At 36.2% G+C, this 115343-nt stretch carries 105 protein-coding genes and 1 tRNA gene (2 of these 106 only partly in view); 58 read left to right on the top strand and 48 right to left on the bottom strand.

Going from position 1 to position 115343, the window contains the following annotated elements:
- Positions 1–93, top strand: the 3' end of a protein-coding gene (gene metE, locus AC0L6O_RS04605; protein WP_473306667.1) for a 5-methyltetrahydropteroyltriglutamate--homocysteine S-methyltransferase. 2181 nt of this gene lie to the left of the window's left edge; the window shows 93 of its 2274 coding nt (coding positions 2182–2274); the start codon falls outside the window, past its left edge; its stop codon occupies positions 91–93.
- 40 nt (positions 94–133) lie between these two features.
- On the opposite strand, the gene AC0L6O_RS04600 is transcribed toward metE, so the two are convergent.
- From AC0L6O_RS04600 to AC0L6O_RS04550, 11 genes are all read right to left on the bottom strand, one after another.
- Complete coding sequence (locus AC0L6O_RS04600) at positions 134–511, bottom strand: nuclear transport factor 2 family protein (protein ID WP_473306665.1); 378 nt, start codon at positions 509–511, stop codon at positions 134–136.
- Between the two features lie 28 nt (positions 512–539).
- Entirely contained in the window at positions 540–1103 is a 564-nt protein-coding gene (locus AC0L6O_RS04595; protein WP_473306664.1) for an HNH endonuclease, read from the bottom strand.
- 34 nt (positions 1104–1137) lie between these two features.
- A complete protein-coding gene (locus AC0L6O_RS04590) occupies positions 1138–1653 on the bottom strand; it encodes a dihydrofolate reductase (protein ID WP_473306662.1) in 516 nt (171 codons plus the stop codon).
- A 33-nt stretch (positions 1654–1686) separates the two neighbouring features.
- Positions 1687–2598, bottom strand: a complete 912-nt coding sequence (locus AC0L6O_RS04585) for a transporter family protein (RefSeq protein WP_473306661.1) — start codon at positions 2596–2598, stop codon at positions 1687–1689.
- Complete coding sequence (locus AC0L6O_RS04580; protein WP_473306660.1) at positions 2595–3644, bottom strand: cytochrome-c peroxidase; 1050 nt, start codon at positions 3642–3644, stop codon at positions 2595–2597. The genes AC0L6O_RS04585 and AC0L6O_RS04580 overlap by 4 nt, the downstream gene beginning before the upstream one ends.
- Positions 3645–3647: 3 nt before the next feature.
- A complete protein-coding gene (locus AC0L6O_RS04575; RefSeq protein ID WP_473306658.1) occupies positions 3648–4439 on the bottom strand; it encodes an MbnP family protein in 792 nt (263 codons plus the stop codon).
- 103 nt (positions 4440–4542) lie between these two features.
- Positions 4543–4938, bottom strand: a complete 396-nt coding sequence (locus AC0L6O_RS04570; RefSeq protein ID WP_473306657.1) for a hypothetical protein — start codon at positions 4936–4938, stop codon at positions 4543–4545.
- A gap of 62 nt (positions 4939–5000) precedes the next feature.
- Positions 5001–5510, bottom strand: a complete 510-nt coding sequence (locus AC0L6O_RS04565) for a DUF2480 family protein (RefSeq protein WP_111374080.1) — start codon at positions 5508–5510, stop codon at positions 5001–5003.
- 3 nt (positions 5511–5513) lie between these two features.
- A complete protein-coding gene (locus tag AC0L6O_RS04560) occupies positions 5514–6479 on the bottom strand; it encodes a hypothetical protein (RefSeq protein WP_473306655.1) in 966 nt (321 codons plus the stop codon).
- Positions 6476–6802, bottom strand: coding sequence for a nucleotide pyrophosphohydrolase (locus AC0L6O_RS04555; RefSeq protein WP_473306654.1), 327 nt, complete (start codon positions 6800–6802; stop codon positions 6476–6478). Before AC0L6O_RS04555 ends, AC0L6O_RS04560 begins: the two co-directional genes overlap by 4 nt.
- Before the next feature lie 172 nt (positions 6803–6974).
- A complete protein-coding gene (locus tag AC0L6O_RS04550; RefSeq protein WP_473306653.1) occupies positions 6975–8012 on the bottom strand; it encodes a VOC family protein in 1038 nt (345 codons plus the stop codon).
- A 112-nt stretch (positions 8013–8124) separates the two neighbouring features.
- Here AC0L6O_RS04550 and AC0L6O_RS04545 point away from each other — a divergent pair, with 112 nt between their 5' ends.
- Together AC0L6O_RS04545 and AC0L6O_RS04540 are read left to right on the top strand one after the other, a co-directional pair.
- Positions 8125–9231, top strand: a complete 1107-nt coding sequence (locus tag AC0L6O_RS04545) for a D-TA family PLP-dependent enzyme (RefSeq protein ID WP_473306651.1) — start codon at positions 8125–8127, stop codon at positions 9229–9231.
- Between the two features lie 2 nt (positions 9232–9233).
- Positions 9234–9608, top strand: coding sequence for a co-chaperone GroES (locus AC0L6O_RS04540; RefSeq protein ID WP_473306649.1), 375 nt, complete (start codon positions 9234–9236; stop codon positions 9606–9608).
- Here the strand turns inward: AC0L6O_RS04540 and AC0L6O_RS04535 are convergent.
- Together AC0L6O_RS04535 and AC0L6O_RS04530 are read right to left on the bottom strand one after the other, a co-directional pair.
- A complete protein-coding gene (locus tag AC0L6O_RS04535) occupies positions 9600–10034 on the bottom strand; it encodes a thioredoxin family protein (RefSeq protein WP_473306647.1) in 435 nt (144 codons plus the stop codon). The two genes, AC0L6O_RS04540 and AC0L6O_RS04535, sit on opposite strands and share 9 nt — an antisense overlap.
- Complete coding sequence (locus tag AC0L6O_RS04530; RefSeq protein ID WP_473306646.1) at positions 10031–11512, bottom strand: thioredoxin family protein; 1482 nt, start codon at positions 11510–11512, stop codon at positions 10031–10033. Before AC0L6O_RS04530 ends, AC0L6O_RS04535 begins: the two co-directional genes overlap by 4 nt.
- On the opposite strand from AC0L6O_RS04530, the gene ccsA reads away from it, so the two are divergent.
- Positions 11511–14030, top strand: a complete 2520-nt coding sequence (gene ccsA / locus AC0L6O_RS04525) for a cytochrome c biogenesis protein CcsA (protein WP_473306645.1) — start codon at positions 11511–11513, stop codon at positions 14028–14030. The genes AC0L6O_RS04530 and ccsA overlap by 2 nt on opposite strands.
- Here the strand turns inward: ccsA and AC0L6O_RS04520 are convergent, their stop codons facing one another.
- The 5 genes from AC0L6O_RS04520 to atpB all read right to left on the bottom strand — a co-directional run bounded on the left by AC0L6O_RS04520 (position 14031) and on the right by atpB (position 21530).
- Positions 14031–18752, bottom strand: a complete 4722-nt coding sequence (locus tag AC0L6O_RS04520; protein ID WP_473306644.1) for a T9SS type A sorting domain-containing protein — start codon at positions 18750–18752, stop codon at positions 14031–14033.
- Positions 18753–18962: 210 nt separating this feature from the next.
- Positions 18963–19496 carry an ATP synthase F1 subunit delta gene (atpH, locus tag AC0L6O_RS04515; RefSeq protein WP_473306642.1) on the bottom strand — a complete coding sequence of 178 codons (534 nt, stop codon included), beginning with the start codon at positions 19494–19496 and terminating at the stop codon, positions 18963–18965.
- Between the two features lie 113 nt (positions 19497–19609).
- Positions 19610–20104 (bottom strand): F0F1 ATP synthase subunit B, encoded by a 495-nt coding sequence (gene atpF, locus AC0L6O_RS04510; RefSeq protein WP_473306641.1) that lies wholly within the window; start codon positions 20102–20104, stop codon positions 19610–19612.
- An 84-nt stretch (positions 20105–20188) separates the two neighbouring features.
- Positions 20189–20452 (bottom strand): ATP synthase F0 subunit C, encoded by a 264-nt coding sequence (atpE, locus tag AC0L6O_RS04505; protein WP_341228380.1) that lies wholly within the window; start codon positions 20450–20452, stop codon positions 20189–20191.
- 40 nt (positions 20453–20492) lie between these two features.
- On the bottom strand, positions 20493–21530 hold the full coding sequence (atpB, locus tag AC0L6O_RS04500; protein WP_473306639.1) for a F0F1 ATP synthase subunit A: 1038 nt from the start codon (positions 21528–21530) through the stop codon (positions 20493–20495).
- A 715-nt stretch (positions 21531–22245) separates the two neighbouring features.
- Between atpB and dnaA the strand changes: the two genes are divergently transcribed.
- A complete protein-coding gene (gene dnaA, locus AC0L6O_RS04495) occupies positions 22246–23748 on the top strand; it encodes a chromosomal replication initiator protein DnaA (RefSeq protein ID WP_473306637.1) in 1503 nt (500 codons plus the stop codon).
- Here dnaA and coaE read toward each other — a convergent pair.
- From coaE to AC0L6O_RS04475, 4 genes are all read right to left on the bottom strand, one after another.
- Entirely contained in the window at positions 23738–24313 is a 576-nt protein-coding gene (gene coaE, locus AC0L6O_RS04490) for a dephospho-CoA kinase (RefSeq protein WP_473306635.1), read from the bottom strand. The two genes, dnaA and coaE, sit on opposite strands and share 11 nt — an antisense overlap.
- Entirely contained in the window at positions 24306–25307 is a 1002-nt protein-coding gene (locus AC0L6O_RS04485) for a glycosyltransferase family 2 protein (RefSeq protein WP_473306634.1), read from the bottom strand. Before AC0L6O_RS04485 ends, coaE begins: the two co-directional genes overlap by 8 nt.
- A gap of 5 nt (positions 25308–25312) precedes the next feature.
- Entirely contained in the window at positions 25313–25651 is a 339-nt protein-coding gene (locus AC0L6O_RS04480; protein ID WP_473308497.1) for a YbaB/EbfC family nucleoid-associated protein, read from the bottom strand.
- Positions 25652–25718: 67 nt separating this feature from the next.
- On the bottom strand, positions 25719–27842 hold the full coding sequence (locus AC0L6O_RS04475; protein ID WP_473306633.1) for a T9SS type B sorting domain-containing protein: 2124 nt from the start codon (positions 27840–27842) through the stop codon (positions 25719–25721).
- Between the two features lie 294 nt (positions 27843–28136).
- On the opposite strand from AC0L6O_RS04475, the gene AC0L6O_RS04470 reads away from it, so the two are divergent.
- The 3 genes from AC0L6O_RS04470 to AC0L6O_RS04460 are packed head-to-tail and all read left to right on the top strand — an operon-like array spanning position 28137 to position 31106.
- Complete coding sequence (locus tag AC0L6O_RS04470; RefSeq protein ID WP_473306632.1) at positions 28137–29351, top strand: bifunctional 3,4-dihydroxy-2-butanone-4-phosphate synthase/GTP cyclohydrolase II; 1215 nt, start codon at positions 28137–28139, stop codon at positions 29349–29351.
- Complete coding sequence (gene mtgA / locus AC0L6O_RS04465) at positions 29348–30046, top strand: monofunctional biosynthetic peptidoglycan transglycosylase (RefSeq protein ID WP_473306631.1); 699 nt, start codon at positions 29348–29350, stop codon at positions 30044–30046. The genes AC0L6O_RS04470 and mtgA overlap by 4 nt, the downstream gene beginning before the upstream one ends.
- A 1-nt stretch (position 30047) precedes the next feature.
- Positions 30048–31106, top strand: coding sequence for a dipeptidase (locus AC0L6O_RS04460; RefSeq protein ID WP_473306630.1), 1059 nt, complete (start codon positions 30048–30050; stop codon positions 31104–31106).
- 55 nt (positions 31107–31161) lie between these two features.
- Here AC0L6O_RS04460 and AC0L6O_RS04455 read toward each other — a convergent pair whose 3' ends face one another.
- The 3 genes from AC0L6O_RS04455 to AC0L6O_RS04445 form a co-directional block, all read right to left on the bottom strand.
- Entirely contained in the window at positions 31162–32361 is a 1200-nt protein-coding gene (locus AC0L6O_RS04455; RefSeq protein ID WP_473306629.1) for an argininosuccinate synthase, read from the bottom strand.
- An 89-nt stretch (positions 32362–32450) separates the two neighbouring features.
- A complete protein-coding gene (locus tag AC0L6O_RS04450; protein ID WP_473306627.1) occupies positions 32451–33530 on the bottom strand; it encodes an LptF/LptG family permease in 1080 nt (359 codons plus the stop codon).
- Between the two features lie 3 nt (positions 33531–33533).
- On the bottom strand, positions 33534–34196 hold the full coding sequence (locus AC0L6O_RS04445; RefSeq protein WP_473306626.1) for a metal-dependent transcriptional regulator: 663 nt from the start codon (positions 34194–34196) through the stop codon (positions 33534–33536).
- 123 nt (positions 34197–34319) lie between these two features.
- Between AC0L6O_RS04445 and AC0L6O_RS04440 the strand changes: the two genes are divergently transcribed.
- Together AC0L6O_RS04440 and AC0L6O_RS04435 are read left to right on the top strand one after the other, a co-directional pair.
- The gene (locus AC0L6O_RS04440) at positions 34320–34490 is read left to right on the top strand and encodes a hypothetical protein (RefSeq protein ID WP_473306625.1); all 171 of its coding nucleotides are present in this window, start codon (positions 34320–34322) and stop codon (positions 34488–34490) included.
- Between the two features lie 292 nt (positions 34491–34782).
- Entirely contained in the window at positions 34783–35490 is a 708-nt protein-coding gene (locus AC0L6O_RS04435) for an LOG family protein (protein WP_473306623.1), read from the top strand.
- 76 nt (positions 35491–35566) lie between these two features.
- On the opposite strand, the gene AC0L6O_RS04430 is transcribed toward AC0L6O_RS04435, so the two are convergent.
- Positions 35567–36430 carry a carbon-nitrogen hydrolase gene (locus AC0L6O_RS04430; protein ID WP_111369778.1) on the bottom strand — a complete coding sequence of 288 codons (864 nt, stop codon included), beginning with the start codon at positions 36428–36430 and terminating at the stop codon, positions 35567–35569.
- Between the two features lie 98 nt (positions 36431–36528).
- Here AC0L6O_RS04430 and AC0L6O_RS04425 point away from each other — a divergent pair, with 98 nt between their 5' ends.
- Both AC0L6O_RS04425 and AC0L6O_RS04420 read left to right on the top strand, forming a co-directional pair.
- Entirely contained in the window at positions 36529–36966 is a 438-nt protein-coding gene (locus AC0L6O_RS04425) for a GNAT family N-acetyltransferase (protein ID WP_473306621.1), read from the top strand.
- A 63-nt stretch (positions 36967–37029) separates the two neighbouring features.
- Positions 37030–37704, top strand: coding sequence for a carbohydrate-binding protein (locus AC0L6O_RS04420; protein ID WP_473306619.1), 675 nt, complete (start codon positions 37030–37032; stop codon positions 37702–37704).
- Here AC0L6O_RS04420 and AC0L6O_RS04415 read toward each other — a convergent pair.
- Positions 37701–38771, bottom strand: a complete 1071-nt coding sequence (locus AC0L6O_RS04415; protein WP_473308496.1) for an Ldh family oxidoreductase — start codon at positions 38769–38771, stop codon at positions 37701–37703. The genes AC0L6O_RS04420 and AC0L6O_RS04415 overlap by 4 nt on opposite strands.
- Before the next feature lie 149 nt (positions 38772–38920).
- On the opposite strand from AC0L6O_RS04415, the gene AC0L6O_RS04410 reads away from it, so the two are divergent.
- From AC0L6O_RS04410 to AC0L6O_RS04390, 5 genes are all read left to right on the top strand, one after another.
- Positions 38921–40483, top strand: a complete 1563-nt coding sequence (locus AC0L6O_RS04410) for a DUF4139 domain-containing protein (protein ID WP_473306618.1) — start codon at positions 38921–38923, stop codon at positions 40481–40483.
- A 3-nt stretch (positions 40484–40486) separates the two neighbouring features.
- The gene (locus tag AC0L6O_RS04405; RefSeq protein ID WP_473306617.1) at positions 40487–41083 is read left to right on the top strand and encodes a DUF502 domain-containing protein; all 597 of its coding nucleotides are present in this window, start codon (positions 40487–40489) and stop codon (positions 41081–41083) included.
- A 7-nt stretch (positions 41084–41090) separates the two neighbouring features.
- Entirely contained in the window at positions 41091–41672 is a 582-nt protein-coding gene (locus AC0L6O_RS04400; RefSeq protein ID WP_473306615.1) for a hypothetical protein, read from the top strand.
- 87 nt (positions 41673–41759) lie between these two features.
- Positions 41760–42998: a 3-phosphoshikimate 1-carboxyvinyltransferase gene (locus AC0L6O_RS04395; RefSeq protein WP_473306614.1), complete on the top strand. Its 1239-nt coding sequence runs from the start codon at positions 41760–41762 to the stop codon at positions 42996–42998.
- 92 nt (positions 42999–43090) lie between these two features.
- Positions 43091–44578, top strand: a complete 1488-nt coding sequence (locus tag AC0L6O_RS04390; protein WP_473306613.1) for an FMN-binding glutamate synthase family protein — start codon at positions 43091–43093, stop codon at positions 44576–44578.
- Here the strand turns inward: AC0L6O_RS04390 and AC0L6O_RS04385 are convergent.
- From AC0L6O_RS04385 to AC0L6O_RS04360, 6 genes are all read right to left on the bottom strand, one after another.
- Complete coding sequence (locus AC0L6O_RS04385; protein WP_473306612.1) at positions 44568–44984, bottom strand: type II toxin-antitoxin system VapC family toxin; 417 nt, start codon at positions 44982–44984, stop codon at positions 44568–44570. The two genes, AC0L6O_RS04390 and AC0L6O_RS04385, sit on opposite strands and share 11 nt — an antisense overlap.
- A 1-nt stretch (position 44985) precedes the next feature.
- Positions 44986–45240, bottom strand: coding sequence for a DUF6364 family protein (locus AC0L6O_RS04380; protein WP_473306610.1), 255 nt, complete (start codon positions 45238–45240; stop codon positions 44986–44988).
- A 106-nt stretch (positions 45241–45346) separates the two neighbouring features.
- Entirely contained in the window at positions 45347–45883 is a 537-nt protein-coding gene (locus AC0L6O_RS04375; protein ID WP_473306609.1) for a hypothetical protein, read from the bottom strand.
- Positions 45876–46757, bottom strand: a complete 882-nt coding sequence (locus AC0L6O_RS04370; protein ID WP_473306608.1) for a bifunctional 5,10-methylenetetrahydrofolate dehydrogenase/5,10-methenyltetrahydrofolate cyclohydrolase — start codon at positions 46755–46757, stop codon at positions 45876–45878. Before AC0L6O_RS04370 ends, AC0L6O_RS04375 begins: the two co-directional genes overlap by 8 nt.
- Before the next feature lie 83 nt (positions 46758–46840).
- Positions 46841–47344, bottom strand: coding sequence for a uridine kinase family protein (locus tag AC0L6O_RS04365; RefSeq protein ID WP_473306606.1), 504 nt, complete (start codon positions 47342–47344; stop codon positions 46841–46843).
- A 44-nt stretch (positions 47345–47388) separates the two neighbouring features.
- Positions 47389–48927, bottom strand: coding sequence for a helicase HerA-like domain-containing protein (locus AC0L6O_RS04360; protein WP_473306604.1), 1539 nt, complete (start codon positions 48925–48927; stop codon positions 47389–47391).
- Between the two features lie 86 nt (positions 48928–49013).
- Between AC0L6O_RS04360 and AC0L6O_RS04355 the strand changes: the two genes are divergently transcribed.
- From AC0L6O_RS04355 to AC0L6O_RS04340, 4 genes are all read left to right on the top strand, one after another.
- Positions 49014–49211 (top strand): hypothetical protein, encoded by a 198-nt coding sequence (locus AC0L6O_RS04355; RefSeq protein WP_473306603.1) that lies wholly within the window; start codon positions 49014–49016, stop codon positions 49209–49211.
- Between the two features lie 85 nt (positions 49212–49296).
- Positions 49297–49491: a 30S ribosomal protein S21 gene (gene rpsU, locus AC0L6O_RS04350; protein ID WP_341228352.1), complete on the top strand. Its 195-nt coding sequence runs from the start codon at positions 49297–49299 to the stop codon at positions 49489–49491.
- Between the two features lie 89 nt (positions 49492–49580).
- Complete coding sequence (locus AC0L6O_RS04345; RefSeq protein ID WP_473306601.1) at positions 49581–50462, top strand: tyrosine-type recombinase/integrase; 882 nt, start codon at positions 49581–49583, stop codon at positions 50460–50462.
- 77 nt (positions 50463–50539) lie between these two features.
- Positions 50540–52531, top strand: coding sequence for a M1 family metallopeptidase (locus AC0L6O_RS04340; protein ID WP_473306600.1), 1992 nt, complete (start codon positions 50540–50542; stop codon positions 52529–52531).
- Between the two features lie 74 nt (positions 52532–52605).
- On the opposite strand, the gene AC0L6O_RS04335 is transcribed toward AC0L6O_RS04340, so the two are convergent.
- From AC0L6O_RS04335 to AC0L6O_RS04315, 5 genes are all read right to left on the bottom strand, one after another.
- Positions 52606–53415 (bottom strand): TPM domain-containing protein, encoded by an 810-nt coding sequence (locus tag AC0L6O_RS04335; RefSeq protein WP_473306599.1) that lies wholly within the window; start codon positions 53413–53415, stop codon positions 52606–52608.
- Positions 53412–53849, bottom strand: coding sequence for a TPM domain-containing protein (locus AC0L6O_RS04330; RefSeq protein ID WP_473306597.1), 438 nt, complete (start codon positions 53847–53849; stop codon positions 53412–53414). The genes AC0L6O_RS04335 and AC0L6O_RS04330 overlap by 4 nt, the downstream gene beginning before the upstream one ends.
- Positions 53850–53854: 5 nt before the next feature.
- On the bottom strand, positions 53855–54448 hold the full coding sequence (locus tag AC0L6O_RS04325) for a LemA family protein (RefSeq protein ID WP_473306596.1): 594 nt from the start codon (positions 54446–54448) through the stop codon (positions 53855–53857).
- 118 nt (positions 54449–54566) lie between these two features.
- A complete protein-coding gene (locus AC0L6O_RS04320; protein ID WP_473306594.1) occupies positions 54567–55943 on the bottom strand; it encodes a DASH family cryptochrome in 1377 nt (458 codons plus the stop codon).
- 60 nt (positions 55944–56003) lie between these two features.
- Positions 56004–56777 (bottom strand): DUF547 domain-containing protein, encoded by a 774-nt coding sequence (locus AC0L6O_RS04315; protein ID WP_473306593.1) that lies wholly within the window; start codon positions 56775–56777, stop codon positions 56004–56006.
- Positions 56778–57178: 401 nt separating this feature from the next.
- Between AC0L6O_RS04315 and AC0L6O_RS04310 the strand changes: the two genes are divergently transcribed.
- The 4 genes from AC0L6O_RS04310 to AC0L6O_RS04295 all read left to right on the top strand — a co-directional run bounded on the left by AC0L6O_RS04310 (position 57179) and on the right by AC0L6O_RS04295 (position 62705).
- Positions 57179–59878 (top strand): TonB-dependent receptor, encoded by a 2700-nt coding sequence (locus AC0L6O_RS04310; protein WP_473306591.1) that lies wholly within the window; start codon positions 57179–57181, stop codon positions 59876–59878.
- Between the two features lie 111 nt (positions 59879–59989).
- Positions 59990–60874: a haloalkane dehalogenase gene (locus AC0L6O_RS04305; protein WP_473306589.1), complete on the top strand. Its 885-nt coding sequence runs from the start codon at positions 59990–59992 to the stop codon at positions 60872–60874.
- A 96-nt stretch (positions 60875–60970) separates the two neighbouring features.
- Positions 60971–62350 (top strand): sulfatase family protein, encoded by a 1380-nt coding sequence (locus tag AC0L6O_RS04300; protein ID WP_473306588.1) that lies wholly within the window; start codon positions 60971–60973, stop codon positions 62348–62350.
- 193 nt (positions 62351–62543) lie between these two features.
- On the top strand, positions 62544–62705 hold the full coding sequence (locus AC0L6O_RS04295; RefSeq protein WP_473306587.1) for a hypothetical protein: 162 nt from the start codon (positions 62544–62546) through the stop codon (positions 62703–62705).
- An 88-nt stretch (positions 62706–62793) separates the two neighbouring features.
- Here AC0L6O_RS04295 and AC0L6O_RS04290 read toward each other — a convergent pair whose 3' ends face one another.
- Entirely contained in the window at positions 62794–65250 is a 2457-nt protein-coding gene (locus tag AC0L6O_RS04290) for a TonB-dependent receptor (RefSeq protein WP_473306586.1), read from the bottom strand.
- Between the two features lie 344 nt (positions 65251–65594).
- Here AC0L6O_RS04290 and AC0L6O_RS04285 point away from each other — a divergent pair, with 344 nt between their 5' ends.
- Positions 65595–67184, top strand: a complete 1590-nt coding sequence (locus tag AC0L6O_RS04285; protein ID WP_473306585.1) for a peptide chain release factor 3 — start codon at positions 65595–65597, stop codon at positions 67182–67184.
- A 2-nt stretch (positions 67185–67186) separates the two neighbouring features.
- Here the strand turns inward: AC0L6O_RS04285 and AC0L6O_RS04280 are convergent, their stop codons facing one another.
- The 3 genes from AC0L6O_RS04280 to tsaE are packed head-to-tail and all read right to left on the bottom strand — an operon-like array spanning position 67187 to position 69231.
- Positions 67187–67591: a hypothetical protein gene (locus AC0L6O_RS04280; RefSeq protein WP_473306583.1), complete on the bottom strand. Its 405-nt coding sequence runs from the start codon at positions 67589–67591 to the stop codon at positions 67187–67189.
- Between the two features lie 12 nt (positions 67592–67603).
- Positions 67604–68803: an alanine dehydrogenase gene (locus tag AC0L6O_RS04275; RefSeq protein WP_473306582.1), complete on the bottom strand. Its 1200-nt coding sequence runs from the start codon at positions 68801–68803 to the stop codon at positions 67604–67606.
- Positions 68800–69231 carry a tRNA (adenosine(37)-N6)-threonylcarbamoyltransferase complex ATPase subunit type 1 TsaE gene (gene tsaE, locus AC0L6O_RS04270; protein ID WP_473306580.1) on the bottom strand — a complete coding sequence of 144 codons (432 nt, stop codon included), beginning with the start codon at positions 69229–69231 and terminating at the stop codon, positions 68800–68802. The genes AC0L6O_RS04275 and tsaE overlap by 4 nt, the downstream gene beginning before the upstream one ends.
- 165 nt (positions 69232–69396) lie before the next feature.
- Between tsaE and AC0L6O_RS04265 the strand changes: the two genes are divergently transcribed.
- Genes AC0L6O_RS04265 through AC0L6O_RS04255 form a run of 3 tightly spaced genes read left to right on the top strand, consistent with a single transcriptional unit; the run spans position 69397 to position 73239 of the window.
- Entirely contained in the window at positions 69397–71232 is a 1836-nt protein-coding gene (locus AC0L6O_RS04265) for a penicillin-binding transpeptidase domain-containing protein (protein WP_473306578.1), read from the top strand.
- Positions 71233–71235: 3 nt separating this feature from the next.
- Positions 71236–72510, top strand: coding sequence for a rod shape-determining protein RodA (gene rodA / locus AC0L6O_RS04260; RefSeq protein WP_473306577.1), 1275 nt, complete (start codon positions 71236–71238; stop codon positions 72508–72510).
- Between the two features lie 30 nt (positions 72511–72540).
- Positions 72541–73239, top strand: a complete 699-nt coding sequence (locus AC0L6O_RS04255; protein ID WP_473306576.1) for an SAM-dependent methyltransferase — start codon at positions 72541–72543, stop codon at positions 73237–73239.
- On the opposite strand, the gene aat is transcribed toward AC0L6O_RS04255, so the two are convergent.
- Both aat and pyrR read right to left on the bottom strand, forming a co-directional pair.
- A complete protein-coding gene (gene aat, locus AC0L6O_RS04250) occupies positions 73236–73859 on the bottom strand; it encodes a leucyl/phenylalanyl-tRNA--protein transferase (RefSeq protein WP_473306574.1) in 624 nt (207 codons plus the stop codon). The genes AC0L6O_RS04255 and aat overlap by 4 nt on opposite strands.
- 3 nt (positions 73860–73862) lie before the next feature.
- A complete protein-coding gene (gene pyrR / locus AC0L6O_RS04245) occupies positions 73863–74405 on the bottom strand; it encodes a bifunctional pyr operon transcriptional regulator/uracil phosphoribosyltransferase PyrR (RefSeq protein WP_473306572.1) in 543 nt (180 codons plus the stop codon).
- A gap of 263 nt (positions 74406–74668) precedes the next feature.
- Here pyrR and pth point away from each other — a divergent pair, with 263 nt between their 5' ends.
- The 21 genes from pth (at position 74669) to AC0L6O_RS04140 (ending at position 95085) form a co-directional block, all read left to right on the top strand.
- Positions 74669–75229: an aminoacyl-tRNA hydrolase gene (gene pth / locus AC0L6O_RS04240; RefSeq protein ID WP_473308494.1), complete on the top strand. Its 561-nt coding sequence runs from the start codon at positions 74669–74671 to the stop codon at positions 75227–75229.
- A 248-nt stretch (positions 75230–75477) separates the two neighbouring features.
- Positions 75478–75942, top strand: coding sequence for a hypothetical protein (locus AC0L6O_RS04235; RefSeq protein ID WP_473306571.1), 465 nt, complete (start codon positions 75478–75480; stop codon positions 75940–75942).
- Positions 75943–76174: 232 nt separating this feature from the next.
- Positions 76175–77362, top strand: coding sequence for a Gfo/Idh/MocA family protein (locus AC0L6O_RS04230; protein ID WP_473306569.1), 1188 nt, complete (start codon positions 76175–76177; stop codon positions 77360–77362).
- A gap of 29 nt (positions 77363–77391) precedes the next feature.
- Positions 77392–78591 carry a nucleoside permease gene (locus tag AC0L6O_RS04225; protein ID WP_473306568.1) on the top strand — a complete coding sequence of 400 codons (1200 nt, stop codon included), beginning with the start codon at positions 77392–77394 and terminating at the stop codon, positions 78589–78591.
- A 169-nt stretch (positions 78592–78760) separates the two neighbouring features.
- Positions 78761–78834, top strand: a tRNA-Asp gene (locus tag AC0L6O_RS04220).
- 1100 nt (positions 78835–79934) lie between these two features.
- Positions 79935–81197 (top strand): SIR2 family protein, encoded by a 1263-nt coding sequence (locus AC0L6O_RS04215; RefSeq protein ID WP_473306567.1) that lies wholly within the window; start codon positions 79935–79937, stop codon positions 81195–81197.
- Entirely contained in the window at positions 81197–83278 is a 2082-nt protein-coding gene (locus tag AC0L6O_RS04210) for an ATP-binding protein (RefSeq protein WP_473306565.1), read from the top strand. Before AC0L6O_RS04215 ends, AC0L6O_RS04210 begins: the two co-directional genes overlap by 1 nt.
- A 38-nt stretch (positions 83279–83316) precedes the next feature.
- Positions 83317–83778, top strand: a complete 462-nt coding sequence (locus AC0L6O_RS04205) for a hypothetical protein (protein ID WP_473306563.1) — start codon at positions 83317–83319, stop codon at positions 83776–83778.
- A complete protein-coding gene (locus tag AC0L6O_RS04200; protein ID WP_473306562.1) occupies positions 83763–83921 on the top strand; it encodes a hypothetical protein in 159 nt (52 codons plus the stop codon). Before AC0L6O_RS04205 ends, AC0L6O_RS04200 begins: the two co-directional genes overlap by 16 nt.
- A gap of 17 nt (positions 83922–83938) precedes the next feature.
- Positions 83939–84643 carry an FRG domain-containing protein gene (locus AC0L6O_RS04195; RefSeq protein ID WP_473306560.1) on the top strand — a complete coding sequence of 235 codons (705 nt, stop codon included), beginning with the start codon at positions 83939–83941 and terminating at the stop codon, positions 84641–84643.
- 856 nt (positions 84644–85499) lie between these two features.
- The gene (locus tag AC0L6O_RS04190; RefSeq protein ID WP_473306559.1) at positions 85500–85640 is read left to right on the top strand and encodes a hypothetical protein; all 141 of its coding nucleotides are present in this window, start codon (positions 85500–85502) and stop codon (positions 85638–85640) included.
- A 58-nt stretch (positions 85641–85698) separates the two neighbouring features.
- A complete protein-coding gene (locus AC0L6O_RS04185; RefSeq protein WP_473306557.1) occupies positions 85699–86889 on the top strand; it encodes an aKG-HExxH-type peptide beta-hydroxylase in 1191 nt (396 codons plus the stop codon).
- On the top strand, positions 86862–87653 hold the full coding sequence (locus tag AC0L6O_RS04180) for a class I SAM-dependent methyltransferase (protein ID WP_473306555.1): 792 nt from the start codon (positions 86862–86864) through the stop codon (positions 87651–87653). The genes AC0L6O_RS04185 and AC0L6O_RS04180 overlap by 28 nt, the downstream gene beginning before the upstream one ends.
- Before the next feature lie 632 nt (positions 87654–88285).
- Positions 88286–89473, top strand: coding sequence for a site-specific integrase (locus AC0L6O_RS04175; RefSeq protein WP_473306553.1), 1188 nt, complete (start codon positions 88286–88288; stop codon positions 89471–89473).
- Positions 89421–90254, top strand: a complete 834-nt coding sequence (locus AC0L6O_RS04170; protein ID WP_473306552.1) for a hypothetical protein — start codon at positions 89421–89423, stop codon at positions 90252–90254. The genes AC0L6O_RS04175 and AC0L6O_RS04170 overlap by 53 nt, the downstream gene beginning before the upstream one ends.
- Positions 90255–90305: 51 nt before the next feature.
- Positions 90306–90599, top strand: a complete 294-nt coding sequence (locus tag AC0L6O_RS04165; protein ID WP_473306550.1) for a hypothetical protein — start codon at positions 90306–90308, stop codon at positions 90597–90599.
- 89 nt (positions 90600–90688) lie between these two features.
- On the top strand, positions 90689–90937 hold the full coding sequence (locus AC0L6O_RS04160; protein WP_473306548.1) for a hypothetical protein: 249 nt from the start codon (positions 90689–90691) through the stop codon (positions 90935–90937).
- Positions 90934–93576: a DUF6371 domain-containing protein gene (locus AC0L6O_RS04155; protein WP_473306547.1), complete on the top strand. Its 2643-nt coding sequence runs from the start codon at positions 90934–90936 to the stop codon at positions 93574–93576. Before AC0L6O_RS04160 ends, AC0L6O_RS04155 begins: the two co-directional genes overlap by 4 nt.
- A 341-nt stretch (positions 93577–93917) precedes the next feature.
- Entirely contained in the window at positions 93918–94115 is a 198-nt protein-coding gene (locus AC0L6O_RS04150) for a hypothetical protein (protein ID WP_473306546.1), read from the top strand.
- Between the two features lie 153 nt (positions 94116–94268).
- Positions 94269–94853, top strand: coding sequence for a hypothetical protein (locus AC0L6O_RS04145; protein WP_473306544.1), 585 nt, complete (start codon positions 94269–94271; stop codon positions 94851–94853).
- On the top strand, positions 94834–95085 hold the full coding sequence (locus AC0L6O_RS04140; RefSeq protein WP_473306543.1) for a hypothetical protein: 252 nt from the start codon (positions 94834–94836) through the stop codon (positions 95083–95085). Before AC0L6O_RS04145 ends, AC0L6O_RS04140 begins: the two co-directional genes overlap by 20 nt.
- Positions 95086–95221: 136 nt before the next feature.
- On the opposite strand, the gene AC0L6O_RS04135 is transcribed toward AC0L6O_RS04140, so the two are convergent.
- A complete protein-coding gene (locus AC0L6O_RS04135; RefSeq protein ID WP_473306542.1) occupies positions 95222–96187 on the bottom strand; it encodes a pentapeptide repeat-containing protein in 966 nt (321 codons plus the stop codon).
- 377 nt (positions 96188–96564) lie between these two features.
- Between AC0L6O_RS04135 and AC0L6O_RS04130 the strand changes: the two genes are divergently transcribed.
- From AC0L6O_RS04130 to AC0L6O_RS04105, 6 genes are all read left to right on the top strand, one after another.
- Positions 96565–96819 carry a hypothetical protein gene (locus AC0L6O_RS04130; protein WP_473306540.1) on the top strand — a complete coding sequence of 85 codons (255 nt, stop codon included), beginning with the start codon at positions 96565–96567 and terminating at the stop codon, positions 96817–96819.
- A gap of 99 nt (positions 96820–96918) precedes the next feature.
- Complete coding sequence (locus AC0L6O_RS04125; RefSeq protein ID WP_473306539.1) at positions 96919–99594, top strand: AAA family ATPase; 2676 nt, start codon at positions 96919–96921, stop codon at positions 99592–99594.
- Between the two features lie 11 nt (positions 99595–99605).
- A complete protein-coding gene (locus tag AC0L6O_RS04120; protein ID WP_473306538.1) occupies positions 99606–100862 on the top strand; it encodes an McrC family protein in 1257 nt (418 codons plus the stop codon).
- Positions 100863–101138: 276 nt separating this feature from the next.
- Entirely contained in the window at positions 101139–104003 is a 2865-nt protein-coding gene (locus AC0L6O_RS04115; protein ID WP_473306537.1) for a TrlF family AAA-like ATPase, read from the top strand.
- A 179-nt stretch (positions 104004–104182) separates the two neighbouring features.
- On the top strand, positions 104183–104668 hold the full coding sequence (locus AC0L6O_RS04110) for a hypothetical protein (RefSeq protein WP_473306536.1): 486 nt from the start codon (positions 104183–104185) through the stop codon (positions 104666–104668).
- Positions 104655–106193: a hypothetical protein gene (locus AC0L6O_RS04105; RefSeq protein ID WP_473306534.1), complete on the top strand. Its 1539-nt coding sequence runs from the start codon at positions 104655–104657 to the stop codon at positions 106191–106193. Before AC0L6O_RS04110 ends, AC0L6O_RS04105 begins: the two co-directional genes overlap by 14 nt.
- A gap of 1022 nt (positions 106194–107215) precedes the next feature.
- Here the strand turns inward: AC0L6O_RS04105 and AC0L6O_RS04100 are convergent.
- Positions 107216–110719, bottom strand: coding sequence for a sulfatase-like hydrolase/transferase (locus tag AC0L6O_RS04100; protein WP_473306532.1), 3504 nt, complete (start codon positions 110717–110719; stop codon positions 107216–107218).
- Between the two features lie 390 nt (positions 110720–111109).
- Here AC0L6O_RS04100 and AC0L6O_RS04095 point away from each other — a divergent pair, with 390 nt between their 5' ends.
- Entirely contained in the window at positions 111110–112066 is a 957-nt protein-coding gene (locus AC0L6O_RS04095) for a hypothetical protein (RefSeq protein ID WP_473306530.1), read from the top strand.
- Between the two features lie 168 nt (positions 112067–112234).
- On the opposite strand, the gene AC0L6O_RS04090 is transcribed toward AC0L6O_RS04095, so the two are convergent.
- Positions 112235–112990, bottom strand: coding sequence for a hypothetical protein (locus AC0L6O_RS04090; RefSeq protein ID WP_473306528.1), 756 nt, complete (start codon positions 112988–112990; stop codon positions 112235–112237).
- A gap of 227 nt (positions 112991–113217) precedes the next feature.
- Positions 113218–114693 carry a sodium/proton antiporter NhaB gene (gene nhaB / locus AC0L6O_RS04085; protein ID WP_473306527.1) on the bottom strand — a complete coding sequence of 492 codons (1476 nt, stop codon included), beginning with the start codon at positions 114691–114693 and terminating at the stop codon, positions 113218–113220.
- Between the two features lie 529 nt (positions 114694–115222).
- Here nhaB and AC0L6O_RS04080 point away from each other — a divergent pair.
- Positions 115223–115343, top strand: partial view of a sensor histidine kinase gene (locus tag AC0L6O_RS04080; protein ID WP_473306525.1) — the 5' portion only. Its footprint extends 3023 nt past the window's final position; only the first 121 of its 3144 coding nucleotides appear in the window; it begins with the start codon at positions 115223–115225; its stop codon lies beyond the right edge, outside the window.

Genomic DNA, 115343 nt, shown 5'->3' with positions numbered 1-115343 from the left:
GGGCTAAAAACCAGGGCTTGGCCAGAAACAGAGGCATCGCTAAAAAATATGGTGCAAGCCGCTCAGAACTTAAGATTGAGAAATTTGAATTAGAACCTATTAGAGCCATGAGGATTCCTTGTGGCTCTAAACTTTAATACATGGTATTCGGGTTGGCAGATTTCTCTGGAATTTGCTGAATAGCATCCCAGTGTTCACAGATTTTACCGTTCTCATCAAACCTGAAAAAATCTATGGTTACGTATTGGTCGTTTTCAGGCCATGTTTGATGCGTATGCAGCGAAACTAAATCGCCTTCGGCAATACACCTCACAAAGGCAATAGACTTCTCAGGATACTCTTCCTGCATCCTATTGAAATAGTCTATAAAACCCTGTGTGCCATTTGCCACATCAGGGTTATGCTGAATGTACTCATCTCCCACATATTTTTCAATGGCTTCTTTAGGCTTCCCCTCATAAGCAGTTTTATAGAATGCGATGGCGTTTTTCTTGTTTTGTTCTAGGTTCATTTGGCAGCTTCTAATATTCGATTACAGCTTACTGAGCTACAATATTTAGTTTCAACTCACTCGGTTTAGGATACTTTATTGGAATATTTTCCAATTTAAATGGTAATTCAAAAGTATCCAACTCTTCAACTTTCCTTTCAAGCAGGTCATTTTCCTTACAAAATTTAAATACTAATTTTAAGTATCGTCGAATTATCATAAGAGGCAAAAATTCTCCTTTATATTCCATCCATTCCATTAAGTCCCTTTTACCTTTAGAACTATTACATGAGCGGCAAGCGTAAATTAGGTTTTCTGCGTCATCCTTTCCTCCCATCTTCTGAGCAACAATATGGTCTAAAGCTAAATTCTGATTTGACCCACAATAATTACAAATTTGTCCAGTTTGTAATTTTATCTTTTCGTCATCAAAAATCGACCGCATATTCATAGTCTCATCCTTCAAACCTTTGAACAGTTTTGCTCTAATTACATAATTGAAGGTTCCATACTTTTCTTGATTTCTTTCTACAGCCGTATGTGCCATGGCCAAATTTGCATAGGACCAAAATATCAATTCCTTAACTGTTTCGTATTTTTTTACTTTTGCCATTCCTATCTATACCTATGCCATAAAATACCTTGAACTACCTCTCCTCCCTCAACAGCAAAGAAATCACAAAGTCGTATTGATTTTTCTCGTCTTTGGCGTAGAAGCGAGAATCTACGGTTTCCCAACCTTCTAATAAATTTAGGTCAAAAAACGCGTCTCCTTCTGGTTCGGCGTGTACTGCCGTAAGGTGAATTCTATTGGCATCTGCCAGAGCTTGGGTATAAATATTGGCTCCGCCAATCACAAAAACCTCTTCATTTCCATCGAGTTCCATCGCTAGCGAATAGGCAGCTTCTAAAGAATGTACCACATGGCAGCCTTCTATTTTGAGGTCCTTATTTCTAGAGACAATGATGTTATGGCGTTTTGGCAATGGTTTACCTATAGAATCATAGGTTTTCCTGCCCATGATAATGCTATGACCAGAAGTTAGCCTTTTGAAGTTTTTTAAATCTTCTGACAGTCGCCAAATAAGGGTATTATCTTTCCCAATAACATTGTTTTCTGCTACCGCAATGATAAGGGAGATGTTTCTTTCTTGATTTTCCACGGTGCCAATTTACTAAAATTGAAATCGTGGTTTTTAAAATGCTCTTAAAATACCGATAGAAAACATGGATTTAAATTCTAATTCGCCATCAGAAAGGTTTTGAGCCACCGGCAACTGTCCATTGATGCTGAAATTAAAACGTGGTGTATATATTTCTACGCCAACATTAGCTGCGGCAAGCCAACCGCCAGTCAATTCATTTTTGATACCATTTTCTTGATTCATGCCTGATTGCTCTGCATAAATACCGAATAGCGGAAGTATGGTCCAGTTTTGCGTGTACATAGTTCTAAAAAAAGTACCTGCTATCACCGACCTATTAGCAAAACGATAACCATCTTTATTGGTGCCGTTAATTTGATAAGTGGCATTCATGTTGAGCCCCATTTTCTTATGTTGCAGCGTATAAATAGCCTGCAAAGGAAAATCCCAGCTGCCTGTTCCTAATTGAAAATTGGCATTGGCCACCTGCGTGGCGTCATAGGTATCAAAACTAAACTTTCCCAAAGGAGCTTTTACGCCACCTCCTAAGAGTAATTGATGATTAAAATCTGAATTCCAAGCCGAATCCATGGATGTGTTGACCACATTATAATGTAACAATACTCGGGCATCACCAAAACCTTGGTCACTTTTATTTACACCATCATAAGTTAATACCTGCTCATTAAACTGATAAGGCAAAAATGCCATCAATTGAAGGTTCTTTGCTGGATATGTTCTTAATCTTAACTCAGCAGTTTGAAAGTTTTCTTCACTGCCTAAAAACTTGCTACTAATATGCGATTGATAAGTCTTTGAAAAGTACCGAACCCCAATTAGTTGTTGATTCATATTGGGCATAATGCCCATAAAAGAGCCTCCATTAGCACAGCCACATATATCGCAGGCCATGCTTACCTTAACGGAAGCTAGAAATATAGAAAGTAAAATTAATTTTCTCATGGTGCTGCAAATGCTGTATTCTTGATGAAAGTAGGGTCGTCTAAGGTTTTAAGAAAAGCCAGTAAGTCTGTCTTTTCATCTTCCGTTAATGGAATTCCCAAAACTCCATCTTTTTTAAATTCAGGGTCTAGCGTTTCAGAATCGTAAACCCCATTATCGTAATGTTCTAATACCTGCTTTAAAGAAAGAAACTGCCCATCGTGCATGTAAGGAGCGGTATAGCTAATATTTCTTAAGCTTGGCACTTTAAATTTATAATTATCGTCTGCATTTTCGGTAATAATAGCTCTTCCGTAATCAGGGTCTCTAGCATAAATTTGCAAACCATTATTTCTAAAACTACCATCAGTAAAAAGATCTGTGGCATGGCATGAGGCACATTTTGTTTTGAAAATAGACAGTCCAGCTATTTCAGAATCCGTAAATTCTCCACCAGGCTCATTTCTTACAAACTTGTCATACTTAGAGTTTGCCGAAACTAAACTGTTCATAAACTGACTTAGAGCCTTAAGAAAGCCTTCTGTAGTTATTTCTTCGGAGCCATAGGCCGCTTTAAACATCTTAGGATAATCTTCTGTAGCCCTTAGTTTGTCAAGAACATTTCCGAGCTGTTCATCCATTTCCACTGGATTAGTAATAGGAGCCACTGAAAAGAAATCTAAGTCAAAAACACCTCCATCCCAAAAGAACAAATTCATAAAAGCCGTATTCTGCACAGCAGGGGCATTCCTGGTGCCTATTTTATCATCAATTCCGTGACTAATAGAATGTCCGTGATGTGTAAAAGCATAGGTTTGACTATGACACTCCGCACAGCTGATGGTTCCATCTCTTGAAAGCTTACCATCATAAAATAACTTACGACCTAGTTCAAAACCCTCATCTGTTACCGGATTCTTAGAAAAATCATAGGTAGGCTGCGGGAAATTCTCTGGCTGATAAAACAGTTTTTCTCCAGTTTCCTCCACAGGGTTTAGCACTGTTGATGACCCATTACAAGCCATCAACAGTGTACCCAAAACAGCTAAATAGATTAGCTTTTTCATATTTTAGTGTACGTGGTCTACCGCAAATGCAGACATATAATTCGCAGACACGCTTTTACCTATCATTGGATTATGAATAGCTGGCGTTTCAGCTAAAGAAATGGTATTAGTACCATCCATTACCTTAGAGACATCAAATATCACATGTACCTGCGGAGAATTTGAAGCACTCACGCTAACACCATCTAAGTGAAGGTCTATCTGCTCAAGGTTATTAGGTGTTGCGGCATCTCTTCCTCCAAAACCTCCAATATGAAATTCAAACTTGTCGCTACCTTGAACATCAATTACGGAAGAGTTACCTTCAATTTTGAAGAAAATATAGCCCATATTCCAGCTCCAATACATATTATCGTCACCATAAGAAGCCACATCTAAAACACCAGTACGGGCAGAAACGTCAGAAATGCTTTTAAGACTATCTACACCTACAGTGAATGTTAAATGAGAATAATTTCCGCTTGGCACTTCTGGTAAATCAATAAATTGAGAACCTGTATCTGATTCTTTTACCAAGAAATATTGGTCTGGGAAAGAAATCATTTCTCCCATGTCAGACATCAAACTCACATTAGACACAAAATAGTTTAAAGTACTTAATGTGTACTCTTCTCCACTAGCGTTAGTAGCTTTTGTAGTTCCTAAGACTAAATCCGTAGAACCAAATCTGTTATCAAATTCTATCTGAACAGTATTAGTAGCGTTTGGGTCTTCTCCCATAGAATCATCATCACATGAGGTAGCAAAAATTGACAAGCCTAAAAGGCCAATATATAGTTTGTTAGAAATCTTCATTTCAATTGTTATTCTTAAAATTTTGTAAATAAATCAATAGACAGATAGAGCCGCTTCAATACATGAAGTGCCATACGGTCAATAAAATAAAAACGATAAATAATTAAGAAATAAGTCGCGGAGGATGAAAGATAGAGAAAGCTAGTTCGCTTCCTTTTAAGTGCTGATGCCCAGCAATAGGTTCTTGTAGTTTTGAAAAAACTATGGAATCAGAAAACTGCCAATCTGAGTGACCAGTTAGACACTCAAAACCTAAAAGCTTATCAACAAAAGTAGCAGTTGCCTCATTTTCGTCATGCTCTTGAGCAGCCTTTAATTGTTTAGCCAAATAACACTGACCATCACAATTTAACTCTGGACGCTCTTTATTAACACAGAAATTTTCAATAATGAAATCTTTGCGAAGCTCATAATTAAAAAAGATAGCAGGTACCACCATTGCCTTTACCAGAAGTAAAGTCAACAAGCTAAGTGCCCCTATTTTTCTTATATTTTGCATCCTGCTGAATTACACCACAAAAGTAAGACGTAATCTTTTATAAAAAATTGCGGTTGGTCATATTATCTTGGTTTTTTATAAAGAGGCACCGTACTGCATGGCTCACCAAACATTAGGCTCTTCACTATAGGCTGAAGTTTGCGAGAGACTTCAACATATATTTCGGCAGGTACATCTACTTTACTGCAGCCTTTTACCACCACTCTGGCATCGCGATATTGTTCAAAATCTATATTCAGAAGTGCTTCTTGATAAAGTTTTACTTCCAAATCTTTCAAAGTTCCTTTTACCACACAATTTGCCACGGGCTCTAACTTTAATGCCAAAAGCATGTATGCCCATGTCGGAATTATGACGTCTTCCGAGCAAGTGATGGCTACATTTTTGCCCTCATATTGTGACCAATCATGTTCTTTAAGAAATGTTCTAAAGTCTTTCTCTTTCAGAATCATGTCCATGAAAAGATTGTCTTTCAAATCATAAACCACACGCTCTCCTGCGTGATAAGAATCTTCTAAATCTAAACTAACCAGCCCACTAGTGGCTACTCTATTAATGATTTCTTCTGCCATGTATTAAGAACCTTCTTCTGGTTCAGAAAGTTTGGTTTTGTCAGAATCTTCATCCTCTTCCTCAAACTGTTCTGTTTCTAGCTCTTCCTCAATTTCGACAACTGGTGGAGCTAGGTTAACAGGTGCTTTTTCAAAATACTCCAAAGCCAAAGCATAATTCCAATGTTTTAAAACAAACTTATTGAAGACAAATAGCTGCTGAAAAACGGCCATAAGAATTATGGCAAAAGTCGAAGTCATGCCAATATATTTATCTAAAAGCATATAAATAAGGAGTATACAGAAACCTAGACCGATGGTCATCCAGAAATAAACCAGAGGCGTTTTCTGCCTAAAAACATAATAAAAGGCCTCCCAAAAAGCCTTTACAAAGCCAATTTTTGGCTCTTTATAAATAAATACCTTGGCATAAAAACTGACTGTTAGTCCGTAAGTCATTAATACAAAAAGGAAGATACTTGGCGGAATAAGCCATAAAACATAGCCTCTTTCTGTACTGCCATTTGCTATAGCAGCAAATATAAAATAGACGAAACCAGCTACTAAGAAAAATACAAACAGAAGAATTCCTATCAATAATAGTAATCCAAAATATTTAGGGAAATGTGAAGCCGATTTCTTAAAAAAGCGAATTAATGTAAGAGCTTGCTTTGGATTGGCCAACTGGTCAATTACCCCTCCCGAAAAGAACGTGTAAACGATTGAACCCACAAAGCCTGACAATAAAGCATACTTGAAAACAGGTTTAAAAGCCTTGCCAGAAGCGGCCATGAAATCGCTAAAAATCATAAAACTAAAGTCTGGCACCAATTCACTTAACAGCATACTGTGAGCAGCTTCTTTCTCTAGTATTTGATAAAAAAGAAACATTGGAAATGCCGTTAACAGCAATCCTACCACATACATAAAAATATGCGTAGGCCAGTTTCTCTTTACACGCTCAAAAGATGCCAAGAAGATATTTTTCATTGTAGTTTTTTGTTCTCCTTATGTCTATTCAGGTCACGTTTAGTCTTCTTCTCTAGATTCTTCTTTAGTGCATCTGTGAGGTCTATTCCGGTTTGATTTGCCAAACAAATCAACACGAAAAGCACATCCGCCATTTCATCGCCTAGGTCTTTATCTTTATCAGATTCCTTTTCAGACTGTTCCCCATATCGGCGAGCCATAATACTGGCCAACTCCCCTACTTCTTCTGTAAGAATAGCGGTATTGGTAAGTTCATTAAAATAACGAACGCCAATAGTTTTTATCCACTCGTCTACTATTTCCTGAGACTCTTTTATGGTCATTTTTCGTTAAGATTATAAGACAAAAGATATTAGACAAAAGACTTTTTTTTGCCTGTAACCCTTGCCTGCCGACAGGCAGGCGTGTGCTATGATATTTGAAGAGGTGAGTCAGTCCTCTCCCCACCTATCGGACGAGCAGGGGACTGACAATACTAGTTCTCTTGCATCCTCTTTACGGTTTCACCTTACCCCAACCTAGTGTTCCAATCATCCAGTTTGGCAATGGTTTTCTCATTCCACGCTTTTTAAGGTCAATGGAGATATTCAATTTCTTAAAAACTGGCACTTTATGCGTTTCTACAAATTCTAATAAAGTACCATCAGGGTCGGCAATGTAGCTAAACCTTCCACCAGCGTCACTCATACCAAAATATCCACCGCTATCTACCGTAAAAGGAAAACCACCATCCGAAGCTTTCTTTTTAAATGCATCCATATCTAAACAGTCAAAACAAAGATGAATGAAACCTAAATCTCCCCAGCTTCTGTCTTTCATGATCGTATTTACATCCGCATCTATCGCCTGAATTAATTCTATTTCAACATTCCCGAAGAGCTTATAAAAAGCTCCATCAGCAGTTTCAGTTTTCTTTAATAAAACTCGCCTCACCTTTCTATCACCACCTTTCAGTGATTCCAAATCTGAGAATACGCCCGTTTTATCATACACTACTTCAGAAATCCCTAAGGTATCTTTATATAGTGTTAAGGACTTCTCCATATCACTTACACCTATTATGGCTCCCAAAACACCACCCGTATTATCGGCTTTCTTTTTAAACCAAGAATTGTCAGAAACGAGTTGCAACCGATTTCCATAAGGGTCCTTTATCCAAGCATAAGATGAGCCTGATGGTGACTCTGTTGTTTGCAAACCTAGGTTCTTAGCCAAGAAATTTATATTACTTGATTTGATTTTAGCAGCATAAATACCCAAATCTCCTATGGCAGGCTCTTCAGGTGCAGCTATTGGCAATGGGTCTTTAGATTCCCAAATTTCTGCACCACCACCTCCAGCAATATTAACCGCCAAAATAGCTCGTCTTTCTCTTACTATTCCGTTTGTGTGTGGAGTCATTAACTCTGCTCTTGCCACATCATCAAACACTGGCACATTTAAGCCTAAATGCTCATTATACCATGAAAAAGCTGCACCAGCATCTGGTACTCCAATTCCTATTTGCTGAATGCCTGTCAATAAATTCGCCATCTATAAAAGTCATTTTAAAATTCGAATGGCAATTAAATCACTATTCTGATTAAAATGAAGTCTATCAATTATTATTCATGTTATTTTTGACCATCAAAACACTTTAACAGCTATGAATTGGTACGACATTGAAAATATTGACGAAGTAGATTCTCCATCTTTAGTTTTATACGAGTCACGTATGGATGCTAATATCCAAAAGATGATTTCGATGGTGAATGGCAAAGTGGAGAACCTAATGCCACATGTCAAAACCAACAAAACACCCGAGGTTATTAAAAGGATGGTGGATGCCGGAATTGTCAATTTTAAAGCGTCAACCATTTCAGAAGCAGAAATAGCCGCCGAACAAGGTGCCAAAGAAGTGATGATAGCTCATCAATTGGTTGGCCCTAAAATAAATCGACTGGTAAAACTCGTTTTAGCATATCCTGAAACCTTGATTTCCACCATTATTGACAACCCTGAAAGTTTAACAAAATTAGATTCAGCGGCAGCCTCAAAGAACATTACCATCCATTTCTATATTGACATCAATAACGGCATGGATAGGTCTGGAATTAAATTAGGCGAAGGTTTAAATACACTTTTGGCTCAAATTCCAGATTGTAAAAACTTAGTTTTTAAAGGGCTTCATGTTTATGATGGTCACCTTCATCAAAAATCGTTTGAAGAAAGAAATAACAAAGTGGAATCAGGGTTTATAGAAGTTGAAAAACTTTTTGCGAAGCTAGAAACAGAATTCCCCGACATTAAATTAATCTCAGGAGGAACGCCTTCTTTTACTTCTCACCTAAAAAAAACGCATAGAATAGCGAGTCCAGGAACTTGTGTATTTTGGGATTGGGGCTATGAAGAAAACATTGAAGAACAGAGTTTTGATGCGGCAGCATTGCTAGTTACTCGGGTTATTTCAAAACCTACGGAAGGCATTGTCACTATTGACCTTGGTCACAAATCTGTAGCGGCCGAAAACACGATTGACAAAAGAGTTAAATTGATAAATTTGACAGATTATGAGTTGCTTTCTCAAAGCGAAGAACATGGCGTTTTAAAAGTCAAAAACTGGGATTCAATAAAAGTGGGAGATGTTTTTTATGGAATTCCTTATCATATTTGCCCTACAGTAAACTTGCACGACGAACTTTCTGTTATAAAAAATAATCGCAAAATTGACACTTGGCAGATTACTGCCAGAAGGAGAAAAATTAATATTTAAAAATGGAAATCACACCAGATAACAAACTTAAGCGACTAGAAGTAGTAGGCGATAAAATATTAATCAAACCTAAAAATCACTCTGGAAAAACCAATTCAGGTTTATTTCTGCCACCTACGGTTACGGAAAAAGAAGAGGTTAGAAGTGGCCATGTGGTAAAAGTAGGTCCTGGATATCCATTGCCAAACCCAGTAGAAGACGAACCATGGAAAGGCACCGAAGAAAAAGTAAAATACATGCCACTTCAAGCTGAAGAAGGTGATGTAGCCATTTACTTACAAAGGCATGCCATTGAGATTCAATATGAAGGTGTGAAGTATGTTATCGTACCGCAAAGTTCTATCTTGATGCTAGAACGCTCAGAAGATTTATTCTAAGGTCAAAGCAAATTCAGCTTCTTCTATCATTCCATCAACTGTGAAAACGCCTTCTAGGCGATATAAAACTTCGCCGTTTGGTTTGAGGAAAAGGTACGTTGGGTAGGCGTTAATATTATATAGTCTGGCTACTTTGGAGCCTTCTGGGCTCTGAATATCCACTTTATAGTTTATAAAAGACTCATTATACTTTTGCCCTACTTTCTCCTTATTGAAAACTTCAGCTTCCATCTTTTTACATGGACCGCACCAAGTAGCAAATAGGTCTACAAAGATGATTTTGTCCTGACTAACCGCATCTTCCTTAATATTCTCAAAAGAATTAGTTTCACCCAATTTGAAATCTATTCCGGCATCCAGTATTGTCAGACTGCTGAAGACTAATAAGAGTGACGAAAATCCTAATAAAATTAAACGCTTTGTCATTTGATATTTTTAAAGGCTGCTTTCAATGTATCTGTTTCTAGGTTGTCCTTTTTTGCCATTTTCATAGCTTGCTTCATTGCTTTTTTCGCATCCCTAGTTCTTCCTACTTTCTTGAGCAAGAAAGCATATGTTTCCCAATTTGCAGCTGTTTCGTCTAATTTGATAGCAAAAGCAGACCATTTAATGGCATTTTTAAAGTCCATATCATCACTTGCCATTTCGTAATAACCTCTAGCGAAATCATTAAGTTGGAAAGATGCGGCTTTTGCAGCTCCATTTTCTAAACCTGCCAACATCATTTGATACCTTCCGGAAGATTCTGAAATACCTTTTTCCTTTGCGGTATCTTTAAAAGCCTCAATGGTCCTTTTGGTATGCTCTTCAAAATCCTCCATAGACCTACTCATAATTTGAGTGGCTTCTTCCTGAGCTATTAATTTGAAATGCTTAAAGTTTCTGGTGAGTTTGGCGTAGTCATACCTAAACTGTCTTTCCTCTGCAAAAGCCGCTTGCCTGCTATAGGAAGTGGCATGCACCGCATCAATCAAAACATCGAAAAGCTCGTCATCTTTATTTTCCACAGCTTCTCTAAAAGTTAACTTTTTAGAGTTTGAAATTCCTTTCAAAACATATTTCTGCTGAGATTCTGTCAATTTCATAAACCTTGACAATGACTCGGCTAGAATATAAAAGCCTTTAGAACTTACTGAGGTTACGTTTTCAGAAATAAGCGATAGTACTTTTTCAGTTTGAAGTTCGCTTTCGGGTACTACCTCTAAATATTTTGCGAGCACTTTGGGCTGTGAGCCTTCCTCATAACTTTTTCGTTTTAAGTATTCATAAAGAAAATCTACATCATCATTCCCATTTTCATAAACACTGTCCAATCGCCTAATAGGCACAAAGCCTTCAAACTTCCTTTTCGCTTTGCCAGCCTCTATCAATAAATTTCTTACCGATTGAAAACCTATTATCTTATGGACCACTTCTCCTTCTGAATTCACAAAAAGGTAAGTAGGAAATTCCTGAACGCCGTAATGCCGAACTAATTTCTTGCCTTCTTCTAATTCACTATCAATTTTGAAATTCACAAAATCCTTATTAAACATGGCTCCTACTTCCGCTTTGGTGAAAATAGTATTTTCCATGGCTTTGCATGGCCCACACCAATCAGCGTAGAAGTCGACAAAAATTAGCTTTTCGGCTACCTTTGATGCGTCTTTCGCTTCATCAAATGTAGCATATTTAAAGTCTATAGACTGGGCATTTACAGACCAAAAGAGGCCTAAAATGCAAATAAGTGACAGAAAGGTCTTTCTCAACATGATGTAAACATAATGCATTTTTAAATTTAACGAATTACTTCCGAGTTTCGCTTTTCGGCATGTGTTAAAATGCCATAAATGATACGAACTAAAATCGGCAAATTGCCCTTTTACTAGTACCTTTACAGTAAATTTTAAGAGAGAAAAATTCATGTTGAGACCTTATCTAGGAGAGATTGGCCGATTACTAACCATTTTGGCGTTTATTAGTTCTTTATTGGCCACTTATGCCTATTGGCAGGCCTCTCGAGAAAACGAAAGCAAACCATTTTGGAAAAAATATGGTAACAGCATTTTTATAGGTCACACAGTTTTTGTGATAGGAATTTGCCTCACACTCTTTACCATAATTTTCAATCATTATTTTGAATACCATTACGCATGGGACAATACTTCTCTTAGTTTGCCCTTAGGCTATGCTATCTCCTGCTTTTGGCAAGACCAAGAAGGAAGCTTTCTCCTCTGGATTTTTTGGAACGCCATAGTCGGCTGTGTTCTTATTTTACAATTCAGAAGTAAATCAAAACACGTGGCTTTAGGTTCACCTAGCATGATGATTGTTTCTGGAATTCAATTGTTTTTAACCTCCATGATACTCGGAGTGGTTTTCTTTTCTGAATGGAAACTAGGAAGCTCTCCTTTCTTAACTCTCCAAGAAGCCAACCCTACAGCACCTGTTTGGAAACTAGACCCTGGTTTTATTCCTAAAGACGGTAATGGCTTAAATCCATTACTTCAAAATTACTGGATGGTAATACACCCACCTACCTTGTTTTTAGGTTTTGCCCTAACCATGGTTCCTTTTGCATTTGCTATATCCTCCCTATGGAAAAAGGACTATACAGGCTGGTTAAACCTAACATTACCATGGGCTTTACTGGCAGCAGTGGTTTTAGGAACCGGTATTATCATGGGTGGCGTATGGGCCTACGAAACATTGAACTTTGGTGGATATTGGAACTGGGACCCTGTAGAAAATGCAGTTTACGTTCCATGGATAGTTCTTGTTGCTGCTTTCCATACGCTCATTTTTGCTAGAAAAAGTACCTCTGCTTTAAAATACTCCTACATCTTACTTATAGCACAGTTTATTTTAATTCTGTATTCAACATTCTTAACACGAAGCGGAATACTTGGAAATTCATCTGTTCACTCCTTTACGGATTTAGGACTATCAGGTCAACTTTTGCTTTATCTGCTTACCTTCTTATTTGGTGCCATAATCTTGGCCGCCATCAGATGGAAAGACTTGCCTACAGACGATAAAGAGGCATCTGTTTACTCTTCGGAGTTTTGGATATTTATGGGTGTTATAACTTTGAGTTTGGCTGCTTTTCAGGTAATTATTACTACGTCAATTCCTGTTTATAATAGCCTAGCTACAGCAATGGGGATAGACTTGAATATGGCTTTACCATCAAATCAAATAGCACATTACACCACTTTCCAGATGTGGCTGTTTATAGTAGCTGTTATTTTAATGGGCATAGCCCAATATTTCTGGTGGAGAAAAATTAAAGGTGAAAATTTCAAAGCTTTAAGCACACCACTTTTAGTTTCAATGGTCATATCTATGCTTGTCATTCTTCTTACCAAAGTAGATGACTGGAAATACGTTATTTTAGTTACGGGCTCTGTCTTCTCTATCGTGGCAAATGGCTCCATTCTAATTGACCTCTTTAAAGGAAAAATAAAAGTAGCTGGAGGAGCAATCAGCCATATTGGCGTAGCATTAATGCTTTTAGGAATTATGTTTTCATCTGCTTACGAGCGAACAGTTTCAATAAACACTACCCAAACAGAACTCTTCTCCGACTCTGAAAAAGAAAGTAGAGAAAACGTATTACTATGGCTTAACAGACCTTATGAATTACCAGAGTTCTCCCTTACATATAAGGGGCAGTTTGTTGACGTTAGAGAGGTTCCTGGCTTTATAGAAAAACGTTTTATTCAGCCAATCATTGGTTCAGGTTATAAAGGGATTGCTAGAGCCGATATTGTGGATGGTTCTGATACGCTAAGGTATCGTTCTGACACCGTAGAATATGAAGCGGAGAATACCTATTATCAAATAGCTTACGAACTTAAAAACGGCGAAAAATACAATCTTTACCCAAGGTATCAGATAAACCAAAAAATGGGTAATGTGGCTTCGCCAGACATCAAGCGTTTCTGGAACAAAGATGTTTATTCGCATGTAAACTACGTTCAAAACGAAGAAGAGCGTGAGTGGACTATTCCGATGGATTATAATGTGGCATTAAGAGACACTTTCTTTTTAAATGACTATGTGGCTATACTGGATGATGTAATAGGGGTAAGAGAGGTAGATGGCATGGCTTTAAAGCCTGGAGATGCTGCCGCAATGGCTCATTTAAGAATCTTAGAAAGAGATGGCGAAAAACTTCTAAGACCTACTTTTGTTATAAAGGATAATCAAGTTTGGAGTAAGCCAGTGGTGAGTAATGAACTTGGTTTACGAGTACAGCTAAATCAGATAGACCCAGTAACTGGTAATTTCACTTTTGGCATATCACGTAGCGAAAGAGAGTATATTGTATTAAAGGCCATAGAAAAGCCCTTAATCAATCTTCTTTGGATAGGAATCATACTTTTGATTATCGGCATTCTATTCTCGTCTTACAGACGATTTAAGATTGCGATGAAGTAGTTAATTCTTAATTACCTTTCTAACAAATTTCTTGTTATCAACATCAAAGACAAGTAAATATGTTCCTGATTTTAGATAATCAAGATTAAGCTGAATTTCTGAGTTTCTAAGCCTACCTAGGTTTTGAGACTCATAAATTTTACCACTAATATCTAATAAACTGTAAGAAACATTTTGATGCTTTTTTAAAGCAAATCTCAAGTTACAAGCCGTTGATATTGGATTTGGATATACTAAAATATCAGAACCAAAATCTGGTTCATCTCCCAATATCAAAACCTGAATATTTGCAGTTCCAAATACTTGACCTTCACCACATGTATTAACTACGGATGCTAATTCAAATGTGGTATTCTCATAAGTACTAAATGAATGAGTAGAAAATAAAGTGTTAGACTCTCCTACTTCACCATTAGTAAAGGTGTAACTAAATGGAGGACTAGAAGTAAAATTAATGGACAATTCAGCCAAACCACCAAACTCAACTAATGAATCACCCGAAATAGTAGCAGTAGGCAATTCATTAGTAATTGCATATATATGTTTTTCAGCTGTTCTATAAACACATCTTTCTTTTGATATCAAAGCATAATAAACGCCAACATTTTCCGCTTTAATAGAATTTAAGTCTTCCCCCTCCATCAATTCATCATTAAAGTACCAATGATAATTATAGTCCGATTCTGAAACAGTTTCAAGTGTTTGGAATCCCCCGTTAGGGCAAATATTAAGAATATCCATATCTGGGGATAATCTATTATTAATAGAGCTTGCCATTATTTCAACTGGTTGCGATTCTAGCCTACAATTTTCAGCTGTAGTATATTCTAAATGATAAAACCCTGGCTCATTCACCAAAATATCTACTCCTCCAACCTGAATCAGAGAGTCGTCCTTAAACCATCTCATATTTTTATAAGAGTAACTTACGAACAACCGAATCCACGATGAATTATCACACAGTATCCTACTAGAAGGATAAACATGAATATTTGATATTGGCTTATCTGAGATTTCGTATTCCTTTTTTAAAACACAACCATTTTCTTTCTCTATATAGACCTCATAAATTCCTAGATTGCTAGTTTCCAAGGTTTCTTCTATACCAACTAATTCATTTTGATAAGTCCAATTATAAGAAATCCCATTAGTGGCATATAACAGTCTCCCTGTACTACAGTTTTGTCCATAAAAAGTAAATCTATCCAAAGCTAGAGTGTCATTTTGAATAAATTCTACAGTAAACTCTTTTGAAGAAAGAATACATGTTTCTTGATTCGGATTGACAAACTTAACCTGATAGTTCCCAGGTTCATCTATCTCCAGTTTATTTTCGCCATCTGGGTAAGTCATCTTTTGTAAAACCCCATCCAAGTATAATTCGCGTGTCCAACCGTAAAATGACTCTGGTCCAATATATCTAGCCAATCCCACACTAGAACCAGCACAAAGTTGAACCACGTCGTCTTCAGAAAGTGCTAAAGCTTCATTATACCCTAAAAGAGTATAATCTGTAACTAAGTTATTTGTATTGACAACCTCTATTTCATTCGAATAATTTACGCAAGTTCCTCCAGAAACTTTCAATCTATATCTCCCACTTTCAACACTACTTAGATAAGACGTAATTGCTCCAGGAACATCCTTACCATTCCTTTGCCATTGAAATGAGAGTTGATTTTTTATTAAAGAACTAAGGGCATACTCGTTAAACCTAAATTCATTTGCCTCGCATATATAGTATTTACCATTGTTTAATATGCCATTTCCATATACGACGGCTATCTCAGGCAACACTTGTGAATCACCAAATTGGATATTTATGGTATCATCTGAATAGGCACTACAAGAACCCTGTTTAGCTTCTATGGTATAATTTCCATTCTCTGACACCTTCAATACTGTGCTATCGCCACCTTCTAAAGGTAAATTATTCCGTTTCCACTGAACACTTGTATAATTAAACCTTGAAGTTGATGCTAAACTTACCTCAGTACCTTTACAAAAAAAATGATTTTTAAAGCTAGTATTTATTGAAGGCTTCGGTATAGAGTCACGTTTAACCGTTACCTTTTTACTTTCAAATATGCAACCTTGATTTTCGCCTATTATTGAATAAGCACCCTCGTCCCAAGCTTCAGCTCTAATTAAGCCTTTTTCTAAGCCGGAAATCTCTTCACCATCTTTTTCCCAAGTAAAATCCCCAATACTTGAATACGCCCTTAAGGGGGTGAAGAATCCTGAACAATGGGCATATTCACCTGTTTCAGATCTTACCTCTAAATACGAATCTATTATAGTCAGCTTTGGACTAACCCTAGTAAGACTTTCATCTTCACTTTGAATAATTACGTATTCAGTTAAATCTGGCAAATCGTATTTAAAAAAAGAATCACTTGCTTTGACACTACCAATTAGTTTTTTGGCGAATCTTCCGACCTGTGTATATATATTAAACTTAGTGTCCTTTTCTATTTGGGCTGGAAATTTTAGATTAAAAACAGTTTCCTCATAGGAGCAGAAATTAGTTTTATCTACAGAAATCAAACTATTATTGCACCCAATAACTGATGAAACTCCAGACCCTTCAAATAATAAATATTCCTCATCTTCTTCCCCCTCATCACCCCACAAAATAATTTTCAGATAAGGGTTTTCCGAAAAATTACGATAATGAACACCCAAATTTATAATTTCAGATAAACCCCCATAATAAGAAGTCGGATAATTTAGGGAAGATATTTGACCCTTAAAATTATGTTCAATCTTAAATCCATTTGATGGCCTTTCGCCCTCTAGAAAAATATAGACTTCCTCTCCTTCACAAATTGACGACAGAAACGTCAGTTTTACTTTCGGTCCATCTTCAACTGTAACATTAGCCGTATCCGTTATGCTACAGCTTCCAAAGTTAGTTTCTAGAAAATATTCACCCTCCTCTTTCTTTGAAATACTTTTGATTAGGAGTTCGGAACCATCTATTTCCTCACTTTTTGGTGTCGTCCAAGTGTAATTAATTTCATCCGGATTAGAAGTACTTAGAGAAAGTTCATCCCCAACAAATAAATTAGTTGTACCTATAACTTTTCCAATTCTTTCTGGTACAATCTGCTCTGAATACGAGATACAGCCTAGGTTCTTAACTAAAATATTATAACTATTAGTATCAGATATACTCACCTCCAATTCATTACTACTTATGCCATTATCTATAAGTTCTCCATTTTTAACCCAATTAAAACTGTTTCCAGAGGTAACCTCAGGTGATAACCTAAAAACTTCACAATCCTGAGACCTTATTTCAATCCCAATACTTTCTAAACTAGGCTTTATTAAACTTAAAGTATCCGAATAAGTGAGGCACTCGTTTGATTCTGAAACAAAATTATAAATGCCCTCCTCCGTTAAAGTAATCCTCAACTGTAAACGTCCGCCAGGTGGATGCGATAAATATGGCAAACCATTTCTATATAGAGTTGTTTTAAGTAATCGTCCTTCATTGAATGAGACTTCCACCGTTTGGTTGTCACATAAAGCTAGCTCGGTATAACTTCCTTCGGTTGTTCTACCATTAATACCCATTTTAGATTTGCTTGGTGTCAGATTATATACTGTACTGGCACTAGAACAATTCTCGTCAGAATACTCTAATCTTATTTTCGGGACAGTAATTCCATAACGATCATAATTGACAACATTTTCAGATGAATAAATGAGTCTTCCATCAGATTCATCATATATATCTAATTTATTCTTTGCATTATCAGTATCCAAATTTTCTATAGAAACTGTAGTAATCTTACAAGGTTGATAACTCACAACCGCCATTGGTGCTTCAATACGACTACTTTGGAAGAAATATTTAGGCTTTTGTACATAGGTACAATAATCAGAATAGACCTTCTTAGATGAATACAGTCCAGATTCTAATATTTCAAAGGTTTTTGAATTTGAAAGCACTTTTTCATTATCCTTATACCAATCTGTTCTCGTAGAAGAATATAACGTATAACTATTTTCTGCACATATTAAAACAGTATCCTTTCCTTCAATAGAAACCTGTTTATCAAAGTAAAATTCTAACTCATTATTAACAGAGTATCCATTCTCTTTGATTACAACTACAGGTTTCGATAAGCCTATACAAGAAGCTATACTTGCTTTTAATTGATATATACCTTCACTTTCAGGATTAATATCGCTACCATAATTACTAGCCACTGGAAATCCATTTTTCGTCCAAGTATATTCAATTTCCGAACTAGCAAAATTCACGTTAGTATTTCCATAAATATATTCGTAAATCTCTGATGACTCACATAAATGAATGGTATCTTCTCTTGTAGTAACATTAATAATTTCTGTTTCCTCTATATTAAAGTGCCCTATTTTATAAAGACAATTTCCACTAACTACTTCGACAAGAAAAGAACCACTACCTGAGATATTATATTGATTTTCTTTCCCTTCACTAAGTAAAGAATCGTTCTTTAAAAACCTGTAAGTAGTCTGATCATTTGTAGGGCCCAAAACTTTAAAGCTAGTTTGCGAGTCCTTACATACAAGCCTTTCTGTTATTCGTGGCGGAGTGTAGAAGCTAGAACTATAATTATATGTATCATTTATTCGTAACTCATATTTCTCATCACATTGAGCCCATGAGGAGAAAGAAAATGATGATAATACAGAAAGCAGTAATAAAAAGTTAAGGTTAACTTTCATTAAAAGATGTTTTTCTAAAAAGTGGTCATTAAAACCTCAAAATAAAAAATTAATCCCTCAGTTCGTAGTTTAGTTTAACCTAAATTAATTCTAATAAAAGTGCGGTGTCTTTAATTTCTAGTTAATTAAACCAGTACCCCTAAAAAGGAAAAAACCCCGGGATACCCAGGGCCTTTCTCAACTTTATAGCCATGAAAACTAAATCTTTGACTAAGCTAATTCTAGCTTTAAGTCGTTTATCTTTTTTCTAACTGAAGTATCTATTTGAGTATCTCCTACTCTTAGCACATATCCTCCAATCAGTTCTGTATCTATTTTTTCTTCTAATTCAACTGTCTTTCCACTCGCATCCTTAACTATCTTGATAAACTCTTCTCTCTGAATTGCAGTTAAAGGCTCTACTGTAGTAACGCTAGCTTGCTCAATATTATTAAGCAGAACATATAGTTTTTGAAACTCAGCAGCGATAGGCTTTATAAGACTTTCTCTGTTCTTCCTAGTTAAGACGTCAAAAATTGAATAAGTCACAGGATTAACACGAGATTCGAAAATATTTTTCAAAATCGTCTTTTTCTTGTCATGTCTCACAATAGGATTAGACATTACAGCCTCAAATTCACTATTCTGGTCACAAACTTCAGTAAAAAGTTTCATGTCATTATTGACATCCTCTACCACTTTTTGTTCAATCGCAAAGTCAATTAAAGCCTTTGCATATCTGTAAGCTACTACCGCGTCTGACATTTTTATTATTTATCTAAACCCGACTCATTCTAAACAAAACTAATAAGTCTGGCTTAATATCTAGTTATTACTACTTAATATTATCCGAAGAAATTATTTAGCGAGGGTAAACCTTAATTAAGATTTGCTTCTCCTATTAATTCCGTCACTAATTTAGAATGAGCGTCTTTAGAAGTTAACTCTCTCTTAATCACTTTTTCAGCAATTTCGATTGATAAAGAAGCTACTTCTTTTCTCAAATCTGAAATCATAGCCGTTCTATCTTGAGCTAAAGTAGCTCTTGCGTCAGACATGATTTTATTTGCTTCAGTACTCGCTTTATCTTTAGCTTCAGAAATCATCCTATTGGTAGTTTCTTTGGCTTCTTTAATCATTTTATCTCTTTCGGCTCTAGCTTCTGCTAATAACTTTTCGTTATCAGACTTAAGTTTTGCCATTTCTGCTCTAGTCTCTTCAGCCATTTTAAGAGCAGAACTAATTTCTTCTTCTCTTTCACTAAGGGCAGATAAAATACCTTTCCAAGCAAATTTCTTTAAAACAAAGAAAAGCGTAAGGAAAATAAGAGCTTGCCAAGCTATAAGACCAACACCGGGAGTTAATAATTCCATGATATATCTAAAAAATTAATCTTTTTAAAATAAAAAGTTTTGCTCTGACACCTAATGTGAACAGAGCAAAACGATTGTTGCTAATTATCCAAGAACGGCCAAAAGACCTACAACCACACCAAATAAGGCTACAGCCTCAATAAGTGCAGCGATGATAATCATCATTGACTGGATTTTACCTGCAGCTTCAGGTTGACGAGCAACCCCTTCCATAGCAGATCCACCAATTTTACCAATTCCGATTCCAGCAGCGATTGCAGAAAGACCAGCACCTACAGCACCACCCATTGCAGCTAAGCCAGCACCTGATTCAGTAGCAGCTTGTAAAAGAATGTTTAACAAAGACATTTGTAAAACGATTTATAGTTAATAAAAAAATAAATACTAATTAATGATCGTGATGCTCTTCAATAGCACTTCCGATATACATTGACGACAATAAAGTAAATATATAAGCCTGAATAAAAGCAACTAATATCTCAATAAGAGACATAAAAGTACCTATGGCCCAAACTCCACCACCTACGGCATAATTCTTAAACAAGAAAATTAAGCCTATAAAACTCAACAGGATAATATGACCACCTGTAATGTTTGCAAAAAGACGAATAGTTAAAGATGCTGGTTTCATAAAAACACCAATACCCTCAATTATCCAAAACAATGGCTTTAACCAACCCGGGACACCTGGAGGAGCTACTAAGTGCATCCAATAGTTTTTGTTCGCTTTTACGTGAACCATAACAAAGGTAAAAATTGCTAGTGTTAAAGTAACAGAAATGTTACCTGACAGGTTAGCCGCACCCGGTGTTAAACCAATAAGATTATTAATTAAGATAAAGAAAAACAAAGTCAACATATAAGGTAAGTATGTCTCATACTTAGGTCCTATATTAGGTTTAACTACTTCATCTTTAATAGTTAGAATAACAGGCTCGAAAAAAGACTGAATTCCACTTGGTGCTTTTCCTCTATTCTTTTTATATCCTCTACCTACCGCCAAGAAAATAGCAATTAAGATTATAGCACTCAAGAAAAGAGAAGCTACGTTTTTAGTTATTGAAAAGTCCCATACTGTAGCGTGATGGTCGTTTACTAAAGCAATTTTCTCGTGATGATTAACATACGGTCCATAAACGCCATGGTCATCGAATTTAGCTGAAGAGAAAATATCTAAACCATGCTCTTGCGTATAAAGGATAACTGGTAATGGCAATTTTACTCCATGAGCAAATTCCCAACCATGCTCGTCAAGAATATGGTGCATAATCATACCACCCATATCAAAGGCTTCTTCTGAATGATCTTCATGTCTCTCCACAAAATCGCCTTCTTCCCCCTCATGTAAAGCTTCCTCATGCTGAGCAAACGAAAGAAAAATAGAAAAAACTGATAATGAAACAGTTAAGAGTAACTTTTTAAACATTGCTTAGGTCTTCTTTTTGATGACTTTTTCTAGTACCTGCTAAAATCGCCGCAAGTTACGATATAAACCGAAAGTTTCAAACAAGGTGAAAAATAAATATAGTACAAAAAAGTTCAAAACGAAAAGCTTAACATTTTCTACCCCTATATACAAGAAGACCGTAACAAAAATAACACAAGCCAAAAACCTAATTATTACCGTAGATAGATAAAACTGTATGAAATTATCCCCTTTATCCCTCATTCCTTGTTTTGAGATAACAATAAATAAATAAGAGACTGCCCCAAAGAAAGCCAATATCACATATTTCTTTGGATGTAAAAAAGCCAAAGGTCCAAAATGGTCAGCTAGGAAAAATGCAATTAAAATAGCGGTATACAGTAGAATTGTTTTGAGCATAAAACCACATTGGGTTATTTATTCTTTTAAGACCGCAAATTACAAAATATCGGAACTATATAGAGAATATCAACTCCTAAGAAATCTATAAAGAAAATATATTCAATGAACTGAATAGTAATATTTCAAGTACGAGCACAAAAGTTATCCACATTTATCTAATAACTTATAGGACTAAAATAAGATGCAAGTTTCATGCAATCTTTTTCAAAAAATAAAATAGTTTTTTTGCTAGCCTTTAGCCACTTCATTTCACTAAGTTTGTATCCTTTTCTCCAAAGAAAAGCAACTTTTTTAACCAACTATCTATACGAAATTGAACCCGGAAGCAACAGAGAATGAAGCAGGAATAGTTTGGGCTAATTGCCTTAAGGTGATTCGTCAACACACTTCAGACCAAAGTTTTAAAACTTGGTTTGAGCCTGTTATGCCATATAAATTAAATGGCAAAAAATTAATCATTCAAGTGCCTAGCCAGTTCTTTTATGAGTGGTTGGAAGATAATTATGTAGAGTTATTAAGAAAAGCTTTAGACTATTCTATAGGTACGGATGGTCAATTGGAGTACTCCATAGTAGTGGATAGAGGTGATAAGGTAAATAACAAACCTCCACAATCTCAATCTGTAGGAACAAACAACAATAGTAACAATAACTACAAAGGCAATAATAGCAGCAACGGCAATAACAGCAACGCTCCTAAATACCAGCGAAACGACTATAGAAATCAAAACGCAGAACCGAAAGAGGTTAAAAGCCCATTTGAACTTAGAGATTTAAACGCCTTACAATCTGACTCCTTCTTAAACAGGAGTTATTCGTTTGACAATTTCATAGAGGGAGACTGCAATAGGTTAGCTCGAGCAGCCAGTTTTGCGGTAGCTGAAAAACCAAGTGTAACTTCGTTTAACCCACTTATGATATATGGTGGCGTAGGTCTTGGTAAAACTCACTTAGTACAAGCCATTGGAAATTTCATTAAGAACAATAGCCTTAGTGAGAAGTTTGTACTCTATGTGTCTTCTGAAAAGTTTACAAGTCAATTTATCAACTCGATAAAGAACAACAGCCTTCAAGACTTTATGTCTTTTTATATGCAGGTTGATGTTTTAATAATAGACGATGTTCAGTTTTTATCTGGGAAAGAAAAGACGCAAGAAACATTCTTTCATATTTTCAACCACCTGCACCAGTCGGGTAAGCAAATAGTAATGACTTCTGATAGGCCTCCTAGAGACTTAGAAGGAATGGAAGACAGATTGCTTTCAAGGTTTAAATGGGGGCTTACCGCAGATTTACAAAGCCCTGACCTTGAAACTCGTATTGCTATTATTCAAAAGAAACTGCAACACGAGGGTGTTGAAATAGATTTTGAAGTAATTGAATACCTTGCCCACAGCATTGACTCCAATGTGAGAGAACTAGAAGGTGTTATGATTTCATTGATAGCTCAGGCCTCATTGACTCAAAAGACAATTGACCTAGAACTAGCAAAAAGAACGCTTAATCATATTGTAACCGAGTCTGAAAAGGAAGTTAATATTGACACCATTATAGGCGTAGTTACAGAGCACTTTCAAGTTAGAATAGCTGATTTGAAAAGTAAAAGTAGGTTACGAAGTATTGTTATTCCACGTCAGGTGGCTATGTATTTAGCGAAAGAAATGACAAACCTTTCTTTAAAATCTATTGGTTATCACTTTGGAGGCAGAGACCACAGTACGGTTATTCATGCTATTCAAACAGTAAACGACTTGATGGACACGGATAAGGAAATGAACAATACTGTTCATAAACTTTCTCAGAAATTTAAGAAGTAAGAAGTTTTTGGTGAACCGCTAATACTTGAGGTATCAATAGGTTGTTTTCATTTTCAATGATGAAATCAGAAATTCCTTTGAAATATTCAGAGCTAAACTGATTTTTCATAATAGCCCTAATTTCTTCTTCTGTCCGTTCAGTGTCTCTTTCTAAAGTTCTAGCTAGTCGTACTTCTTCAGATGCACTTACATAGATAATCTTATCTAAATCAGCCCCTTTTTTCATAATAGCAGCCTCTTTTAAGACATAAGGCCTTCCTCTATGGCCTTCCATCCACATTATTACATGCTTTTTGACAGCAGGATGAACAATCCCATTTAATGCAGTCAATAAGCTAGCATCTTGAAAAACAGCTTTCTTTACAAATGGCACATTATATTGACCATTTAAATAAGCATCTTCCCCTAAAAGATCAATAATTTGAGACTTAACAGCCTCATCGCACGAAATAAGCTTTTTAGCTTCTTCATCTGCATAGTAAACTGGCACACCTAAAGTTTCAAAAATTCGGCAAACCGTACTTTTTCCAGAGCCAATTCCGCCTGTTATTCCAACTCTAAGCATTTTTTAATTCAGAAAAGGTTTTAATCTTTTTGACAAAGTAGGCAAAAACGATAGAAGTAGGATAAAGACATTTCCCCGACCTTGGTCTGCCTTTTGATGTTTTAATTAAATAAGGAAGCATAGCATAAAAGCTAAAGTGTGCTCTAATAATGGCCCAAAAATCTAAAAGCTTAAATTCCAAAAGAAGCTTTACACCAGAAACGCCATCTAATATCAATCTAATAACAATCACTTGAAGGGCTCTCCACAAAGGCAAATTCTTAGCTAGCATAGCTAAACTGTTCCTATAATTTAGAAAGGTCTTTTGAGGACTACTCTTATTTAGCGTTCCTCCACCAAGGTGATAGACTTTTGAATTAGGTACAAAACCAATGCTATAACCAGCATTCTTTATTCGCCAGCATAAATCAATTTCTTCCATGTGTGCAAAGAACCTTTCATCAAAACCACCTAAGTCGTGAAAGACATTTGCATCAATCACTAAGCAAGCTCCTGTAGCCCAAAAAATGTCAATATTCTCATCATATTGACCTAAGTCTTTTTCACAATGGTCAAAGATTCTTCCTCTACAGAACGGATAACCCCATTTATCTAAAAACCCACCAGCAGCTCCAGCATATTCAAAAGTATCTTTCTTTAAATATGAAAGTATTTTTGGCTGGCAAGCCACTAAACCAGGAGAAGATTCCAAGTTATCAATAAGTGGTTTTAGCCAATTCTCCGATACCTCTACATCTGAATTTAAGAGCACATAATAATCTGCCGTAATTTCCTTTAAGGCTCTATTATAACCTCCAGCAAAACCACTATTCTCTTTTAAGGAAAGTATCTTAATACTTGGAAAATTATCTTCCGTAAAAGATATTGAGTCATCAGAGCTACCATTATCTGCCAACCAAATATCAGCATCTTTAGTATGCTCTAAAACAGAAGGTAAAAAGGTTTTTAGATGCTCTTTGCCATTAAAGTTCAGTATGACTACGGCAGTGCTCAAGGTGCTTATTTGTTAAACATTGAGCCCAAATCCATGCCTGGTATATTTGGCATCATGCCTGATGTAGCATTTTGAAGCTCAGCTTTAGATTTAACTTCTACGTTTTCTAAAGCCTTATTGGCTGCCGCCACAATAAGGTCTTGAAGTATTTCTATTTCGTCTTTGTTTATCAACTCAGGCTCTATTACCACGCTTTGTAGTTCTTTTTTACCATTTACAGTAATTTTCACCATACCGGCTCCAGATTCTCCTTCGGCTGTAATATCTCCTAATTTGCTTTGGGCTTCCTCCATTTTAGACTGAAGTTCTTTCACTTTGCCCATCATCCCAGCCATATCAAACATTCCCATAGTATTTACGCATTAAATGAATTGTAAATTTAACGATATGAAAGGGATTATTAAAATGTATTTACTTCAGTAAAGTAAGTATGCCATTTCGGCTAAACTCTTCGCCTGCTAAACTAATACCACTAATTTTGTACGTATAGTTTCCACCAGGTACTGGCTGATTAGACTTTGGACTAGTTCCGTCCCAACCTATTCCATCTAAGTCATCTTTATAAAGAATTGAACCCCATCTATCAAAAATCGTAATGGTTCCACTTTCTACAAATTTAGACTTGATTTCATACCTTTCGTTTTCTCCGTCTCCATTTGGACTAAAAGCCGATGGTATGAAGATATCTGCTGGAATTGGCATTTCTACAGTATTACTATAAGAAGGTATTGAGAAGTTTGTAAAGCCCGGGATATCAACAAATTGCTGTGCTAATATTCTAAACTTTAAAGTAGGGTTAGTCGCATTTAAAACCAACTCTCCTACTCCTTTAGTAAGGTTATTAGTTCTGTACTGAGGAAGAAAAGTTCCAATATCCTCATTGTAACTCTCTACGGTGTATTCTGCATCTGTAGACGTAATGATAGTATTCGGGAAAGAGAAATCAGTCCAGTTTAAGGTATTTCCTTTGTAAGAAAGAAATACAGTACAAAATTCTGGAGACAGTTCTGACTGAATTCCACAAGCATCTTCAACCCTATACTTATAACAGTACTCCCCAGAACTTGCTTGAATGGCAATATCGTTAAATGTATTAGCCGTTGATTTTCCAATATCTACAAAGTCTTCATCCGTTGAACTTTTATGTAAAAACTGATATTCCGTGGCGTCTGAGTTATCTAACAATACCAACTTTATCATAGAATCATCATTTCCTGGGTAGCCAGCTTGAATCAATCCGTTAGGTATGATTTTTGTGGTACCTGCCAAAGGGTCAACATCTAGCTTATCCGAAGCAATTGTAACAAACTCCGTATTCCCATTAACCTCTATAGCATACCTAGCTGTAACTTGATAATTGTACACTTCACTACACTCTAAATTAGAGTCTTCAAAGTAATCATCAAGGTTAGAGAATAAAGGTAAAGAGTTAAGACAATTATCGCAGCCTTCCACATCTTTAAGGAGTTCTAACTGCTGTGGAGTTCCCGAAGGATTGCTTGGTAAAACCCAACTAATAGTAGCATCAGAAGAACTAGACTGGGTAGCAGAAAGTGTCAAATCACAAACTATGTTTGACTGAACCTCATTACCACATGGGTCTAAAGTAACTATTCTATAACAATATTTAGAATCTTCATTAAGCCCTGTCACTGCATAAGTGTCACTTGTAGCCACACCATGATTACTCCAAGTATAATTGCTTCCCATATCCTCAGCCACTTGTACCGTGAAAACACCGTCTGAGCTAAAGTTCTTAAAAGAGATATCAGCACCACCGTTTGAAGATGTTAAACTATTAATAATCGGTGTATTTATAACATTTGGGTCTTTTACTTCAGGCGGAGTAGGACAAAGTTCATAGCCATTCCTCAAATAAAAACCACTTACCGCTATTCGTGTCAATACTCCAGAATACACGTGTGTTTCTTCGTATGGCAGTGTTGTAGGAGTCACATCAAAAACCTCTTCTGTGCCATCTCCCCATTCTATCTTATATTTATTATGCTGATTCTCTTCCCTCTTTTCTATTTTGATAGTGACCGAATTTGCATCACAACTGAAAATTTCTACCTCTGGAGGGGTAGCATTAATAACTTCGGCAGCTCTCGGACCACAGCTTATATACTGCTGCCCATTTATTTCAGCAATTTGCAAAACCCAGGTACTACCTGGCTCTAGCACTTCAGTAGCATTCCAACTTGCAGAACTCGCATTATAAGCTGCTCTTTCTCCTTCAAATCCTGCGGCTGTAATATCTATAGTATCATCAAAATCGTAGACATACTGAACTTGAGAAGGAATTGCATCCGGACTATTTAAATCATCCTTATACTTAAAAGCAACCAATACATTTGGGCTTGATGGAGTAGAACATCTTGGACCAACATCAAATGTGCCTCCTATGATAAATCCCGGAGGAGCTGTGGTACATGCCGCCGGTTTAGGTGGGGTAACTTGAGCGTAAGCATTTTTTATAGAAACGGTACTCATTAGGGTCAAAAGACACATAATGAAAAGATTCTTCGATTGCATTTTATTCATTCTCGTTAATTGCATAAGCTAATCAGTGAACAGTAAAAAACAATAATCATGCCCAAACACAATTTAAGCTTTAACAGATAATTTTGGACGCTTCTTAAATTAAATATAAGATAATGTAAAATTCGGGATTCTTTGCCACTAAAACTTAAAAATGATTAGATGTCAGTCGATTACATTTTAAATTGAATTTAGATGTCAATTATTTTGTTTCTTCTTCCATAAGACGAAAGCCCCTTTAAAAAAGTAACATATCTTTGCAAGAATTATTTACAAGCAATTAGCTTCATGACGAAAATCAAATTAGATAGTATAGAAGAAGCCATTAATGACATAGCCTTAGGCAAAGTGGTAATAGTGGTGGACGACGAGGATAGAGAAAACGAAGGTGACTTTATATGTGCGGCAGAGAAAATCACGCCAGAATTAGTCAACTTTATGGTGAAAGAAGGTAGAGGACTTATGTGTGCTCCACTTACCAAAGAAAGATGTGAAGAGCTAGGCTTAGAGATGATGGTGGGTAAAAATACCGCATCACATGAAACGCCATTTACCGTTTCTGTTGACTTACTAGGCTACGGGTGTACCACTGGTATTTCAGCTTCGGATAGGTCAAAAACTATTTTTGCTTTAGCCGACGAAAAAACTAAACCTTCTGAATTAGGTAGACCAGGTCACATCTTTCCATTAAGAGCTGCTAAAGGTGGCGTATTAAGAAGAGCTGGACATACAGAAGCAGCTATTGACCTTGCTGTAATGGCTGGGCTAAAACCTGCTGGTGTACTGATAGAAATCCTTAATGAGGATGGTAGTATGTCAAGACTTCCTGATTTAAGAACATTAGCCGACAAGTTTGACTTAAAGCTGGTTTCTATCAAAGATATGATAGAATACAGGTTAAGCAATGAAAGCTTGATTGAAAGAGAAATAGGCGTAGCAATGCCAACTGAATGGGGTAATTTTGATTTATTGGCCTATCGCCAAACAGACAACAATCAACTTCATTTGGCGTTAAAAAAAGGAACCTGGGAAGAGGGCGAACCAGTTATGGTAAGAGTACATTCTTCTTGTGTAACAGGAGACATTTTTGGCTCGTGTAGATGTGATTGTGGAGCTCAACTTCATGCAGCCATGCAAATGGTGGAAAAAGAAGGAAAAGGCTTGGTTCTTTACATGAATCAGGAAGGCAGAGGAATTGGTCTTTTAAATAAGTTAAAAGCATACAAACTTCAAGAGCAAGGTAGAGACACCGTAGAAGCTAACGAAGATTTAGGATTTAAACCTGACCAAAGAGATTATGGCGTAGGTGCCCAAATTTTACGTGACCTTGATATTTCAAAAATCAGATTGATATCTAACAATCCTAAAAAGAGAGCTGGTCTTATGGGATACGGACTTGAAATAGTAGAATCAATTCCTGTAGAAATAGCTCCTAACGTGCATAATGAAGCATATTTAAAAACAAAAAGAGATAAACTAGGGCATACTATTCTTGATAAATGAAAAGAACTAAAAAGATAAAAATTAGGCTAAATAAGTTTCTTCTTAAGTCTACTATTTACTTTTTCTCTATTAGCATAGGATTAGTTCTTGTCTTTAAATTTGTTCCGGTTCCTATTACCTTAACCATGTTAGGGGAATGGGTTAAAGGGGGGGAATTACATTATAACTGGGAGCCTATTGAAAATATTTCTCCCGAAATGCCTATTGCCGTGGTAGCCGCCGAAGACCAGCTTTTCCCTGAACATCACGGCTTTGACTTTAAGTCAATCAAAAAAGCCATAAAGGCGAATCAGAAAACTGAAAAGTTAAGAGGTGGCAGTACTATTTCTCAGCAAACTGCAAAAAACGTTTTTCTTTGGCAAGGACGCAGCTGGGTAAGAAAAGGTCTTGAAACCTATTTCACATTCTTGATTGAACTAATTTGGGGCAAAAAAAGGATACTTGAGGTTTACCTTAATGTATCCGAAATGGGTCCCCAAACTTTTGGTGCAGAAGCTGCGGCAAAAAGGTATTTCAAAACTCCTGCGGCTAAACTCAACCGAAACAGAGCTGCACGAATTGCCGCTATATTGCCTAGTCCAAGAAAATGGAAAGCAGTAAATTCAGGCTCTTATGTAAACAAAAGAACCGCCCATATTGAAAGGCAAATTCGTCAACTTGGTGGCCCTGCCTATTTAAAAAAAATAAACTTATAATATGCTTGTATTTGATGCTCATCTTGATTTATCCATGAATGCCATGGAATGGAATAGAGATTTAAGGCTTCCGCTTGCGGAGCTTAATGCTAGAGAATATGGCATGACAGACAAACCAGACCGAGCCAAAGCCACGGTTTCTTTTCCTGAAATGCATAAGGGAAATATAGCACTAGCAGTGGGTACACTGATAGCTCGGTATGTAAAACCAGACTCAGAAATACCTGGCTGGTTTAGCCAAGAGCAAGCTTGGGCTCAAATTCAAGGTCAATTAGCGTGGTACAAAACCATGGAAAACACGGGTCATTTAAAGCCTATTTTAAATCAAAAAGACCTTATTGAGCATATTCTTCACTGGGAAAAAGACAAATCACCTATTGGCTATGTGCTTTCACTAGAAGGTGCTGATTCCATTATTGATGTTCATCATTTAGAGAAACTTCATGCCCAAGGCTTAAGAGCTATTGGTCTTTCTCATTACGGACCAGGAGTTCATGCTTTTGGAACAGATTCAGAAGGAGATTTACCACAAAAAGGCAAGGACCTTTTGAAGAAAATTGAAGAATTAGGAATCATTCTCGATGTAACACACCTTTCTGACAAATGCTTTTACCAAGCTCTTGACATTTTCAATGGTACTGTATGGGCAAGTCATCATTTATGCCGAAGCCTTAGCCCTCATAACCGTCAATTAAGCGACGAGATGATAGGACTACTTTTAGAAAGAGATGCTGTGATAGGAATGGCTTTAGATGCTTGGATGGTGGTGCCAGGCTGGGTTCGTGGCGAAAGCACGCCAGAAAGTATGGGTGTAAACATTGATAGCGTTATTAACCATGTACACCACATAGCCGAACTAGCAGGAAGTACAAAAAACATCATGATTGGTTCTGACCTTGATGGTGCTTTTGGGACAGAACAAACACCTATAGAAATTCAAAGTATTGCCAATCTTCAAAATTTCATTCCTGCTTTAGCCAAAAGAGGATTTTCTGAAAGTGACATTGAAGGTATTATGTGGCAAAATGGTGTTAACTTTTTGAAAAAGAATTTAAAATAAAAAGAGCGAGGGACATCATGCACCTCGCTCTTTGAAAATATCTAACTAGAACAACTTATTTCTTAGCCGCTCTTTCTTTCACTGTTTCGTAAATCATTACTTGGTTAGAAGCAATCTTAGAAAAGCCTCTAACATCGTCTCCAGACCATGCATTGTTCATTTCTCCGTAGCTACCAAATACGTCAGACATTAAATCGTAGTCTGATTTTATTCCTAATAATTCAAATCTGTAAGGAGCTAATTTAACTCTAACATCACCAGTTACATGTGCTTGGGTCGACTCAAAGAACGCCTCCATATCTCTCATTACAGGGTCATTAAACTGACCTTCATGCAGCTGAATTCCGTACCACTCTGCTTGGTTTTGCTTCCAGTATTGTTGCCATTTGGTCAATACATGTTTTTCTAACAGATGGTGAGCTTTAATAGTAATTAATGGAGCTGCTGCTTCAAAACCTACTCTGCCTTTGATACCTATAATGGTATCGCCCACATGCATATCTCTACCAATTCCGTAAGGCGTTGCCAATAAATGCAATTTTCTGATAGCGTCTACAGGGTTTTCAAAAGCCTCTCCGTCTACGCCTTTCAATTCTCCTTTGACAAAGCTCAGCTTGATTTCTTTCTCGCCAGACTCCGTTCTTGGATTTGGAAAGGCACTTTCTGGTAAATTATCATAAGAGTTTAACGTTTCCTTACCTCCTACTGAAGTACCCCAAAGACCTTGGTTGATAGAATATGTAGACTTATGCCACTCTCTCACTACTCCTTTTGACTTCAAGAAATCTATTTCCGCTTCACGCGAAAGTTTCATATCTCTAATAGGTGTAATTATTTCTGCATTTGGAACGATTGTTCTAAATGCCATATCAAATCTAACTTGGTCGTTTCCTGCTCCCGTACTACCGTGAGCTATGGCTGTGGCGTCAATACTCTTTGCATATTCTGCTACTGCAACCGCTTGAAAAATACGCTCCGCACTTACAGAAAGTGGGTACGTATTGTTTTTAAGCACGTTTCCAAAAACCAAATACTTGATACAGTCTTGATAGTACTTATCGGCTACACGAGACGTATGATGGCTCTTTACACCTAATTCGTAGGCTTTCTTTTCAATATCGGCAATCTCTTCATCCGAAAAGCCACCTGTGTCCACCAGTACAGAGTGCACCTCCATACCTTTCTCTTCACCTAAGTATTTTACACAAAACGAGGTATCTAATCCTCCGCTATAAGCCAGTACTACTTTTTTCATTGATTTTTGTTTTCCTTAAACGTGCCGCAAAAATAGGGATAAATCCTTATTTAAGCTTAGAAACGGGCTGTCAAAACTTTGACAATAAGTTACCTTGGTACCGTGAAATACATCACAAATGCTATAACGCTAAACACAATATTTGGAAGCCATACCGCCAAAAGTGGATCCATATTGCCAGATTCGGCTATTCCTTTTGACATAATGTAAAACAGTATGTATACAAAAGCCAAGACAAAGCCTATTGCAATTTGCAATCCTACTCCTCCACGCCGTTTCCTAGCCGAAACTATTAAACCCATTAGCGATAATATAATGGCGGCAAAAGGCGTAGCAAATCTTTGATATAGCTCAATTTGAAAGGGTTCTATCCCTTCAGAGCCCCTACTTTCTAATAATTCAATTTGCTCTTGAAGATCGTCAATAGTATAGGTCTCTTGAATGCTTTGATTACTCTCAAAGTCTTTTGGAAACATACTTATGGTGGAATCAGTGTGGCTCCGATTCACTATGATATTATCTTTCATAATACCCAGCTCCCTGATTTTATAATCATAGATTCGCCACTGCTCTAGGGTATCTACCCACATGGCTCTTCTGGCAGAAAGTTTTTCTACAAGTTCGTTTCCGTCAAACTTTTCAATGGTAAAATCGAAAGCCGTTTTAGATTGATTATTATAACTCGAAAAATAAACATAGGTATCTGGAGCTACCGTGAGATGAAAATCTCGGTCAGAAAAGAAAAAACGCTCATGCAGGTATTCGTTTTCAAAAGCTATTCTGGTGGCATTGGCCTTTGGCAAAACCCAACCCATCATAAAAAAAGAAAACAACCCTACAATAAATGCTCCTATAATATACGGAATCATTAATCTTCTAAAGCTAATTCCAGCAGTAAGCATGGCTACAATTTCGGTATGAGCAGCCATTTTTGCCGTAAAAAAAACGGTAGAAATAAATATCATTAAAGGGCTAATGTAGTTTGCCCAATAAGGTGCTAAGTTCAAGTAGTAATCGAAAAAGACTTTCCCGCCGGGAGCTTCGCTCCTAACAAAATCATCATTATGATCACCATAATCAATCACAAGAACAATTAGCACAATGATCAAAACCGAAAACACATAAGTGCTTAAGAACTTTTTGATCAAATATTTATCTAAAATTTTCAACTGTTACTTTATTATAACCTGTATGTTCTTTGATACTTCTGCACTAATTCTTAGCGTTTGACCTTCTTCAATTTCAATCTCTAAAGACTTATCAAAGTCACTAACCTCAATAACTTCTATCTTTAAGCCCAGCTTTAGGCCTAGCTTATCAAGATGCTGTAAGAAAGGAGCTGAATCTTCCGAAACTCCCATAATTATCAAGCTTTTACCTTTTTCTACTTCAGAGAGTTTGTGTGTTTGAGAAACAGGCAAGTTACCTTCATCGTCTGGAATAGGGTCACCGTGTGGGTCAAACTTAGGAAAGCCTAAAAAGTTATCTAGCCGGTCGGTTAATTCTGTTGACTTGATGTGCTCTAACTGCTCTGCCAAATCATGAATCTCATCCCATTTGAAGCCCAGTTTCTCCACTAAAAAAACTTCCCAAAGTCTATGCTTTCTTATAACCCTCAGAGCTATTTGCTTACCTTCTTTAGTAAGGTTTACGCCTTGATACTTTTTATAATTCACAAAGCCTTTCTCAGCCAGTTTTTTGACCATGTCGGTAACGGATGCGGCACGCGTTTGTGTCACTTCTGCTAATTCATTGGTACTAACAGGCTGTCCATTTTTCTGCTCAGATAAATGGTAGATAGCTTTAAGATAATTTTCTTCGGTAAACGAAGTCATAGGATACTTTATAGTGCGAAAAGCAAAACTAATCCAAATAGCACGGAATGAAAATTGATTAGCCTTAATTCATATAATTTACCATGCTAGAAAACCGTTTTCAATACATAAACTAATAAACTTATGAAAAAGTATTTCGGTCTATTCATACTTCTTACTGCCTGTACCTCCACCAAGAATATAGAACCAAATCAGGAAATTGAAATCACAGAAAATAGCACGCATGAATTTACAGTAAACGGTAAAACCAATTCTATCAAAATTTCAAAAAATAGAGGACAGCAGATGTCCTGAAAATGTAGTTTGCGTATGGGCGGGAGAGGCTGTTGTAACTTTTGACCTCCTTATAAATCAAAAGCCATATAGTAACCAACAATTGTGTTTACAATGCGACCAAGAGACTGGAATACCACAAGAGCTAAACATAGAGAATCAAACCATTACATTAGTGACCGTCAACCCTTTTCCAAACACAGAGAATGCCGGAAAAGAGCAAACAGCGGTCTTTAAAGTGAATTAATATTAGCGAAAAGGAGTTATACTTATCCAAATTCATACGTATTGCGTTTAGCACAAAATAACCTAAATGAAAGAATCAGAAATTAAGTTTTTAGAAGGTCCAAAGTCTAGATGGGCCGAATTTAAGATGGCCTTTGAGGTCTTTGCAGAGTTTATCAAAGGATTTAGAAACCTCCACTTTATAGGGCCTGCGGTAACCGTTTTTGGCTCTGCCAGATTTAAAGAGGATAACGAACACTATATAAAAGCCAGAAAACTATCTGGTGAAATAGCCAAAACTGGTTTCACTATTTTGACCGGTGGCGGACCAGGAATTATGGAAGCCGCCAACAGAGGAGCAAAAGACGTTGGTGGTAAATCGGTAGGGATTAATATCATTCTTCCTCACGAGCAATACCCAAATCCTTACTTAGATAAGTGGGTAGATTTAAAGTACTTTTTTGTAAGAAAAACATTGCTTATCAAATACTCTTATGCCTTTGTAATTTGCCCTGGCGGCTTTGGTACGCTTGATGAGTTCTTTGAATCAATGACCCTCATTCAAACAGGAAAAATCAAAGAGTTTCCGATAGTAGTTTTTGGCACGGAGTTTCATGAGCATATAGCAATGCATGTTGAAAAGATGATTGAAGAAAAAACCATTTCGCCAAAAGACAAAGACATGTTTTTGGTTACAGACGATATTGAAGAAGCTGTTGAACATATTAAGAAGCACACCATTGTGCCTTTCAAATTAAAATACTCTCCTAGTCCTATTTTTGGAGAGCGTTCTTAAAAAAAAGGAGAACCTGTACACTGCAGATTCTCCTTTCACTTTCACCCATCCTCGCTCTGAGAAATTTCTCTTTTTCCTAATCAATATACCTCTTAGTGATAGGCTTATAGCTATCTATGCGTCTATCTCTAAGGTATGGCCAGGTGGTGCGGTAATACTCGGTAACTTCAGAGTCTATTTCCTGAACATGTACTTCCTCTTTATCATGCGAAGCTAAATAAAGCAATCTTCCGTGTGGGTTAGCTACAAAAGAACCGCCCCAAAACTGCTGCTCGGCCTCTTGTCCTACTCTGTTGACAGAAACTACATGAACACCGTTTGCTATCGCATGACTTCTTTGAATAGTTTGCCACGCCTCATATTGTTCTTTATTAATGACTTCGCTTTTCTCTGTGGTATCCCAGCCTATTGCCGTAGGATAAAACAAAATCTCAGCACCCATTAATGAAGTAATTCTAGCAGCTTCTGGGTACCATTGATCCCAGCAAATTAATACGCCTATTCTACCAAATTTGGTGTCCCAAACTTTATAACCTAAATCGCCCGGAGTGAAATAGTATTTCTCGTAATATCCGGGGTCGTCTGGAATGTGCATTTTACGGTATTTACCCAAATATTCACCATCGGCATCAATAACCGCAGTGGTGTTATGATAAAGACCTTTTGCTCTTTTCTCAAAAAGCGAAGCTATGATTACGATATTCAGTTCTTTGGCTACAGCCTGAAAACGTTCCGTAGTAGGACCTGGAATGGCTTCCGCCAAATTGAAATTTTCAGGAGTCTCTACATCACAAAAATATAGGGAAGTAAAAAGCTCTTGAAGACAAACTATATTCGCACCCTTTGCGGCAGCTTCTCTTGTTTTCTCTATTGCTTTTTGGATATTGGTTTCCACATCAGAAACACAACTCATCTGCACCAAACCTACGTTTACTTTCATTTTTGTTTATTGATAAAAGATTTACGACAAAAGACGTAAGACTTCTTTGAAAATTGAAATCATAAAGGAACTTTTGTTTTATAGAAAATAATATTCAAATGGAAAGCGTAACAATACAAATCATCAATTCTGACAGTCCGCTTTATAAAGCAGAACTAAAACTTAGAGATGAAATTTTAAGAAAACCCATTAATCTTAAAATAGAAAATGATGATTTGAGTGATGAAGTTAATCAAATTCATTTTGTAGCTCTTTTAGATACTGCCGTAGTGGGCGTAGTGGTTTTGAAAATAGAAGGTCAGGTTGGCAAACTCCGACAAATGGCGGTCAATCCAGAAATCCAAGGAAAACAGATTGGCAGAAAACTGGTAAATGCTTTAGAGGTTTACGCCAAAGAAAATGGTGTAAAAGAAATAAAACTGCATGCTCGCCATTATGCTGCTGATTTTTACGTAAAGCTGGGCTATACCAAAACTCCCAAACCTGCTTTTGAAGAAGTAGGCATGAAACATTTTGAGATGGCAAAGGTCCTTTAATTAAAAACCTCGTTTCCCTCATTTCGGTTTCACTACTTTTACATCTGTACTTTTAAAGAACCTATGAAAACGCTCTCCCTAAGTATTCTTTGTCTTTGCTTATTTACCAGCTGCTCTAAAAAGTATTTGCGAAGCTATCAAGGAACACCTTACTCCGATTCTCAATATTTGACTGGCGTTCAAAGTATCCCGGGGAAAGTTCAATGCGAGTATTATGATAATGGAGGAGCAAACGTAGCCTATTATGACACCGACCACTCTAACTCTGGTAGCGGCGGACTCAACCCAAAAGATGGCACTTACCTCAATGAATTTAGAATAGACGAAGCCGTGGACATTTCATACACCAAAGCTGGCGGTATTGACGACAACCCGCATAATTTGGTAAAACCAAAAATGAAACAACTTTATGTAGGTTGGACAGAAGCGGGAGAATGGACAAATTACACCATAGATGTTAAGAGAAAGGGGCTTTATCAAATAGGACTCATGTACACCGCTAATCAAAATGCAGAGATTTCTTTAGCGATAAATGGTATTAATAAATCTGGCATTATCAATATTCCTAGCACTTATGCTCAAGCCGATTCCATAGAATGGCGACAGTGGCATCACTGGAATTATATTAAGAGTATTTCTCTAATGGAGCTCAAAAAAGGAACACAAATCCTTACGCTTAGAACAGTCTCCACGGGTCAAATGAATTTTGATTATTTGAATTTTGTGAGGTTGGATTAAAACTTAATCCCAAATCGCTGACCAAGCTCCTCTAAACTTTCCACCACTTTATCATTAAGTGGTAATCCTGTTTGAAGTCGTTCTGCTCTAAAATTACGCTCTTGGTCTCCTGGGATTTGAACTTTTTCTCCGTCTATAGCAGGTGCTGAGCGGAATCTGTTTATCCAAATATCCATGTGCTCTTTAAAGTCTGAGGCCGGCCTGAAACCATCAATTCGCATGGCTCCTAAAAAGTGACCTGTTCCTTTTCCTACTTGTTCGGCAGCTACTCCGTGAAAACCAGCCGTAGCAAATGGCGGTACCCAAGGCCCAAAATTTGCCCCTGAAAGTACACCAGAAAATATATCAACTATTGACCCTAAACCGTATCCTTTATGGCTTCCATGCTCTCTATCGCCACCAAGAGGCAATAAACCTCCACCTTCTTTCACTGCATTATTATTATCAGTCAGTTTTCCTTCTGAGTCCTGCACCCAACCCATAGGAGCCGGTTTCCCTTGCCTTTGAAGAATCTCCATTTTACCATATGCCACCGCCGTAGATGCAAAATCAGCTAAAAATGCTGGTTGTTTATTGGCCGGTATGGCCACCGAAATAGGATTAGTACCTAAAAGTTTCTCTTTAGAAAAAGTAGGAACTACCAGTGGGGCTGCATTAGTCATAGCCCAGCCTATCATGTCTTTTTCTAAAGCCAAAGAAGAGTGATAACCCGCTATCCCAAAATGATTTGAATTTTGAACCGAAACCCAGCCACTACCCACTTTTTCAGCCTTTTCTTTAGCGACATTCATGGCAAATGGTGCTACCACCAAACCAAGACCTTTATCGCCATCTACTGTTGCGGTAGAAGGTGTCTCATGAATTATCTTAATATTTGGTTTAGGATTTAACCTACCATGGTCAAACAGCCTTACATAACCCGCCAAACGAGCCACACCGTGAGAATCTACACCATTTAGGTCGGCAGAAATCAAGACATCAGCAGAAAGCTTCGCGTCTTTTTCTGAACAGCCAATGGCCATGAAAACAGTTTCAGTAAATTTTCTAATTTCTTTATGGTCAAACATGCTAATATTGGGCTTATGAAGCTGCGAATTTATCAATTATCAGTTTTAGGTGACGCTAAAATCGAAAAAAAAGCGTTTTTAGAACCAAATCCCTATTTATTCTATTCTTAGAATAAGATAGCTTTCATTCAAAAAACTAAAACAACATAATGAAGTCCTTAAGCACAGTTTTAATACTTTTCATATCGCTCGTTTCCTTTGCACAAAACGTGGAAACTAATGCCGATATCAAACACATTACCGTTTTCACAAATAGAGCTCAAATTAGCTCTAATGTTACTGCAAATTTGAAAAGTGGTCTTTCTAAAATCATTATCTCTGATTTGGCTTCTACCATTGATGCGAACAGCATTCAAGTAGGTGGGAAAGGAGATTTTATACTGCTCGCAGTCAACTTCGAGAAAGACTTTATCTCCAAAAGAATACAAAACCTTGAAGATTCTTTAGAAATGCTTCAATCTGAAATTGACAAAACAGAAATGCTCTTAGATGTCAATAAGAATGAAGAAGAAATGGTCATGGATAACACCAAAATCAAAAGTGACACGGATGATTTGTTTGCTGACGATTTAGAGACGATGAGTAAATACTTCAAAAAGAAATTGACCGACATCGGCACTCAAAAATTAGAATTGAAAGCTAAAAAGAAAGCTTTGGAGGCTAAAAAAACTGGTATTGAAAATCAAATAAAAACAGACCCGTCTAGAAAACTGCCGCTTGGTAAAATAATACTTACAGTAAAAGCGAATAAAGCTACAGTGGCAAATCTTGACCTAAAATACTTGGTTTACGGCACGGGTTGGAGACCAAATTATGATATTAGAGTGGCAAATACAGAAAGCCCTGTCAACCTTAAATATAAAGCTGAGGTTTTTCAAAATACCGGTGTAAACTGGAATAATGCTTCTCTAAGTTTATCTACCGCTCAGGTGAATAGTAGAACTGTAAAGCCAGAGCTTTATCCGCAATACCTTAATTTTTACGAGAACAGGCCTCCTGCTCCAGCGGCTATGCGTAAAAGTTCTATGAATGATGGAGCTTTAATGATGGCAGAAGAATCTGCTGATATGGTTTCTGCAGGAAACTATGTAGAAGTATCTGAAAACATGCTAAACACCCAGTTTGACATCAGTATTCCGTATACCATCAATACTGGAAGTTTAGAAACTGTAGAAATTCAAGATTTAAACCTTCCTGCTAAATATACCACTTACGTAGTTCCTAAGTTTGACACCAATGGCTTTCTGGTAGCCGAAGTTTTGGACTGGGAAAAGTATAATTTAATGTCGGCTCCGGCCAAGATTTATTTAGAAGGCACTTTTGTAGGTGATTCTTATTTACGCACGGCAGGTGTGGAAGATAAATTAAAAATTAGCTTAGGTAGAGACGAACGCGTGGAAGTAAAACGAGAGGCCATTAAAAACTATAAGTCGAGAAAAACCTTTGGGTCTAATGTGAAAGAAAGTTTTGGTTATGAGGTAACTTTAAGAAATCTGAAAAACGAGGCTATTAATATTTTGGTGGAAGACCAATTACCTGTTTCTCAAAATTCCGACATTGAAGTAGAAATAGAAGAGCTAAGTGGTGGTATATTAGACTCGGAAAAAGGAAAAGTTACTTGGGAGCTTAATATTCCAGCCACTCAAAGTCGTAAACTTGACCTTAAATACACCGTAAAATATCCTAAAGACAAACAAGTGCTTAACCTATAAGCTATGGAGCGAATTTTAAAACACCTATTAAACTACTTTATGCGAGGGCTGCTTTTTGTGGCTCCCGTTGGTTTTACGCTCCTTTTACTTTACAGTGCTTTTGATTTTGTAGATAGTTTAGCAAGAATTCGTTTTGCGGCAGATAACCAAAGCCAAGAATACGTAATTCCGGGTTTAGGTTTTTTGATAGTGGTGGGAGGTACGGCCTTAATTGGTTTCGTCTTTACCCGCTTACTGCCTAGCACTCTTCAAAACTGGGTAGAAAATGCTATTAAAAACTTACCGGTAGTTAAGATTTTCTATTCGGCTTTTAAAGATTTGATTTCGGCTTTTGTAGGTGACAAAAAAAAATTCAAACATCCAGTTTTGGTAACATTGAATAAAGAAAACAGTGTGAACAAACTAGGTTTTTTGACCCAAGACAGTTTAGAGCAAATTGGCGAAGCTGATATGGTCTCCGTATACTGTCCGCATAGTTATGCTATCTCGGGCGATATGTTTATTGTGCCAAAAACAAGTATAAAAATGCTGGACTTATCAAGTGCCGAAGCCATGAAAGTTATAGTATCTGGTGGCGTTTCGTTTTCTGATAAAGCTTAATTCGGTTATGTATAAACATCTATTTTTTGCTTTCTTCTTTCTGATTATAGTTAAAAGCTATGCTCAAGACCCGCACATGCGTGATGCGGAAAGTGTAGAAGAGATTTTAAGGAAAAATAATCCAGAGGAATTTGAGGCGATGCAAAATCACGAGAAGTATCTGGTGATAGAAAAAATAGGCTCTACAAAGAGAAAGAAAATATTTCTTGACCAAGAAATAGCTTTGCTCACCATTGACGATGTTCCGTTTAAAGGAAACCTTACAAGGCTTACAGACAGTACCCTTTCACTAACTTACTTTGACAATACCATGCAGCGGTATGAGCTTCGGATGTTTTACTTGAAAGACATACAGCTCTTTTATAAGCGTTCTATTCAGAAGGGTTTAAACTATAAATTATCGCCGGTAACGCTGCTTCCACTGGCTCTAGACTGGATTTACTTCAAAAGAAAACCCTGGGAAAACATCAATACCATTTACTACATAGCAGGAATTGAAGCTGCTAGAATATTGGTAGCTAATAGGAAAAAGTTTTTCAATAAGTATAGGTTTAATGAGAAAAGAAGGCTTCGTGTTTTTCAATATTGACAAATACACCGAGGACAAAAGCCATATTTTTATTATATTTTAAGTCATTGCTTTTATCTTTGCCACTCAAAATTTAAAAGGCAGTTCATGGAAAGCATTCTTCTCAAAAAAAATACGCATAGTTACCAAGGCAAAATACCTTTGGCTTCGTCTAAATCAGAAAGTAACAGAGCGTTAATTATCAACGCACTCTGTGATTTTAAAGGCGACCTTGAGAACCTTGCTTCTGCTAGAGACACGCAAACCATGATTCGTCTTCTTAAAGAAGACTCGGATACTGCCGATGTTTTGGATGCTGGAACTACCATGCGTTTTCTGACAGCTTATTTCTCTTCTAAAGGAGTTAAAAAGCTGATGACAGGTACGCCAAGAATGCAAGAGCGACCAATTGGTATTTTGGTAGACGCCCTCCGAACGATAGGTGTAGAAATAGAATATCAAAAAAATGACGGCTATCCGCCACATCAAATAAAAGGCTTTGAAAACCAAACTGCCGATACCGTAAGTATTAGAGGTGACGTAAGTAGCCAGTACATCTCGGCTCTTTTGATGATTGCCCCTACTTTACCTAAAGGCTTAAAAATTAACCTTACTGGTGAAATTGGTTCTATCCCTTACATCACCATGACTATTCAGTTAATGGCCTCTTTTGGTGTATCTGTTAAAGCAGATTGGGATGCTAAAACGCTTTCTGTAGCCCCTCAAAAATACACGCCAATTAGCTACAAAATAGAATCAGACTGGTCTGGTGCTAGTTATTGGTACAGTGTGGTGGCTCTATCAAGGTTTGCTGATACTAAAATTGAACTTTTAGGATTAAAAGAAAATTCACTTCAAGGTGATAGTGCTATAGTAGACATCATGAAGTTTTTAGGTGTAGAAAGTACGTTTACAGAAAATGGCGTTCTTTTGACCAAAATTCCCGATGCTGAAAGTTTAGAATGGGATTTTGCAAATTGTCCTGACTTAACACAAACCGTAGCGGTCATATGTGCTGCTAAAAATATTCCAGCTAAATATACTGGAATAGAGAGCTTAAAAATCAAAGAAACAGACCGTGTTTTGGCTCTTCAAAATGAGCTTAAAAAGATTGGCGGTGACTTGGTAGAAGTTGAAACAAATCATCTTTATGAAGTAAAGGGAAATCCAAACATCACAAGTATAACGGAAGCTCCAGTTTTTGAAACATACGAAGACCACAGAATGGCCATGGCTTTTGCTCCATTAGCTATGTTGATTGATGTGGTTATTGAAGAACCTGAGGTAGTAGTTAAATCTTATCCTGAATTTTGGGAACATTTGAGTGAAGTGATTGAGCAGCAATAATATTATTCGCTATAAACTCATCATGAAAAAGCTCGTTTCTGAAAAGAGACGAGCTTTTTTAATAGCTTTGTGACACTAAACTTCTAATCTCAATGAACTTCATCACATCATTACCTTGGTGGGTATATTTAGTCCTTATTATTGTCACTATCATTATTAGAGACATAATTCAAAAAAGGCATACCATTGTCCATAATTTCCCTTTAATAGGTCATATCAGATACCTTTTAGAAAGTATTGGACCAGAACTTAGACAATACATTGTAGCTAATAATAGAGAAGAACTCCCATTTAATAGAAGGCAAAGGTCTTGGGTATATGCATCTTCAAAAAAAGAAAATCACTACCAAGGTTTTGGAACCGACCAAGACATCCATGAAGCAGGCTACATTTTCATAAAGCCAGCTTTAATGCCCCTAAAAACAGACCCAAACGAATCTTTTGACAAGCCCTGCCCGTCGGCCAAAATAATGGGTGCTCACAGAGAAAAACCATATAGACCTAAATCTATTATTAATATCTCGGCAATGAGTTATGGTTCACTTTCTGCCGCAGCCGTTTCTGCTCTTAATCAAGGGGCTAATCAGTTTGGCTGCTATCATAACACAGGTGAAGGTGGACTTTCGCCTTATCATAAATTTGGTTCGGATGTTTGCTTTCATTTTGGTACAGGTTACTTTGGCGTAAGAGACCATGACGGAAACTTTGATTTAGATAAAATGGTAGCCTTAGTTAAGGCAAATCCTAATATCAAGATGATTGAAGTCAAGCTTTCTCAAGGAGCTAAACCTGGTAAAGGTGGTGTACTTCCTGGCTCAAAAATCACAAAGGAATTAGCGGAAATAAGACATGTAAAAGTAGGTGAAGCCGTGCTTTCTCCTGCTTCTCATTCTGCTTTTAGCAATATTCCTGAAATGGTAGATTTCATTGAAACCATAGCTAAGCACACAGGCTTGCCCGTGGGAATCAAAGCTGCGGTAGGTAAACTAGAAATGTGGGAAGAGCTAGCCATTATGATGAAAGACACAGGTTTTGGCCCAGATTTTATCACCATAGATGGCGGTGAAGGGGGAACAGGAGCTGCTCCGCCGTCTTTTGCCGACCATGTATCCTTACCATGGGTTTATGCTTTTTCTTCTGTCTACAAAGTCTTTCAGCGTTACGGACTTACACATAGAATCACTTTTATAGGTTCTGGAAAGTTAGGTATGCCTGAAAGTGCTATCATGGCTCTTTCTATGGGTGTTGATATTATTAATGTAGCACGTGAGGCATTAATGTCTATTGGCTGTATACAGGCTCAAGTATGCCATACCAACAGATGCCCTACGGGAATTGCGACCAATAATAAATGGTTAGAAGCTGGTCTAGACCCAGCTTTAAAAAGTGTACGCTTTGCCAATTATATGAAGAACCTGACAAAAGAAATCATGGAAATAACTCATGCCTGTGGTTACGAACACCCAAGTCAGTTTAACATGGACGATATTGATGTTTCAATGGGCGATAATGCTCACACGGCTCCTCTTAGGTTAGCTTATGGCTATCAGAAGGATGAGGTGGTGATGGCTAAGGATTAAGTTTTAGGAACTCGGAGGGGGTTAAAACATTTAAGTCACTATTTTTATAATCCTTCGTATTTCGAGTGATAATATAATTCACGTCGTTATTAAAGACAGCTGAAAAGTTTTGTAAAGCGTCCTCGAAATCTTTAAAATTAGAGTACAATGCTTCTTGTGCAATTTTATTATTCGCCGGCAAAACGTGCAAAAATCGTTCTATTTCTTTTATAAAGTTAAGGGCGTTTTGAGCACCAATCACTTTAGTGGCCATGTAGTTAATGTTTGCTAAGGTTATTAAAGTAACATACCCCTTAATTTTTTCCTTTAAACATTCTGAAAGGATTATTTGTGCTTCTTTAACAAAAGGTTCTCGCTCAAACAGGACATCTAAAATTACATCTGAATCAATTAAAATGTGCTTCATTTTAGAGGTACTTTTCTTCTAATGCTTCCATTAAAGCCTTTTTAGAATCCCAATCTGCTGGTACCTTCCCTAGTCCTGTAATTGATTTTATCACTGGAGATATCTCATATTCTTCCTCTTTTTTATCCGTAGTAAATGACGCCAAATAATTTTCTACCATGCTAGAAAGACTTCTACCATGTTCTTTAGCATAGACCTTTGCGGCCTCAATAATACTTGGGTCTTTTATTGTCAATGTAAGTTTAGTGCTGCTCATTTTGATAATGATTTTATATCTAAAGCTAGAACAAAAAAAGAACACGTGCAAGTTCCTAGGATTTTACACGTGTGTATTAAAAGGCTTTATAAAACAAATTATTCTTTTAAAACTTAAATACATCTTCTTTAATCAACTCATTCTTAATTCTTACTGACCAAATACGTGTTACTTCGACATTACGACCAAAATCGCTTTCCCTACGTAATTGATATAACTGAGATTGAATTTCCTTCCCATATTCTTCCACTTTTCTATCAATTTTGGCAAGTCGTGGTCGGTTAAGTATTTTATATTGAAACTCTTGTTCTTTTTTAAGCTTAACCATCAAAAGTTCGACTAAATCAAACTCTGTTTGAAAAAACTCAATTTGCTCATTTATATTTCTTAAAGGACTTAACCATGAAGAATCGGCTAAATAAATTGCGTGACAGGAATAAGTAGGTTTCCCTGACCAAAAATCTAACTCTTCAAACCCAACATGAAAATTCATAAAAAATCTTCCCATTGAATCATTTTCTATGGGATTTCCACGAAAATCAAAGGCTTCCAAATTTGGTTTATATTTGCTAAAAACTGGTTCTTGACCATTGCAAATAATCGTCAAAAATGAGAAGAAAATGATAGAATAAAGCCTACCCATATATCTCCCCCTTAGAAGCCAAAAGCGTATTATACATCAATGAAGCTACTGTCATAAGGCCTACGCCACCTGGCACTGGTGTAATGAAACTTGCTTTTTCAGATACTTCGTCAAACTTCACATCGCCTTTTAGTGCAAAACCACGCTTTTTAGAAGCATCTTCTACGCGTGTAAGTCCTACATCTATCACCACTGCACCTAGCTTTACCATGTCTGCAGTAATGAATTCTGGGCGGCCAAGAGCCACTACCAAAATATCGGCTTGAAGTGTAATTTCTTTAAGATTCTGGGTTCTGCTATGCGTTAAAGTAACCGTACAGTTTCCTGGATAAGCATTTCTTTGCATCAAAATACTCATCGGCAATCCTACTATTTGACTTCTTCCTACCACCACACAGTGCTTTCCTGAAGTTTCAATATCATAACGCTTCATAAGTTCTAAAACACCATAAGGCGTAGCAGAAACATATGCAGGAAGCCCTTTAGCCATACGGCCAATATTTATCGGGTGAAAACCATCCACATCCTTTTTAGGGTCAATGGCTTCAATAATTTTATCAACATTGATATGGTCTGGCAAAGGCAACTGCACTATAAAACCATTGATATCTTCGTCTTTATTTAACTCGTCAATAATCTCTAAAACCTCCTCCTCGGTAGCACTTGCATCTCTTCTTACCAAAGTTGATTTAAAACCAATTTGCTCACAAGATTTGATTTTACTAGCTACATAAGACTCGCTGGCTCCATTATCTCCAATCAGAACAGCAGCCAAATGCGGAACGCTACCACCCGCTTCTTTAATTTTATCTACCTCAATTTTAAGCTCTGCTTTTACCTGAGCCGAAATTACTTTACCGTCTATTATGGTCATTTTCTCTATTTTGATTAAAGGGTTCCGCTTCTTTTAAAGTAAGCCAGGAACCAATTTTTTATAAAATCTTAATCTTGAACTCCTTAGTCCAAATACTTTCTAACCTTTTCCATATCAAACTCGTCTTCGCCAGACACCGTGATATAATCTCCTTTGATAGTTTTATCATTTCCGTATTTCAGAAAAGATTTCCAAATATGGTCTACAAACCAAGTTGGAATGTATCCCCATCTATTATCTGCCACTTTTCTAATAAAAAAACTTCTTCTTGATATTTTGATGAACAACCTTTTATCATAGAGGTCGTTTAAGTTTTGGTCATAAAAAGCGAAAAGACCGTCTACTATCACCACATCAAAACGGGCATTAAACTCTTCTACCAACTCAAAGAGTAGTGCATGGTCAATAGAGCTAGGCGACTCCCAGTCTGTTTTATCACGTACTTTCGGAATTTCGGTTTCCGGGAAAACAAAGTCATCTTGGTGAAAAATGATGGCCTTCTTACCATTTTTCCTAAAGTAAGTCACCAGTAAATTCGCCAAGGTACTTTTCCCCGAACGGCTAACACCACCTATCCCTATGAGCATATTGTCAAGTTTTAGCTTTTAAATAAAAGCTTATAATTATTGATTTAGAACCAATTTTTCTTTCTGGTACTTACTCCCAATGCTCCCAAAAGCGTTCTTGTCAAAAGATTGGCAGCAGTTCTTCCCATTTGTCTCGCAGCCGAACTACCTAAAATAGTCTCCATGGTAGATTTTTCTTTCTTTGGTCTTCCTCTTTTAGGCTTTGGTGCCGCCTCTGCCTCTTCCGCCGCCTTCTCAATTTTGACACTCAAAATTTCATAAGCACTTTCTCTGTCAATGTCCTTATTATATTTCTTAACCAATTTAGAATTGTCAACAATGTCATCAATTTCACCTTCGGTCAAAACGTCCATGCGGCTTCTAGGCGGACACATATAAGTTATGGCTAAAGGGGTTGGTCTACCTTTTTCATCAAGAGCAGTCACCAAAGCCTCCCCTATTCCCATGGAAGTCAAAGTTTCTTCTGTATCAAAAAAGTCTGTTAATGGATAGTTATCCGCAGCTTCTTTGATTTTCCTTCTATCGCTTGCTGTAAATGCTCTTAAAGCGTGTTGTATTTTTAACCCTAATTGACTCAATACAGGAGCTGGAATGTCTTGAGGGTTTTGCGTACAAAAATATATCCCTACCCCTTTTGAACGTATCAATTTGATAACAGTCTCAATTTGCTGTAATAAAGCTTTAGATGCCTCCTGAAAAACCAAATGAGCTTCATCAATAAATATGACCAACTTAGGTCTGTCCTCATCTCCTGCCTCTGGCAAGCCTGCATAAAGTTCTGCCAAAAGACTCAACATAAATGTTGAAAACAACTTAGGTCTATCTAGCAAATCAGTTACCTTCAATACTGAAATCACACCTCTTCCCTTCTCATCAATCTTCATCAAGTCATCCACATCAAAGCTGGTTTCACCAAAAAATTGGTCGGCACCTTGCTGCTGCAGCTCTATCACCTTACGCATGATAGTTCCTAAAGAAGTGGTTGATATTTTACCGTAGTCTTCCTCAAACTCGTCTTTCCCTTCGTCCGTGAGGTATTGAAGCACTTTTATAAAATCCTTTAAGTCTAAAAGGGCTAAACCCTCATCGTCACAATATTTGAATATCGCTGAAACAATTCCCTCTTGGGTATCATTTAGTCCTAAAACTTTTCCTAACAAAATAGGCCCAAACTCAGAGACTGTAGCTCTTAGTTTAACTCCCTTTTCGTCACTTAAGCTTAATAATTCTACAGGAAAAGCAGAAGGTTTATATTCTATTCCTGCGGCGTCTGTTCTAGCCAGAATAAAATCTTTAGTTTCTCCAGCAGCTGCCAAACCACTTAAATCTCCTTTTATATCCATAAGCAAAACAGGAATAGAGTTTTCGCTCAAACCTTCGGTCAAAACCTGTAAGCTTTTTGTTTTACCTGTTCCTGTAGCCCCTGCAATTAAACCATGGCGATTAAGTGTTTTCAAAGGAATTTTTATACCTGTGTTAGGCACTACCTCGTCGTTTAACTTGGCGGCACCTAATAAAATGCTATCTCCTTTAAATGTATATCCTTGGTTTACGGAGTCTCTAAATTCGTCAATCTTGCTCATTTAAATGTAGGGGGTTTCTGGTTTTTCGGAAGCAAATTTAATTAAAACCACGTAGTTTTGAGGGCATCAATAAATTTAATGCCTTCATGGAAGACATAATAAAAAAACTTTCGCTCGCCACCATCGTCTTCTCTTGCATTTTAATTATCATTTTTTTGGTGGTAGATCTAGGCATTTTTGGTGACGAAGTAAGAATCACAGGATTATATTATGTCTTTATGGCTGTTTTTCTTGGCTGTGCTACTTGGATTTATCGCAACAGAGGACGGTTTAAGGATTTTTAGAATATTTACCCCTGATTCTAAGATACTCATTTAAATAACTCTATCTTTGCAGCCCGAAAGAAGAAAAAAGAAGGAGGTGTAAAGTATGCTACAAATAAAAGTTAAGGAAAACGAATCAGTAGAGAAAGCTTTAAAACGCTTTAAGAAGAAATTTGAGCGTACCCGTGTTTTGCGTGAATTACGTAGCCGTAAGCAATTCACTAAGAAATCTGTTGATAGACGTTTTGAAGTACTTAAAGCTAAGTATATTCAAAAAACTTACGGCGGTCAGGATGATTAATCCTTCGTTGTAAAGAATATTTTCGACCATTTTTGAGTTAAATAAGTTATTGAAAAGGTACATTTGTACTAATCAGTGCTTTCTCAGAAATGGTCGATTCTTTTTTATCCTACCTCAAAAACGAAAAAAGGTTAAGCCCAAATACTGTTTTGGCTTATCAAAAAGACCTTGAACAGTTTTGCCAATTCATTCTTAAAGATTTTGAAACCGACAAGCCTGCCGAAGCTACCTTCAGAGAAATAAGAGCTTGGGTAGTGTCACTATCAAATCAAAAATTAGCCAACACTAGTATTAATAGGAAAATTGCGACTCTAAAAGCATTCTTTTCTTACCTACTCCGTAAAAAGAAAATCACTAAGAATCCTACTTTAAAAATCCAATCTTTAAAAACACCATCTAAGCCACCCGTTTTTATAGCTGAAACTGGAATGAATCAGCTTTTAGAAGAAATAACCTTTAAAGATGATTTTGCCGGAAGTAGAGACCAAATGATTATTGAACTACTCTATGGTACAGGGCTAAGATTGACAGAGCTTATCAATATCAAACTAACTGACTTAGACCTTTTTGATGCGAAGCTTTCCGTACTTGGAAAGAGAAATAAATACCGCATTATTCCTATTTCAGGCAAGTTGAGACTTAAACTCACTTCTTACCTAAGCAAACGGGCTACAGAATTTGAGCAAAGCTCTGAATATTTATTTTTGACAAACAAAGGCCAAAAGCTTTACCCCGTTTTTGTGCAGCGATTAGTCAAAAAATACCTCACCTTGGTATCAACCCAAACTAAGAAAAGTCCACACGTTTTAAGGCATACTTTTGCTACACACCTCTTAAATCAGGGAGCAGATTTAAATGCCATAAAAGAGCTGCTAGGGCACTCTAGTTTATCTGCGACACAGATTTACACCCATAATTCTATAGAGAAATTAAAGGACATCCATAAACTTGCTCATCCAAAAGCCGGATAATTCTCTTTAATTTGCAGCGATTTTAAACTGACTTTGTCACTTACTTAACATCAGAAACGAAAAACAATAATATTTTAATGAAGAAGACTTTAATAGTTGCTATGCTTTGTTGCTTTGGATTTGCTTCAAGTTCAACAGCACAGCAAAAATCAAACTACGACCACAAAGAGGCTTTTGACCCTTTATTTGCTTACAGACAAGGTACTGTTTATAGAAGTGCCACAGGAGCTCCTGGTCCACAATACTGGCAAAACTCTGCCGATTATGTTATAAATGTGGCTCTTAAACCTGAAGAAAATAAGGTGGAAGGAAATGTTAGCATTACTTATACTAACAATAGTCCGGACTTACTTCCATTCGTGTGGATTCAGTTAGAGCAAAACCTTTTCAATGACGAGTCAAGAGGAGGAAAAACGACCGCACTAGAGGGTGGCCGTCATGGTAATATGGGTTTTGCAGGTGGTTACAACATTTCAAATGTTAAAGCGACTAAAGATGTACCGGTGAGCAAAAGACGCTCTATAACGTCTAGTACTTATGCTTCGCACAATATTTCTGACACCCGTATGCAAATCAGACTGAGTGAACCATTAAGAACAGGTGAAAAAGTAACCATCTCTATGGATTACGATTTTCCTATTCCTCGCTATGGTTCTGACAGACTAGGAAAACATGAAGCTGCGGACGGTGTTATCTATGAGCTAGCCCAGTGGTACCCAAAAATGTCGGTTTATGACGATGTAGAAGGTTGGAATGTGTTGCCTTATATTGGTGGTGGTGAGTTTTATTTAGAATATGGTGATTTTGAATATAACATTACTGTTCCTTCTGACCATATTGTAGTAGGTTCTGGTGAGCTAATGAATCCATCGGAAGTATTAACTAGTACACAAATAAGCCGTTTAAAAGAAGCAGCTAACTCTGACGAAACTGTTATGATTAGAACTGCAGGCGAAGTAAACGACGCTTCTAGCAGGCCTAAAAATGACGGCACATTGACGTGGAAATTTAAATGTATCCAAACTAGAGACGTAGCATGGGCTAGTTCTAAAAGCTTTGTTTGGGATGCAGCAAAAATCAATTTACCAAGTGGAAAAACTGCTTTGGCTCAATCTGTTTATCCTGCCGAAGTAGGTAGCAATGCCAAATGGGGACGTTCTACAGAATACGTAAAAGCCAGTGTTGAATTTTACTCTGATTATATCTTTGAATATACTTACCCAGTAGCTACCAACGTGGCTGGTGTGGTTTCAGGAATGGAATACCCAGGAATAGTTTTCTGTGGTGTAGATGATGGCGGTGCTTCTCTTTGGGGCGTTACAGACCATGAGTTTGGCCATAACTGGTTCCCGATGATTGTGGGTTCTAATGAAAGAAAATATGCATGGATGGATGAAGGATTTAATACTTTCATTAATGGCTTATCAAGCAAAGCATTTAACGATGGTGAGTTTTATTCTCCATTAAACAGAAGACAGTATGCACCTTACATGTATGGTAGAGATGCTATCTTAAATATTCCAGAAGTAATTCAGTCAAATAACTTTGGTTTGGCAGCTTACTATAAGCCAGGTTTAGGTTTAGACTTGCTAAGAGAGTTAGTTTTAGGTGAAGACAGATTTGATTATGCCTTTAAAGAATATGTAAACAGATGGGCATTTAAACACCCTACGCCATTTGATTTCTATGAAACTATGGAAGACGCCGCTGGCGAAGACTTAGGATGGTTTTGGAAAGGCTGGATAGCAAACGATTGGAAAATTGACCTTGCGGTGGACGATGTCATGTATATTGACCAATTGCCAGCTAATGGTAGTATCATTACTATATCTACCAAAGAGCAGTTACCTATGCCTGCCATCATTGAAGTGGTAGAATCAAACGGAAATACAGAAAGAGTAGAACTTCCTGTTGAAATTTGGCAAAGAGGTTCTGAATGGAAATTTAGATACAATTCTACTTCTCCTATTGTCTCTGTAACTATTGACCCTGATAACAGACTACCAGACGTAAATGGTAAGAATAACATTTGGGAACCTAAGAGTTACAAATTGCCTGAAGCCAATTAAAAATAGGCTTTTCTAAAATGAAAAAGCTCGACGAATAAAATTCATCGAGCTTTTTTTATGACTAATCTTTAGACTTAATAACTTCCGCCGGCACCTCCGCCACCAAAACTACCTCCACCAAAACCTCCGAAGCCGCCGCCACCGCCACCACCAAAACCACCGCCGAAACCTCCACCAGACCAATTGCCCGATTGACGTCCCCAACCAGTGTAGGTAGTATAATGCCCTGCCGAACCATCTCTCATCATACCTCCGCCGCCTCTACCACCCTTTGAGATAGCAGAAACTACTATAAAAATAATTACCACCATCAGAAAGAAAGCCCAAAGAGGAAACTCCCCTGCTTCGTCTGCTTCTGCATCAAACTCACCAGAAGTGTATTTTATAATAGCATCGGTTCCTTTATCTAAACCTTCATAAAATCTTGACTCTTTAAAATAAGGTATAATAACTCTATCAACCGTTCTTTTAGCGTATGCATCAGGCAAAGCACCTTCTAGGCCATAACCAGAGGCTATGTATATTTTTCTATCATCTGTAGCCCAAAGTACAACTATACCATTGTTTTTACCGTCATGTCCTACGCCCCATTCTCTTCCGAGCTTGACAGCGTAACTGTTCATGTCATAAGGTTCTACGGTTTTAACTACCACCACCGCTATTTGGTTAGACGTGGTATCATCAAAGTTCACCAGCTTTTGTTCTAAACTCTGGATTTCAGAACTCGACAAAACACCTACAAAATCATTTACCAAACGAGCTGGCTTGGGAGCCGCAGGTATATCCTGTGCCTTTAGATTAAAACCTAAAGCAAAGGTCATTAAGAGCAGCAATGCTGCTCTTACATTAATAAATACTTTAAGTTTTCTCTGTGATTTAATCATTTAATATTGCCAAAAGAGATGTCGTTTGATATTTCGTTGACATCATCTGATTGATAAGGAAAGTGTTTTCTAAGAGCTTCACCAGCCATTTCTATGGCTAAACTGAGCCCTTCTACGGTATTTCCTGATTTAAGGTATTCAAGCATTAATTCTTTTTCTTCTTCCCAGAAACCTGTCCCTACTTTTTCATGGATACCTTGGTCTCCAAGAATAGCAAACTGCCTATCCGAAATAGAAAGATAAAATAGTACGCCATTCCTTAAGGCCGTATGATCCAAGGATAATAAACAGAAAACCTCCTTGGCTCTTTCTACAGGAGAGTCTAAAGGGCAATTGTTTTCAACATGCACTTTAATCTCTCCGGAGGTTTTCAATTCAGCATTATGAATAGCCGTAGTAATACGCTCTTTCTCCGCTTCTGAAAAAACTTTCATATGTTTTATTTGAAATCAAAATCAACGTCTGGTGCATCTTGAGCTCCTTCAGATGCCTCAAAGAAAGCTTTCTTTTCAAAACCAAAGAAACCAGCCATCAAGTTATTTGGGAATGTTCTAACAGAAAGGTTATAGTCTCCCACACCCGCATTAAAATCATTTCTCGCTACCGAAATTCTATTTTCAGTTCCTTCTATTTGAGCCTGAAGCTCTAAAAAGTTCTGATTAGCTTTTAAGTCAGGATAACGCTCCACAGAAACTAATAACCTACTCAAAGAACCACTTAACTGGTCTTGAGCAGCTTGGAATTTAGCCATATTTTCAGGAGTAAGGTCATCTGCCGAAAGCTGGATAGCTGTGGCTTTAGACCTTGCTTCTATTACGTCTGTCAAGGTTCCTCTCTCAAAATCTGCTGCACCTTGTACTGTTTTTACCAAATTGCCAATCAAATCAGCTCTTCTTTGGTATTGTGTTTGAACCTTCGCCCAAAGTGTCTCTACATTATTATCTTTTTCTACTAATCCATTATAAGAATTACAGCCATACATGCCGAATAACAGCAAAAAGCCTACAATACCTAAGGTTCCTAATTTTTTCATATTTGAAGAAGGGGTTAATTGGTTTTTAAAATTATGTAATCAAATGTATCAATTCTCTAACAGTTCTCAAACCGATTAATGAAAACCGGTCTAAAACCATTTTAAGAGGTGATTTTAACTATGGAAGTTTAATCATTGGCTTTGGATAAGCCTCAAAACCGTCTCCATTATAGAGGTTTTGTATTTCTTCTGCAGACAAATCTTTAAGTTCTGGTATCCAAGCCTTCACATACGCCGCTTCTGGGTCATACTTCTCTGCTTGTTTCTGAATATGGAAATATCTGTTTGGACGAGGGTCGTTTCCTATACCTGCTATGTAGTTCCAGTTTCCCCAGTTACTACATACATCATAGTCAATCAACATGCTTTCAAAATAACGTGCTCCCCACCACCATTCTAGTTTTAAATCTTTGGTAAAGAAGCTTGCCACTATTTGCCTCCCTCTGTTTGACATATAGCCCGTTTGTTTCAGCTCTCTCATATTGGCATCTATAAACGGAATTCCAGTTTCTCCATCCACCCACTTTTGAAATTCCTCTTTGTCTTGACGCCAGACTTTATTCATATCATGCTTTATACCGCAAATTTTGAAAAGCCTAATGCCGTATTTCAAAGCCACCAAATGAAAATAATCTCGCCAAATAAGTTCAAAAATCACCCAATAAGTAGATTCGTTTTTGATTACTTTTTCTTCAAAAAGACGAACCTCATGGTAAATTTTACGTGGAGAAACACAGCCTAAGCTGACCCATGCAGATAGTTTTGAAGAAAAATCATTTCCTAAAAGTCCATTTCTGGTTTCTTTATAAGTTTTGACGTTTTCTGTTTTCCAAATAAAATTATCTAACTGAGCTAAACCGGCGGTTTCACCACCTTCATAAAAACTTGGGATATCTTTAATTTCTTCTTCATCAAAACCCAATTCTTCCAAAGTAGGAATGCCGGAACATTTGATATCGGCTACACTTTCTAATTGACCAGGAGTTTCAAATAAAGGCCTCACTTTGGCGTGAGCATCCATCTTCTTTCTAAAATCTGTAAAGACATCAGGAAGAAATTTAATTTGAAAAGGAAGGTCTCTTACATGGTATAACGTAGCACCCCATATTAACTCAATATCAATATTAAGTCGTTTTAGGTTTTGCGAAAGCTCAAACTCTTGAGAAGTTTCTTCTTGGGTTACCTCTTTAGAAGCTAACACATAAAGCACGTTTTTCTTCTTAGCAATTTTGGCAAGTTCCTCTTCAGGATTTCCTACCCTAATTATCAAATCAGAACCACGAGCCTGCAAGCTCTTTTTTAGATCTGCCAAGCATTCTAAAAGAAATTTAACTCTAAAGTGCCCCGTTTTTCTATAACCAAACTTCGATTTCTCGAATTGCCTTGGGTCAATTACATAAACGGGTATTACCCTGCCTAAGTCACTGGCCTTTAAAAAAGCCTCATTATCATGTAATCTTAAATCATTCCTGAACCAGAAAAGTATATTTTGCATATTTGAGCGAAGATTTAATGCAAAACTAACAAGTATTTGGCTTAAGCCCTGAAAGCTCTTTTAAAGTTTTCCGTTTAAGTCCCAGTAATATTCTTTGTAAGTGATATCCGTGCCCGCTTTGGCTTTTGTTTTGGCATACTTGTTAATCCAAGTTTCTATGCTGGCTGTTTTCTTAAAGTCACCGCCGTACCAATCAAAAAGCTTTGAAACATCCATTTTAGAAGCCGAAACCTCATTTTTAAAGGAATCATTAATAAAACGAACGCCTTGGTCGTCTAACTGAGCATTTAATTTAGAAGCCACAAAAGCCTCATTTCTTAAAGGTGGGCAAGATTTAGCAGCACAAACCAAGGCAAAATGAATACGCGGCTCCTTAAACTGCTTTCTTATAATACCATGTTCAATATTATTCAGATCCATTTCTTTACCGCCTATTTTGATAAACTTGACATCCCATGGAGTGTTGACAAAAGGGATTTTTATTTTGCTACCAATGTCTTTAATGCTTGATATGTTTTGGTCGGCATTATTTAGAATCAATTTTACTGTGAATGCATTATAGGCGTTTATCCAATAGGCTAGTTTTTCATTGGTAGACCAGCTGCTAGCAGGAGCATTATCTGAAACCAAAGCCAAGTATTTATCTAACTGTGCTTCATCTTTGGCAAAGCCTCCATAATTAACAAAACCTTTTACATCTACATGTTTTTTCAATAGTCCATCCCATATAGAATGGTTAATAGGTGCTGCTGTAGATTCTGGAGAATCAATGGCGAAACAACTTGTTAAGGCAAATAGTAGAGCGGCAAACAATGTATAATATCTATTTTTCATTTTTTTTTAAATTTCGTATAGGTTTAAAAGACCTTGAGATCAAAATACGATAGTGCCTCCCAAATAGTTTGATACCGTTAGATCTTAAATTGTATTGCTCCGATAAGGCATACATATACGAAACCTTTTAATTTATAGAACCCTACACTGATTTTAAGAAATACCATAATTGCACAAATCGAATAAAAACAAAGAAAAAAAATAATTCAAAAGGCATAAAAAGGACTAAATAGAGCGGTGTTAACAATTTAATAATGTTTCTCTTATAATAATTTATAGTATTTTTTCTATATTTAAAGGGAGTCTCTAGAAATGGGATTTTAATCGGAAACAAAAAAAAGTACTTTTGTGGAAGAGTCCGATTCTTAAAACTATTTGAAAGGCTCTTATTAACAATACTAATGTCAAATTCTTCAAAACAAATTAACCCCAGTGTTATGGTGAGAAAGTTTACTTTTTTACGAGCTAGTATGCTTGTAATGGTAGTTATGTTTATGGCTACTGCAGTTTTTGCTCAGAGCGTTGTGTCTGGTACTATCATAGATGGTAGCAACAACGAACCTCTAATAGGTGCTTCTGTATCTGTTAAAGGTACAGCTATCGGAACTACTTCCGATATCGATGGAAAATATACTTTAAATGGTATTCCATCAGGTAGTCAAACTTTAGTTGTTTCTTTTATCGGTTTTGACCGTCAGGAAATTGCTTATAATGGTTCTGCTAGTGTAATCAACATTACTTTAGTTGAGAACTTAAACGCTTTGGAAGAAATCGTGATTACAGGTGTAATGGATATCGCTAAAGATAGACAAACTCCTATCGCTGTTTCTACTATTACGCGTTCTGAAATTGCTCTTAAAGCAGGTAACCAAGAGTTTCCTGAAATTTTAAAAGCAACTCCATCTGTTTATACTACCAAAGGTGGTGGTGGATATGGTGACTCAAGAATTAGTGTGAGAGGTTTTGACCAATCAAACACGGCATTCTTATTAAATGGTCAGCCAATCAACGGTATGGAAGATGGTAAAATGTACTGGTCTAACTGGCAAGGTGTAATGGACGTAGCTGATGCTGTTCAAATCCAAAGAGGTTTGGGTTCTTCTAAATTAGCTATTTCTTCTGTTGGTGGTACAGTTAACATTGTAACTAAAACTGTAGATGCAAACAAAGGTGGTTTTGTTCAAGCAATGGTTGGTAACGATGGTTACCTTAAGACTACTGCTTATGCTTCTACTGGTTTAATGGATAATGGCTTTGCTTTTGCTGCCCTTTTAGGCCACTGGCAAGGTAATGGTTACATAGACAACACAGACGGAAGCGGTCAAACGTATTTCATCTCTGCTGGATATATGCCAAACAAGAAGCACAAATTAAACCTCTTATTTACTGGTGCTCCTCAACAACATTACCAAAGAAACTCTTATAGACTTTCTACTTTGATCGAGAAAGGTAGAAGATACAATGGTAACTCTGTTAAAGATGATATCGTACCATCTATTGGTGGTAACTACTATCACAAACCAATAGCTAACCTTAGCTGGGACTTCACAATAGATTCTAAAACTTCATTGGCAACTGTACTTTACGGTTCTTGGGGTAGAGGTGGCTCTATTGGCCTTAGAAACTATGCTGGCCAAGATGGCGACTTTTATGACTTAAACACAATTAGAGCTGCCAACGGTTCTAAAGCTCCTAACGCAGCTGGTGATATAGTAGGTGATAGATCAAGAGTAGATGGTTCTAGAATTTATGACGTTTTACGTTCATCTGCTAATGAGCATCAGTGGTACGGAATGATTACAAACTTCAGCAAGAAATTATCTGAGTCTTTATCTTTCAATGTAGGATTTGATGCTCGTGCATACCATGGTGAGCACTTTAGAAGAGTTGTAGATTTCCTAGGAGCTGATGGATGGGCTGATGGAGCTACTCCAGCAAGCTTCCAAGGTGACCAATACTATGTAACAGAAGCTTATAGCTCTGGCCCTTGGGCTGCGTCATTCCATGACACTCCAAGAAACCAAAGGTTTGGATATGACAATCCTGAAGACATCAAATACATTGGTGGTTTTGGTCAATTAGAATATATTCAAGGTCCTCTTTCTACTTTTGTTCAGGGAGCCGTTTCTTCTCAGTCTCATGTTCGTTATGATTACTTCAACTACCCAGCTGGTCAAGAAGAGTCTGAAAAAGTGGTTAACCCTGGTTATAACGTAAAAGGTGGCTTGAACTATAACATAGATAGCCATAACAATATTTTTGCAAACAGTGGCTACTATTCTCGTCAGCCATTCCAGGACAATATGTTCTTGAACTTTAGAAATGACATCAACCCTCTCCTTACTAACGAAGGTATTACTGGCTTAGAATTAGGTTATGGTTACAGATCTTCTCAGTTTAACGCTAACGTTAACTTATACCGTTCTAAGTGGGCAGATAGAGTATTGTCTGGTGGATATCAACTTCCTGACAACGTAGAAGGATTTTACTCTTACCAAGGTGTGACTCAAATTCACCAAGGTCTTGAGTTAGATTTCAGATATAACCCATCTAAAATGTTAACATTTAAAGGTGCTGCTTCTTTCGGTAACTGGAAATATGATGGTAATGCCGTAGCTACAATTTATGACGACAGTCAAAATATTGTTTCTGAAGGTGAGACTCTATACCTAGATGGTGTAAAAGTGGGTGATGCCGCTCAAACAACATTCAACTTAGGTGCAATTGCTAGATTAGGAAAAGGCTTCAGAATAGATGCTGATTACTTCTATTATGGAAACCTTCACGCTAGCATTAACCCAACTGATAGCGAGTTTAGCACTGCTAACAATAGAGGTTCTGTTCAGCTTCCTAACTATAGCTTAGTAGACTTGGGTGTATCTTACACTGTAAACCTTCCAAAAGATAATTCATTAGTGTTTAGATTAAACTCTAATAACTTATTTGATACTGAGTACATAGCTGAGTCTTATACTAACATCCACGCTGAAAGCGGTGATGCTATTTATGACACTAAGCAAGACATCCAGTTTAGCACTGCTAATACTGCATTCTTCGGATACGGTAGAACTTGGAACTTTAGCGTTAGATATAAATTCTAATTCTTAAGACATGCTCTTAGAAATCCCGCTTCCATACGAAGCGGGATTTTTTTATGCCCTTTACTGAATCAAATTACTATTTGTATCTTCCAAGAAAATTGGAAAGTACCCATGGAGATTATTAAAACACCAAAATCGGCTTTCGAACAAATCACCGATTACCCTTTCAAAGAAAACTATCTAGACTTTGACGGCATGGAAATGCATTACATAGATGAAGGCAAAGGCGAAACTATTTTGGCCCTTCATGGGCAGCCTACATGGTCATATTTATATAGGAAATTTATGCCCCACCTAAAAGACCATAGGTTCATTGCTCCGGACTTGATAGGCTTCGGAAAGTCTGATAAAATTGTAGGTAGTAAAAATTATAGTTATGACCTACATTTCAAATCCCTCAAAAACTTTATTGATAAGCTAGATTTAAATGACATCACGCTTATAGTACAAGACTGGGGCGGATTATTGGGTCTTGGCCTTTTGGGGCAATTCCCTGAAAGATTTAAAAGAGTGGTTATTCTGAACACTTTTTTACCGATTGGTAAACCAGCAAATTTTGGCTTTAAGCTTTGGCAATGGTTTGCGAAATATCACCCTTCTATTCCAACTGGTGGCGTAGTACAGTTTGCATCCGCATCAAAACTATCAAAAGAAGTAGTGGCCGCTTACAATGCACCATTCCCTTCTAAAAAATACAAAGGTGGAGCAAAGTCTTTCCCTGGGCTCGTACCCACCGACCCTAGTCATGATGGGGTAAAAGAAATGAAAGACGCCCGAGAGATATTATCTAAATGGAATAAACCTGCTTTAGTCCTATTCTCTGACAAAGACAAAGTATTTAGTGGGGCAGAGAATTTTTTTTATAAGCTCATTCCTACCATTAAAGACGACGAAAAGATTATCATTAAAAATGCTGGACACTTTCTTCAGGAAGAAAAAGGTGAAGAAATAGCTCAATACATTGATAAATTCATGAAAGGGCAGAAACTAATATAATAGACAAGCTTCAAAGAATATCTTGAACTAGTAAAACCTTATTAATTATTGCTATTCTTTTCCTAAATTGACCACTAACAACCCTATTCAACCATAATGAAACTTACACCTTTAGTATTCCTCCTTGGCCTATTTGCCATTTCATGTTCAAATGAGAAAACAGAAAGACCACCAAATATCATTCACATTTTTGCGGATGATTTAGGCTATGGAGACCTTAGCTCTTTTGGGGCGACAGATATTGCCACACCCAATATTGATAGATTAGCCAATGAAGGAATCAAGTTTACAGACTTCTACTCTGCAGCTCATATTTGCAGCCCTTCTAGGGCAGCTCTAATGACAGGCCGCCTACCTCAGAGAATGGGCATTCATGGTGTATTCTTTCCTGAGAGCTATACCGGCATGCCAGAAGACGAAGAAACGATTGCCGAAAAACTAAAAGAAAAGAATTATGCCACGGGCATAGTAGGAAAATGGCATTTAGGTCACTTGAATAAATTTCTTCCTTTACAGCAGGGCTTCGACAGTTATTTTGGTATTCCTTACAGTAATGACATGGAAAGTGTGGTCTATCTAGATGGAAATGACGTGGTGGACTTTGACGTAGACCAGCATTATACCACAAAAACCTACACCGAAAAGGTTATTGACTTTATAGAAAACCACAAGGCCGAGCCTTTCTTTTTATATCTCTCTCATAACATGCCCCACGTACCTCTATATGTATCCGAAGATTTTGAAGGAACTTCTAATAGAGGTCTATATGGTGATGTGATTCAAGAAATAGACTGGAGTGTAGGAGAGATATTGAACAAGTTAGAGCAGGATGGTTTATTAGAAAATACTTTAGTCATTTTCTCTAGCGATAACGGCCCATGGTTGGTTATGGAAGACCATGGTGGTTCCGCAGGGCATTTGAGAGAAGGCAAGCAGTTCACTTTTGATGGCGGTATGCGAGTACCCACTTTGGCCATGTGGAAAGGGAAAATTGAGCCCGGTCAGGTATATGAAGGACTGGCTAGCCAAATGGATTGGTTCCCTACCATCATGAACTTGGTAGGAATAGACTTAAACCCAAAAAGAGCTATTGACGGAAAAGACCTAACAGATGTACTACTGAATAAAGGACAAAGAGCTAGCGACGAATACTTATTCTTTGATGGAGGTCAAGTACAAGCTTTTAGAAAAGGAGACTGGAAACTAAAACTTCCTTATGAAGGCTTTAAAGGAGCTGGATATAAATCTGCTGTAGCTTCACATGATACACTACTGGTTAATATCAAAAACAACCCTGAAGAGGATGTTAACTTATTTAAGGATAATCGAGAAAAAGGCTTGGAGCTTATTACCAAGATGAAAGAAGCCCATGAAGCTTTAGGAGAACTACCAGCTGCTCAGGTTTTAAGAACCTCGGCAGATAACAGTCACTATATACACGTTCAGGAATTGCTAAAAAGCAGGGGTAAAAATTGAAAACTACGGAGAAATGCGAAGATAAATCTAGCCTCCACTCAAATATTTAGCAATGAACGCGACAATAAAGAGCTAATGATGAGTAAATTACATCAATTGCTAATATTTTCAGCAACATTGTGCTAATATTTTGTGCATCTTTGAAGTGTGAAAATTAAACGACTTATAAACAAGTCATTAAAACAATACACTTATGTTAGCTTTCAAAAATAATAATCCAGAAAGAGTTTTTGTTCCAATCATCCCTTTAAGAAGAGAGAAGCAAAACCCTTTTGAAAAATCGGCAACCATCACAAAGATGAGTAGCAAAAATGCAGACTTACTAAAATTAATGGCTGCTTTCGAGTTAAAGTAATTCAGAAGTTTAAAGAGTAACTTTAGGCATAAAAAAAGAGGCTACTTGCGTAGCCTCTAAATATAAACCCTATAGTTAAACTTAACTTTTAAAAGCCTCCCTCGTCTCCGCCATCTCCGCCATCCACAGAGTCATCTCCACGATTGTTGCTTTTTCTTCTAAACAAGCCTTTTCCGTCGCTTTCCATTTTACCAAAACGGTACTGGAAGTCAATACGAATACTTCTTCTATATATGCTACGGTTACTAGTAGTAGTGAAATAGTTTAAAGCATCTGTTCTGTTTTCCAAAGCAGATTTAAAGTCAATAGTCTTAACAAATGGATTCTCTAATCCTAAGCCTATGCTACCTCTTTTCTTATTAATACTCTTCTTAACCGTAATACCGTGGAAATAGAAGCCATTTCTAGTTCCTTGAAGCTGCACCCTTGGTGACCTATAGAATGCAAAGAAAGAAGCCGCCCAATCTTTCGGGAAGGAATACGAAGTATTAAGGTTAACACCTCCACTCCAGCCTTTGTTTGATATAGTTCGGTTATCCATGTAAGTATAATCTACATTTACACCACCTCCTAAACGCCACTTGTTTGTAGGATTCAAATTGGCAGAGATATTAGAACCGTAACGTTTGTTTACACCAATATTCCCGTAAGTAGTTTCTGTTACATCTAAACCATCTTTACGAGTAACATTACTAATTGACGTTATACTATTATCTTCAACTCTAGAAAACACAGAGAAATTGATGGAATTGGTACCAAAGTAAGTACTCATAGCTACTTCAAACATATCAACCAACTCTGGAGCCAATGTTGGACTTCCGTATGAGATACTATTTGCGTTAGAATAATCTACAAAAGGATTTAAGTACCTAATTGACGGACGCTGAATTCGCTGCGTGTAACTTGTTCTAATAGAGCCTGCTTCCTTAAAACGTTTTGAAACTGTTATACTTGGTAAGAAGTTATCATAATCAGGAATATCAACATTTGACAATTCTTTAAAATCTGCCTGAATAGTTGTTTTCTCATAACGTAAACCTGCCTGAACACCCCACTTGTTAGGTAATTCAAACGTAAATGAAGAATAACCTGCTAACACATTTTGGTCATAGTCTAAGAAATTAGACCTTACATCATTAAGAGCATAACTATTAGTAGCAGCATTAAAGCTATAAAACTGTCCGTCAGAAAGAGCTGATCTTAAAACACCCTTTCCTCCCACTTCCCATTTCACTTTCTTACCCATAGGCTGAACATAATCTACCTGGAAGTTTAACTCTCTATCTTTCCCTTGATTTTCACTACTATCTGCTCCTATTCCATTTTCAAGTGCTGTATAGAAATTATCAGTATTGTTCTGAGAAACTTGAGCTAAAATAGTAAGCTCCTGAACAGGGTTTGCATATCTCTTAGTAAAGGTAAAATCCAAATCACTAGAGTTACTTTTATTACGTTGATCTATATCTCTAATATTTTCATAAATCAAGTTTCTTGAGTTGTCTAGCAGCGTAGAAACTTGTTCTCCGTCGCTACCTCTAACACGATTTCTCAAAGAGTAAGTAATCGAAAAGTTTGTAGACTTATCAAAATCATAGTCAAATGTTCCACTATAACGGCCTCCGCCCCAAACACCAATATTGTCATCAAGTTGGGTTAAATAGGTCGCCGAACCATCAATAACACTTTCCCTCGTATTCTCACCTGTTGTTTTATAATTATATGAGGCTCTTCCACTTCCACGTAAAGAAACGCCCCATTTACCATCACGAAGATTGACACTTCCGTTAGCCGATGAACCTATCAAACCAGCACCTAAGTTTAATGAACCTGTTACACCTGCAAGCGTATTCTTCTTTAAAATTATATTAACTATACCTGCCGTTCCATCTCCATCGTATTTTGCACTTGGTGATGTAATTACTTCCACCGACTTAATCTGGTCTGAAGGAATCTGTCTAAGTGCCTCTCCTACGCTACTAGCAAAAATGGCCGAAGGCTTATTATTAATAAGAACCCTCACATTAGAACTACCTCTTAATTCCACTTCTCCGTCCAAATCCACACTAAGCATCGGAACCTTTCTTAAAACTTCTTCCGCGGTACCACCTGTGTTAGAAATATCTTTTTCCGCGTTATAAACCAATCTATCTATCTTATCTTCAATTAACGAAGCCTGCCCCGTTACGGTTACTGCGTCTAACTGAATATTGTCACCTACTAATTTAATTTCACCTAAATCAACATTTGAATTCTTGCTAACAGTGACATTTTCTAATGACAGAGGTTGATAACCAACATAAGACACCAAAATTTTATACGTTCCTGCTTTTACTCCTTCAAACTTGAACTTACCATTATCCGAAGTCAATGTTCCGTCAACCGCCTTATTAGCATCCCAAAGAGCCACGGCAGCAAACTCGACTAAATTATTTGTAACGGAGTCCACAATACTTCCAGAAATTATGGAATTTCCGGCTTGTCCTCTAGATTGTCCGTAAGACACATAAGACGACAATAACAATAAGCAAAAGAGTAGTTTTTTCATTTTCTTGATTTTTTTAAATTATAACAGGTCTAGGAAAGCTTAAACGATTCTACAAAGAAAGACATCATTGCTCTTAAAAATATTGCACCAATGTCATGACAAACGCAGTCAAGTAGATATAAATCAATGATTTGTCGATATTAATAGATTCCTGTCGACCAAAAGCTAATCTTTGAAAAATACAATCTTTGAAAAACACCAAAAATACTGAGTCTAGTGCATTTCTTTGAAAACTACAACTTGCAGCCTAAGAAAACCTTTGTGTTCAATTAGCGAGTAATGACTTTCATGCATCACTTAAATGAACTAATTTTGCAGGTCATTTTCGCAGGATAAATTTTCATATGAGTTTCGACAAAGAATTTAAAAAGAGAAGAACTTTCGCCATTATTGCTCACCCCGATGCTGGTAAAACTACCCTAACAGAAAAGCTTCTTTTATTTGGGGGGGCTATTCAAACTGCGGGAGCTGTTAAGTCCAATAAAATTAAGAAGTCAACTACTTCCGATTTTATGGAGATTGAAAAGCAACGTGGTATTTCGGTGGCTACCTCGGTAATGACTTTTGAATACAATGACCTTAAGATAAACATTCTTGATACTCCTGGTCACAAAGATTTTGCGGAAGATACCTACAGAACACTTACTGCGGTAGATAGCGTAATATTGGTAATTGACTGCGTAAAGGGCGTGGAAGAGCAAACGGAAAAACTCATGGAAGTTTGTCGTATGCGAGACACTCCTGTAATAATATTTGTCAATAAAATGGACCGTGATGGTCAAGACCCTTTTGACATCTTAGATGAATTAGAGCAAAAACTAGGGATTGGCGTTAGACCAATAACTTGGCCTGTAAATGGTGGTAGAGACTTTAAAGGTGTATATCACTTACTAGAAAATAAGATGAACTTCTTTGCTGTCAATAAGACAAAACTAGAAGAAGACATTTTTGAATATGACCTTGACTCCGATGTTTTAAGAAGTAAGATAGGCGATAAAGACGCCGACCAACTTCAAGAAGACGTGGAGATGATTGAGGGAATCTATGATGAATTTGATAGAGAAAAGTACTTGAAAGGTGACTTAGCCCCTGTATTTTTTGGAAGTGCTGTAAGTAACTTCGGTGTTATGGAGCTTCTTAATACTTTTTGTAATGTAAGTCCGCTTCCTATTTCTAGAGAAACTGATGTACGCGTAGTGGAACCTAGGGAAAAGAAATTTACGGGTTTTGTTTTCAAAATCCATGCTAATATTGACCCAAGGCACCGCGACAGAATTGCCTTTTTAAGAGTGTGTAGTGGAACCTTTGAAAGAAGTAAATTCTATGAACACGTTCGTTTAGATAAAAAAATGCGTTTTTCAAATCCATATATGTTTATGGCTGATAGCAAAAACGTGGTAGAAGAGGCGTATCCAGGAGACGTAGTAGGGCTTTATGACACAGGTAATTTTAAAATTGGCGATACGCTAACAGAAGGCGAAGAACTACAATTTACTGGAATACCTAGTTTCTCTCCAGAGCTATTTAGAGAGGTGGTAAACGCCGACCCAATGAAGGCGAAGCAGCTAGAAAAAGGTGTGCAACAGCTTTCAGAAGAGGGCGTGGCTCAGCTATTTATCATGCAGCCTGGAAATAGAAAAATTATTGGAACGGTGGGTGAACTACAGTTTGAGGTAATTGAACATAGGTTACTTCAAGAGTACGGAGCCAAATGCCGTTTTGAAGCAAAACCTTACTCTAAAGCTTGCTGGATAACCGCCGAAGACCCAGATAAATTGGCTGAATTTATAAGGCTAAAGAATAATTTCATAGCCTACGACAAAGACAAGAATCCTGTCTTTTTAGCCGAAACAGATTGGATTTTGAGAATGAATATGGAAAACAATCCTGACATAGTTTTTCATACTACGTCAGAATTTAAAGTCAAAGCCTAAAATCAATCTTCAGGAAAAGGAATATATACAAAGCCAGCAAACTTACCGTCCATTACGAACAGGCAGCAGTACTCCTCTGGGTTTTTAAAGTGTTCTTTAAACAGGGCTTCAGACTCAGCTCCTACTATGCCACGCTCTATAAACTCCTCTAAAAAGGTAGCTTTGTATTCGTAGCGAGTTCCTAAGTCATCTTTGAAAAATAAAGTGTTTCCTAAAGGTACATCGGCAATGGTGGCCACAAAAACCGGGTATTCACTAAATTTTCTACTTCTAATTTGATATGAACCTTCTTTTAAGTGGTCACATACTTTTAAGAAATCTTCCGTTACTAAACCCATTTGTTTCTTATCTAACTCTGGCGAGTTAGCGTCATCCATAATTGTGTTTTCGTTCGAATGATTTATCATTTTCCTTTCTATTTAAATTCTGGCTGCTAAAAGAAGCCTTAAATCCCTATGTCTTAAACTAAATTTCTTGGCAATATTCTGATGCGTAATATTTCCTTTGAAGGCATAAACACCTTTAAGAAACCATTGGTTCGTGAGAATCATCTCATCCATGCCACCCAGATTTATTATTTTAAGTAAAAGTGGCGTAAAAATATTACTCAAACTATGACTCGCCGTATTACTCACTCGTGATGCTATGTTTGGCACAGCATAATGAATGACGCCATGCTTCTTAAAAACTGGACTTTCGTGCGAAGTTGGCGTAGATGTTTCAATACACCCTCCTTGGTCTATGGCCACATCTATAATTACCGCATTATTCTTCATGCTCTTCACCATATCTTCAGTCACCACTAAAGGCGACAATCCTTTCTCAGAACGCATAGCTGCCACCACCACATCTGCTTCGGCTAATGCTTTACATAGGTTTTGCGAATCAAGAATAGAAGTAAAAATATGCTGACCAAGCGAATACCTCAAACGCTGTAACCTATATAGATAAGAGTCAAAAATCTTTATATCTGCACCTAAACCCAAAGCAGCTCTGGCAGCAAACTCTGCCACTGTACCTGCTCCTAATATTACCACCGAAGTAGGCGGAACACCTGCAATACCTCCTAACAAAGTTCCTCTTCCTTTAGCCAAATATTCTGACGCCAAAAGAATGGCTGAGCTACCGGCAATCTCGCTCATGGCTCTAATAACTGCAAGGTTACCAGCCACATCTTCCATATATTCAAAACCAATAGCTGTAATTCTTTTTTGAATCAAAGCCTCAAAATATGCTTTGGACTGATGCTGGAATTGCAAAGCCGAAAGAAGTGCACTTTCTGGCTGCATCAGGGCTATTTCTTCTAAAGTAGGTGGGTCTACTTTGATAACAATTCTAGATGAGAAAACCCTATCTCTTGATATACATATCTCCGCTCCTGCTTCACTATAAGATTCATCCGTAAAGTCAGCAGCTTCCCCTGCCCCTTTCTCTACTTTCACACTCATTCCGTTTCTTACCAAAACAGAAACAGAGTCTGGACTTAAAACTATTCTTTTTTCTGAAACCGAGTTTTCTTTCGGAAGTCCTATAGAAAATTCACTATTCCGCTCTTTTACTGCCAAAGGCGACTCCTGTGTTTCTAAACTACTCCCAAGTTTTCCTGATGAATCCATCATTCTTTTATTATTTCAAGTCCAATAGTTCTTGATTGATCTTCCTCAATTTCTAAAGAAATAAGAAGATGTGGTACCGGAAGCAAATTGGCTATAACCTCGGGCCATTCTATCAAACATACATTCCCACTATATAAATACTCCTCTATGCCAAAATCGAAGGCTTCTTCCTCATTTTTTAATCTGTAACAGTCAAAGTGATAAAGTTCTGCTCCATTATCTAATGGATAAGCATTCACTATAGAAAAAGTAGGACTTTGAACTGGCTCTGAAAAACCTAATTGACTACATAACTCTTTAATCAACGTAGTTTTTCCTGCTCCCAGATTTCCTTCAAACAGCCAAACATTGGTATCATCAGCAAATTCTATAATCTGCTGAGCCACACTTGGCAAGTCTTCTAATCTTATATGTTTTAAAACCTTATTCACAATAAGCACAAAAGTACTATTATTTTTAAAAAATCACCTTTAAAGATATTTCAAGAAGCTTTTAAGCAGTACTGTAATTTTTACATAATAAATCAGCCCCATTTTGGTTTTAACGTCCAAATTTTAAGACCTTTGTCTTCTAATTTCTAAAGACTTTCCGGGCTTATGTATGATGGCAGAAAACATGTAATTCTTTTCTTCTTTTTTACCATTGGTGCCATTTACCTTATTAGACTATTTTATCTTCAAGTAATTGATCCTAAATACCGTTCTATTGAGGCCACCAATGCTATTAAAAGACACGTTGAGGTTCCTCTAAGAGGACAAATTTATGACCGTAACCACAAGTTGCTGGTCAAAAATGAAGAGGTGTACAATATGTACGTTACCCCAAGAAAGGTCAAAAACTTAGACACTTTAAAGTTTTGCAAGGTTTTAAATATTGACAGGAACTACTTTGATAGTACCTTGGCTTTGGCTACTGCCTACTCTAAAAACAGAGCCTCACTTTTCAAGAAACAATTAAGCAAAACGGAATTTGCCCAGGTAGCTGATGCCATGGTTAATTTTAAAGGTTTCCATTTTGAACAATCTTTTTTTAGGAGCTACCCTGGCCATACACTTGCCAATGCTCTAGGTTATATTGGAGAAGTGCCACGGAAGTTTTACGAAGAACAAGAAACTCGATATTACAGGAAAGGAGATTATATAGGACTTTCTGGAATTGAAAAAGAATACGAAGAAGAACTACGTGGCGAACGTGGCGTAAGATTTACCCTGATGAATGTAAAGGGGGAAGACAAAGGTCGCTATGAAGGCGGTGCTTATGACACCACCGCTGTGGTAGGAAGAGACCTCTACTCTTCTATTGATATGGAACTACAGCAACTAGCCGATAGCCTTTTCCAAAACAAAGTGGGCTCTATAGTAGCCATTGAACCTAAGACGGGAGAAATCTTAGTCATGGGTTCCTATCCAACTTATGATCCAAACTTACTCTCAGGAAAAGCTTTTTCTGACAATTATATGAACCTTATCAGAGATCCTGATAAGCCAACTTTTAATAGAGCTATTTCTTCTTTTTACAGACCTGGCTCTACTTTTAAACTTGTTCAAGCCGTAGTTGGCTTACAGCAAGGTGTAATAAATCCGAAAACTTCATTTATTGGAGCGTATTCTCCAATGGGCTGTCATGGTCATGGTTTGCACCACATGTCTAACCTTAACAATGCTGTTCAGTATTCATGTAATCCTTATTTCTACAATGTATTTAAGAGGTTGATTGAAAACACCAACGAGAAAAGTCCATTCATTGGTGCTAGAGAAGGATTGACCAATTGGCGAAATATGGTTGAGAAATTTGGCTTTGGAACACATTTAGGAATTGATATTCCAGGCGAAAGGAGCCAACTTCTTCCTGGGCTACCTCTTTATGATAAATACTACGGAGAAAATAGATGGAAGTTTTCTAATATCTACTCCCTCGCAATTGGTGAAGGAGAAATTGGCCTAGACGTATTAAAACTTGCCAACATGACCGCCGTTTTTGCAAACAAAGGTTACTGGATAACGCCACACCTTATTAGAGGAGTAGGTGCCGACAAAAAAGGGATGAAACCCCAAAGGCTTGAAATACATCAAACTGGAATTTCTCCAGAACACTTTGATGCCATTTATAATGGTATGGAAGAAGTACTAAGAGCTGGTACTGCACGCCAAGCCTACATGAAGGAAATTCCTATTTTAGGAAAAACCGGAACCTCTCAAAACAAAAAAGGAAGAGACCACGCTATTTTTATTGCTTTTGCCCCTAGAGATAACCCTCAAATAGCAATAGCCGCAGTAGTAGAAAATGCAGGATATGGTGGTTCATCTGCTGCTCCTATATCTTCTCTTATTATTGAGAAATACTTAACAGGTAAGGTAGAAAGAAGAGCCTTAGTAGAAAGAATGAAAAATACAAGTTACACCACAGTGGCAGCCTCTGCCGTAGCAAAATAGTTAATGGCAGGAGAAATTAATATTAAAAATGGAGTTGACTGGATTACGGTAATACTTTACTTATCCTTGGTAATTGTGGGATATTTAAATATTTACGCAGCCGTATTTAATCCAGAGGACCCAATCGCTTTCTTTTCACTACAGCATAACGCCGGAAGACAGCTTCTTTTCTTATGTCTTTCTAGCATTATTGTGGTGCTTATACTTTTTGTAGACTATAAGGTTTACGACTCCTTTGCCTATATATTTTATGGGTTTATGATACTGGTTCTGATAGCTACCATCTTTTTAGGTAGTGATATTAAAGGCTCTCGCTCTTGGATTAAATTAGGCTCTTTTTCTTTACAACCTGCTGAGTTTTCTAAAACAGTTACTGCCTTAGCTTTAGCAAAGTTTTTAAGCTCACAAACGGTCAATCTAAAGAAGTTTAAAGATTTATGGAAAGCTGCCGCCATCATATTGGTACCACCTATCATTATCATTTTACAAAAAGAAACGGGTTCGGCTTTAACGTTTGCCATATTTATGGTAGTACTTTATAGAGAAGGCTTACCTTCTATTTTCCCTGCCCTTTTCCTAGGATTTGTAACCATACTGGTACTCTCCCTATTTTACTCCAAATGGTACATCATGGGCGGATTAATCCTACTCGGAGTGCTATTTTGGTTTCTAGTATTTTCAAAAAGAGACCGTTCTAGGCAAAACCTCTATAACCTCTTGGGGCTCTATCTCTTATTTTCCACCTTTACTTTAGGCTTAGATTTTTTCTTAACTAAAGTACTTCAACCCCATCAGCAAAGAAGAATTGAAGCTTTGGTAAATCCAGATGCCGATCCTTTAGGAGCTGGCTGGAATGTAAATCAGTCAAAGCTGGCTATTGGCTCAGGTGGCTTTATTGGAAAAGGATATTTGCAGGGCACTCAAACCAAATTTGACTTTGTACCAGAGCAGTCTACCGACTTTATTTTCTGTACTGTGGGCGAAGAATGGGGTTTTGTGGGAGCTTTAGTATTAATTGCCCTATACCTTGGCCTCTTTACCAGAATAATCCTGTTGGCAGAACAGCAGCGGGATAAGTTTGCCCGGATTTATGGCTACTGTGTGGCTTCCATTATGTTTTTTCACCTCTTGGTAAATATAGGTATGACCATTGGGCTTATGCCAGTAATTGGTATACCGCTCCCCTTTGTTAGCTATGGAGGTTCATCCTTATGGTCGTTCACTATTCTCCTATTCATATTCTTAAAACTAGACGCTCACCGAAGCTTCAAGGTCTAAATATTTATCTGTAAGACATATTTGAAAATAATGAACTCAGTATACCTTATTCCAACGCTACTTTCTCCAGATAGCAAAGACGCCGTTTTGCCACCTGAACTTATTGAACGTGTTAAAACTTTGGATATCTTCTTTGTAGAAAATATCAAAACGGCCAGGCGATTTATTTCTGCTCTTAAAATAGGTAAGGTTATAGATGATATCACTTTTCATATTTTGACAAAGGATTCTGAATTTGAAGAAACTTTTAACCTCATGGCCACTTTAACAGAAGATGTAGGAATTCTTTCTGAAGCTGGCTGCCCAGGAATAGCAGACCCAGGAGCATTGGCGGTAGAAATAGCTCATCAGCTAGATTATAATGTAATACCATTAGTCGGTCCTTCTTCTATCCTACTGGCATTAATGGCTTCAGGTTTTAATGGTCAAAGTTTCGCATTTAATGGCTACTTGCCTATTGACAATAAAGAAAGGGCTAAGCGAATTAAGGAATTAGAAAGATTAAGCCACACCTCTGGTCAAACACAACTCTTTATGGAAACCCCATACAGAAATCGACAATTATTCCAGGCAATCTTAGCGACCTGCAATCCAAGTACAAAACTGACCATTTCGGCAAATTTGACAGCACCTGACGCTTTCTCTAAGACTAAGAGTGTGGGAAAATGGAAGGAGTATAAAGACATTGACATTCATAAGAAACCTGCCATATTTGGTTTTGGCTCTTAAACCATAACCTCCGCAAGTTTTAAGGCACCCAGTGACGGTACAAAAGTCATTTTCTTACTTATTGCTTCTTCAAGCTTGGCTTCATAGTCATCTTTAGGTATTTCTATAGCACCATACCTTAAGACATTGTCATTGATAAACTGGGTATCTAAAAGAACAAAACCTCTATGTTTTAGAATTTCGATAAGGTAATGAAAGGCAACCTTGGAAGCATTGGAAACCAAATGAAACATAGACTCTCCAAAAAACACGCCGCCTATAGATACACCATAAAGGCCTCCTACTAATATTTCATTTTCATAAGCCTCCACAGAGTGTGCGAAGCCTGTAGTATTTAATTGACAATACACATCAATTATTTCATCTGAAATCCAAGTTTCATCAGCTTCGAACCTTGGTTTGGCACAGTGATTCATTACTCCTCTGAAATCCTGATTAACTCGGATATCAAATTGCCCCCTATTTAATACAGGTCTTAGTGATTTAGATGGCTTATAGTTTTCTAATGGAATAATGGCCCTAGGGTCTGGAGCATACCAAGAAATCTCTCCATTGGCATCAGCCATAGGAAAAAAGCCATTTAAGTACGCATAAATCAATTCCTCTACCTGTAGAGACATATATCAGGAGTCCATCAACCAGATTTTATCTTCCTTAAATTTCTGCTCTGTCCACTCCACCAATACTCTTTGAGTGTCTTGGGTATTAACTTTCTTACCCGTATAGTCTGGCTGAATAGGCAAGTCTCTGTTATAGCTCCTATCTATTAAGCATAACAATTCAATTTTGGTTGGCCTGCCAAATGCCTGTAAGGCATCAATAGCCGCCCTTACCATTCTGCCCGTAGCCAAAACATCATCTATTAAAATGACATTCTTATTTTCAACTACAAAATTGATATTGGTGGCATTTGGCTTCAAAAATGAATCTCTCCTTCTGAAGTCATCTCTATAAAAGGTAGCATCTATAGAGCCACTAAGCACTTTCTTACCCAGTTCCTCTTCTAAAATACCTACTATCCTATCTGCCAAGTAAACTCCTCTAGGCTGAAGACCTATAATAACAGCGTTTTCTAGGTCACCATGATTCTCAATTATCTCTTGAGACAGCCTTTTGAGAATAACACTCAGTAAGGGTTGATTTAAGATTAATCTCTTTTTACTCATTCGCATTAAGCATTAAAAACAAAAATATTGACTTATAGCCAAAATGACTAAACCTAGCATGTTTCATTTTTTAAAAGTAGAATGAGATTGAATTTTAATAGATTCAAGCCCTTACCTACATGAACCTTTAAGAATACCCTTTTATCTTTGCCATAGTGTTAGTTTCAAATTAAAAATCAGACACTTTAATGAGTAACTTTTTCAGCAGCCTTCTCCAAAAATTCAGAAAAGAGGAAAATAATATACCAGAAGAATCAAACGAAATGAAATACCTTATAGTAGGACTTGGCAATATTGGACCAAAGTATGCCTTTACCAGACATAACGTTGGCTTTATGGCCCTTGATAAACTAGCTGCGGAAGAAGGCTTAAAGTTTAGCATGGAAAAACTTGCCTATCATACAGAATGGAAAGCTAAAGGAAGGAGAATACACCTTATAAAGCCTACTACTTTCATGAACCTTTCTGGCAAGGCTCTGCAATACTGGATGAACGCTCTGAAGATTCCAAAAGAAAATGTACTAGTACTAGTAGATGACCTGGCATTACCTATTGCGAAGCTAAGACTAAAACCAAAAGGCTCATCGGCTGGTCATAACGGACTTAAGGATATTGAAAGAGTGCTCCAAGGTTCGGAATACGCTAGATTAAAAATCGGAATAGGAAACAATTATCCAAAAGGAAGACAAGTAGATTATGTCTTAGGTGAGTTCTCTGAAGACGAAATCATTCAAATAATGAACAAACTAGACAAAGTCAAAGAAATGGTTTTAAGCTTTTGTTTCGTAGGTGTTAACAAAACTATGAACTCCTGTAATGAATAATTGTACTTTTAGAAGAACTTTCGCTTCTACTAGAAATACATACATTATATAGTTAATTTTTTTAGGAATAGAATATTATTTGGTACGAGGCTCTCAAAAAACCAACCAATAGCTATACTATTCTTCAGTTTCCACAAAACCACATAGAATATACTGCATGACGTCTTGCGAAAAACTTGCATAGAGTTAACTAATACCCCACATTTGCATCATAATAAAAACACGGAAACATAAATATTCCACGAATTATGACACATAAAATAGTAACTTTAGTATTAGTAATCGCAGCAGCTATCTCGGGAGTGAGTTCAGCTAAAGCAAATGACTCTGTAAACGTAAATTCAAATATATACTTATCATCTGGCTCTGAATTTAACTTCAAAGTTTTCATGAATAAGAAAGCAAAAAGATTTGTTAAGAAGAACAACGATGAGTGGGCGACATTCAACAACGTGGTTCGTTTATATAACAATCAAACTGGAAGCTTTTTAAATCTTTCAGATACAGACAAAGTAGAATTTTCAAACGCTGTAGCAAGCATCAATACGAAACTTGCAAAAATGAACAGTAGAGAGTCTCAACTGTGGCTTAAAAAAGTAGATGTAACGGAGAAAGTTTTCAACTTCCTTTGGAGCAACAAAATTGAAGAAAAGCCATTAGAAAACATTTACGAAATCCCTGCTATCAGCTTAGAAGCTACAGTAGGTAGATAATAAAACACAGGTTTCTTGGTAGCGTATTAAACGCATACCTTATAGAAATTTAAAGATTTAATAGGTTAGGGTTGAATAGACAAATGCCGCTCCTCATGGGGGCGGCTATTTTTTTGTACACGTTTTACTTTTCAAGCACACTGACAAAATCAGTAACAAATAAAAACCGAAGGCTCTGCTAATTGCCTATCTGTAGTTTTAGCTTTATTTTTAAAGAAAAACTATCCCTATTATGCAAAAATTAGCCATCCTAGGCTCAGGTTTCATTTCAGAATTTTATGCCTCCTCTATTCTAGGACAAAGAAGTAAAGACGAAATAATAATTGCCGCTTCTAGAAGTGAAGAAAGCACTAAGAAGTTTGCCGAAAAATTTAAAATCCCCGAATACAGCACCGACCTTAACCAAGCCATAAACCACCCAGATGTAAGCATTGTGGTAATAGGTTTGCCTAACTACCTCCACTTAGAAACCGTTTTAGCTTGTGCTAAGGCAGGCAAAGGAGTTATTTGCACCAAACCCCTTGGACGAAACGCAGCAGAAGCCTTACAGATGCTCAGAGCAGTAGAAAAGGCAGGAATTTTCCATGGCTATATGGAAGATCTGGTCTATACACCTAAAACACTTAGGGCTATTGAAAACGTCAAACAAGGCTCTTTAGGAAGAATACTTTGGGCTAAGTCTAGAGAAACTCATCCTGGTCCGCATAGCGACTGGTTTTGGGATAAAGAAAAAGCTGGAGGTGGTGCCATTCTTGACCTCGCCTGTCACTGTATTGAAATAGGAAGGAGCTTTATTGGCAAAGAACAAAAACCCATAGAGGTTATGTGTTGGGCTGCCACACAGGTCAAACCAATAGATGCAGAAGACCACGCCATAGGCCTTGTAAAGTATGCTAATGGAGCCATTGGGCAGTTTGAAGTAAGTTGGACTTTTCGTGGCGGACTTGACATTAGAGATGAGGTAATGGGAACAGAAGGTACTATCTGGCTAAACCATTTCCTAAGAACGGGTTTTGATATGTTCACAGCTCCTGGTCAAAGTGGCTATGTTGCCGAAAAAGCAGAATCTGATTCAGGTTGGATTTTTCCCGTAGCAGACGAAAATCAGGATCTTGGGTATAATCACATGTTTAACGACATGTTTACCGCCTATGAAAACGGAACCAGCCCCACAGAAACCTTTTACGACGGTTACGTGGTAAATGCAATCATGGACGCTGCTTACTTATCTGTTAAATCTAAAAAATGGGAAACTATAGAAATTGAAGATTGGCGAGGAGAAGAACCCGACGCTGTCGAAAGTCATAGCCTTGCTTCTTACAATGACCAATATTACTTGCTCAAAGAAGAGGTTATGCCAAATGGAGGCAAAACACTATTACTCAAAGACAAAAAGACCGGAGAAATTATCAGAAAGTAGACTTTTCAATTTTAAAACAACAGAGCCGAATGAAACTTAAAATCAAGTTGCAACTATCTAGTATGATGTTTCTCCAGTTTTTCATCTGGGGTGTTTGGTATGTTACCATGGGTACCTACTTAATAAAAATTGGTTTTGACGGCTTAAATATTGGTGCCGCCTATAGTACTATTAATTGGGGGGCTATTATTTCACCATTTGTAATAGGCATGATTGCAGACCGTTTTTTCTCAGCCGAACGCGTCTTGGGAATTATGCACCTTACAGGTGGTGTCATTTTATATGTTTTGATTCAAATAACAGACCCCTCTACCTTCTTCTGGACACTTTTGGTGTATGCTTTGCTTTACATGCCAACGCTCGCCTTGGTTAACGCTATTTGCTTTAATCAAATGACTGATACCAAAAACGAGTTTCCGCGGATTAGAGTTTTAGGCACCTTAGGATGGATAGCTTCAGGACTACTCATAAGCTGGATGAAGATTGAAGACTCTAGCATGGTTTTTCAGATAGGAGCTGCCGCATCAATTTTACTTGGCATTTACAGTTTTTTCTTACCTAGCACTCCTCCTCAAAACAAAGACCAAAACCCGACCATAAGAGATATTTTAGGTTTAGATGCTTTAGCTCTCCTTAAAGACCGCAATTTTGCCGTTTTCATATTATGCTCACTCCTTATTTCTATACCGCTAGCATTTTACTACAGCTTCACCAACCCTTTTTTAAACGAAGTAGGTATGGAAAACGCGGCTGGCAAAATGACCATGGGGCAAGGTTCTGAACTTCTATTCTTACTATTAATGCCTTTCTTTTTTAGTAGATTAGGAGTAAAGAAGATGCTCCTTATTGCCATGCTGGCATGGATAGTAAGATACCTTTTCTTTGCCTATGGCAACAATGAAGAACTAGTACCTATGCTTTACATGGGAATAATCTTACACGGTATCTGTTACGACTTCTTCTTTGTCACAGGTCAAATTTATGTAGACCAAACAGCACTTAAAAAAATCAAGGCATCCGCTCAAGGTTTTATAACCCTTATCACCTATGGTTTAGGAATGCTAATTGGAAGTTGGGCTGCTGGGTGGTTTGTAAAGCAATATACATTAGCAAATGGCGACCACTTATGGCAAAGCATCTGGCTAATTCCAGCAGGAATGGCATTAGTAGCAGCTTTATTATTCCTGACACTCTTCAGTGAAAAGAAAAAAGTGGCTGCAGAAAAATAATTTCAAAATAGATAAACTACTTAACAAAAAGATTACCAGCTGCTTACATAAATCATCACTAAAAACATGAAATAAATATCAAAAAATAGTTAGCCAAGGGCTTGACATAAACAAAAATTAATATACCTTTGCACTTCCAAATCAGGAAAAACAATCCAAATTTGGTTCCGGTCTGGTAGTTCAGCTGGTTAGAATACCTGCCTGTCACGCAGGGGGTCGCGAGTTCGAGTCTCGTCCAGACCGCTTAAGCACCCTTTTAGGGTGCTTTTTTGCGTTTAAAGCACCTTTAAGACTCTTTTCTATTTTTCGCTTTAACATATCATAATATCTTTTAGCAAACTTTTTGCTACCCAGCGTGATACCCGACTTCTAGTACTATAATAAGATAGCTTTAAAATAAAAGTTAAATAATAGTAGGTTTAGCTTACTAATTGGCAAAAAATTCCAAAAGTATATTCAACTAATAAAATCTTCAAATTCAAATGAACTTTGTCGTTGAAGTAGCCTAATCTCCGAATACCGTTTTATCTAAGTAATTTGGTAAGCCCTGGCTTTGGTTCTGACTTAATTTGGTAGAACGAGGAAGCCAACCAGATTAAACTTATTCATATGACCAATTTAGGCATGAAGTAATACTCCAACTTGCCAATAAAATTAGATTAAAGCGGAATTGCCAAATAGTTTAATAAGTATGGTAGGTACTTGAATCTTTGCTGATTAATTATATGAAAGGTTGATGTTCCTTTCTACTTTTTGCTTTTATAAGGTCGAGATGGCCACAATATCATGAAAGGGTGTCTCAAGAGTATTAAGAAACGCTATTGAGCAATATGGTGCAAATCCATGGTGTATGATGCACACACTTAGGAATAGTTTTGATACCGCCAATGGCTAAGGCATCTGCTGTAAGTAGGTGTTAATTTAAGTTAGTTCAGCGTATGTTAGGTTATAGTATTAGTAAGACTACCGAGGTTTGTTTATAACCCTGCTTTAGCCGTAAATATTAAAATAGAGAAGCTCATTAGGCTTTCTGGAATTCCGACATTTTTGATGAAAAGTAGTTCAAACGAGATCTTGAAGAAGTCCAGACAATAAGCATCCCGATAGCTATCTGGAGACATCTTTCTTTCTAAAACAACAAATTTAAGTGCACCGAAATGCCGAAAAATAAATGCTTTTGGTGGTACCAAGTAATTTCTCCAATTTCACTTATTGAACGGGTACGATTATCCGAAAACAAACACTTACAAACGAATATATAAGTATAGTATCTGCACCTTTTATTCAGATACCCAATCGTTACCTGCAAGCCAAAAGACCGAATACAATTTATAAATATTGACATGAGCGACATATATTTTTACAAGGGCAAAGAAGAAGTTTTGAGCAAAACCAAAAATGCTGGTGAAGACCTAAATGAATCTGACCAAATAAAGAAAATCCAGGACGCTTTCAGTAAAGTTCTCGACGGAAAGAACCTTTCATTTCTTTTAGGTTGCGGTTGTTCTTCACTCGTTAAAGAAATAGACACAATAAAAACTGACGTTGGCGTTCCAACTATGATGCCTTTGGCAAAAGAATTTTATACCGACATTCTTTTACCGGACGATAAGCTATGGCTCAATGACACATTGAAATTGGATATTGACGTAGATATTTTCAAAAGCAATCTTGAAAAGTTTTTAGGAACGCTTCACAGCATTTATTTTTTCTACGAAACCACAGGGCAAGAAAAAGGGGCAGAAGCAATTAAGGTTGCAGAGATAATTATTCAAGCAAGAAATTTTCTTTTGAAAAAATGTTTAAACGAAACAAACAGAACGTCAAAAGCTGATAATGATTTAGTAGAACTCTACAAATCATTTTATAGAAAACTTCTTTACAGAAATTCCAATCTTCCTAAGCCAAACATTTTTACGACCAACTACGATTTGTATAATGAAATAGCATTAGACAAATTAGGGATTCACTATGTAAACGGTTTTTCAGGAGGTATCCAGAAATATTTCAACCCGACAATTTTCAACTATGCTTTAGCTGAGAAAATGGATTTATCGCAAAGCAAGTGGAGTGTGATTGACAACTTTGTTTATCTCTATAAAATTCACGGCTCACTTAATTGGGTTCAAGCAGACGAAGATTCAAAACTTTTTAGAGTAAGAGAAATTCAAGAAACCAGTTACGATAACTTGCGAAAACAAGAGGTGATAATGATTCACCCCACCCCATTAAAACAAAATGCAAGTATGGGAAGCCCATACTCTGATTTGTTTCGTGAGTTTCAAAAGAAGCTCATGCAGAACAATAATGTTTTGATAGCACTTGGATACAGCTTTAATGACGAACACATAAACAATCTGATTTACCAAGCTTTCACAATTCCATCATTTCGTCTAATTGTTTTAGGTGACAATAATGCAAGCGAAGAAATTGCGAAGCTTCAATCTCTAGACGACCCTAGAATTTGGATTGTTGGAGGAGAGCTAGAGGATACAAACAAACTTCATTACTTTAAAGGTTTTGTAGAAAAAATATTACCTGATTTAAGTAATGATGAGATTGACCACAAAATTGAAAACGCAATCAGAAAACTCTTTAAAGAATAATGAATAAAGAAGATAAACAAAGAGCAATCGGAAAAGTGGTTGCGATCAATTCAGATCGATTTACAATTGAGTTGTTGAGTGGTATTGACAATTTCAATGTGAATGGTTTTGATGACATTCATTACTTTGCACAACTCAACAGCTATGTAATTGTACCTTACCAGAATTACTATATTGTTGCAGAAGTCTCAGGGGTAAGAGAAAAAGATTTAAATGTTCCTTTCAGTAATCCAACTGAACAAATTTTAAGTAAAGTAAAATCAGGCAAATTTCTAGAAGTACTGCCAATTGGGACATTGAGACCCAAAGAGGGTGAACCAAATGTTTACGATTTTGATTTTGGTGTAAGCGTTTACCCTGCATTATATACTGATACGCTTTATATTAAAGAAGCAGAGTTAGACGCAATCTTCAACGTTAAAAATCAAGAACAAATAGTTTGTACAAAACCAAAAGCTCATAAAACCGAATGCGATTGTAAAACCAAACGTTTTAAAACACTTTCAATTGGTAAGTCAACAATTTTCCCTGACTATGAAGTTAAGATTGACATTGACAAATTCTTTTCTAGTCATTCTGCAATACTAGGGAATACAGGTAGTGGTAAGTCATGTACAATTGCTTCAATGTTGCAAAACCTTTATCGATTAAATGGATACAGTGCAACAGGTAGTTCCTTTATAATCTTTGACGTCAATGGAGAATACCGACAAGCATTTGCTGAAATTCAAAAGGTCAATCCAGATTTAGAAGTCAAGAACTTTAGCATTGACCCAGCAGAAGTAAATGCCGAGGTAAAACAATTTGTACTTCCTCATTGGTTTCTTACAATTGATGAATGGGCATTACTGCTTCAAGCCACTGAAAAGACCCAATTACCTATTTTACGGAATGCACTTGGGCTTGCATCTATCTTTACTCTTCAAATTGATGTCAATGAGTTGAAGAATCACATATTGGCAACTTGCATAACTCAAATTTTGAGAGATGAGAGTAGTAGTCCATCAAAAAAGGATAGAATTGTTTCAATACTTCAAAAATTCAATACCAATGAAATTAGCTTAGCAAAAGAATTCACATACAATGATGATGATGGTAATGAACAATCTACAGTTTATATTGACAGAGGCATTAATTTAGATTGTAATATCAGAAACTGCTTAACTGTTCACTTTGGCGAAATAAAAGGAATCAGACAATTAATTTCATATTTGGAACAAACAAATGAAGATGGAGAACCTGTTTTTATTGTTGACAAATTTAAAATGCCCACTTATGAACGAAATCAGAAATTTTCATTTGAAATAATTGAAGACGCTTTAGATCTAGCAATTCTTTACGAGGAAGCCCACGGAAATAAGCAAATAAGGGACTATTGTTCATCTCTTATTACTAGGCTAAAGAGTATAAAAGACAGAGAGGATTTTAATTTCTTAAAACAAGATAACGCAAACTTTGAACAGTACAAAAGGCGTTTATTAGGTCTAAGCAAAGTCAAATCAGCTAATGAAGTCACTAAGAAACAACAAATTATTATACTTGACTTGAGTTCTGTTGAAGATGAAATTGTTGAAGTAATATCATGTGTTATTTCGAGAATAATTTATGAAGCTGTAAAAGAAATACCTCCTAGAAATTCTTATCCAGTAAACTTAATTTTAGAGGAAGCACATCGTTACATTTCAGATTCACCTGTTGGAGCATTTCTAAAAGCAAATAGAATTTTTGAGTTGATTGCGAAAGAAGGAAGAAAATTTGGAATGCTCTTAATGATATCATCACAAAGACCAAGTGAACTGTCCAAAACAGTACTATCTCAATGTAGTAATTTCATCGTTCATAGAATTCAAAACCCTGAAGACCTTGCACACATAAGACAAATAACGCCACACATATCAGATACCATATTAAAACGTATGCCATCTATACCAACACAACATGCTTTAATTTTTGGTCATGCGGTGAATCTACCGACAACTTTTAAAGTGAATGAAGCTAAGCCTAGACCGAAAAGCGATAATAATAATATTTCCGAAAATTGGTTTAAACCCAAAAATCACATCGTTTACAAATATGAATAGCAATGGATTATTTAAATAATATAGATTGGAGTGCAGTCATGTCCGGAGCAATTACATTTCTAATTGTCTTTGCAGTTAAGCAACTACTAGATTTAAAACTGGCTCATTGGTGGATAAAGTATTTCCATTGGATTCCCTTAAGAAATTATTTCAGAGCAAAACCTATTAATATTTCTGGGAAATGGGAAGAACAATGGTATTTATTAGAAACGAAAAGTTTTATAGACCCAACGAAAAGACATAGTCATCCTATAATTAAGCAGATGGGACACTATTGTTATACTGAATTTATAGCAAATGGAATTACCTATGGAGTCTTCGGCACAATTATGAACGACTATTTGATTGGAGAATGGTTTGATATAAATGACCGTATAGGATATTTTGGAACATTCCACTTAAAGATTGATAGTAATAAATCTATGACAGGTAAGTGGATAGGGCACTCAAAAACCTTTCATGGCATAAGAGAAGGAGATTGGATGTGGAAAAGACTTTAGGACAATGGTCAGCAGGTAACAGCACCTACACAAAAGGCGGGGTTTCGTTTTCCAAAGACAGTTTTGTGGTTAATCAAAAAATCGTTTTTCAAATCAAGTTTTGTGGTAAAAGTCCTGCCCTTCAGGTAGCTGCAAAACGTTAGCGGTAATTTTTTAAAACATGATTACAAAAGAAATAACAAAATTTACTGACTATACTATGATAGTAGAAGCCTTAACTGCTCATACAGTTAAAGCTCTTACTTTATATCGAGGTCAATCTTCGAATAAACCTTTGCTACCGACTATTTCTAGAAATAACCCTAACGTGGACACTAGTAAATATGAAAAAACAAAGCTAAGGGAACTGAAAAGAAGAACAATGTCTGTGAATCATTTTCCAAATGATTGGGATTGGTTAGTTTTTGCACAACATTATGGTTTAACAACAAGACTCCTTGATTGGACCTCGAATCCATTAGTCGCCTTATGGTTTGCTTGCTTTTATAATCGTCTCGACACAACAGACTCGTTTGTTTATGTATTCTGTAAGGCTGACAATTTTTTTGTCGATTATGACAAACATCTTTCACCATTTGAAATCGACAATATATACATCCTAAGACCAAATTTAAACAACGAAAGAATTATTTCTCAAAATGGGTGGTTCAGTATTCATGGCTATAGCAAGACTCAAAATAAGTTTGAAGACTTAAAAGAAATTGAAAAAATAAACGAGAGAATTATTGAGATAAAGATTCCTTCCAATTTAAAAAATGAAATTATTAATAACTTAGATGTTTATGGTATTAATAGTCAAATGATATTTCCAGGAATTGATGGATTATGTAGTTATTTAAATTGGATGTGGCATGAAAAAAGATAAACCAAATAAAACTACCGCTAATCGAGTAGCCCGACCCATCAATAGAACATGATGGGCTGGGGCTCTGGTACGCCAGCTCGTCACACCACCGTACGTACGGGTCTCGTATACAGCGGTTCGTTTATCATAAACCCCAAGCTCTTTTCACCCTGAGACGTAGACCGCACTTAAATCGATGGCTATCTGTAGATTCCATAGAAATTTTCTGATCGATAAATGTTCAGTCCTTCCTCTATTGTGAGACCTCGAGGGTATGGCCTTAGCAATCCTCGCTCATTTCTTTTACCTAATATGACCTCTGCTCACTTCTCAATCCATACGCGTATGGTTCGAGAGCTCCCTTGATAAGGCGAGTATCCTTTTGTCTATCGCTGCTACATCTACTATTTCGGTACTGCCTCTTTTCAGAGTTTTGGACTTCGGCAGCATGTGTTACCTCATCCGTCGGGGACGCCCAGTCATTATAGCCTCAGGATGTAGTTGCTGTCCGCAATGGAATTGTCGTCAGTACGGGCAACGTGGTTTGGCCGCTTCGGCGGTCCGATTGCTTCAGATGGTCAGTCACCCGACTCACCCTTGCCTCCTACTTAGCTCAGGGTAACGACTCCCCTGCATACGAGACTTTCACCCTTTGGACTGTTCTTTTAAAGAACTAAATTCGTCATTCAAGGCACACGCACTGTATATGAAACATAGCCGCCTAACGGCAGACTCCGTCAGGTATACTTGATACATTAGGTCTAATCTCAAGAAACACTCATCGTATTAATTCTAAAATAGTCAAAACATCAAAAAGTATGTTTGGTTAATTGTGAAAAATCTGTAAATTACGTATTCACTTTAATATCATATACTTATGAAAGACATCAAAATTGAAGATTTAGACAAAATGGACATCGCATCTGTTAAGGATTTGAAAGGTTCTGTTAACACCAACACTAATTGGAATGACACTAAAAGTCATATCACTTCTGCTGGAGTTAATCAAAATTGCTAACAAAATATCATATAGCAAACCGTCTTGATGGTTTGCTATATGATATAATTAAAATTAAATGAACAAATTAAGCGAGGAAGATTTTGAAAAAAGTAGAATCTATTTAATTCTTAAATTTAAAGAACTTGTTTATACACTTCATTTAAATCATTTAATATCACATCAAGAAGTTGAAATCTTCAAATCAATATCTTCAATTAACTTCTTTCATAGTCACTCTGATTTTTTAGAACAAGAAATTCACGAACTATCTTCTACCGGTAAAATTGAAAGTTTATCAAAATTAAAAATTCATTTTTTTGATTCTTTTTTTAACTTATTGCCAATTAATACTTCTTTTGGAATTAATGATTTTGATATAATCATACTTCCCAAACTTGGAATTCGCATAACTCAAATTAAAGAATTAAAAAAGACTGGGATTTCCGAATTAATGTTTACCAATAATCTTGGCAATGAAATATCAATTAATTTAATTGATATTGAGCCTGAATTTAAATGGAGTAAAATAGAGCTTTTAGATAGTCTATTCTTTATCTCAGATAATTCCAGTTTTTTATTCAACAAAGAAGGCTTTTCTGAAATATCAGATATTGAATCTATAAACAATAATCTTTCAAAGAAAATAATTAATAGCTTAGAAATCATTAAAAACACTTCTCAAGATTTCTACTTTGATTTAAAAAAGAGGCTTCATTATATCTTCCCTTTTGGTAATGATGAGAATTTTACTTTCCCAAATTTCACTATCCCTACTTTAAAGAAATCAATTTTTTTATCTGTCAAATTACTTGAAGAGACAGATTTACACGTGTCAGAATGTATTATTCACGAATCAAGTCATTGCAAGCTTAACATTATTCAAGATACAATATTACTGTTTACTAGTCCACATAATAAACTTGAGTATTATTCGCCTTGGCGAAAGGATTTAAGGCCTCTAATAGGTCTTATTCACGGCATATATATATCAAATGATTTAGTAGATTTCTATTTCGATTTAATTCAAAAGAAAAACAGTTACGAAGATGAATCTAAAGATAAAATCGAAATTATAATACATCAAATTCTAATTGCTTTTGATGAGATAAATAACGAAGACTTAACAAGCTATGCAAATAATATATTGTCATCAATTATAGAAAATGTTAAGCAAAAAGCATCAAAAATTAAGATTGATATTCATTCAATACCACATTCAGTAGAAATTCATAAAAAACAATGGAAAGGGACACCTCTAAAACTTTAGGAAAATCAGAGTACATTGATACAGCTATTTTTTATGATTTAGGGTTAAACAATAATTATTACCCTGATGTAAAATTTTATCAAAGTGTTATTTCAATCTACAAACCTAAATCTATTCTTGAATTGGGCTGCGGAACAGGTCGAGTTTCTATTCAACTAAAATCAAATAAACTTAAAGAAATAACGTGTATAGATTTATCAGACAAAATGCTAGATATTTTTAGAGATAAACTACTGTTTTATCCCACAGAGCATCAGGAGAAATTCAAGATTTTACAAATGAATATGATTGATTTTGATTTAAATAATAAATTCGATTGTATTCTTATTCCGTTTCGTTCATTTCAATGTGTTACTAATATAAAAGATGTCAAAAATTGTATTCAAAATTTAAAAAAACATCTTACTATTAATGGGATTCTCATTATTAATATTTTCATACCTATAGAAAATATGAAAGAACTTGAAGGTCTCACAGAGCAAAAAGTTTTAAATAAAGGAAAGAGCAAAATATATAAAACTGTTACCAACGATAAAATTGACACTTTAAATCAAATTCAAAATTATTCAGTAAAATACCATAAAGAAAAGTCTAATCAATACGTCAGCGAATCTTTCAAATTAAAATATTATTATCCAGCAGAATTTCTATACTTATTAAAATCAAATGGGCTGAAAATAGTAGAATCATATAATGGTTTTGACTTAAAAAGAGAATTGCCGAATTCTACCAATGATTTTACAGTAATTTGCCAAAAAGACTAGACCCAACAAATGGGCTCGAATGCAGCTAAGTAAGACTTCGGTTCATTTGAGCCTCTGTTGAGCTTAAGCACCCAGATATTTGCTATGGGGGTTCAATTGAGCTCGTTTGTTATTTGTGTTTTAAGAAGAGGTTTCTGTAACTATAATTTCAATTTTGCTCCCTTGATTTCGCCTAAGCTTCCGACTAATCCTGCCTTTTAAATACCCGTCTTTATTAAAAATCTCAGCCCTAGACATAGCTCTCCCAGCTCCTTTTTGGAGTACTTTTTTTGAGCCTGGATATTCCGGCTAAAAGGTGCCACTGATTCCGGAGCAAAGGAAACCAGTGGGGGATTGGTCATTCTGTTTGATGTCAAAGGTATTTAAACGGATTATAATTTATAATCATGACTTTTTGATACCCAGTATGCTACTAACAAGTAATAACAAAAGACCGACTATTAGCCATCTCAAAATCACAAAACGTTAAAAGCATTCCTTAAAGGTGCTTTTTCTGGTTTACAAGGTATATTGAAACTATTGGCTTTAGCATAACATAGTATCTTTTAGCAAACCTTTTGCTACCCAGCGTGATACCCGATTTCTTGAATTTCTATAAAGTAGGTTTGAATTCACAATTCAAATAACTTCAAATGAAAGTTCGATACACGTTAATTTTTGACAGAAAAAAGAAAGCCGAAATTAAAGGAGAAGGTCTTGTTCAAATTCAAGCATATTTAGATGGGGGACGTAGATATTTCACAACTAGACTTTATTTGCCAACCAAAGAATGGGACTCCAAAAGGCAGACAGCCAAGAATGCTTATTTAGCCAAGGGACTTCGAGAAAAGATTGCCGCATACGAAGACTTTGAAATGCAATTCAGGGCTATCAATAAATCCTTCACTCTAAAAGACTTTGATGGCCTCAAAACGGTCAAACCAAAAGTTAAGTTAAAGACGTTTACTGAATTCTTTAGAGAGCAACTAACTAAAGAGAGCCACCTAGCACATAGTACCTATACAACGCAGAAAAACACCTTTAAAACGCTTTGTGATTTTCAACCGAACATTCGATTTGATGAATTAAACTATGAACTACTGCAAAACTTTGAAAACTACCTACGCACCGAGAAAAATCATAAAATCAATACGATAGAGAAATACCACCGTCATTTGAGAAAATATATCAATTTAGCCATTAACAAAGACTACCTCTCAGTTGATAAAAACCCTTATAAGAACTATAAACTGGTTACTGAAGAAACTGAAACGATATTTTTAACCATAGAAGAACAAAGGCGTATTGAATTACTTGAATTCTCCCCAGATGAAAAGGACCTGGAGACCGTTCGAGACATGTTTTTATTCTCATGTTACACAGGCCTACGCTTTGGTGACACTTATTCTTTAAAAGGAACAGATTTTCAACAATCTGAAGAAGGAATAGTTTTAAAGTTTAAAGCCATGAAAACAAACAAAACAGGCTATCAACCATTATTCGTGTTATTCAATGGAAAACCTCAAATAATAGCTTTAAAGTATATTAATACCAATCCAGAAACTCGATTGTTTAAAGGTTTTAATAACGGCAAAGTCAACCGACTCCTTAAATTCATTGCTAAAAGAGCCAAAGTTGTAAGCGGCTTGTATTTCAAGGCATCAAGAGATACCTTTGGTACTACTTTATATATGCTTTCTGGAGACCAAAAGCTCGTACAAAAACAATTGCAGCATAGCAAAAGAGAGCAAACGGATAAATACGTTCATATTAGCGACCAAATACAAAATGAAGGACTCAAAAAGGCTTTTAAAAGTAACCAACAAGGTTCCAATGATTGAAATCTTGAAAGATGATATGCTGGTGGACGAAATAAACGACACTAAGAAAAAAATTACTATTAAACACTATTTGAATATCTACCTTCAAAATGTTGAATCAGATTCAAGTAAGGAGAACAAGTTTCCCCTTTATGTTCGCATAATATTTAATCGACAGTCCATTAAGGTTAAAAGTGCTATCAACGAAGCTTACTCTAAGACCGAATTTGAAAGCTTAGACAATAAAACACTTGAATTATTAAAAAGGGAAGCCTTGACATTAACTGAATTTGTTAGTTCTAATTTTAAAGAGACTATGGAGTATATATCTACCTCTTTAGACTATGATGACCAATCAAGTTATGGTTTCGACATTATCAACTTGTTTGAGAGTTATAACTATCAAAAACTAATGATTCCTTATTTACTGAATAAAGCCTTAGTTGATAAAATAGTAGATTTTGCAGAGGATAACTCTTTGCAAATAAATGACCAGATTGCTCCAGAGATTAATGAGAATACAAATGCTTTTCAATTATTCAATTATTTATTATCTGATAATGCCAAATGGAAAAAATTCGACATCTCACCTGAAAATGATATTTGGTTTTTTGTATTCCATTACATGATTTTCACAAAAGAAAATAAGAAATATAGCACTCTAGGAGCCTCAATTGTCGATTTACTCCTTCTAGACTTTAAAGAAACATTCACAGACTACATAAATAAGAACAACCTTAATTACACTATTGATACCCTAAATATGATAGAGGTAAGAAGAAATAAAGAAATGTTGTACTAGTTACAACATTTCTTTATTAATATTGCATAACAAATAATATCAAAATTTATTATGCAACATTCCCAAACAAAAACACCACAAATGAGCGAGGATACTCGCTTTCTCTTAAAAGAGTTTGACAAGAAGTTTCAAAAGCTTGAAGCCCTTATAAACACTAAAGAGAACAACATCTCTGAAATACCCGAAACCTTACAGCCAACTGAAGTTTGTAATAGAATGGGTTGGTCCCGTTCTAAGTTTGAGCAATTTAAAAGGGCTGGACTATTCCGAACATTTAAGATTGGCGGGAAAGTCTACGTATACACCTCAGATTTGAAAGACTTATTTCCTAAAGATTACTTTTAATTTATCCGTTTGGGCATAAAAAAAGCCGATGTGTTCCAGCACATCGGCTCATGTAAAGCCTAAGCTTCACTAAAAACCAATTCAAAAATATGAATTCTCCTGAATTTCTCTGCATGTCAGAGAAGGTTTGCTGCTGCATTGGTGCCAAACCGACTCATTTCAACCTAGTAAGAGTAACCTACACTAGACTAAAACGCTCACCTTCTACTCCTTCTACACAGCCCTACTGGCTTGTGCCTTTTGAGTTTTGGCTTGTTCTTCCTCCTAAGAATTTTGCCATTACCCCCAATATCAAGAACTCAAAAAATCAACACTCTAAACCTAGCCCTGTACAATGAGCAAAAAACATTATAAATATCGATTTGAACAAAGCCCTAAGAAAAAAGGTAAATGCCCAAAATGTGGAACAGATAACGCTTGGAGATATTACCAAGACGAACACGGTATACGATTAGATGAAAAATATGGCAAGTGTGAACGTATAAATAATTGTAAACATCAATTAAACCCCAATAAAGACAACTTTCAAATAACAAATAGCACCAATCACATTAACATTAACCCGCCTAAAACTGTGCAAACATTATATCCAAATAAGAAACTTCGTCAAGAGTATGAAGAATCACTAAAAAACTACACAAGTAACCTTCATAAGTATTTAATTTCAAGAGGAATACCTAAAGAACATTTAGAAAAACATGGGCTGGGTACGCGTAAAAATACATGTGAAACTCTATTCATTTTTAAGAATATTTCAAAGGAAATCGCTAATGTAAAAACAGTTGTATACACGGAAAACGGAAAAAGAGACAAAGACATTAAACCTTATTCCCTAAAACAGCCTGAAAGTAAGACGGAGAAATATTCTATGTGCTTGTTTGGAGAAGATTTAATGGATGAAACAAACTCCAAAAAAGTTATTGTCGTTGAATCCGAAAAGTCAAAGGTTATTGCATCATTCTATTATCCAGAATACGACTGGGTTGCCTGTGGCTCGGCAAATGGACTAACTCAAGAGAAAATTAATCTTTTGGGCGAAAAAAACATTATTTGGCTTTCTGATGCAGACGCCGCAGGGAGGGAAAACTCTAGTATCCGAAACCTCAAAAAAACCAGATTAAATTTCAGTGTCATTGACCTATTCCCTGAAAGAACAGATGGTTACGACATTGCTGATGCCATTCTAGATGAAAATAAAATTAATTTAGAAGAAGCTTTTAAATCAAAAAAAGTAAATGCCGTTTATGCCCTAAAAAACAAAAAAGTACAATACAATAACTCTACAACATCCATGTCGGTTAACTTAAGAAGCGACTGGGCACGTGTGGCTGACAATTTTCAGATTTTTATAGAGTATCAAACGAAAGATGAAAATGAAAATATCTCATGGATTCTAGAAGTTAAAGTTAAAGGCAAGGAAACCATATACCTCGAAGTCGATCATGAAGATTTCTGTTCAGTGAAAAGACTAAAAAATAGGCTTGCTGAAAATCATTTAGCCTATAAGGCTCAAGAAAATCAGCATACTGAAATTCAAAATATTTTATTTACCGAAACCCAATATGGTAAAGCAAAGAAAATGAATCGTTTTGGGTATGATGCAAAATCAAATGCATATTTCTTTTCTAATATGGTCTTGGTGAACAATACTAATCTCGTTAAACCCAATGAATTTGGAATCATTCATTCCAAAGATTCTTATCTATCTATGCCGTTATCAAACAGCAAATTAGATAAACGTTTCCTGCTATCAGGTTATGAAATCAGATTTAATGACTGGTTTAAAACTTATCAAGAAGCCCATTTACCTGAGTTTGCCTTTATACCTACTTGTTTCTATATAATGTCCATATATAGAGATGTAGCAGTAAAGCATAAAAACACCTCTCCTATCCTATTTTTACAAGGTTCGGCTGGAACTGGTAAAAGTAGTATTGCAAGAAGCTTAACATGCCTATTTGGATATCAACAAGACGATATAAACCTTAAATCTAAAAATACAGAGGCGGCCATTGTTAAGAAAATGGGACAAGCTTCAAATGTTCTACTTTGGATGGATGAGTACCACAATGAATTCGCTCATGAAGGCCTATTACAAGCAGCCTATGACAATGCAGGATATCACAGAACCCCAGAAGTGAGAAGGTCAAACAATGAAACAGAAAGTCTAGATATACACGCTGTTTTAGCTTTAACAAGTAATTACTTACCAAGTAATCATATCTTTTTTTCAAGGTGTGTGTTAGTGCAAGTTGATGAGAGTGAAAAAACTGAATCCCAACGAAATGCATTTAAAGAATTGAATAATTTAGAGAAAAAAGGTTTGGGGGCCATTACCGTTGAACTCCTTCGGTATCGAGAGCTAATCTGTAAAGAATATTTAGAGACATATAAAGACTTTGAAAGTGTTTTGATTAATAAGTTTGAAGGACAAACGGTTAGCCAACGCCTTTACACCAACATGAGCCAAATATTCACATGTGCTATAATCCTTCAAAAGAATGGCCATATTGAAATTTGTGAATCAACGGATTATTACGACATCCTAGATGAATTTTCTGACATAGGCATGAAGTTTATTACTCGCCAAAACGAGATACAAAGTGAAACTTCAATATTAAATGAGTTTATGGGCATTCTACAAATGCTTTTTGAAAGACAACAAATACATGAAGGGGTTCATTTTAGGTTTGACAATGACTTACTTCTAATCCGTATGCCTTCGATTTATCCTATTTTTAAAGAAAAGTATAGATTTGCTCATCATAAAAGTGCTCCTGATAAAAACAGCATTATACAAGAAATCTTAAAACTTGAAAAAGGGCGAGATAAAAAAGAGGTTATTAAAACTATTCGGTTCAAAAATGGTGAAGATGTAGAGCAAAAATCGCTCAACAATAGCACAAGCAACTCTATTTCAATAACTTATGAAATATACCAGCAAAGGTTTGGACTGGATTTACATAACAGGAAATAGAAATATCTCTAAAAATTTCAGAAAAGAGTAATTCAGTTTACAACGCTACAACAACAAGCTAAGACTACCTATATGTGTCTTATTATTAATTATTTATATATATTATTTATCGTTGTAATGTTGTTGTAATCCGTTGTATTCCGTTGTAAAATAATTCTTTCGTCCGTTGTAGCCGTTGTAACGGTTTACAACGGATTTACAACAGAAAACAGAGTCTTACTTACTCACTTTCAACCACTTAGGATTTCGTTGTAATGTTGTAGCCCACAACACCTACCCTAAGCAAAACACGGTTCCATTGTCAAAATAAAAACAAAGAAATAATACAATTTTCAATACATATGCCTTTAATATTAAATGTAACAGATATTCAGAAAATCCTCAAGTACTGTAGGACAAACTCTTACTTCGTTATCAAAGAAATAAAAGAAGAATACCCTGCATCAAGAAAACTCAAAGGAAGTAAAGTTAGAACCCAAGATTTTGCAGATTCATTTGACTTTACAATTGACGAAGTAGAAGCAGCCTTAAAAGAGTAGCGAACAACTGAAAAACATTAAAGCATCTCCTCTCTCTGGGGATGCTTTTTAAATTCAATTCATATAGTTTCACAGTTCCATAGAGTACGTTAACTATTCCCGTTATACCCTACTCTTGCATCGTTTTACTTACACACAATTAAACTTAACGTAATGAGAAATGAATTATCGCAAAACATCAATGTTAGGATGGATTTGCAAACCAAGAAGAAAATCATGGAAGAAGCCCATCGCCATGAAATGAACATGTCAGAGTACATACTCTTTCTATTTGAGGATTATTGGGATGCTAACCAGACAAATGAATTAAAGGAAGAGAGTCAGCAGCTAAAAGCTCTAGTTTCCAGCTCCCAAGATGAACTTAACATCGCAAATAGTGAGATTGAAAAACTACACAAGCTTTTAGAATCAACTAATAAGAAATTTGACTTAGAAAAAGTAAGCATTTGGGAAGAAGCTAAAAACACGGCTCAAAAACTTTCAAAAAGACATATTGAGCAAGAAGTAACTATCGCTATTAGAGAATACAAACAAAACTATTTAAGCAAGCTTGTAAGCGACGATAGAGAGCTTGTTAAACAACTTCAAGATAGACTTAGTACTTATGAAACAAATCAACTAGAAGAGCTCTTTGAAGCTGTAAGGCACAATGAAGGCATAAGAGATTACCCAGACGTAGTAAGTGTACTTGTCCATAATTATTTCACACAATTAAAAAATGCAGAACAAGATGTATAATTCTAATTTCAGATTTGAACAAGACCCATTTGGGGTTTACCAATTTAACCAGCCTTTTATTAAACACAGGGAAGAAAGTAGTTCTTCTTTTTTCTCTGTACTTGGAATTGTACTAGCAATTTTAGGCCTAGTAGCAGTATTTATTCTAAGAAGAACTATCTGGAAATTGATAACTAAGAAAGACTATCCTTTTCTTACTGAAGATACAGTTGAGGATATAGAAACGAAATAGTGTTTTACAAAAGAGGTTTCACATTTCCTTGGTGAAACCTCTTAAAACACCGTAAAACCTTGTAAAACGATAAGAAACGGGTTTGTTTTACAAATGAGTGATGTATAGAAAAAGGCAAAAAAAGGTTGCCCCAGAACTAAAAAAATGTCAGTAAAGAAGCATACTTTGATTCTTTTGTTCCAAGATGAAGCTTAACCATTTCCGGGATATAACATTCTTCATAATAATATCCAGTTTTGGCGTTTCTTATGACTAACAAGTTTAACAGTAAGGACTGCCGAAGCTCATCATTCTCAATAATAAAAAGCTCTTCAGCACCATTGTACCTAAAATTTGTTATAGTCGAGCAAGTTCTGTTAAAATTTGTTATTTTTCGTTTTGAGTTTAGTTCATTCCTCAGGCACTTTCCAATCGTTGTCGCAGAAAGCCATTGGTCTGCTTCTTCTTCCTCTACCTCTCCTTTCGCAAAACTTCTGAGAATTTCTTCCTCTATAAAAAGGTCGGCTCCCACAAAATCAACTTTTTCAAAAAAGCAATTGTTAAAGTTGGCAAACATCATATCTGCTTTATTAAAATTAGTGAATTGCAACCTGCAGGCCTCCCATGATGTACCAGACACATTTGCTGAGGAGAAGTTTGTACTTCTGAACGAACAATTTATAAATGACACTTCTATACAGGAAGAATTACTAAATATTGCATTATCTAGATTAACGTTCTTAAAGATAAAACCATCTAGGACTATATCCCCTAAGAAACAGTGAGACAAATCAATATTTTCAGCATCCCGAGCTTGAAGCCTTTTTAGACATCCAATTATTCTAAATGCAGCCTCCTTTGATTGCCAAAATCGGTAATCGTCAATTTCCTCCTTTAGCCTTTTAATTTCATTCTTTTTGGCACTAAATTTTTCATAAATTGTTAAAAGAATTCCAAATAGAAAAACATCCATAAGCATTCCATGTGCTTCAACAAGGACCCCTCCCCAAAAAGAGTTTTTGAATGTATCTGTCGTATAGTGATCTAGTAACGCTAGCCCAAGTGACATTAAAAGAAACAGACCGATAAAAAATGACACTTTATTCTGCCTTAATGATTCCATAATTATTAATGGATATTTAAGGATTTGTTTTGTTACTGGCATAGTTATAAGTCATGAAATGTGACTAGAAAAACTGATAAAAATAATGTCGTAACTTCATAGTGGTCTTGTTGAGCATTTTATTTTTTCATTCTTTTCCGACTTTACTAAAAATCAAAGTTGGGTTGGTACTCTTTGCTATTTATTTTACAATAAACCATTTAGTTAACTCATTGTATTCATTTCTCTAAGTAGCTAATAGATTTATTCGTCAGAAATTTTTCTGGTTGAGATTGCCTTCAGTCCATTAAGTACTTTTTCCCTCAAGAGTATAAATTTAATAAAAAATTAGTTAGAATTGCGAATAATCCTATATGACCAATTAATAGTTAAACACAATGAAAATTAGCATTCCATGTGGTTCTTGTGGCTGCGATTCTTTTGAGGGTACATGCAGAAAGAATGGAAAAGAAATGCATATATCTGTTTGTGCATGTGAGAATGGCTCAGGATATTTTGACATACATACTACCATAGACCCAAAAGGAGAAAACCCTGAAGAGGAATGGCTTAAATTCAAATCAAAAGAGGAAGCGGAAGCAATTCTAAACTCGTGCTTTAATACAATAACTGAAATACATTATTGTCCCTAATTAGCTAAAGTTAGTTTACAATTATAACAACTCTAATCTAGGTCATTTAATCACAAAACTTACTTCAATCATAATCACTCAAAAAGCTTCAACAAACGAATGCAGAATCAACCCTTATATAAAATAAAAGAAGACTTCCTTAAAAAATGGCCCATTGACAAATTAAAGTCAATGACCATTGAAGAATACACCAATCTTGATAAAACTTCATTTTGCTATTGGCTAGAATCTATCACCACCGACTTGGGAAGTATATGGGGAGGCTCTGCTTTCAAATTCGGAGTGTTTAGAAGAGATAATCTAGACAAAGGAGATTACGATAAAGCTGGTCGAGTTGCAAAAGGGAATTATGGCTGGTATGGTAAATATGGTAATACACATCAAGAAGCTTTCGAAAGAATAAGAGATACACTTGTTGAAATTGCTACTCTTAGTCAAAATAACCATCTAAAAGAAATAGACAAAATAGATTTAGGAGATGCCGTAAAATGGAAAATAGCTTTTCTATATGGCGATTATAACATCATTAGTATCTTTAAGCTTGACTCTCTTAAAACAAGTGCTGAACACCTCGGATATCAGGGAAATATTAAAAGATTTCCTACATTAAACGACTATATTCTTTCAAAAAAAGGAGATAAAGACTTTTTTGATTTCGCTAAGGAGCTTTGGGAAGTTTTTGATTCAAAAACTTCTACTGCTGCAGAATTTGCACAACCAAGAGATATTGTTCCTAATGCTTTATCTGACGAAGAAAGGCTATTAGAAATTCTACATATTATAGGGCTACAAGATTCTGAAGGTTTCTATGAAATAATGAAACAAATCCTTTCTAATCTTTCTATAAAAAAAGGTGACTCCCGAATCTGCTATAGCTTACCAACGAGCGAGAAACGGATAGGTCTAACATTTGGTCAAAAAGTTTGCACTGTTATCGACCAAAAGAAAGGGGAAAATAGGTTTCGATATATAGATACGACTAAAAATGAGACGGAATGGTTAAAAGATGCTGATAGTGTTGAGTCTATGTCAGAAGCTCTTAATACTATCATTCTTTCTGCTACGGATGAGCTAAACAAGACGGAAAAGACAGGCTATGCAGCACACAGTTCGGTTTCCTTAGAGAACTCTTTATTTGACGAAAACTATAAAAAACACATCTTTCAAAAAGCTTTTAATGAGGGAATAAAACCCAACAACATGACTCAAGACTCAGAACTTAATCAAATATTTTTCGGACCTCCTGGTACTGGAAAAACATATTACACCATTAACGAAGCCATTAAAATAGCCGACCCCGTTTTCTTTAAGGAAAACCAAGGAGAAAGAGCTAAACTTAAAGAACGCTTTAAGTTACTGCTACTAACTAATGACAACGAGGATGTAGGGCAAATTGGCTTTACAACTTTCCATCAATCATTTAGCTATGAAGATTTCATTGAAGGTATAAAGCCCAACGAACCAGCAAAAGGAGACACTTATTTAAAATACGAAATACAAGAGGGCATTTTCAAAAAGATATGCCGCTTAGCAAATGACAGTTTGAATGCTGTTTCTATAGATGCTGACTCTCTTATTTCATTGCCAGCGGAAGAGTATGAAAAAGCACATTTCTATAAAATGTCTTTAGGTAATACTTTAAACGAGGAGGATAGTGAGATTTTTGATTATTGCGTTGAAAACAATTGCATAACGATTGGTTTTGGTGATGGATTAGACTTTACAGGAAAAGATGAAAAGGAATTGAAGTCATTTGCTCGTGAGCAAAACCTAGACACGTTTCCTATACAGGCTATAAACTTATTTAGCAACTACCTTAAAATCGGCAATTATGTGGTAATATCTCACGGAAACTCCTATGTACGTGCTATAGGAAAAGTAGTTGGTGACTACGAATTCAAAGATGTCTCACCGTTTCCGAATAATTCAGACTGGAAACACTTCAGAAAGGTAGAGTGGATATTTGTTAACAAAAAAATCCCTGCTACCGAGATTTACAATAAAAACCTGTCTCAACAATCAATTTATAAGCTTGAAAAAAAGGAAATAAAACAAGAGTTCTTCGTAAAAGAAAAGAAAACGAATACCCTGAACCTTCCTAAAAACCCAAAAAACTTTGTTCTGGTCATTGATGAAATTAACAGAGGTAATGTTTCTTCCATATTTGGCGAATTAATTACATTAATTGAGAAAGATAAACGTGCTGGTACAGATGAGGAACTAAGTGTTATACTACCTTATTCTAAGGCCACATTTAAGGTACCTCACAACGTTTATATTATCGGAACCATGAATACCGCCGACAGAAGCATAGAGGCTCTTGATACGGCACTTAGAAGGCGTTTTTCTTTTAAAGAAATGCCACCTGAACATAGCTTAATTCTTAGTACTGGTAAATTGAAAAACACCGAAGGGATGATTGGTGACATTAATGTTGTCCTGATTCTAAAAACTATCAATGATAGGATAGAAAAGCTTATAGATAAAGACCACAAAATAGGTCATTCCTATTTCCTAAATATTTCAAATGAGTCAGAACTTAAAGCCACCTTTAGCGACAAAGTAATTCCACTTTTGGAGGAGTACTTTTTTGGTGATTCTGGTAAAATAAGTCTAGTACTAGGTAGTAGTTTTATCTCTAAAGGCACTAAGTCAGATGTTACGTTTGCTAAAAACAATGAATACGATTCATCTATAGCTAATGATTTACTAGAACGCTCTGTTTATGAAATCACACCTCCCTCTCAGTGGGATTTTAAAGCTATTTACGAGTAAACACAAAATTAATGTCAAGAGTAATTCAAGTATTCGAGTATGAAAAAATCACTATCCATAAGGATTCTCGAGAAAGGTATCTGGAGCCAAGAGAACTTGAAAAGCTATATGAGTTTAACGACAATAATAACAACGTTTACTTTACTGGAATTAGAGATGGAATTAAGTTTAACAATTATGTAGGAGTCATTCAGATTGGAGGCTTAACAATAGAAATCCTACCTAAAACTGATAAGAACAAGGGTGAAGATAAAGACTATGAAGCGTGGCATGGTGCTTTGCTCAATATGCTGAAAATATGTAAGCACATTAACGTTAATTCCGTTTCAGAAGCTAACCTCAAACGTAAGCACAATTCGCTTTTAGACCTCTATTTTGAAATGTACTTAGATGAAGTACAAAATCTGCTAAGAATAGGCCTAATAAAGCAGTATAGAAGAGACTCATCTAATGTTCTTGCATTAAAAGGTAGGCTAGATTTCAATAAAAACATTCAACAAAACCTCATTCACCAAGAACGTTTTTATACTGAGCATCAAGTCTATGACTACGAAAATTTGGTCAATCAAATAATTCTCAAAGGGTTAACCATATTGAGTAATTTAACACATAACTCAGTGTTAAATGATAGAATAGTAAGATTACGATCAAGCTTTCCAGAGATAAAGGAAATTCACATCCAAAAACATCATTTTGATAAGGTAAAAGAAAACCGAAAAACTGTTTCTTATGTAAAAGCCTTGCAGATTGCTAAAATGATAATTCTTAATTACTCTCCAGATATACGATCAGGTCAAGAAAACATGTTGACTTTATTGTTTGACATGAACAAACTTTGGGAAGAGTACATCTATAGAATGTTATTGAGAAGTAATCGAGATGATATTCTAGTTAGTTTTCAAAACAATCAGAAGTTTTGGGAGGGCAGAACCATTCGTCCAGATATAGTATTGACCAAAACAACAGCTGGCAAAACAGAGTCTTACATTATTGACACAAAATGGAAAGTACTGGATGCATCAAACCCAAAGCCAAGTGATGACGACTTAAAGCAGATGTATGCTTACAACCTATACTGGGATTCAAAAAGAAGCATGCTTTTATATCCAAACTCAAAAGAGATTGAAGAGAAGTTTGGCACCTACTGGAAAGGGCGAGCAGAAAAAGAAATCAATGAATGTAAAGTTGGCTTTGTAAATGTTCTTAACCACCGAAATGAATTAGATGTTGAAATAGGAGCTCAAATTATTGATAAGCTAATTGATTAGATTGTTTCTCTATCAAGGCTTATTACCTTTTCCTAAAAGGTGTATGACAATAATAGGAGAAGGTAGGATAGCAGATGCAATCCTTCACCGATTAATTAACTCTTCTCATAAGAAAATCCACCAGGAAAGGAATCCTAAAACATCTATGATACTTTTTTTTGTAACATTACATGCTGTTTTACAGTGGCACCACTACTCCTCCATATTACTGGCACCATCACTACGAAATAGCCACCATTTAATCCTAAGGGATTTAGAACTAAAATTATAAATACAATGCACGACAAAAGAGGTAGTATTTGGAGAAAATGGGACTTACATTTTCACACACAATCATCATACGATTATAAAAATAAGTCGCTTACCAATATAGAGATTATTGATGAGTTGGTTAACAATAAAATTAGTGTTGTTGCAGTAACGGATCATCACATTATAGATGTTGAGAGAATAAAGGATTTACAAAAATTAGGCGAAGGGAGAATCACGGTATTGCCAGGAATTGAATTTCTTGGCGAGTTGAGGGGGAAAGAGCCTATACACTACATTGGAATATTTTCAGAAAACTCTGATATTCAGCACATTTGGGATAAGTTAAGAATGAGTACAGCAATTGAGGGAATTCACACAAAAGGAAAAAAAGTGAATGAAGTTTATTGTGATACAATAGAAACAGCTAAGCTCATTAAATTTTTGGGTGGAGTTATTACGATACATGCAGGAAGTAAGTCTAATGGGATAGATAATATAACAAATTCGTTACCACATGCCTTGGCTCAAAAGGAAGATATAGCTGAGTTAATTGATATTTTTGAGCTTGGTAGGCTTGACGATATTGAAGGTTACGAAAAGGGTGTAATACCACATTTAGAAAGGTCAATAAAAAAGAGACACCCACTAATAATTTGCTCAGATAACCACAATATTCATGACTACCAGCTCAAAACAAATTTATGGATTAAGGCTGACCCCTGTTTTGAGGGGTTGAAGCAAGTTTTACTACAGCCAAATAGGGTTTTTGTTGGCGATACTCCTCCAGAGATATTACACCAGAGACAATTTCCACATAAGTTCATAAAAAAAATACAGCTTAATAAAATTGTAGGTTCTTCACTAACCGATGATTGGTTTGATGGTTTAGAGTTTGAAATTAATAGGGGGTTAGTTGCAATCATAGGCAATAAGGGGAATGCAAAAAGTGCATTATCTGATATTATTGGATTCTCTGGTCACTCTGACAATTCAAATAATTTTTCATTCCTCAATGATGATAAATTTTGGGCAAACAGAGGTAGGCTTGCCAAAGAATTTAATTGTTTAATCGAGTGGTCTGACGGTACTAATGAAAGTATTAATCTTTTTGATAAAGATTCGTTACATAAACCTGAGAGGGTTAGATATATTCCTCAAAACCATTTAGAACAACTATGTACAGCAACGAATACGGAGCAGTTTGAAAAGGTCTTAAAAGAAATAATCTTTTCTCATATACCCCATGAGGAAAGATTTGGCAAAAATGATTTGGATGAATTAGTTACTTACTTGACACTAGTTGTTGAGGAAAAAATAAACGCCAGTAAAAATAAACTCAAGGTGATTTTTACATCATTGAAGGAGGTTGAAAAACAGCTTTCCCCAAGTCATTTAGAAAAATTAAAATTCGACTTTGAAGAAAAAAGGAAGGAAAAGGCAGAACATGAAAGCAGTAAACCTGCACTAGTTGAACCTCCAACATCTTCAAATAGCAACGATGAAAGCGATAGAATTTTGAAACTGAGGGAGATAGTAGAAATAAATGAGAAATTAATTAATACAGCTGCAACTAAGATCAATGAAAATAACATTACCATTGAAACGCTTAAACAGCGAAAACAGAAAATTCAAAACTTAAAGACATATGTAGACGGTCAAATAATTGAAATGAACTCTGATTTAACGTCAATCATTGGCGACACAAAAGGGATAATTGAGTTTAAGATAGATATAACCAAACTTGATAATGCTTTAACCAAACTTGATGCTGAGAATGTAAATCAAAAAATAATAGTTAATCCAATAAGTATACAGAACAAGGCCATCTCCGATAGTAAGATTGAGATTGCTCAAATACAATCAGAACTAGATTCGCCTGCAAAGCTCTATCAAGCCTACATCGATAATCTCAAAAACTGGACAGATAGACTAAGCGGCATCTTAGGTGATATACAAAGGCTCGGGACTTACAAGTTTTACGAAAACGCTATTAGTGAAATAGAGTCTGGAAAAGTTAAGTCAAAATGGGAAGGGTTAAAAAATGAAAGAAAGGATTTAGTACTCGAAATATTAGCTTTTAAACATGAGATAATTACAATATGGCAAAACCTATACAAACCTGTTACGGACTATATTCAAATGAATGAAGGAGAGCTTGACCATTATGATGTTTCATTTAATGCTCAACTTAAAGAAACAAAGTTAAGAGAGAAGTTTTTTGAGATGCTTAACTCAAGGAGAATAGGTTACTTCAGCTCTTCAGCGGGTGGAGATCAAAAAGTAGAAGATTTACTCGCTGTTCATGATATTACAACCGAGGTTGGACTTGTTAATTTTTTGGAAACTATCTATGATAAAATAGTTTTTGATGATTCATCTGGGACACTTACTTATAGAAGTATAAGTTCTCAACTAAAAGATTCTTATTCTTATGAAGACTTGAATGAGTTATTATGGGAATTAGACTATTTACAGCCGGAATACAGCCTCAAATTGGAGGGCAAAGACGTTAAGGTTCTTTCCCCTGGTCAACGAGGTGCGTTACTCTTAATATTTTACCTATTACTTGATAAAGGAAATATCCCTTTAATCATTGATCAACCAGAGGAGAATCTAGACAATCAATCGGTATATAACCTCTTAGTAAACTTTATAAAAATAGCCAAACAACGCCGTCAGGTAATCATTGTGACGCATAATCCGAATTTGGCCGTTGGGTGTGATGCTGATCAAATTATTTATGTTAAGATGGATAAGGACAAAGGCAATAAAGTGGAAGTATCACTAGGTGCTATCGAGAATCCTAAAACAACAAAGAGCATAATAGAAATATTAGAAGGCACATATCCCGCTTTTAACCAACGTGCAAGAACATATTCAACACATTAAATTTAAAAAGCAATCAAATAAACTACCTATAAAAGTATGAGTACATTTTCTATTGTAATTATGTCCCGCCCTAAAATAGTTTTCAGATTTAACATTACTAATAATCCTGAAACATATTTATATTTATAAAAGACTATCTTTCAAATTTAAGTCTAGACTAACCACTTACATATTCGTATATGAAAAAAATACACTTCGTTTACTTTTTATTTGCTTTAAATGCTTTCTCCTGTAAACCCTATGAAAAATGGTATTGTATTAAGGGAGACCCCTCTTCTATCGTATATATAGATAAACAAAACCCGTTTCTCGTTTATAACAAACAAAAAGAAGGCTCTTTAAAATTGATTGCTGAAAACGTTTCTAAAGCTAAGATTGAAATAGAAGAGAGTCAAAAGAAGGAAATCACAGCTTTAATAGAAACAATATCATCTAAAGATTTTTTAAAATATACCGCTACATGGACCGTTTTTCGATCTGGCCCATGTAGACCAGGTAGTTATGATGATTTTAGAGGTGATATTAAACTTGTCAACAACTATACCGATAAAGTATCGAGTGTAGCAGAGTTAAGTAAAAACCTGGTTTCAACTAAGCCCTATGGTGGGTCATCAATAAACGAGTTAATTTCTGCACTTCGAGCTCTAACAAATGAAAAAATATAATTTTTTACTGTTTTTTTTTATTTATGTTTCATACAATGCTATAGGGCAAACTCCCAAAAAAAAGGTTTTTGATTTTTCTGCCTTTGTTGACGAAAATGAGTTATCTCGTAAAGAAAAACGGCTTTATTCCAAAGATAACTATCACGATTACTTTGTAGATAAAATACGAAATAAGATGATAGCCAATTTACACGATTTTAGTACGAAAGTAGCTCCCAGAGTCACCAAAGACCTGTATTCCAGGAATAGAAAACCACCTATTAATTCTGAATATGCTTTTGCTTCCTATGCTATTGAGAATGCAGGGAAAGATGCAGTTCAAAAACTGCTAGATGATATTGTTGACACTGAAATGCTAACAAAACCAGAGAAAGACATACTATCTAAATTAAAGATTGAGTTTGATGACAATAGATATCTATCTTTAGGAAATCAATTTCGGAGTGAGTGGATTGACAATAATCATCCTATAATAATTATTTCGACCCAATTCTTCTTGAGACGTGCTATCCAAGCGTCCGAACTTCATAGATTTAGAGTTAACAGCGACCACTTGTTTGCCTACTTCCTGAACAACATCATTTCCCTTTCTTATGATCCAGAACTATTATTGTCACAACCAATTAGTGAAGTATTTAATGAAACTGCTTTAATAGATGCTGCGATGACTTTTGATTCACCCCAATCATTTGTAACTTTTTATGAAATGGAGTTTCAGATAAGTTTTATGCTTATACATGAAATTATTCACTTATTAAATCCACTTGAAGCCTATGAGTCTAAAATAGATCAAATTGCACTAGAGCGACTTGCAAAAGGCTTAATCAACGAAACAGAAACGAACGATATGATAAAGACAAGGATAGAACGCTTTACGCAGCATTCCTTTTCCATTGAAAAAATTATTGCTGGGATTTATCAATCTTTTTCAGAGCCCTATTTAATTACTGCATTAGAAACGCTTTGCCGAAATAGTGCATATTCTATAAACGATATTGATTTGAAAAGAGAGCGATTGGTGAATACTGCAAGTACACTCAAACAATTTATAAATTGCGAACAAAACCCCGCAGAGTGCAAGTTCGTAGAAACGGACGAGACTCTAATGTTTATTTTTGACTTATCTAAAGTCGTTAAATTAGTAAAAGATAGTATTCAATCAGTTGATTTTGATTCAGTACCACATATCTACACAGAGAGTATTATGGGTTCGAACCGTATTGATGGTATTTGCAAACACTATCTTCAAACCATGGATGAACGACTTTTGCCACATCATATCAAATTCTTTTTAGGCTGCAACAACATTAGTAATAAAAAATATGATTTGGCAAAAGCTTATTTTTTACTCGCCCTTAATGACCCTGACATAGATTTAATTATTAAAGAAGCAACATTAATACAACTTGCCTTTTTAGAAACCTACGTTTTTGAAAGCGATGAAGGCTTTATAAATTATATTAAACAAGCCCAAAAAATATCTCGTGTGTATAGTTCAAAACTATACATTGATATTTTGAAATAACGTCTCTTTTCTGTTATATAAGTGTTTTACTTCTCCGAAGTCGTTAAGGAAAACAACCTTAATGCATCTGATTCAAACCCATGCACATATAAGTGTTTATATATGTTTCCAACTGTTTGACCATCTATAACAAACATAAGTTTACCGTTGGATGTAACCATGTTATATTCATAAGAACCAGTAGTATTTTTGTGACCAACGATGAACACATTATTACCCAGGTCGTTTTTATCGACGTTATAAACGGTATACTTGGAGGGCAATTGGATTACCTTTCTTTTTATAAAGGGTTAAACCCTTTCCATTCGCAACTAATGTAGTTCCATCGAGGGAAATATTTGAATTAAATGAATTTGCAATACAAACGTCGAAAGAAAAAGGTCTGTTGCCAATGATATTATTTGATAAACACTATTGATTGAAGCATAACTCTTTTCACTTGGTCCTTACGGAGAATTTCCTACATCGAATAGCTCTTTGCCCTAAAGAGATAGAATCTTAATTCGCATCTATTCGCTTTCTAAAATTCAATATTATTTTTCTAAAGATTGTCCAGCTTTAAATAATTGTAACTATTAATAATCGAATAAATTCGTTCAAATAATCTACACTTTTTGGTACCCGCTGTGATACCAAATGAAAAAAATCACACAAACTACTGGCTATTAAAGGATTAAATAGTCTCGTCCAGACCGCAGATAAAAGCCTCATAATCTTACGATTGTGAGGCTTTCTGCTTTTCATATCTTCCTGGAAAATGTAGTAGGCTGCTGAACTTCAGAACAATTAAACCTTATTCCTTTTAAGTCCTTCTAAACTTTCCCACTAAGCCACAATTCTAATGTAATACTCCGGTATTGACCAAAAAGTCATTAAAAGCCCAGATACCTTTCTATTGAATAAAATCAGACTAGAATAAGCCCTTGTTGTCTAAATTTTGACACTAAATCATAAGCCTCTCTACCCCAATACTAGAAAACAAAGCTTACTAGTATTGGGGAAAATTGATTTCAATAACTTATCTAAAATGAATTGATTACCAATTTAATTTCATGTTTACCTGGGCTTAGACGCACTGAGCCAAAAGCGGCATTTACTTTCTTTCCATTGTGCATCAACTCCTTTCCAGGTTCTGGTGCTATCTCAAATTCAGCTACCATATTGGCTGGAATTTCAATTTCAAACACTTGTAAACGAGAGTTCTTAAATTGATAGTTTCCTTTGATAGTCCCCTTAATAGTTGGGACTTCAATTTGACTATTTTTCAACTCACTCATTTGTGGTTTTATAGTTGCAATTCCAAAACCAGGCGTTTTAGGTTGGATTCCCCAAAGCCCTCTTGGAATAACATTGGCAGGTACTGCCCCCCAAGCATGATTCCAGTCAAGGTTATTTTTATATTTCAAATCCCAAGCTTCTAAAGTCATAGTGGAGCCTGCTCTAATCATATTATACCAGCTTCGGTCACTAGTATCTACCAAAAGGTCTAAGGCGTAATCGCTAGCTCCTGCATTATATAGAGCGTCCATTAAATACTGAGAACCATAAACACTACAAGCCATCCCTCTTGATTTGATATGGTCTACCACAGATTGAATATGTTCTTCTGGAACCATATTAAATGCAAGCGGCAGCATATTAGCATGTAATGCGGCATGGTCTGTTCCTATGCCATCTACATAGACTCCACGCTCTGCATCAAACATTTGCTCATTAACAGCTTTTTTTGCTTTCAATGCACGAAGTTCAAAGTCACTAGCCTCTTTGTTCTTACCCAAAACATTGGCAAATTCAGCCATGATTTTCATATTTTGATAGTAAAAAGCGTTCACCACTGTATTGTAATCTTTAAAAACATAAGCATCTCGCTCTCCTTTATTAGCAGGGTCGCCTCCCCAGCCAGCAGAAGGCCAATCCACAATGTCTCTAAAAGTTTCCTTCATGGTTTCTGGAAAACCAAGATTAGCCATTAACTCAGGAGTCATTTTGGTAGAAGTTATCAGACCATCCTCATTTGCCAACTCATAAAGTGTTTTGAACTTAAGCTGCTCATAATACTTCGCTATTAGCTCCGTATTTCCTGTATACATATAGTCGGCATAAAACATGAGTGCCACGTGCTGCTGCCACTCTGTAGGCCATGTAGGATGCTCCATGAAATACTCGATGGTTTGTCTTGCAATCGCATATTCACGGTCGGTGGTGTAATGGCTTAATTGATTCAAATAAGCATCTGCCTCGTATGGTATTCTTTCTCTATCACCGTCTACATAAAGCCCGTTAAAAGTAGTGGCTTTGATGGTGTATTTGCAGATATCCCAAACTTGATTTAAAATGTCGTTTGAACTTCCAAAGCTACTAGCCGAATCTTCCCAATAACTATGGTGAGCCAGCTGTCTAAAATTCTCTGGATTTATAGGCTCTTTTGCTCCTTCTATTTCAGCATACCTAAAAGGCATCAAAACAGGAAAGCCCTCTGGAAGTGGTAATGCTTTGCCCGGCAATGTATTTCTTTTGTCCACCTTTACGGGAAGCTGATACTCCGTTTGACCAGGCTTTACCATAATTTGAATTTCCTGATATCTAATATGGCTTTTGTGAAAAGGCGTTCTATTGATACTTTCTCCATCTAATTGTTCGCCAATCCTAAAGGTTAAAAGATGTTTCTTTTTTGCTTTGTATGTAAAATCAATGGTACCGAAAGCCGCTTTGCCAAAATCTAAGAAATAGGTATCGCCTCGCTTTTCAAAAACAACCGGCTTAATCCTATCTACCTGAAAACTATTAGGTGTAGTGATTGTCTTTTGAGAAACACCCATTTTGAAAGATTGAACACTGGAATACCTTGAGAGTCTATTGTCCTCATCCCAAATACGCGATTTCCAAAAATAGGTTTTTCCGGGAATTAGAGATTGACCTTGGTATTCAATTTCAAAGGATTTACTAGAACGAACCTGTTTGCTATCCCAAACATCGCCAATGTTATTATTAATGTTTTCTTCAGAAGATGCCACCAATATTTGATAGGCAGATTGGGTAACAGCACCATCTGGCACCACCCAAGCAAATTCTGGTTTACTATCAATTATTTCAACCCCTTTAGTATCCCTTATCCACTCTACAGTCAGATTCTTAGGCCCTTGAGAGTATTCATCAGAATGTTCCAGAATAAGTTTATTTGTTTTAAGACGAAACGCCTTTAATTTTCCCTGATACTTTCCGTCTTTAGCTAGATTATTAATTTCCTTAGGGTCATCTTTGAGGTTATAAAGTTCTTCAATAGACTGGTCGTTCACATATCTAAAATATTTCCAATCTTTAGTTCGCACTCCTTCGCTCGGTGGAATATTCCCAAACTCCCAAAGGTGTTCTATTAAAACAGTATCTCTACCAAAATCATCAGCAACGTTTTCTACTATAGGCATCAAGCTTTTGCCTTGCCACCCTTTTGGAGAATTAACACCCGCTAATTCTAAAATAGTGGAGGGTACATCAATATTTAATGCCATGACATCGCTGTCTTTTTGGTTCTCTTGCCTTGGGTCAAAAACAATTAATGGCACTCTGATAGAATTATCATAAAGCAGCCACTTTCCAGCTAACTGTCGCTCTCCCAAAAAATATCCATTATCACCCATAAGAATGATAACAGTATTTTGGTCAAGACCTTTTCTTTTAAGTTCCTCACGAATCTTAGCTATTTCACGGTCAATACCAGAAATCATACGATAGTAACCTTTTACACTATGTTGATATTTCTCAGGAGTGTCATACCGCCATGTCCAGCGTAACCTGTTAAAACCGTCACGGACCATTTTAGGTAAAGATTCAAAAAAGCTATCTTCGCCAAGTTCTGGCTCTGGCATGTCAACATCTTGCAGAAGGTCATCAGATTCCTCTTGCCAGAAATATTGCTTTTCGGCAGAGTCATGGGCGTGCGGGGCACTGAAACTTAGGGAAAGGCAGAAGGGTTTATCCGCTTCTGCCCTGTCTATAAAATCAATGGCCTGCTGTCCTGTGTATCGAGTAAGATGAACAGTATCTTCATCTATAGTCTTATAGTAATAGCCTCTCCTATCTGGAAATGCGTTATTTCTATCGTAAGACTCATATTCATCAAACTGCTTTTCCAAACCATCATAACGTACCCCATACTTACCATAAAAGCCAGTTTTATAACCATTTTCTTTCAGAACAGTGGGGTAAGAACTTGCCATGTAAGACGCTCGAATATTACCCGTTTGAAAATTGAAATTATGCTTACGCTCCTGCATACCTGTAAGAATGCTTGCTCTACTAGCGGCACAGATAGGCGTGGTGACCATAGCGTTTCTAAAGTAGGTCCCCTCTTTGGCCAATTTATCCATTTCTGGCGTGGAAATATGTTTATTTCCCGCATAACCTAAGGCATCAAACCGCTGATCATCGGTTAATATAAAGATGATATTAGGTTTTTGAGCTCCTTGCTTTTGAGCTTGTAAAGGAAAAAATTGCACACAAAACAGGGCTATCAGTAATATCCTCATTCTTAATATTTATATAATTAATAGGTCGACTTTAAATTATCCGTTTTCAAAAAAGCATAATTTATCTCAATAGTTTCAAACATATAGGTAAACGTATTAAAATCCGTCCTTTACTGTGATGTTAGCTAATGAATTAAAAAGAACAAGACTAAATGAGGTTTCTTTTTTTCCAAACGAAACTCAAAAACGACGGACATTTTTATTCCTACGAAACCGTATAATAATTAAGTGATCATTCTAAATAACGCTGAGTGAGCAATTAACGGCGATTCAAGCACTGAGGCCTATAATTTTTAAAAAAACAGAGGTTTTGCCGAAAAATAAAAACTAGAATTTCATAAAAGAAGTCGAAAGTAAAAGGTCTAGGTTTATCCAAAAACAAATAGAATAATGAAAAAAATAATACTAACTCTCACCATCTTACAAAGCTTTAATACCTTTGGTCAAATACAAATTAACCCCGAAGTATTTAACGGAACCTCACCCTACCAACCTTCTGCATTATATTCTAAGTTCGCGAGCATTGAAACACCCAATAACCCTTTTTCCATAGGAGCTGGAAGAGAAACTTTGAACTTTGTTGGCTCTGGCACTCATAATGTTGGACTTGGAACGTATACCACAAGAGATGGAGTTTTGATTGCCAATGCTCCCACTTCTCCTTTCTACAATAATCTTGGTAAACTACACATTTGGCATCCCGCAACTTATAATGCCATACAAGAGAGTATGAACTCAGCATACTCCGGTGGACCTCAATTATTATTAGATCAACAAGCAATTTATTCTCCTGTTGGACCTGCAGCAGACTTCTATGCTAGATTACAATTTAGAGCCTCAGGAACCTACCAATTGGGAAACTCTAGACACCTTAAAAAAGGGAACACTTGGGAATTAAAGGCAAAAAGCTATGTGTACGCCTATCCCTTTACTGGTTCTCAACCAGATTTTTCTAATGAAGATTTTGTAATTAATCATTCTATCGGCGGAGACGCTGTCACCATTACAGGAAATAGCAATATTACACATCATGGTTATACCAGATTAGGAGACGAAGCCGATACGCCTAATATTAAAATGCTCCTCCTTTATTCAAATTTGGCTTCTAACTCAAATGGTTTTGTCACTAAACCTCATGGACTTGACCCATTAAAAATAATCTCTGTGACCGCACTAGCCTCTGCCACTGCAACCTCTACAAATCTAATACCTGCCAACAATGCGAGTTACCCTAATTCTGAATATTCGGTAGACATTAACGGTCCCAATGTTGTTCTAACCAACAGTTCGTCTTCTAGTAATGTCTTCAATTGGCTTTGTAAAGTGGTAATCACATATATTGAATAAACGGTAACTTTTGGAATAAGCTAATTATCATTTATCCAAGTTTAATGATAATAGCCGCATCTTTAGGAAAATCATATTCACAATCAAACAACAGAGGCTCATCTCACAAGATGAGCCTCTTATTCAAAACGACACAAATATTCTCCCATTTAAAACTGAATATTTATTTCACTTCAGATTTCGACGTCTCCTATTAGATGTACTAGTGAGACCCTCTCCTTCAGAATCACCATCACACAAATCATCCATACCCTGAGCTTCTTGATACTTATTTACAGAAAAGGCGAAACTTCCTCTAGTAGGTGTTCCGTCTAGTTTATAAAGTTTTACTATTAATTTGTTATTTATACTTGAAGTGTTGGCTATTAGCGGAAAAACTGACGAATGCGGTGTCACTGTAGTAGAAAAATCAAGACTTGAATAACTTTCATTATTAATAGTTATTTCATAATAGCCTTCAACACCATTATAAACTAAACTCCAATTAGACGAGCCTGTTTGTTTCTCATCAAACTTATTAGTGGAACCATAAGCTATTTCACCTGAAGCTTTAGTCTGCATGGCATCATCAAATTTAATGTTATTAGCTATTAAATAATTTATCTCGGTGGTACCATATTCTGCTAAAACCAAACATCCACCCTGATCTTGCATAAAGATAGTTCCTCCAAACTCTTCACCTCTTGTAGATTGAATATCATACTGGTCTAATAGCAAGGCAGACTCCATTCCAAAAACAGGACTTAATTTCAACTTTAGTGCTCCCCTGTTTTCAGGTGGCTCAGGTGCTGCTATTAAGGGTCCACCTTCACCACTGTAAATTAAATTCCCTGAAGTTATCTCTACACCAGGGGCTGTCTGAGAGAAACTTGCTGAATAAGCTAGGAGGGTTAAGAACGTCACTAAACTTAGTATCTTTTTCATTATATTATTGATTGATTTTCAGCAATTTAAATATTTGAAAAGAGAAAATCTGATTTTTTTTATTTTACGGTTTTTAAAATTTAGCTTGACAGGAATCTACGATTTGGCTGAAGAAAACTACGAAAACCAACCGTTAAACATTAGTAATATCATAACAAAAAAAAGACCTTAATCATCAAAGTATTATTGATGATTAAGGTCTTTTAAAATAGATTTATCTCTCCTTCTTATAAGAAATACATAACGCCTAGCAAACCAATGCCTCCTAAGACGATTGTATAAGGCAGTGCCATTTTAATCATTTTAACATAAGATAACCTAATGGCTGGAGCCAAGGCTGATGTTAATAAGAATAGGAAAGCTGCTTGACCGTTTGGTGTAGCTACACTAGGTAGGTTAGTACCTGTATTGATGGCGACAGCCAAAGTTTCTAATTCTTGTCTGTTAATAGTACCAGCTTGAAAAGCCGCTTCTACTTCATTAATATAAACAGTTGCCACAAATACGTTATCACTAATCATTGACAAAATACCGTTGGCTGCATAAAACAAAGCGGGCTGAATGGCTTTATCTTGCTCTAAAACATAATGGATGATTGGCTTAAATAAATGTAAGTCGTGAATCATACCTACGATAACAAAGAACACCGCTAGTAAGGCAGTAAATGGCAAGGCCTCCTCAAAGGCATGACCAATGCTGTGCTCGTCTGTAATTCCTGTAAAGGCTGTTTGTAAAACTATAATGGTTAAACCTATTAAACCTACGGGTGCTAAATGAAAGGCCAAAGCCGCTATTAAAAACAAAGCCGAAATAGCTTGTACCACCAAAGCATATTTTTCTGAACCTGTCCTTTTGGCATCCTCTTCTTCCAAAAAGCCTTCAATAATATTCCTTACCTGTGCAGGTAACTTCGCTCCAAAACCAAACGTACCAGTCACTTCTAATAATACACATGTAAGAAGCCCAGCAAAAAGCACTGGCATGGTTACGGGTGCCATGGCGTGAAAGAACTGCATAAAATCCCAACCAAGTTTATCCCCGATTAATAGATTTTGAGGTTCACCCACAATAGTACAAACACCTCCTAAGGCTGTACCTACAGCACCATGCATCACTAAACTTCTCAAAAATGCTCTAAACTGCTCTAAAACGTCGCCTCCCAATTCTTTCCTATCAGGCACTCCACTTTCGTCATAATCGGAGTCTCCAGAATGTACTCTATGGTAAACTTGATAAAAACCTACAAATACACTTATTAAAACAGCTGTAACCGTCAGGGCATCTAAAAAGGCACTTAAAAAAGCTGCGATAAAAGAAAAAAGGAGCGACAAAACTATTTTGGAACGTACTTTAACGAAGATTTTACCGAATACAAACATCAGCAAAGGCTTCATAAAATAGATACCAGCCACCATGAAAACCAATAGTAAGATAACCTCAAGATTACCTTCTATCTCATGAAAGACGGTTTCTGGACTGGTCATTTGAAGTAAAACAGCTTCTAAGGCTATCAAACCTCCGGACTGAAGAGGATAGCACTTTAGTGCCATGGCCAATGTCAATATAAATTCTCCAATTACTATCCACCCGGTAGCCGAGGGCCCTACTGTATAGAGAAAAATTGGGTTTAAGATTAAAAATGCTAAAATGGTTTTCTTGTACCAACTAGGGGAATTACCTAGGAATGAATTAAATACCTCCATACTATAAGTCTTTAATGCGTTTTATTGTTTTAGTAGTGCATTAAAGATTCATCAAACTTAGAATAATTATAATTCCCATAAAATAGAAAACTATACAAAATGCAATAAAAAAGTAGCCTAATGATAAGGAAAGCTTTCAAATGACATTCTGAGAGGTCAGAAGCAGGTTGAAATGCTTCGCCTTTTCCTCTTTTAAGTAATTCTTAGAATACTTAAATATAGGCTCACCTAACTTCTACACTCTCCACTTCTTTAAAATAACAACAATAACCTTAGATCACTTCGCTAGTCAAAAGCCATGATTTTAAGCTATTTATACTATTTAATAGGGATATAATTTACTCAAAAATGTTATTTTTGAGTATTCGGGTTAAACTTGGACGTCCTTTAAACCCTTTCTTGTTTTTTGGTGAAGACTTATAAATATTCTCCCTCATAAAAGAATTATTTTATGCCTTATAGTCAAGTGCAACATGCCTACTCAAAAAGGACTCAATTAAATAGAATTTAAACTGAGCTAACGTAGTTTATGAATAAAAACCACTCGAGAAGCCTTACCTTAAGTTGCCTCTTACTCACAATAAGCCTATTCTTTTTTTCCTGCTCAAAAGAAAAACCTAAACAAATAGATAATTTTAAGGAATCAAAAA

Source organism: Arcticibacterium sp. GJ41-1 (assembly GCF_055808875.1).
This window is presented reverse-complemented; position numbering and strand designations above follow the sequence as displayed.

Excerpts from the sequence above, each read along its gene's own strand:
- atpH (WP_473306642.1), bottom strand. The coding sequence starts at position 19,496 with ATGTCAGACGCGGTAGTAGCTTACAGATATGCAAAGGCTTTAATTGAC.
- AC0L6O_RS04160 (WP_473306548.1), top strand. The coding sequence starts at position 90,689 with ATGAATTCTCCTGAATTTCTCTGCATGTCAGAGAAGGTTTGCTGCTGC.
- AC0L6O_RS04320 (WP_473306594.1), bottom strand. The coding sequence starts at position 55,943 with ATGCAAAATATACTTTTCTGGTTCAGGAATGATTTAAGATTACATGAT.
- AC0L6O_RS04190 (WP_473306559.1), top strand. The coding sequence starts at position 85,500 with ATGAAAGACATCAAAATTGAAGATTTAGACAAAATGGACATCGCATCT.
- AC0L6O_RS04285 (WP_473306585.1), top strand. The coding sequence starts at position 65,595 with ATGAGTTTCGACAAAGAATTTAAAAAGAGAAGAACTTTCGCCATTATT.
- AC0L6O_RS04120 (WP_473306538.1), top strand. The coding sequence starts at position 99,606 with ATGTCAAGAGTAATTCAAGTATTCGAGTATGAAAAAATCACTATCCAT.
- AC0L6O_RS04440 (WP_473306625.1), top strand. The coding sequence starts at position 34,320 with ATGAAAAAGTATTTCGGTCTATTCATACTTCTTACTGCCTGTACCTCC.
- AC0L6O_RS04325 (WP_473306596.1), bottom strand. The coding sequence starts at position 54,448 with ATGAAAAAATTAGGAACCTTAGGTATTGTAGGCTTTTTGCTGTTATTC.
- AC0L6O_RS04310 (WP_473306591.1), top strand. The coding sequence starts at position 57,179 with ATGTCAAATTCTTCAAAACAAATTAACCCCAGTGTTATGGTGAGAAAG.
- AC0L6O_RS04445 (WP_473306626.1), bottom strand. The coding sequence starts at position 34,196 with ATGACTTCGTTTACCGAAGAAAATTATCTTAAAGCTATCTACCATTTA.
- AC0L6O_RS04575 (WP_473306658.1), bottom strand. The coding sequence starts at position 4,439 with ATGAAGATTTCTAACAAACTATATATTGGCCTTTTAGGCTTGTCAATT.
- AC0L6O_RS04215 (WP_473306567.1), top strand. The coding sequence starts at position 79,935 with ATGAGCGACATATATTTTTACAAGGGCAAAGAAGAAGTTTTGAGCAAA.
- AC0L6O_RS04130 (WP_473306540.1), top strand. The coding sequence starts at position 96,565 with ATGAAAATTAGCATTCCATGTGGTTCTTGTGGCTGCGATTCTTTTGAG.
- AC0L6O_RS04455 (WP_473306629.1), bottom strand. The coding sequence starts at position 32,361 with ATGAAAAAAGTAGTACTGGCTTATAGCGGAGGATTAGATACCTCGTTT.
- AC0L6O_RS04520 (WP_473306644.1), bottom strand. The coding sequence starts at position 18,752 with ATGAAAGTTAACCTTAACTTTTTATTACTGCTTTCTGTATTATCATCA.
- coaE (WP_473306635.1), bottom strand. The coding sequence starts at position 24,313 with ATGCTTAGAGTTGGAATAACAGGCGGAATTGGCTCTGGAAAAAGTACG.
- AC0L6O_RS04150 (WP_473306546.1), top strand. The coding sequence starts at position 93,918 with ATGCCTTTAATATTAAATGTAACAGATATTCAGAAAATCCTCAAGTAC.
- AC0L6O_RS04115 (WP_473306537.1), top strand. The coding sequence starts at position 101,139 with ATGCACGACAAAAGAGGTAGTATTTGGAGAAAATGGGACTTACATTTT.
- AC0L6O_RS04110 (WP_473306536.1), top strand. The coding sequence starts at position 104,183 with ATGAAAAAAATACACTTCGTTTACTTTTTATTTGCTTTAAATGCTTTC.
- AC0L6O_RS04300 (WP_473306588.1), top strand. The coding sequence starts at position 60,971 with ATGAAACTTACACCTTTAGTATTCCTCCTTGGCCTATTTGCCATTTCA.
- AC0L6O_RS04205 (WP_473306563.1), top strand. The coding sequence starts at position 83,317 with ATGTCCGGAGCAATTACATTTCTAATTGTCTTTGCAGTTAAGCAACTA.
- AC0L6O_RS04585 (WP_473306661.1), bottom strand. The coding sequence starts at position 2,598 with ATGAGAAAATTAATTTTACTTTCTATATTTCTAGCTTCCGTTAAGGTA.
- atpF (WP_473306641.1), bottom strand. The coding sequence starts at position 20,104 with ATGGAATTATTAACTCCCGGTGTTGGTCTTATAGCTTGGCAAGCTCTT.
- AC0L6O_RS04210 (WP_473306565.1), top strand. The coding sequence starts at position 81,197 with ATGAATAAAGAAGATAAACAAAGAGCAATCGGAAAAGTGGTTGCGATC.
- AC0L6O_RS04460 (WP_473306630.1), top strand. The coding sequence starts at position 30,048 with ATGCTTGTATTTGATGCTCATCTTGATTTATCCATGAATGCCATGGAA.
- rodA (WP_473306577.1), top strand. The coding sequence starts at position 71,236 with ATGGCAGGAGAAATTAATATTAAAAATGGAGTTGACTGGATTACGGTA.
- pth (WP_473308494.1), top strand. The coding sequence starts at position 74,669 with ATGAAATACCTTATAGTAGGACTTGGCAATATTGGACCAAAGTATGCC.
- aat (WP_473306574.1), bottom strand. The coding sequence starts at position 73,859 with ATGTCTCTACAGGTAGAGGAATTGATTTATGCGTACTTAAATGGCTTT.
- AC0L6O_RS04230 (WP_473306569.1), top strand. The coding sequence starts at position 76,175 with ATGCAAAAATTAGCCATCCTAGGCTCAGGTTTCATTTCAGAATTTTAT.
- AC0L6O_RS04405 (WP_473306617.1), top strand. The coding sequence starts at position 40,487 with ATGGAGCGAATTTTAAAACACCTATTAAACTACTTTATGCGAGGGCTG.
- AC0L6O_RS04135 (WP_473306542.1), bottom strand. The coding sequence starts at position 96,187 with ATGGAATCATTAAGGCAGAATAAAGTGTCATTTTTTATCGGTCTGTTT.
- ccsA (WP_473306645.1), top strand. The coding sequence starts at position 11,511 with ATGTTGAGACCTTATCTAGGAGAGATTGGCCGATTACTAACCATTTTG.
- AC0L6O_RS04335 (WP_473306599.1), bottom strand. The coding sequence starts at position 53,415 with ATGATTAAATCACAGAGAAAACTTAAAGTATTTATTAATGTAAGAGCA.
- AC0L6O_RS04125 (WP_473306539.1), top strand. The coding sequence starts at position 96,919 with ATGCAGAATCAACCCTTATATAAAATAAAAGAAGACTTCCTTAAAAAA.
- AC0L6O_RS04390 (WP_473306613.1), top strand. The coding sequence starts at position 43,091 with ATGAACTTCATCACATCATTACCTTGGTGGGTATATTTAGTCCTTATT.
- AC0L6O_RS04415 (WP_473308496.1), bottom strand. The coding sequence starts at position 38,771 with ATGTTTGACCATAAAGAAATTAGAAAATTTACTGAAACTGTTTTCATG.
- AC0L6O_RS04140 (WP_473306543.1), top strand. The coding sequence starts at position 94,834 with ATGCAGAACAAGATGTATAATTCTAATTTCAGATTTGAACAAGACCCA.
- AC0L6O_RS04375 (WP_473306609.1), bottom strand. The coding sequence starts at position 45,883 with ATGGGTAGGCTTTATTCTATCATTTTCTTCTCATTTTTGACGATTATT.
- atpB (WP_473306639.1), bottom strand. The coding sequence starts at position 21,530 with ATGTTTAAAAAGTTACTCTTAACTGTTTCATTATCAGTTTTTTCTATT.
- AC0L6O_RS04425 (WP_473306621.1), top strand. The coding sequence starts at position 36,529 with ATGGAAAGCGTAACAATACAAATCATCAATTCTGACAGTCCGCTTTAT.
- AC0L6O_RS04330 (WP_473306597.1), bottom strand. The coding sequence starts at position 53,849 with ATGAAAGTTTTTTCAGAAGCGGAGAAAGAGCGTATTACTACGGCTATT.
- AC0L6O_RS04580 (WP_473306660.1), bottom strand. The coding sequence starts at position 3,644 with ATGAAAAAGCTAATCTATTTAGCTGTTTTGGGTACACTGTTGATGGCT.
- AC0L6O_RS04530 (WP_473306646.1), bottom strand. The coding sequence starts at position 11,512 with ATGAATTTTTCTCTCTTAAAATTTACTGTAAAGGTACTAGTAAAAGGG.
- AC0L6O_RS04420 (WP_473306619.1), top strand. The coding sequence starts at position 37,030 with ATGAAAACGCTCTCCCTAAGTATTCTTTGTCTTTGCTTATTTACCAGC.
- AC0L6O_RS04090 (WP_473306528.1), bottom strand. The coding sequence starts at position 112,990 with ATGAAAAAGATACTAAGTTTAGTGACGTTCTTAACCCTCCTAGCTTAT.
- AC0L6O_RS04170 (WP_473306552.1), top strand. The coding sequence starts at position 89,421 with ATGAAGGACTCAAAAAGGCTTTTAAAAGTAACCAACAAGGTTCCAATG.
- AC0L6O_RS04180 (WP_473306555.1), top strand. The coding sequence starts at position 86,862 with ATGGAAAGGGACACCTCTAAAACTTTAGGAAAATCAGAGTACATTGAT.
- AC0L6O_RS04565 (WP_111374080.1), bottom strand. The coding sequence starts at position 5,510 with ATGGCAGAAGAAATCATTAATAGAGTAGCCACTAGTGGGCTGGTTAGT.
- AC0L6O_RS04340 (WP_473306600.1), top strand. The coding sequence starts at position 50,540 with ATGAAGAAGACTTTAATAGTTGCTATGCTTTGTTGCTTTGGATTTGCT.
- AC0L6O_RS04540 (WP_473306649.1), top strand. The coding sequence starts at position 9,234 with ATGGAAATCACACCAGATAACAAACTTAAGCGACTAGAAGTAGTAGGC.
- AC0L6O_RS04430 (WP_111369778.1), bottom strand. The coding sequence starts at position 36,430 with ATGAAAGTAAACGTAGGTTTGGTGCAGATGAGTTGTGTTTCTGATGTG.
- AC0L6O_RS04275 (WP_473306582.1), bottom strand. The coding sequence starts at position 68,803 with ATGATGGATTCATCAGGAAAACTTGGGAGTAGTTTAGAAACACAGGAG.
- AC0L6O_RS04295 (WP_473306587.1), top strand. The coding sequence starts at position 62,544 with ATGTTAGCTTTCAAAAATAATAATCCAGAAAGAGTTTTTGTTCCAATC.
- AC0L6O_RS04360 (WP_473306604.1), bottom strand. The coding sequence starts at position 48,927 with ATGAGCAAGATTGACGAATTTAGAGACTCCGTAAACCAAGGATATACA.
- AC0L6O_RS04395 (WP_473306614.1), top strand. The coding sequence starts at position 41,760 with ATGGAAAGCATTCTTCTCAAAAAAAATACGCATAGTTACCAAGGCAAA.
- AC0L6O_RS04385 (WP_473306612.1), bottom strand. The coding sequence starts at position 44,984 with ATGAAGCACATTTTAATTGATTCAGATGTAATTTTAGATGTCCTGTTT.
- AC0L6O_RS04175 (WP_473306553.1), top strand. The coding sequence starts at position 88,286 with ATGAAAGTTCGATACACGTTAATTTTTGACAGAAAAAAGAAAGCCGAA.
- AC0L6O_RS04280 (WP_473306583.1), bottom strand. The coding sequence starts at position 67,591 with ATGATAAATCATTCGAACGAAAACACAATTATGGATGACGCTAACTCG.
- AC0L6O_RS04235 (WP_473306571.1), top strand. The coding sequence starts at position 75,478 with ATGACACATAAAATAGTAACTTTAGTATTAGTAATCGCAGCAGCTATC.
- AC0L6O_RS04365 (WP_473306606.1), bottom strand. The coding sequence starts at position 47,344 with ATGCTCATAGGGATAGGTGGTGTTAGCCGTTCGGGGAAAAGTACCTTG.
- AC0L6O_RS04595 (WP_473306664.1), bottom strand. The coding sequence starts at position 1,103 with ATGGCAAAAGTAAAAAAATACGAAACAGTTAAGGAATTGATATTTTGG.
- pyrR (WP_473306572.1), bottom strand. The coding sequence starts at position 74,405 with ATGAGTAAAAAGAGATTAATCTTAAATCAACCCTTACTGAGTGTTATT.
- AC0L6O_RS04480 (WP_473308497.1), bottom strand. The coding sequence starts at position 25,651 with ATGTTTGATATGGCTGGGATGATGGGCAAAGTGAAAGAACTTCAGTCT.
- AC0L6O_RS04255 (WP_473306576.1), top strand. The coding sequence starts at position 72,541 with ATGAACTCAGTATACCTTATTCCAACGCTACTTTCTCCAGATAGCAAA.
- AC0L6O_RS04105 (WP_473306534.1), top strand. The coding sequence starts at position 104,655 with ATGAAAAAATATAATTTTTTACTGTTTTTTTTTATTTATGTTTCATAC.
- AC0L6O_RS04370 (WP_473306608.1), bottom strand. The coding sequence starts at position 46,757 with ATGACCATAATAGACGGTAAAGTAATTTCGGCTCAGGTAAAAGCAGAG.
- AC0L6O_RS04290 (WP_473306586.1), bottom strand. The coding sequence starts at position 65,250 with ATGAAAAAACTACTCTTTTGCTTATTGTTATTGTCGTCTTATGTGTCT.
- AC0L6O_RS04570 (WP_473306657.1), bottom strand. The coding sequence starts at position 4,938 with ATGCAAAATATAAGAAAAATAGGGGCACTTAGCTTGTTGACTTTACTT.
- AC0L6O_RS04470 (WP_473306632.1), top strand. The coding sequence starts at position 28,137 with ATGACGAAAATCAAATTAGATAGTATAGAAGAAGCCATTAATGACATA.
- atpE (WP_341228380.1), bottom strand. The coding sequence starts at position 20,452 with ATGTCTTTGTTAAACATTCTTTTACAAGCTGCTACTGAATCAGGTGCT.
- AC0L6O_RS04555 (WP_473306654.1), bottom strand. The coding sequence starts at position 6,802 with ATGACCATAAAAGAGTCTCAGGAAATAGTAGACGAGTGGATAAAAACT.
- AC0L6O_RS04410 (WP_473306618.1), top strand. The coding sequence starts at position 38,921 with ATGAAGTCCTTAAGCACAGTTTTAATACTTTTCATATCGCTCGTTTCC.
- AC0L6O_RS04315 (WP_473306593.1), bottom strand. The coding sequence starts at position 56,777 with ATGAAAAATAGATATTATACATTGTTTGCCGCTCTACTATTTGCCTTA.
- AC0L6O_RS04100 (WP_473306532.1), bottom strand. The coding sequence starts at position 110,719 with ATGAGGATATTACTGATAGCCCTGTTTTGTGTGCAATTTTTTCCTTTA.
- rpsU (WP_341228352.1), top strand. The coding sequence starts at position 49,297 with ATGCTACAAATAAAAGTTAAGGAAAACGAATCAGTAGAGAAAGCTTTA.
- AC0L6O_RS04345 (WP_473306601.1), top strand. The coding sequence starts at position 49,581 with ATGGTCGATTCTTTTTTATCCTACCTCAAAAACGAAAAAAGGTTAAGC.
- AC0L6O_RS04535 (WP_473306647.1), bottom strand. The coding sequence starts at position 10,034 with ATGACAAAGCGTTTAATTTTATTAGGATTTTCGTCACTCTTATTAGTC.
- AC0L6O_RS04560 (WP_473306655.1), bottom strand. The coding sequence starts at position 6,479 with ATGAAAAATATCTTCTTGGCATCTTTTGAGCGTGTAAAGAGAAACTGG.
- AC0L6O_RS04545 (WP_473306651.1), top strand. The coding sequence starts at position 8,125 with ATGAATTGGTACGACATTGAAAATATTGACGAAGTAGATTCTCCATCT.
- AC0L6O_RS04305 (WP_473306589.1), top strand. The coding sequence starts at position 59,990 with ATGGAGATTATTAAAACACCAAAATCGGCTTTCGAACAAATCACCGAT.
- AC0L6O_RS04195 (WP_473306560.1), top strand. The coding sequence starts at position 83,939 with ATGATTACAAAAGAAATAACAAAATTTACTGACTATACTATGATAGTA.
- AC0L6O_RS04435 (WP_473306623.1), top strand. The coding sequence starts at position 34,783 with ATGAAAGAATCAGAAATTAAGTTTTTAGAAGGTCCAAAGTCTAGATGG.
- AC0L6O_RS04355 (WP_473306603.1), top strand. The coding sequence starts at position 49,014 with ATGGAAGACATAATAAAAAAACTTTCGCTCGCCACCATCGTCTTCTCT.
- AC0L6O_RS04095 (WP_473306530.1), top strand. The coding sequence starts at position 111,110 with ATGAAAAAAATAATACTAACTCTCACCATCTTACAAAGCTTTAATACC.
- AC0L6O_RS04400 (WP_473306615.1), top strand. The coding sequence starts at position 41,091 with ATGTATAAACATCTATTTTTTGCTTTCTTCTTTCTGATTATAGTTAAA.
- AC0L6O_RS04225 (WP_473306568.1), top strand. The coding sequence starts at position 77,392 with ATGAAACTTAAAATCAAGTTGCAACTATCTAGTATGATGTTTCTCCAG.
- AC0L6O_RS04265 (WP_473306578.1), top strand. The coding sequence starts at position 69,397 with ATGTATGATGGCAGAAAACATGTAATTCTTTTCTTCTTTTTTACCATT.
- AC0L6O_RS04550 (WP_473306653.1), bottom strand. The coding sequence starts at position 8,012 with ATGGCGAATTTATTGACAGGCATTCAGCAAATAGGAATTGGAGTACCA.
- nhaB (WP_473306527.1), bottom strand. The coding sequence starts at position 114,693 with ATGGAGGTATTTAATTCATTCCTAGGTAATTCCCCTAGTTGGTACAAG.
- mtgA (WP_473306631.1), top strand. The coding sequence starts at position 29,348 with ATGAAAAGAACTAAAAAGATAAAAATTAGGCTAAATAAGTTTCTTCTT.
- AC0L6O_RS04145 (WP_473306544.1), top strand. The coding sequence starts at position 94,269 with ATGAGAAATGAATTATCGCAAAACATCAATGTTAGGATGGATTTGCAA.
- AC0L6O_RS04600 (WP_473306665.1), bottom strand. The coding sequence starts at position 511 with ATGAACCTAGAACAAAACAAGAAAAACGCCATCGCATTCTATAAAACT.
- AC0L6O_RS04165 (WP_473306550.1), top strand. The coding sequence starts at position 90,306 with ATGCAACATTCCCAAACAAAAACACCACAAATGAGCGAGGATACTCGC.
- AC0L6O_RS04380 (WP_473306610.1), bottom strand. The coding sequence starts at position 45,240 with ATGAGCAGCACTAAACTTACATTGACAATAAAAGACCCAAGTATTATT.
- AC0L6O_RS04475 (WP_473306633.1), bottom strand. The coding sequence starts at position 27,842 with ATGCAATCGAAGAATCTTTTCATTATGTGTCTTTTGACCCTAATGAGT.
- AC0L6O_RS04185 (WP_473306557.1), top strand. The coding sequence starts at position 85,699 with ATGAACAAATTAAGCGAGGAAGATTTTGAAAAAAGTAGAATCTATTTA.
- AC0L6O_RS04155 (WP_473306547.1), top strand. The coding sequence starts at position 90,934 with ATGAGCAAAAAACATTATAAATATCGATTTGAACAAAGCCCTAAGAAA.